This window comes from Chitinophaga rhizosphaerae (assembly GCF_003958645.1).
Classification (GTDB): domain Bacteria; phylum Bacteroidota; class Bacteroidia; order Chitinophagales; family Chitinophagaceae; genus Chitinophaga; species Chitinophaga rhizosphaerae.
The window spans coordinates 461374-576716 of sequence record NZ_RXLO01000001.1; the positions used below are offsets into that span (position 1 = coordinate 461374).

98 protein-coding genes, 2 tRNA genes and 1 riboswitch (2 of these 101 only partly in view) are annotated in these 115343 nt (G+C 55.7%); of the genes, 44 read left to right on the plus strand and 56 right to left on the minus strand.

Annotated elements, in window-relative coordinates:
- A protein-coding gene (locus EJ361_RS01750; protein WP_126243623.1) for a gliding motility-associated C-terminal domain-containing protein crosses the window boundary here: on the minus strand, positions 1-12950 show its 5' portion. 4081 nt of this gene lie to the left of the window's left edge; only the first 12950 of its 17031 coding nucleotides appear in the window; the start codon lies at positions 12948-12950; the stop codon falls past the left edge of the window.
- A 455-nt stretch (positions 12951-13405) separates the two neighbouring features.
- On the opposite strand from EJ361_RS01750, the gene rpmI reads away from it, so the two are divergent.
- Positions 13406-13603: a 50S ribosomal protein L35 gene (gene rpmI, locus EJ361_RS01755; protein WP_109700507.1), complete on the plus strand. Its 198-nt coding sequence runs from the start codon at positions 13406-13408 to the stop codon at positions 13601-13603.
- Positions 13604-13642: 39 nt separating this feature from the next.
- On the plus strand, positions 13643-13987 hold the full coding sequence (gene rplT, locus EJ361_RS01760) for a 50S ribosomal protein L20 (protein ID WP_126243624.1): 345 nt from the start codon (positions 13643-13645) through the stop codon (positions 13985-13987).
- A 369-nt stretch (positions 13988-14356) separates the two neighbouring features.
- Here the strand turns inward: rplT and ispE are convergent, their stop codons facing one another.
- From ispE to EJ361_RS01780, 4 genes are all read right to left on the minus strand, one after another.
- Entirely contained in the window at positions 14357-15163 is an 807-nt protein-coding gene (gene ispE / locus EJ361_RS01765) for a 4-(cytidine 5'-diphospho)-2-C-methyl-D-erythritol kinase (RefSeq protein ID WP_126243625.1), read from the minus strand.
- A gap of 6 nt (positions 15164-15169) precedes the next feature.
- Positions 15170-15769, minus strand: a complete 600-nt coding sequence (locus EJ361_RS01770) for a bifunctional nuclease family protein (protein WP_126243626.1) — start codon at positions 15767-15769, stop codon at positions 15170-15172.
- Between the two features lie 160 nt (positions 15770-15929).
- Positions 15930-16901, minus strand: coding sequence for an electron transfer flavoprotein subunit alpha/FixB family protein (locus EJ361_RS01775; protein ID WP_126243627.1), 972 nt, complete (start codon positions 16899-16901; stop codon positions 15930-15932).
- Between the two features lie 45 nt (positions 16902-16946).
- Positions 16947-17687, minus strand: coding sequence for an electron transfer flavoprotein subunit beta/FixA family protein (locus tag EJ361_RS01780; RefSeq protein ID WP_126243628.1), 741 nt, complete (start codon positions 17685-17687; stop codon positions 16947-16949).
- Positions 17688-17798: 111 nt separating this feature from the next.
- Between EJ361_RS01780 and EJ361_RS01785 the strand changes: the two genes are divergently transcribed.
- Together EJ361_RS01785 and tilS are read left to right on the plus strand one after the other, a co-directional pair.
- Positions 17799-18104, plus strand: coding sequence for a tetratricopeptide repeat protein (locus EJ361_RS01785; RefSeq protein WP_126243629.1), 306 nt, complete (start codon positions 17799-17801; stop codon positions 18102-18104).
- Positions 18091-19455: a tRNA lysidine(34) synthetase TilS gene (gene tilS, locus EJ361_RS01790; protein ID WP_126243630.1), complete on the plus strand. Its 1365-nt coding sequence runs from the start codon at positions 18091-18093 to the stop codon at positions 19453-19455. Before EJ361_RS01785 ends, tilS begins: the two co-directional genes overlap by 14 nt.
- On the opposite strand, the gene EJ361_RS01795 is transcribed toward tilS, so the two are convergent.
- Positions 19456-20061: a rhomboid family intramembrane serine protease gene (locus EJ361_RS01795; RefSeq protein WP_126243631.1), complete on the minus strand. Its 606-nt coding sequence runs from the start codon at positions 20059-20061 to the stop codon at positions 19456-19458.
- A 31-nt stretch (positions 20062-20092) separates the two neighbouring features.
- Positions 20093-20566: a 23S rRNA (pseudouridine(1915)-N(3))-methyltransferase RlmH gene (locus EJ361_RS01800; RefSeq protein WP_126243632.1), complete on the minus strand. Its 474-nt coding sequence runs from the start codon at positions 20564-20566 to the stop codon at positions 20093-20095.
- Positions 20567-20694: 128 nt separating this feature from the next.
- Here EJ361_RS01800 and EJ361_RS01805 point away from each other — a divergent pair.
- Positions 20695-20768 (plus strand) — tRNA-Arg (locus EJ361_RS01805).
- A gap of 184 nt (positions 20769-20952) precedes the next feature.
- Here EJ361_RS01805 and EJ361_RS01810 read toward each other — a convergent pair.
- Both EJ361_RS01810 and EJ361_RS01815 read right to left on the minus strand, forming a co-directional pair.
- On the minus strand, positions 20953-21594 hold the full coding sequence (locus EJ361_RS01810) for a response regulator transcription factor (RefSeq protein WP_126243633.1): 642 nt from the start codon (positions 21592-21594) through the stop codon (positions 20953-20955).
- On the minus strand, positions 21575-23539 hold the full coding sequence (locus EJ361_RS01815; RefSeq protein WP_126243634.1) for a sensor histidine kinase: 1965 nt from the start codon (positions 23537-23539) through the stop codon (positions 21575-21577). The genes EJ361_RS01810 and EJ361_RS01815 overlap by 20 nt, the downstream gene beginning before the upstream one ends.
- Before the next feature lie 348 nt (positions 23540-23887).
- Between EJ361_RS01815 and EJ361_RS01820 the strand changes: the two genes are divergently transcribed.
- The 4 genes from EJ361_RS01820 (at position 23888) to EJ361_RS01835 (ending at position 27046) form a co-directional block, all read left to right on the plus strand.
- Positions 23888-23961, plus strand: a tRNA-Arg gene (locus EJ361_RS01820).
- A 341-nt stretch (positions 23962-24302) separates the two neighbouring features.
- Positions 24303-25145, plus strand: coding sequence for a universal stress protein (locus EJ361_RS01825; protein WP_126243635.1), 843 nt, complete (start codon positions 24303-24305; stop codon positions 25143-25145).
- A gap of 64 nt (positions 25146-25209) precedes the next feature.
- The gene (locus tag EJ361_RS01830) at positions 25210-25965 is read left to right on the plus strand and encodes an SDR family oxidoreductase (RefSeq protein WP_126243636.1); all 756 of its coding nucleotides are present in this window, start codon (positions 25210-25212) and stop codon (positions 25963-25965) included.
- 70 nt (positions 25966-26035) lie between these two features.
- Entirely contained in the window at positions 26036-27046 is a 1011-nt protein-coding gene (locus EJ361_RS01835) for a sodium:calcium antiporter (RefSeq protein WP_126243637.1), read from the plus strand.
- A gap of 103 nt (positions 27047-27149) precedes the next feature.
- On the opposite strand, the gene EJ361_RS01840 is transcribed toward EJ361_RS01835, so the two are convergent.
- The 8 genes from EJ361_RS01840 to EJ361_RS01870 form a co-directional block, all read right to left on the minus strand.
- Complete coding sequence (locus EJ361_RS01840) at positions 27150-27392, minus strand: hypothetical protein (RefSeq protein ID WP_126243638.1); 243 nt, start codon at positions 27390-27392, stop codon at positions 27150-27152.
- Between the two features lie 37 nt (positions 27393-27429).
- A complete protein-coding gene (locus tag EJ361_RS25495; RefSeq protein ID WP_164714036.1) occupies positions 27430-27600 on the minus strand; it encodes a hypothetical protein in 171 nt (56 codons plus the stop codon).
- A 205-nt stretch (positions 27601-27805) separates the two neighbouring features.
- Positions 27806-28399, minus strand: a complete 594-nt coding sequence (locus tag EJ361_RS01845) for a hypothetical protein (RefSeq protein ID WP_126243639.1) — start codon at positions 28397-28399, stop codon at positions 27806-27808.
- Positions 28400-28408: 9 nt separating this feature from the next.
- Positions 28409-29236 carry a hypothetical protein gene (locus tag EJ361_RS01850; protein WP_126243640.1) on the minus strand — a complete coding sequence of 276 codons (828 nt, stop codon included), beginning with the start codon at positions 29234-29236 and terminating at the stop codon, positions 28409-28411.
- Positions 29237-29316: 80 nt separating this feature from the next.
- Complete coding sequence (locus EJ361_RS01855) at positions 29317-30030, minus strand: DUF2589 domain-containing protein (protein WP_164714037.1); 714 nt, start codon at positions 30028-30030, stop codon at positions 29317-29319.
- A 47-nt stretch (positions 30031-30077) separates the two neighbouring features.
- On the minus strand, positions 30078-30539 hold the full coding sequence (locus tag EJ361_RS01860; RefSeq protein WP_126243642.1) for a DUF2589 domain-containing protein: 462 nt from the start codon (positions 30537-30539) through the stop codon (positions 30078-30080).
- 337 nt (positions 30540-30876) lie between these two features.
- The gene (locus EJ361_RS01865) at positions 30877-35355 is read right to left on the minus strand and encodes a TonB-dependent receptor plug domain-containing protein (protein ID WP_126243643.1); all 4479 of its coding nucleotides are present in this window, start codon (positions 35353-35355) and stop codon (positions 30877-30879) included.
- A gap of 3 nt (positions 35356-35358) precedes the next feature.
- The gene (locus tag EJ361_RS01870; protein WP_126243644.1) at positions 35359-37845 is read right to left on the minus strand and encodes a hypothetical protein; all 2487 of its coding nucleotides are present in this window, start codon (positions 37843-37845) and stop codon (positions 35359-35361) included.
- Positions 37846-37999: 154 nt separating this feature from the next.
- On the opposite strand from EJ361_RS01870, the gene EJ361_RS01875 reads away from it, so the two are divergent.
- Both EJ361_RS01875 and EJ361_RS01880 read left to right on the plus strand, forming a co-directional pair.
- Positions 38000-39769, plus strand: a complete 1770-nt coding sequence (locus EJ361_RS01875; RefSeq protein ID WP_126243645.1) for a hybrid sensor histidine kinase/response regulator — start codon at positions 38000-38002, stop codon at positions 39767-39769.
- 96 nt (positions 39770-39865) lie between these two features.
- Complete coding sequence (locus tag EJ361_RS01880; RefSeq protein ID WP_126243646.1) at positions 39866-40774, plus strand: UbiA family prenyltransferase; 909 nt, start codon at positions 39866-39868, stop codon at positions 40772-40774.
- Positions 40775-40780: 6 nt separating this feature from the next.
- Here EJ361_RS01880 and EJ361_RS01885 read toward each other — a convergent pair whose 3' ends face one another.
- Positions 40781-41119: a DUF6496 domain-containing protein gene (locus tag EJ361_RS01885; protein ID WP_126243647.1), complete on the minus strand. Its 339-nt coding sequence runs from the start codon at positions 41117-41119 to the stop codon at positions 40781-40783.
- A gap of 82 nt (positions 41120-41201) precedes the next feature.
- On the opposite strand from EJ361_RS01885, the gene EJ361_RS01890 reads away from it, so the two are divergent.
- Entirely contained in the window at positions 41202-41633 is a 432-nt protein-coding gene (locus EJ361_RS01890) for a DUF2141 domain-containing protein (RefSeq protein ID WP_164714038.1), read from the plus strand.
- 92 nt (positions 41634-41725) lie between these two features.
- Positions 41726-42499 carry a DUF2490 domain-containing protein gene (locus EJ361_RS01895; RefSeq protein ID WP_126243649.1) on the plus strand — a complete coding sequence of 258 codons (774 nt, stop codon included), beginning with the start codon at positions 41726-41728 and terminating at the stop codon, positions 42497-42499.
- Between the two features lie 62 nt (positions 42500-42561).
- Here the strand turns inward: EJ361_RS01895 and EJ361_RS01900 are convergent, their stop codons facing one another.
- On the minus strand, positions 42562-44985 hold the full coding sequence (locus EJ361_RS01900; RefSeq protein WP_126243650.1) for a cation-translocating P-type ATPase: 2424 nt from the start codon (positions 44983-44985) through the stop codon (positions 42562-42564).
- 84 nt (positions 44986-45069) lie between these two features.
- Between EJ361_RS01900 and EJ361_RS01905 the strand changes: the two genes are divergently transcribed.
- Positions 45070-46113 carry an NAD(P)-dependent alcohol dehydrogenase gene (locus EJ361_RS01905; protein ID WP_126243651.1) on the plus strand — a complete coding sequence of 348 codons (1044 nt, stop codon included), beginning with the start codon at positions 45070-45072 and terminating at the stop codon, positions 46111-46113.
- A gap of 148 nt (positions 46114-46261) precedes the next feature.
- Positions 46262-47548, plus strand: coding sequence for an acetyl-CoA hydrolase/transferase family protein (locus EJ361_RS01910; RefSeq protein WP_126243652.1), 1287 nt, complete (start codon positions 46262-46264; stop codon positions 47546-47548).
- Between the two features lie 12 nt (positions 47549-47560).
- Here EJ361_RS01910 and EJ361_RS01915 read toward each other — a convergent pair whose 3' ends face one another.
- Positions 47561-48397, minus strand: coding sequence for an alpha/beta hydrolase (locus tag EJ361_RS01915; protein WP_164714039.1), 837 nt, complete (start codon positions 48395-48397; stop codon positions 47561-47563).
- 80 nt (positions 48398-48477) lie between these two features.
- A riboswitch (cobalamin riboswitch) is annotated at positions 48478-48679 on the plus strand.
- A 173-nt stretch (positions 48680-48852) separates the two neighbouring features.
- On the opposite strand from EJ361_RS01915, the gene EJ361_RS01920 reads away from it, so the two are divergent.
- The 6 genes from EJ361_RS01920 to EJ361_RS01945 all read left to right on the plus strand — a co-directional run bounded on the left by EJ361_RS01920 (position 48853) and on the right by EJ361_RS01945 (position 56093).
- Complete coding sequence (locus tag EJ361_RS01920; RefSeq protein ID WP_164714040.1) at positions 48853-50169, plus strand: DUF5074 domain-containing protein; 1317 nt, start codon at positions 48853-48855, stop codon at positions 50167-50169.
- Positions 50170-50171: 2 nt separating this feature from the next.
- Positions 50172-52166, plus strand: a complete 1995-nt coding sequence (locus EJ361_RS01925) for a TonB-dependent receptor (protein WP_126243655.1) — start codon at positions 50172-50174, stop codon at positions 52164-52166.
- A gap of 15 nt (positions 52167-52181) precedes the next feature.
- On the plus strand, positions 52182-53318 hold the full coding sequence (locus tag EJ361_RS01930; protein WP_126243656.1) for a YncE family protein: 1137 nt from the start codon (positions 52182-52184) through the stop codon (positions 53316-53318).
- 32 nt (positions 53319-53350) lie between these two features.
- Positions 53351-54526, plus strand: coding sequence for a PKD-like domain-containing protein (locus EJ361_RS01935; protein ID WP_164714041.1), 1176 nt, complete (start codon positions 53351-53353; stop codon positions 54524-54526).
- A 69-nt stretch (positions 54527-54595) separates the two neighbouring features.
- Positions 54596-55501: a mechanosensitive ion channel family protein gene (locus EJ361_RS01940; protein WP_126243658.1), complete on the plus strand. Its 906-nt coding sequence runs from the start codon at positions 54596-54598 to the stop codon at positions 55499-55501.
- A gap of 43 nt (positions 55502-55544) precedes the next feature.
- On the plus strand, positions 55545-56093 hold the full coding sequence (locus tag EJ361_RS01945; RefSeq protein WP_240646520.1) for a hypothetical protein: 549 nt from the start codon (positions 55545-55547) through the stop codon (positions 56091-56093).
- A 430-nt stretch (positions 56094-56523) separates the two neighbouring features.
- Here EJ361_RS01945 and EJ361_RS01950 read toward each other — a convergent pair whose 3' ends face one another.
- Both EJ361_RS01950 and EJ361_RS01955 read right to left on the minus strand, forming a co-directional pair.
- Entirely contained in the window at positions 56524-56724 is a 201-nt protein-coding gene (locus EJ361_RS01950) for a hypothetical protein (RefSeq protein ID WP_126243659.1), read from the minus strand.
- 115 nt (positions 56725-56839) lie between these two features.
- Positions 56840-57097 carry a hypothetical protein gene (locus tag EJ361_RS01955; protein ID WP_126243660.1) on the minus strand — a complete coding sequence of 86 codons (258 nt, stop codon included), beginning with the start codon at positions 57095-57097 and terminating at the stop codon, positions 56840-56842.
- Positions 57098-57350: 253 nt separating this feature from the next.
- Between EJ361_RS01955 and EJ361_RS01960 the strand changes: the two genes are divergently transcribed.
- Positions 57351-59516, plus strand: coding sequence for a S9 family peptidase (locus tag EJ361_RS01960; RefSeq protein WP_126243661.1), 2166 nt, complete (start codon positions 57351-57353; stop codon positions 59514-59516).
- A 96-nt stretch (positions 59517-59612) separates the two neighbouring features.
- A complete protein-coding gene (locus EJ361_RS01965; protein WP_126243662.1) occupies positions 59613-60002 on the plus strand; it encodes a hypothetical protein in 390 nt (129 codons plus the stop codon).
- Between the two features lie 74 nt (positions 60003-60076).
- On the opposite strand, the gene EJ361_RS01970 is transcribed toward EJ361_RS01965, so the two are convergent.
- Genes EJ361_RS01970 through EJ361_RS01980 form a run of 3 tightly spaced genes read right to left on the minus strand, consistent with a single transcriptional unit; the run spans position 60077 to position 62213 of the window.
- Positions 60077-60712 (minus strand): VIT1/CCC1 transporter family protein, encoded by a 636-nt coding sequence (locus EJ361_RS01970; RefSeq protein WP_164714042.1) that lies wholly within the window; start codon positions 60710-60712, stop codon positions 60077-60079.
- A complete protein-coding gene (rocD, locus tag EJ361_RS01975; protein ID WP_126243664.1) occupies positions 60709-61944 on the minus strand; it encodes an ornithine--oxo-acid transaminase in 1236 nt (411 codons plus the stop codon). Before rocD ends, EJ361_RS01970 begins: the two co-directional genes overlap by 4 nt.
- Positions 61945-61952: 8 nt before the next feature.
- Entirely contained in the window at positions 61953-62213 is a 261-nt protein-coding gene (locus EJ361_RS01980; protein ID WP_126243665.1) for an acyl-CoA-binding protein, read from the minus strand.
- Between the two features lie 175 nt (positions 62214-62388).
- On the opposite strand from EJ361_RS01980, the gene lepA reads away from it, so the two are divergent.
- Both lepA and EJ361_RS01990 read left to right on the plus strand, forming a co-directional pair.
- Positions 62389-64182, plus strand: a complete 1794-nt coding sequence (gene lepA, locus EJ361_RS01985) for a translation elongation factor 4 (protein ID WP_126243666.1) — start codon at positions 62389-62391, stop codon at positions 64180-64182.
- Positions 64175-64834, plus strand: coding sequence for a Dph6-related ATP pyrophosphatase (locus tag EJ361_RS01990; RefSeq protein WP_126243667.1), 660 nt, complete (start codon positions 64175-64177; stop codon positions 64832-64834). The genes lepA and EJ361_RS01990 overlap by 8 nt, the downstream gene beginning before the upstream one ends.
- A gap of 69 nt (positions 64835-64903) precedes the next feature.
- Here EJ361_RS01990 and EJ361_RS01995 read toward each other — a convergent pair whose 3' ends face one another.
- A complete protein-coding gene (locus EJ361_RS01995; protein ID WP_126243668.1) occupies positions 64904-65491 on the minus strand; it encodes a DUF6580 family putative transport protein in 588 nt (195 codons plus the stop codon).
- A gap of 35 nt (positions 65492-65526) precedes the next feature.
- On the minus strand, positions 65527-66738 hold the full coding sequence (gene manA, locus EJ361_RS02000; RefSeq protein WP_126243669.1) for a mannose-6-phosphate isomerase, class I: 1212 nt from the start codon (positions 66736-66738) through the stop codon (positions 65527-65529).
- Between the two features lie 39 nt (positions 66739-66777).
- On the opposite strand from manA, the gene EJ361_RS02005 reads away from it, so the two are divergent.
- Both EJ361_RS02005 and EJ361_RS02010 read left to right on the plus strand, forming a co-directional pair.
- Positions 66778-67134, plus strand: a complete 357-nt coding sequence (locus tag EJ361_RS02005) for a YraN family protein (protein WP_126243670.1) — start codon at positions 66778-66780, stop codon at positions 67132-67134.
- A gap of 116 nt (positions 67135-67250) precedes the next feature.
- Positions 67251-67538, plus strand: a complete 288-nt coding sequence (locus EJ361_RS02010; protein WP_126243671.1) for a hypothetical protein — start codon at positions 67251-67253, stop codon at positions 67536-67538.
- 147 nt (positions 67539-67685) lie between these two features.
- Here the strand turns inward: EJ361_RS02010 and EJ361_RS02015 are convergent, their stop codons facing one another.
- Together EJ361_RS02015 and folP are read right to left on the minus strand one after the other, a co-directional pair.
- Positions 67686-68495 carry a diadenylate cyclase gene (locus EJ361_RS02015; protein WP_126243672.1) on the minus strand — a complete coding sequence of 270 codons (810 nt, stop codon included), beginning with the start codon at positions 68493-68495 and terminating at the stop codon, positions 67686-67688.
- Positions 68496-68523: 28 nt separating this feature from the next.
- Positions 68524-69384, minus strand: a complete 861-nt coding sequence (gene folP / locus EJ361_RS02020; RefSeq protein WP_240646521.1) for a dihydropteroate synthase — start codon at positions 69382-69384, stop codon at positions 68524-68526.
- Positions 69385-69475: 91 nt separating this feature from the next.
- Between folP and EJ361_RS02025 the strand changes: the two genes are divergently transcribed.
- The 7 genes from EJ361_RS02025 to EJ361_RS02055 all read left to right on the plus strand — a co-directional run bounded on the left by EJ361_RS02025 (position 69476) and on the right by EJ361_RS02055 (position 74499).
- Positions 69476-70006 (plus strand): DUF1599 domain-containing protein, encoded by a 531-nt coding sequence (locus tag EJ361_RS02025; protein WP_126243673.1) that lies wholly within the window; start codon positions 69476-69478, stop codon positions 70004-70006.
- A gap of 20 nt (positions 70007-70026) precedes the next feature.
- Positions 70027-71115 carry a BT_3928 family protein gene (locus EJ361_RS02030; RefSeq protein WP_126243674.1) on the plus strand — a complete coding sequence of 363 codons (1089 nt, stop codon included), beginning with the start codon at positions 70027-70029 and terminating at the stop codon, positions 71113-71115.
- A 5-nt stretch (positions 71116-71120) separates the two neighbouring features.
- Positions 71121-72173 carry an ABC transporter permease gene (locus tag EJ361_RS02035; protein ID WP_126243675.1) on the plus strand — a complete coding sequence of 351 codons (1053 nt, stop codon included), beginning with the start codon at positions 71121-71123 and terminating at the stop codon, positions 72171-72173.
- A 114-nt stretch (positions 72174-72287) separates the two neighbouring features.
- Complete coding sequence (locus EJ361_RS02040) at positions 72288-72803, plus strand: RNA polymerase sigma factor (RefSeq protein ID WP_126243676.1); 516 nt, start codon at positions 72288-72290, stop codon at positions 72801-72803.
- Positions 72790-73293 (plus strand): hypothetical protein, encoded by a 504-nt coding sequence (locus EJ361_RS02045; protein ID WP_126243677.1) that lies wholly within the window; start codon positions 72790-72792, stop codon positions 73291-73293. The genes EJ361_RS02040 and EJ361_RS02045 overlap by 14 nt, the downstream gene beginning before the upstream one ends.
- Positions 73294-73343: 50 nt before the next feature.
- Positions 73344-73895 carry a DUF4252 domain-containing protein gene (locus tag EJ361_RS02050; RefSeq protein WP_126243678.1) on the plus strand — a complete coding sequence of 184 codons (552 nt, stop codon included), beginning with the start codon at positions 73344-73346 and terminating at the stop codon, positions 73893-73895.
- A 76-nt stretch (positions 73896-73971) separates the two neighbouring features.
- Positions 73972-74499 carry a DUF4252 domain-containing protein gene (locus tag EJ361_RS02055; protein ID WP_126243679.1) on the plus strand — a complete coding sequence of 176 codons (528 nt, stop codon included), beginning with the start codon at positions 73972-73974 and terminating at the stop codon, positions 74497-74499.
- Here the strand turns inward: EJ361_RS02055 and EJ361_RS02060 are convergent.
- Positions 74496-74783, minus strand: a complete 288-nt coding sequence (locus EJ361_RS02060; RefSeq protein ID WP_126243680.1) for a DUF721 domain-containing protein — start codon at positions 74781-74783, stop codon at positions 74496-74498. The two genes, EJ361_RS02055 and EJ361_RS02060, sit on opposite strands and share 4 nt — an antisense overlap.
- Before the next feature lie 16 nt (positions 74784-74799).
- On the minus strand, positions 74800-75237 hold the full coding sequence (locus EJ361_RS02065; protein WP_126243681.1) for a hypothetical protein: 438 nt from the start codon (positions 75235-75237) through the stop codon (positions 74800-74802).
- A gap of 112 nt (positions 75238-75349) precedes the next feature.
- On the opposite strand from EJ361_RS02065, the gene EJ361_RS02070 reads away from it, so the two are divergent.
- Positions 75350-76288, plus strand: coding sequence for a carboxylesterase family protein (locus EJ361_RS02070; protein ID WP_126243682.1), 939 nt, complete (start codon positions 75350-75352; stop codon positions 76286-76288).
- Positions 76289-76290: 2 nt separating this feature from the next.
- On the opposite strand, the gene EJ361_RS02075 is transcribed toward EJ361_RS02070, so the two are convergent.
- The gene (locus EJ361_RS02075) at positions 76291-77046 is read right to left on the minus strand and encodes a class I SAM-dependent methyltransferase (RefSeq protein WP_126243683.1); all 756 of its coding nucleotides are present in this window, start codon (positions 77044-77046) and stop codon (positions 76291-76293) included.
- A gap of 149 nt (positions 77047-77195) precedes the next feature.
- Between EJ361_RS02075 and EJ361_RS02080 the strand changes: the two genes are divergently transcribed.
- Complete coding sequence (locus tag EJ361_RS02080; protein ID WP_126243684.1) at positions 77196-77963, plus strand: nuclear transport factor 2 family protein; 768 nt, start codon at positions 77196-77198, stop codon at positions 77961-77963.
- Here the strand turns inward: EJ361_RS02080 and EJ361_RS02085 are convergent.
- From EJ361_RS02085 to EJ361_RS02095, 3 genes are all read right to left on the minus strand, one after another.
- Positions 77960-78355, minus strand: a complete 396-nt coding sequence (locus EJ361_RS02085) for a DoxX family protein (protein WP_126243685.1) — start codon at positions 78353-78355, stop codon at positions 77960-77962. The two genes, EJ361_RS02080 and EJ361_RS02085, sit on opposite strands and share 4 nt — an antisense overlap.
- A gap of 7 nt (positions 78356-78362) precedes the next feature.
- Positions 78363-78902 carry a GNAT family N-acetyltransferase gene (locus EJ361_RS02090; RefSeq protein WP_126243686.1) on the minus strand — a complete coding sequence of 180 codons (540 nt, stop codon included), beginning with the start codon at positions 78900-78902 and terminating at the stop codon, positions 78363-78365.
- Between the two features lie 112 nt (positions 78903-79014).
- Positions 79015-79404 (minus strand): hypothetical protein, encoded by a 390-nt coding sequence (locus EJ361_RS02095; RefSeq protein ID WP_126243687.1) that lies wholly within the window; start codon positions 79402-79404, stop codon positions 79015-79017.
- 183 nt (positions 79405-79587) lie between these two features.
- Between EJ361_RS02095 and EJ361_RS02100 the strand changes: the two genes are divergently transcribed.
- Positions 79588-80223 carry a response regulator gene (locus EJ361_RS02100; protein WP_126243688.1) on the plus strand — a complete coding sequence of 212 codons (636 nt, stop codon included), beginning with the start codon at positions 79588-79590 and terminating at the stop codon, positions 80221-80223.
- A 60-nt stretch (positions 80224-80283) separates the two neighbouring features.
- Here EJ361_RS02100 and EJ361_RS02105 read toward each other — a convergent pair whose 3' ends face one another.
- Genes EJ361_RS02105 through EJ361_RS02120 form a run of 4 tightly spaced genes read right to left on the minus strand, consistent with a single transcriptional unit; the run spans position 80284 to position 87140 of the window.
- On the minus strand, positions 80284-81456 hold the full coding sequence (locus EJ361_RS02105) for a TlpA disulfide reductase family protein (RefSeq protein ID WP_126243689.1): 1173 nt from the start codon (positions 81454-81456) through the stop codon (positions 80284-80286).
- A 12-nt stretch (positions 81457-81468) separates the two neighbouring features.
- A complete protein-coding gene (locus EJ361_RS02110) occupies positions 81469-82716 on the minus strand; it encodes a TlpA family protein disulfide reductase (RefSeq protein ID WP_126243690.1) in 1248 nt (415 codons plus the stop codon).
- Positions 82717-82736: 20 nt separating this feature from the next.
- Positions 82737-84074 carry a RagB/SusD family nutrient uptake outer membrane protein gene (locus EJ361_RS02115; RefSeq protein WP_126243691.1) on the minus strand — a complete coding sequence of 446 codons (1338 nt, stop codon included), beginning with the start codon at positions 84072-84074 and terminating at the stop codon, positions 82737-82739.
- A gap of 12 nt (positions 84075-84086) precedes the next feature.
- Positions 84087-87140 carry a SusC/RagA family TonB-linked outer membrane protein gene (locus EJ361_RS02120; protein ID WP_126243692.1) on the minus strand — a complete coding sequence of 1018 codons (3054 nt, stop codon included), beginning with the start codon at positions 87138-87140 and terminating at the stop codon, positions 84087-84089.
- 226 nt (positions 87141-87366) lie between these two features.
- On the opposite strand from EJ361_RS02120, the gene EJ361_RS02125 reads away from it, so the two are divergent.
- Genes EJ361_RS02125 through EJ361_RS02140 form a run of 4 tightly spaced genes read left to right on the plus strand, consistent with a single transcriptional unit; the run spans position 87367 to position 91678 of the window.
- Complete coding sequence (locus EJ361_RS02125; RefSeq protein ID WP_126243693.1) at positions 87367-88356, plus strand: histidine kinase; 990 nt, start codon at positions 87367-87369, stop codon at positions 88354-88356.
- A complete protein-coding gene (locus tag EJ361_RS02130) occupies positions 88340-89434 on the plus strand; it encodes a sensor histidine kinase (protein ID WP_126243694.1) in 1095 nt (364 codons plus the stop codon). Before EJ361_RS02125 ends, EJ361_RS02130 begins: the two co-directional genes overlap by 17 nt.
- A complete protein-coding gene (locus tag EJ361_RS02135) occupies positions 89403-90098 on the plus strand; it encodes a LytR/AlgR family response regulator transcription factor (RefSeq protein ID WP_126243695.1) in 696 nt (231 codons plus the stop codon). The genes EJ361_RS02130 and EJ361_RS02135 overlap by 32 nt, the downstream gene beginning before the upstream one ends.
- A 38-nt stretch (positions 90099-90136) precedes the next feature.
- The gene (locus EJ361_RS02140; RefSeq protein WP_126243696.1) at positions 90137-91678 is read left to right on the plus strand and encodes an MFS transporter; all 1542 of its coding nucleotides are present in this window, start codon (positions 90137-90139) and stop codon (positions 91676-91678) included.
- Here the strand turns inward: EJ361_RS02140 and EJ361_RS02145 are convergent.
- The 3 genes from EJ361_RS02145 to EJ361_RS02155 form a co-directional block, all read right to left on the minus strand.
- Positions 91664-92644 (minus strand): hypothetical protein, encoded by a 981-nt coding sequence (locus EJ361_RS02145; protein WP_126243697.1) that lies wholly within the window; start codon positions 92642-92644, stop codon positions 91664-91666. The two genes, EJ361_RS02140 and EJ361_RS02145, sit on opposite strands and share 15 nt — an antisense overlap.
- 242 nt (positions 92645-92886) lie before the next feature.
- Positions 92887-94023 carry a serine hydrolase domain-containing protein gene (locus EJ361_RS02150; RefSeq protein ID WP_126243698.1) on the minus strand — a complete coding sequence of 379 codons (1137 nt, stop codon included), beginning with the start codon at positions 94021-94023 and terminating at the stop codon, positions 92887-92889.
- 358 nt (positions 94024-94381) lie between these two features.
- Entirely contained in the window at positions 94382-95113 is a 732-nt protein-coding gene (locus tag EJ361_RS02155; RefSeq protein ID WP_126243699.1) for a hypothetical protein, read from the minus strand.
- 237 nt (positions 95114-95350) lie between these two features.
- Here EJ361_RS02155 and EJ361_RS02160 point away from each other — a divergent pair, with 237 nt between their 5' ends.
- The gene (locus EJ361_RS02160) at positions 95351-95992 is read left to right on the plus strand and encodes a response regulator (protein WP_126243700.1); all 642 of its coding nucleotides are present in this window, start codon (positions 95351-95353) and stop codon (positions 95990-95992) included.
- A gap of 82 nt (positions 95993-96074) precedes the next feature.
- Here the strand turns inward: EJ361_RS02160 and EJ361_RS02165 are convergent, their stop codons facing one another.
- The gene (locus tag EJ361_RS02165) at positions 96075-97394 is read right to left on the minus strand and encodes a DUF3472 domain-containing protein (protein ID WP_205686904.1); all 1320 of its coding nucleotides are present in this window, start codon (positions 97392-97394) and stop codon (positions 96075-96077) included.
- A 383-nt stretch (positions 97395-97777) separates the two neighbouring features.
- Between EJ361_RS02165 and EJ361_RS02170 the strand changes: the two genes are divergently transcribed.
- The gene (locus EJ361_RS02170) at positions 97778-100201 is read left to right on the plus strand and encodes an ABC transporter permease (protein ID WP_240646522.1); all 2424 of its coding nucleotides are present in this window, start codon (positions 97778-97780) and stop codon (positions 100199-100201) included.
- A gap of 285 nt (positions 100202-100486) precedes the next feature.
- Here EJ361_RS02170 and EJ361_RS02175 read toward each other — a convergent pair whose 3' ends face one another.
- Genes EJ361_RS02175 through EJ361_RS02190 form a run of 4 tightly spaced genes read right to left on the minus strand, consistent with a single transcriptional unit; the run spans position 100487 to position 102300 of the window.
- Positions 100487-100867, minus strand: coding sequence for a DoxX family protein (locus EJ361_RS02175; protein WP_126243701.1), 381 nt, complete (start codon positions 100865-100867; stop codon positions 100487-100489).
- A gap of 35 nt (positions 100868-100902) precedes the next feature.
- Positions 100903-101496 (minus strand): YdeI/OmpD-associated family protein, encoded by a 594-nt coding sequence (locus tag EJ361_RS02180; RefSeq protein WP_126243702.1) that lies wholly within the window; start codon positions 101494-101496, stop codon positions 100903-100905.
- Positions 101497-101502: 6 nt separating this feature from the next.
- Positions 101503-101970 (minus strand): SRPBCC family protein, encoded by a 468-nt coding sequence (locus tag EJ361_RS02185; RefSeq protein WP_126243703.1) that lies wholly within the window; start codon positions 101968-101970, stop codon positions 101503-101505.
- 6 nt (positions 101971-101976) lie between these two features.
- Positions 101977-102300, minus strand: a complete 324-nt coding sequence (locus tag EJ361_RS02190; protein ID WP_126243704.1) for an ArsR/SmtB family transcription factor — start codon at positions 102298-102300, stop codon at positions 101977-101979.
- A 292-nt stretch (positions 102301-102592) separates the two neighbouring features.
- Here EJ361_RS02190 and katG point away from each other — a divergent pair, with 292 nt between their 5' ends.
- Positions 102593-104869 (plus strand): catalase/peroxidase HPI, encoded by a 2277-nt coding sequence (katG, locus tag EJ361_RS02195; RefSeq protein WP_126243705.1) that lies wholly within the window; start codon positions 102593-102595, stop codon positions 104867-104869.
- A 96-nt stretch (positions 104870-104965) separates the two neighbouring features.
- On the opposite strand, the gene EJ361_RS02200 is transcribed toward katG, so the two are convergent.
- The 9 genes from EJ361_RS02200 to EJ361_RS02240 form a co-directional block, all read right to left on the minus strand.
- Positions 104966-105916, minus strand: a complete 951-nt coding sequence (locus tag EJ361_RS02200) for a 2-dehydro-3-deoxygalactonokinase (RefSeq protein WP_126243706.1) — start codon at positions 105914-105916, stop codon at positions 104966-104968.
- A complete protein-coding gene (locus EJ361_RS02205) occupies positions 105913-107208 on the minus strand; it encodes an MFS transporter (RefSeq protein ID WP_126243707.1) in 1296 nt (431 codons plus the stop codon). The genes EJ361_RS02200 and EJ361_RS02205 overlap by 4 nt, the downstream gene beginning before the upstream one ends.
- A gap of 21 nt (positions 107209-107229) precedes the next feature.
- The gene (dgoD, locus tag EJ361_RS02210; protein WP_126243708.1) at positions 107230-108378 is read right to left on the minus strand and encodes a galactonate dehydratase; all 1149 of its coding nucleotides are present in this window, start codon (positions 108376-108378) and stop codon (positions 107230-107232) included.
- An 18-nt stretch (positions 108379-108396) separates the two neighbouring features.
- The gene (locus tag EJ361_RS02215; protein WP_126243709.1) at positions 108397-109020 is read right to left on the minus strand and encodes a bifunctional 4-hydroxy-2-oxoglutarate aldolase/2-dehydro-3-deoxy-phosphogluconate aldolase; all 624 of its coding nucleotides are present in this window, start codon (positions 109018-109020) and stop codon (positions 108397-108399) included.
- Between the two features lie 152 nt (positions 109021-109172).
- Complete coding sequence (locus EJ361_RS02220) at positions 109173-110162, minus strand: gliding motility protein GldB-related protein (protein ID WP_126243710.1); 990 nt, start codon at positions 110160-110162, stop codon at positions 109173-109175.
- A 235-nt stretch (positions 110163-110397) separates the two neighbouring features.
- Positions 110398-111915, minus strand: coding sequence for a choice-of-anchor I family protein (locus EJ361_RS02225; protein ID WP_126243711.1), 1518 nt, complete (start codon positions 111913-111915; stop codon positions 110398-110400).
- A gap of 95 nt (positions 111916-112010) precedes the next feature.
- Positions 112011-112664 (minus strand): alpha/beta hydrolase family protein, encoded by a 654-nt coding sequence (locus EJ361_RS02230; RefSeq protein ID WP_126243712.1) that lies wholly within the window; start codon positions 112662-112664, stop codon positions 112011-112013.
- Positions 112665-112687: 23 nt separating this feature from the next.
- The gene (locus EJ361_RS02235; protein ID WP_164714043.1) at positions 112688-114649 is read right to left on the minus strand and encodes a tetratricopeptide repeat-containing sensor histidine kinase; all 1962 of its coding nucleotides are present in this window, start codon (positions 114647-114649) and stop codon (positions 112688-112690) included.
- Between the two features lie 191 nt (positions 114650-114840).
- Positions 114841-115343 carry the end of a zinc-binding alcohol dehydrogenase family protein gene (locus tag EJ361_RS02240; RefSeq protein WP_126243714.1) on the minus strand. It continues 508 nt past the right edge of the window, so only the last 503 of its 1011 coding nucleotides appear in the window; its start codon lies off the right edge, out of view — the gene reads right to left on this strand; it ends in the stop codon at positions 114841-114843.

Genomic DNA, 115343 nt, shown 5'->3' on the forward strand with positions numbered 1-115343 from the left:
GTAAACACCGGCTTGGTACGGTCGGCCACGATGATGGTCTGCGTGAGCGTGGTGCTGTTGCCGCATACATCGGTAGCCGTCCAGGTGCGGATGAGGCGATAAGTATTGGCGCAGGTGCTGTCGATGCGCTGTTCGTTTTTCACGACGGCCACATTACCGGCGCAGTTGTCGGTGGCAGACAGATCAGGCTGTGCGGGCACCTTGTCGCACGCTACCGTTGCGTTGGCAGGAGCGGGGCTGGTGAACACGGGGGCCGTGGTGTCTTGTACCGTTACGGTCTGCGATACGGTATTGAAGTTGCCGCATTCGTCGGTGGCGGTCCAGGTGCGGATCAGTTCGTAGTGGTTGATGCAGGCGCCCGGTATATCGCGGCGGGTTTCGCTGAAGCGGACGGTCACGTTGTTGCCGGTGCTGCAATTGTCGGTAGCGTTCATGTTCGGTGCGGCGGGCACTTTGTCGCAATCCACAGTGGTGTCTGCAGGTGCTGCGCTGGTGAACACGGGCGCTTTGGTATCTACTACGGTGATGGTCTGCGTCACGGTCTGCGCGTTCCTGCACTCATCGATGGCCGTCCAGGTGCGGATCAGGAGGTAGTTGTTGGCGCAGGCGCCGGGAATCGGGTTCCTGTTTTCGTTTTTCAGAACGGTCACTTTACCGGCCGGGCTGCAGTTGTCGATGGCAGTGAGGTCGGGCTGTGCAGGGATCTCGTCGCAGTTCACCGTTACATCTGCAGGCGCAGGCATGGTGAACACGGGAGCGGTCCTGTCTTCTACGGTCAGCGTCTGTACGAAAGTCGCGCTGTTGCCGCAGAGATCGGTGGCCGTCCAGGTGCGGCGCAGGCGGTAATTGTTGGCGCAGGCACCGGATGTGCGGATGGTATCCACTTTCAGGGAAACGGTCACCTGGTTGCCCATGCTGCAATTATCCGTTGCGTTCACCACAGGGGTGGCAGGAATGGCGTCGCAGCTCACGGTAGCGTCTACAGGCTGTCCGTTCGGGAAGGAGAACACCGGATTGGTGGTATCCTGAACGGTCACCAGCTGAACGTGCGTGCTGAAATTACCGCAAAGGTCGGTGGCAGTCCAGGTTCGGCGCAGCTGGTAATTATTGATGCAGGCGCTGTTTGCGCGAAGGGTATCGGTCTTCAGTTCGATGGTCACCATGTTGCCCGGCGTACAGTTGTCCGTAGCGGCCGGCATGACGGCGGCAGGTACGGCGTCGCAGTTCACGGTTACGTTGGCAGGACGGCTTGCCCAAACCATTACGGGCTTGGTAGTGTCCTGTACGGTAACGGTCTGAACGTGGGAGATCACGTTGCCGCAAAGGTCGGTAGCGGTCCAGGTGCGGCGCAGTTGGTAATTGTTCACGCAGGCGTTGGAAGCGCGCACCGTATCCTGGCGGTAATCCATATCGATCTGGTTCACAGGCGTACAGTTATCCGTTGCCATGGCGGTTGCTGCGGCCGGGATGGCATCGCAGTTCACGGTTACGTTGGCAGGGCGGGCACCGGTCCATACCAGCACGGGGCGGGTAGTATCCCGGACGGTGACAGTCTGCACATGCGTAGCCACGTTGCCGCAAAGGTCGGTAGCGGTCCAGGTGCGCCGAATGGTGTAATTGCTCACACAAGCGCCCGGAGCGCGGGTGATCACGGAATCCATCACCAGCGTGATCTGGTTGGCAGGCGTACAGTTATCAGAAACGGTCGGCACCGGCCTTGCGGGAAGTGCATCGCAATTGGCGGTCATATCCGCAGGCAATCCGCCCGTCCAGGTGAATTTCGGCATGGTCGTATCCTGTACGGTGATCAGCTGTTCCCAGCTGGTGCTGTTGTTGCACAGGTCGGTAGCCGTCCAGATGCGGCGGATGGTATAGCTGCTGATGCAGGCGCCCGGTGCGCGGGTGATCACGGAATCGCGACGGATCGTGATCTGGTTGCCGGGCGTACAGTTGTCGGTAGCCGCCGGCATCATAGCGCCGGGGATGTTATCGCAGTTCACCGTTACATTGGCAGGGCGCGCACCGGTCCACACGAGGGTGGGGCGGGTGGTGTCCTGAACGGTGATCAGTTGTTCGTGGGTGGATGCGTTACCGCAGCCGTCGGTAACGGTCCAGATACGGCGGATGGTGTAATTGCTCACACACATGCCAGAAACACGGGTGATCACGGAATCGCGGCGGATGGTGATCGCATTGGCGGGCGTACAGTTGTCGGTTGCCGCCGGCATCACTGCTGCCGGGATGGCGTCGCAATTTACGGTGATGTTGGCAGGACGGGCACCGTTCCAAACGATATTCGGGCGGGTGGTATCCTGAACGGTCACCAGTTGCTGGTGCATGTTCATGTTGCCGCAGCGGTCCGTGATCGTCCATCTCCGCATGATCTGGTAGCTGCTTGCACAGGCTCCGGGGGTACGGATGATGGTGGAGTCGTATACCAGTACTATTTGATTGGCCGGCGTGCAGTTGTCGGTCGCGAGCGGGATCGCCCTGGCGGGGATGGCGTCGCAATTCACCGTGATGTTGGCCGGTGCCGGACCGTTCCAAACAAATCCCGGGCGGGTGGTATCCTGTACCGTGATCAGCTGCTCGTAGCGGGCCACGTTACCACAGAGGTCGGTAGCCGTCCAGATACGGCGGATCGTGTATTTGCTGATGCAATCGGCAGGATTGCGGGTGATCACCGAATCGCGGCGGATGGTGATCGCGTTCGCAGGCGTGCAATTATCGTTTGCAGTCGGCATCACCGCGCCAGGGATGTTGTCGCAGTTCACCGTTACGTTGGCAGGAGCGGTAGTAGCCCATACCATCGTCGGACGGGTAGTGTCCTGAACGGTGATCAGTTGTTCCCAGGTAGTGCTGTTATTGCACAGGTCGGTGGCCGTCCAGATGCGGCGGATCGTGTAGTTGCTCGTGCAACCCGAAGTCGGGCGCGTCACAACGGAATCCCGGCGGATCGTGATCGCGTTGGCAGGTGTACAGTTGTCGGTAGCCGTCGGCATCACCGCGCCAGGGATGTTGTCGCAGTTCACGGTGATGTTGGCAGGACGGGTGCCGGCCCAAACCAATGTCGGACGGGTGGTGTCCTGCACCGTGATGAGCTGCTCCCAGGTGGTGCTGTTGCTGCACAGGTCGGTGGCCGTCCAGATACGGCGGATCGTGTAGTTGCTCGTGCAACCCGAAGTCGGGCGCGTCACAACCGAATCGCGGCGGATCGTGATCGCGTTGGCAGGCGTACAATTGTCGGTAGCCGTCGGCATCACCGCGCCGGGAATGTTATCGCAGTTTACGGTGATGTTGGCAGGACGGGGGCCAGCCCAAACCAGCGCCGGACGGGTGGTATCCTGTACCGTGATCAGTTGCTCCCAGCTGGTGCTGTTATTGCACAGATCGGTGGCCGTCCAGATGCGGCGGATCGTGTAGTTGCTCGTGCAACCAGAAGTCGGACGCGTCACAACGGAATCCCGGCGAATAGTGATCTGGTTGGCAGGCGTACAGTTATCGGTAGCCGCCGGCATCACCGCAGCAGGGATGTTATCGCAGTTTACCGTTACGTTGGCAGGACGGGTGCCAGCCCAAACCAGCATCGGACGGGTAGTGTCCCGTACCGTAATGAGCTGTTCGTGCGAGATGGCGTTGCCGCACAGGTCGGTAGCCGTCCAGATACGGCGGATGGTATAGTTGCTCGTGCAACCCGAAGTCGGGCGCGTCACAACGGAGTCGCGACGGATCGTGATCCTGTTGCCAGGCGTACAATTGTCGGTAGCGTTCGGCATCACGGCACCGGGAATGTTGTCGCAATTCACGGTGATGTTGGCAGGACGGGCGCCGGTCCACACGAGGGCAGGACGGGTCGTATCACGCACCGTCACCATTTGAATATGCGTATCGGTGTTACCGCACAGGTCGGTAGCGATCCAGGTGCGGCGGATCTGGTAGTTGGAGATGCAGGTACTTCCGGTACGCAGCGTGTCGAGACGGATGGTGATCGTCACCTGGTTCGCAGGTGTACAGTTATCCGTAGCGGTAGCCGTTACAGTGGCGGGAACGGCGTCGCAATTCACCGTCGTGTCGCGCGGAGCGCCATTTGCGAATGCCAGTACCGGGCGGGTGGTATCCTGTACCGTGATCAGCTGCTCGTAGCGGGCCACGTTACCACAGAGGTCGGTAGCCGTCCAGATACGGCGGATCGTGTATTTGCTGATGCAATCGGCAGGATTGCGGGTGATCACGGAATCGCGGCGGATGGTGATCGCGTTCGCAGGCGTGCAATTATCGTTTGCAGTCGGCATCACCGCGCCAGGGATGTTGTCGCAGTTCACCGTTACGTTGGCCGGCCGTGTCCCAGCCCATACCATCGTCGGACGGGTAGTGTCCTGAACGGTGATCAGTTGTTCCCAGGTAGTGCTGTTATTGCAAAGGTCGGTGGCCGTCCAGATGCGGCGGATCGTGTAGTTGCTCGTGCAACCCGAAGTCGGGCGCGTCACAACGGAATCCCGACGGATGGTGATCGCATTGGCAGGTGTACAGTTGTCGGTAGCCGTCGGCATCACCGCGCCAGGGATGTTGTCGCAGTTCACGGTGATGTTGGCAGGACGGGTGCCGGCCCAAACCAATGTCGGACGGGTGGTGTCCTGCACCGTGATGAGCTGCTCCCAGGTGGTGCTGTTGCTGCACAGGTCGGTGGCCGTCCAGATACGGCGGATCGTGTAGTTGCTCGTGCAACCCGAAGTCGGGCGCGTCACAACCGAATCCCGGCGGATCGTGATCGCGTTGGCAGGCGTACAATTGTCGGTAGCCGTGGGCATCACCGCGCCGGGAATGTTATCGCAGTTTACGGTGATGTTGGCAGGACGGGGGCCAGCCCAAACCAGCGCCGGGCGGGTGGTATCCTGCACCGTGATCAGTTGCTCCCAGCTGGTGCTGTTATTGCAAAGATCGGTCGCTGTCCAGATGCGGCGGATCGTGTAGTTGCTCGTGCAACCCGTGGTCGGGCGCGTCACAACGGAATCCCGGCGAATAGTGATCGCATTGGCAGGCGTACAGTTATCGGTAGCCGTCGGCATCACCGCAGCAGGGATGTTATCGCAGTTTACCGTTACGTTGGCAGGACGGGTGCCAGCCCAAACCAGCGTCGGACGGGTAGTATCCCGTACCGTAATGAGCTGTTCGTGCGAGATGGCGTTACCGCACAGGTCGGTAGCCGTCCAGATACGGCGGATGGTATAGTTGCTTGTGCAACCCGAAGTCGGGCGCGTCACAACGGAATCGCGGCGGATCGAGATCGCGTTGGCAGGCGTACAGTTGTCGGTAGCCGTCGGCATCGCAGCGCCGGGAATATTGTCGCAATTCACAGTGATGTTGGCAGGAGCTGTAGTCGCCCAAACGAGTCGGGGGAGGGTCGTATCCTGTACCGTGATAAGCTGGATATGCGTATCGGTATTACCGCACAGGTCGGTAGCGATCCAGGTGCGGCGGATCTGGTAGTTGGAGATGCAGGTACTTCCGGTACGCAGCGTGTCGAGACGGATGGTGATCGTCACCTGGTTCGCAGGTGTACAGTTATCCGTAGCGGCAGCCGTTACAGTGGCGGGAACGGCGTCGCAATTCACCGTCGTGTCGCGCGGAGCGCCATTTGCGAATGCCAGTACAGGGCGGGTGGTATCCTGTACCGTGATCAGCTGCTCGTAGCGGGCCACGTTACCACAGAGGTCGGTAGCCGTCCAGATACGGCGGATCGTGTATTTGCTGATGCAATCGGCTGGATTGCGGGTGATCACCGAATCGCGGCGGATGGTGATCGCGTTCGCAGGCGTGCAATTATCGTTTGCAGTCGGCATCACTGCACCGGGGATGTTGTCGCAGTTCACTGTTACGTTGGCAGGAGCGGTAGTAGCCCATACCATCGTCGGACGGGTAGTGTCCTGAACGGTGATCAGTTGCTCCCAGGTAGTGCTGTTATTGCACAGGTCAGTCGCCGTCCAGATGCGGCGGATCGTGTAGTTGCTCGTGCAACCCGAAGTCGGGCGCGTCACAACGGAATCGCGGCGGATCGTGATCGCGTTGGCAGGTGTACAGTTGTCGGTAGCCGTCGGCATCACCGCACCAGGGATATTGTCGCAGTTCACGGTGATGTTGGCAGGACGGGTGCCGGCCCAAACCAATGTCGGACGGGTGGTATCCTGCACCGTGATGAGCTGCTCCCAGGTGGTGCTGTTGCTGCACAGGTCGGTGGCGGTCCAGATGCGGCGGATCGTGTAGTTGCTCGTGCAACCCGAAGTCGGGCGCGTCACAACGGAATCCCGGCGGATCGTGATCGCATTGGCAGGCGTACAGTTATCGGTAGCCGTGGGCATCACCGCGCCAGGGATATTATCGCAGTTTACGGTGATGTTGGCAGGTGCTGCACCAGTCCATACGAGGGTAGGGCGGGTGGTATCCTGCACCGTGATGAGCTGCTCCCAGGTAGTGCTGTTGCTGCACAGGTCGGTGGCCGTCCAGATGCGGCGGATCGTGTATTTGCTGATGCAATCTGCCGGATCACGAATGATCACCGAATCGCGGCGGATCGTGATCGCGTTGGCAGGCGTACAGTTATCGTTTGCAGTCGGCATCACCGCGCCAGGAATGTTATCGCAATTCACGGTGATGTTGGCAGGACGGGGGCCAGCCCAAACCAGCGCCGGGCGGGTGGTATCCTGCACCGTGATCAGCTGCTCCCAGGTAGTGCTGTTGCTGCAAAGATCGGTAGCCGTCCAGATACGGCGGATCGTGTAGTTGCTCGTGCAACCCGAAGTCGGGCGCGTAACAACGGAATCGCGTCGGATCGTAATCGCATTGGCAGGTGTACAGTTGTCGGTAGCCGTCGGCATCACCGCGCCAGGGATATTATCACAGTTCACCGTGATATTGGCAGGCCGTGTTCCGGCCCAAACCAGCGCCGGGCGGGTGGTATCCTGTACCGTGATCAGTTGCTCCCAGGTAGTGCTGTTGCTGCAAAGATCGGTAGCCGTCCAGATACGGCGGATCGTGTAGTTGCTCGTGCAACCCGAAGTCGGGCGCGTCACAACGGAATCCCGGCGGATCGTGATCGCGTTGGCGGCCGTACAATTGTCGGTAGCCGTCGGCATCACCGCACCAGGGATATTATCACAGTTCACCGTGATATTGGCAGGCCGTGTTCCGGCCCAAACCAGCGTCGGGCGGGTAGTATCCTGCACCGTGATGAGCTGCTCCCAGGTAGTGCTGTTGCTGCAAAGATCGGTAGCCGTCCAGATACGGCGGATCGTGTAGTTGCTCGTGCAACCCGAAGTCGGGCGCGTCACAACGGAATCGCGGCGGATCGTGATCGCGTTGGCGGCCGTACAATTGTCGGTAGCCGTCGGCATCACCGCGCCAGGAATATTGTCGCAATTCACCGTTACGTTGACAGGCGCTGCACCGGTCCATACGAGGGTGGGGCGGGTGGTATCCTGCACCGTGATCAGCTGCTCCCAGGTGGTGCTGTTGCTGCACAGGTCGGTGGCCGTCCAGATGCGGCGGATCGTGTAGTTGCTCGTGCAACCCGAAGTCGGGCGCGTCACAACGGAATCGCGGCGGATCGTGATCGCGTTGGCAGGCGTACAGTTGTCGGTAGCCGTCGGCATCACCGCGCCGGGAATATTATCGCAATTCACGGTTACGTTGGCAGGACGGGTTCCGGCCCAAACCAGCGCCGGGCGTGTGGTGTCCTGCACCGTGATCAGCTGCTCCCAGGTGGTGCTGTTGCTGCAAAGATCGGTGGCCGTCCAGATGCGGCGGATCGTGTATTTGCTGATGCAATCTGCCGGATCGCGGGTGATCACGGAATCGCGGCGGATCGTGATCGCGTTGGCAGGTGTACAGTTATCGGTAGCCGTCGGCATCACTGCACCGGGGATGTTATCGCAGTTCACCGTTACGTTGGCGGGTGCTGCACCGGTCCATACGAGGGCGGGACGGGTGGTGTCCTGCACCGTGATGAGCTGCTCCCAGGTAGTGCTGTTGCTGCAAAGATCGGTGGCCGTCCAGATGCGGCGGATCGTGTAGTTGCTCGTGCAACCCGAAGTCGGGCGCGTCACAACGGAATCCCGGCGGATCGTGATCGCGTTGGCAGGCGTACAGTTATCGGTAGCCGTGGGCATCACCGCGCCAGGGATATTATCACAGTTCACCGTGATATTGGCCGGCCGTGTTCCGGCCCAAACCAGCGCCGGGCGGGTGGTATCCTGTACCGTGATCAATTGGGAATGGGTGGAAGCGTTACCGCACAGGTCCGTTACCGTCCAGTTACGGCGAATCGTGTACTTGCTGACGCAATCGCCGGCCACGCGCGTGATCACGGAATCCCGCCTGATCGTGATCGCATTCACCGAAGCACAGTTGTCGGTAGCTGTGGGGTTGATCGCTGCGGGGATATTGTCGCAATTCACCGTCACATCTGCAGGAGCGGCGCCACTCCAGATGATCGTCGGCGGCACATTGTCTACCACCTTCACGATCTGGATTCTTTCGGATTTGTTACCGCAAGCATCGGTAGCCGTCCAGGTGCGCTTCAGCCAGTAAGTGTTCTGGCAGGAGTTCGCCACCCCGGTCCTGATGGTATCCTGTGTATAGTCCAGTCTTACGGTCACGCCGGCAGGCAGACAGTTGTCGCTCACCGTGGGCGTTACCGCAGCAGGAATGGCGTTACAGTTCGCATTCAGCGTATCGGCCAGTACAGGGCTCCAGGTCATGGTGGGTTTCGAAGTGTCCACCACCGTGATCCGCTGGGTATGTATCAATTCGTTATTGCAATTGTCTTTCGCTGTCCAGGTGCGGATCAGCACATAATTGTTCACGCAGGTGCCGGTAAACGATGCGTCCAGAACGGTATTCACCGTTACGGTCACCGCAGCGTCTGCCGTACAATTATCCGTAGCGGATGCCGTGATCGCCGCGGGTACCGCCGAACAGCTCACCGTCGTGTCAACAGGGACGTGGCCGTTGGGGAATTGTAGGACGGGTTTCATCGTATCCGTCACCGTGATGGTTTGGGAAGTGGTCACTTTCAATCCGCAAGGGTCTTCGGCCGTCCATGTACGGGTAATGGTCATGCCGCAGGTATTGTTCACTGTAACATCGGCATGCGTAATGGTAAGCGCCAGGCCCAGCGGGTGCTGGAACGTAGGCGTACCGAAAAGTGTCGTATAATCCAATGTTTTATCGCATTCCCTGCTCAGGTTCGGCGGGGTCGTTACCACTGTAGGCGGATTGGTGCTTACCGTGATCTTAACCGGCGCGGAAGTATCTGTACATGCACCGGAGTTCACTATCCTGCGGAACCATGTAGTTACCGTTAGCGCGCCCGGCTGATAATACTCACCCGTGGCCGCTGCACCGGGGATCGTCGTAAACCCGGCGGTGGCGCTGGTGGTGCTGGACTGCCAGCTATAAGTGAAGGTACCGGTGCCGCTGGACGGATGCCCAACGTCATAAATCTGCGCCGGAACGGTGTTCGGACAAATTACCTGGTCTTCCCGGATAATATTCTGATTGATTTCGTTGAGATTGGTCAGCAACACCGTGTCAGACACTGCCGCGCAATCGCCGTTCGTGACCGTCCAGATAAGCATGGCGGTGGTACCCACAAAAACCCTTGCCGTGCTGGTGGGGCTATGGATATCGGAGAACACCACGGAAGCGGGGTTCGCCGTCCAGGTGCCTACCGCGCCGGCAACGCCCGGAGCAGATGCCGCCAGCTGGAACAGTTCATCGTTACATTTTTCCTGGTCAGGACCGGCGTTCGGCTTAACCGGTTGCTGGAACACGGTTACCGTAGTGCTCACGCAGGCAGAATTGCCGCATGTTGTACTGCCGATAGCATGTACGGAATAAGTGGTCGTAGCAGTGGGGGAGACGTTGATGGAAGTCACGTTCCGCCCGATCTCCACGCCCGTAGCGCAATCGCCGCGATACCATACCCACTCCGAGTTGGAGCCGATCGTTCCGCTGGCGATGCTCAGCGTCACGGTTTCACCCACGCAGATGCTGCCGTCGGTTACGCCGATGGTTGGTGTGGTAGACGGGGTATTCAGCACTACGTCGAACTCCTTCGCATCAAAGCAGGTATCATTGGTGGTTCCTACCGGTTTACGTACCGTCATGCGGAAGCGATATGTTCCTGGAGCGGCGGCGGACGGATAGGTTACCGTGATGGTACCACCGGTCGTGCTGGGCAGGGGCATATCTTTAATATCCACGAAGCCCGGCATTATGGGCGCAATCGCTTCGAGGTCGTACCGGGACGGTGCGTTCGTTGCCGTATATGTCAGCGGGAAGGTAAATGGCGTTGCCTTGCAGACATCGATGGCCGAGGGGATCGTCACCGTCGGACCATTGAAGTAACGCAGTGTCACGGGAATCGTAACCGGGGGACAGCTTTTCGCATTGCCGTTCCGTTTACGCACCACCCAATTCACGACGGCAGATGTGCCCGCAGCGCCGTTGTAGGTGATCACCGCATTGGGGTTATTTACTTCGCTGGCAGGAATGGTAAATGGAGCCGGCAGTATGTCGGGCTCCCAGGTACCGATCAGCGATGTATCGGTGAGGGGTTGCGCCGTCATGGTAAATGTGCGGGAACATTGCGACATATCCGTCTCCGTTACCGTTGCAGTGGGCCTGGTATACGTGATAAATTCCCTCTCCGAAACGGTTTTACAATCCGCCAGGTCGGAAGATATCGTCAACCGCACGCGCACGGGCACGTTCGGCGGCATATTGATCAGGTCGCGCTCGTTGGTGGCCGATGCCGGGATTGTCAGACTGGCACCGTTCGCGGCACCTACGATTTCCCAGGTTACGGTATACGGTGTTTTGCCGGCGGGAGTACCACCGGTATTGCGTATGCGGTAAGTTGTGGTCACCGGATTGGTACACTGCGCGTTCACGTTCTGGATGTTGGCCACGGGGTTCTTTACCGACGAGATCTTTATCGTATCCGTCCGTAAACACTGCCCGTTCCGCACTTCGAGGTATGGCTTGATGGAATCGCCGTCCAGGGGAGGCGCCGTCACGTTGATAGATGGCGTGATGGAGTTGCTCGGCATCCAGCGGAGCTTGTATCCGGCATTGGCCGCTCCTGCGTCCAGCGTTACAGACGAGCCTGCGCAGACAACCGTGTCCGGCCCCAGGTTCACTACCGGCGGCTCGTCCACATATATGGTTACGGTATCGCGCCGCGTACAATAACGCGGAACACTGCCCACCATACCAAAATAGGCCGTACCGGCCACGATGTAGGTGGAAGTTACGTCTGGCTGGATGAGGATCTTGTCTTTCGGTTGCGGTCCCGACGGCCAGGGCATAATATAGTTACCGGTGAAATCGAACTGCTCGTAACCGTTAGGGTTGGCAGAAGATTCCAGCGGCACCGCCGTCAACACCAGCGATTCGCCTTTACACAGCGAATCCTTCGGCACAACGATATCCGGTAGTGGTATGACGCCGATCAATACGGGCGACGATGGCGTATAACATTTCGATCCCGGAACATTGTTCCCGTTTTCGATCACCATCAATCGATAATAAAAATCCACATTGGGTTCTGTGAGGAGCCCTTCGGGGATGGTGAGCACGGCCGTGTTCACACCGGTATAGCCTGATGCGGCGGTGATAGGCGTCCATGTACCGGTCAGGCCACGGCGTACTTCCCAATGATAAACAGGATTGTCGAAATAATCGATCGGGTCGATGGTGGCTTTAACAGTAAGGCCTGCGCCCGGGCAAATATAATCCGATGTACCAACGCCGTCGATATAGGTAAAGATCTTGGGCGCGCAGAATTCGAATTTGATGTCGTCCACCGCAATGTCGTTACCACAACCGCCGTCATTATTGTTCTTGATCTCAACCGTTACATCCTCCACGCCAGGTGGCAATGTCACGGTACCCCCGAATTGCTGCCAGCCGGTCAACCGCTGATCGCCCGCATCAAGGCGGCGGAGGTCCATGGACACATCGCCTGTATAAAACTGGCCGATGATCGCATTTGTGGCTTTGTTCCTGATGATGAAAGTCACACCGGCATATTGGTAAGGACTTCCATAGCCGGCACAGACACTTGACAGCACCTGGTGGGAGTTAAGGTTGATAAACCAGGCCGAGAAATTATATTTCGCACCAGGGCAGAGCGCGTTCACTTCTCTCTTATAGAAAGTTTTAGGCTGTTCCGAGGAGTTGGCGATCAGCATGCCACCATAGCCATTATTGGTATGATCGTCCACATTGTCCCACTCCGCCCGGCCGCCGCGTATCGAATTGTAATAAACAGTATACCAGTCGTCGGCGAGGGGCCATCCATTACTGGTGTTACCTGCAACGTATGGGTTGGAGTTATAATTATAATCGATCGTACCGGAAGTAACAGGCCGGCGAGGACCGCCCGCCGTGAAAGTCCCGAAGTCTTCTTCGAAGTTCGTATCGGGCGCAAAGTCGCCGAGGCACTTGGTGATAGGGCAATCCGACACAGAAATGTTCTGCTGGACCTCCCGCACATAATTGGTCCCATTATATCTTCTATATAATGTAGCCCGGATCGTGTAAGTGCCAACCTCTTTCATGTCGAGCAAGATGGATTGGCCGGGATTGATCTGTCTTGAACCGTATGTGACCTGGCTGTTTACCCATAAAATCGGACTGGGCCTTCCCATGGAAGCCCGGTATACGAAGACCGAGCCGGAGGGCAGCGTAATTGTCCATTTGACGCTGTCCGGGCTGCGCGTGCTTCTGAAGAATACGTGGATCGCCGCGTATTTGTCCAGACAGACGTTCTCGGGAGCATTCATCCAGGAGTCAAAGTCATCGTTATAGACCCTTGGTAAGCTGGTTTGGGCCAGTGTCATCCCGGCGGCGGACATTAATATAACAAGCAGTAGTAAAATTCGTCTCATTGTCGCAAACAATTTTGTGAATGAAATACCGAATCCCCGGCTAATGAGCAGGGGAGCGGAGGTGGTCAGAACCGGAAGGCCGGTAAGACGACTTGATAATTTGTTTGAAACAATGCGGGACGATGGGTCCGGCGCTGGTTTTCATAGGCGTACAGGATCGATTTCATAGGCTTCGGTTAAATTCAGTCAATACCGATATGGACAAATTTTAGAAATTCTGAATTTAAAATTAATCATAATATGGTTATATCCAAAAATATAAATTTACCAGTACGTGTTAAAATTGCAGTTAAGTATGGTTAATAGAGTATTGGCGGATTGACTTTCAAATGATTATTGAAGTGGAAAAAATGTTAACTTTTTTTCAGGTATACCGGCAATATTTTATTTTTTTTATGCTGCTTGCGCTATTTGTAAAATAAATAACTACCTTTGCAGACCAAATTCGTAGTAAGATGCCTAAAGTAAAGACTCATAGCCGTGCGAAGAAGACGTTTACGGTGACCGGCAGCGGAGCGATCAAACGTCCGAAAGCATACAAAAGTCACCTGTTGACCAAAAAGTCAAACAAAAGGAAACGTTCTCTCAGAGGAAGTAGCCTGGTAGCAGATGCCAATCTGAACCTGGTAAAGCGTATGCTCGTACTTCGCTAACTCATTAATTTTCGTTAAACAAGTTTTAAAAAGCATAACATGCCTCGTTCCGTAAACGCAGTTGCGTCCAGAGCCAGAAGAAAGAAGATCCTGAAGCAAGCCAAAGGATTCTACGGTAAACGTAAAAACGTATATACCGTAGCCAAAAACGTACTGGAGAAAGGGCTCACATATAGCTACGTAGGTCGCAAACTGAAGAAAAGAGAATACCGGACACTGTGGATCGCGCGTATCAACGCCGCCGCTCGTGCCGAAGGAATGACCTACTCTCAGCTCATTCACAGACTGACCGAAAAGAATATTGGTCTCAACCGTAAAGTTCTGGCTGACCTGGCCATGAACGAACCGGAGACTTTCAAATCTCTCGTAGCGTCTGTAAAATAAGTCGATTCAACATCGCTATAAATCAACCGGTTACATTGTGACCGGTTTTTTTATGCCCCTCACTTTCCCCTTCCAGCCCTGCGTTTATCAACCTCCTGCCCCCAATTCACTCCCCCATACACCTACGCCTTCCGTAGACGGCGGCAAAATATGCCCAATCCGGGACCCGCCATGAACAGCTAAGTTTTCGGCAGAACCGCACCCCGCGAAGTCAGGCTTTGACACCCCTGCTCAATACCAGGCACATTTTCGGTGACAACAAAACTTAACCCTTTCTAAAACAAAAATCGGTTACCAATAGTAACCGATCAACATCTTTCCTTTTTCAAGCCTTATGAGATTTTTTACAAGTATTTCCGGAACACCTTATCATCCCCTAAAAACAGTATACCCTTCCTTCCATTTCAAATCCGGTACTTTTCCCGCTTCATAGATCCCGTACACCGCCGATCCACTGCCGCTCATACTCGCATAAACCGCCCCTGCGTCGTACATCCGGTCGCGTATCGCAGCGATCTCCGGATGTTTCGTAAAGACCGGCGCCTCAAAATCATTCGTCAAACGGCCTTTCCAGCTTTTTACGTCTTTCCAGTCTATGGCCGACAACGGGATTTCCGGCGCGCCCGGGTGCAATTGCCCGAACGCCCAACCCGTGTTCACATGAACACCGGGATGCACCAGTAAAAATGAATACCCCGAAAGGTCTACCTGGAAAGGCGAAAGGACCTCGCCGCGCCCTTGCCCCAGGCTGGCCCGGTTGCGGATGAAAAACGGGCAATCGCTCCCCAGCCGTGCGGCATAGCCCATCAGCCGGGCCTCGTCCAGCCCCAGGTTGTATTTCGTATTCAGTAAAGTCAGGGTAAATGCGCCGTCTGCCGATCCACCGCCCAACCCCGCGCCGGTAGGGATCACTTTATGCAAATGAATATGCACCGCGGGCAATTCGGGAAAATCGGCCTTCAGCAGCTGGTAAGCCCGCATGCAAAGATTATCCGCCGCATCTCCGGGAATGGCGATCCCCGACTGACTGAAAGCCAGTGCAGGCGCGGTAATTATCTCCAGCGCATCGCGGACGGGCAGGGGATAAAACACGGTTTCCAGGTCATGAAAACCATCGTCCCGCTTCCGCAGGATGTGCAGGCCCAGGTTGATCTTGCAATTGGGAAAAACGATCACTTCCGGTTATTTGCTTTTACGGCTGTTGATCTCGTCGCGGATGGCGATGGCGCGGATGTAGTCTTCCTGCTCCAAAACCTCCTGTAGCAGCGTATTCAGTTCCTCGAGGTTCAGGGCTTTCAGATCGTCTTCGGTGCCTTTTTCATGCTCTGAAATGGAAGGCGTGCCGGCCGCTTTGGTGGCCTTCTTACCGGGGTCGTCCAGCAAAATGCCGGCGCTGTTGAGAATATTCTCGTAAGTGTAAATGGGGCATCCGAACCGCACGGCCAGGGCCAGGGCGTCGGAAGTCCGCGAATCGATTTCGATAGTATCGTCGTTATTGGAGCAAACCAGCTTCGAGTAAAAAATACCTTCCTGGAGATTGCTGATCACTACTTCATGCAGTTCAACACTAAACGCATTCATGAAGTTCTTCATAAGATCATGGGTCAACGGGCGGCTGGGTTGCATCTTCTCCAACGCCACCGCAATAGCTTGCGCTTCAAACCCTCCGATTACGATGGGAAGCCTTCTTAATCCGTTCACTTCTCCAAGTACAACGGCATAAGAATGGGTTTGTGTTATACTGTGCGACAGTGCGACTATTTCCAATTCTATTTTTCTCATACGGTCATTATGCGTAAGCGCTCACAATTAAACGTGTATAAGACGTGAAGTTAGAAAAATATTCGATATAGAAAAAGCGTGACTGCCGCTGTTCGCGCAGGAAGCCGGTTTTATTTTCCGGCTGCGGCTGTACGAACGGGCGGCAGTCAGCACATTATCATTAATTCCCTTTATATTTCTTTACAGCTTCGGTCAGCCTGGGCACCACTTCGAACGCGTCTCCCACGATCCCGTAATCGGCCGCTTTGAAGAACGGCGCTTCGGGGTCTTTGTTGATCACGACGATGGTTTTGCTGCCGTTTACACCCGCCAGGTGCTGGATAGCGCCGGAAATGCCGATGGCGATGTAAAGGTTGGGACGTACGGTAAAACCGGTCTGGCCCACGTGCTCATGATGCGGCCTCCAGCCGGCGTCCGCCACCGGGCGGCTGCATGCGGTAGCCGCGCCCAGCGTATGCGCGAGTTCTTCCACGATCCCCCAGTGCTCGGGGCCTTTGAGGCCTCGGCCGCCGCTCACCACGATCTCGGCCTCCGTCAGCGGCACTTCGCCGCTCACCGTTTCCACTTTCAGCGTTTTGATCCGGAAATCCGCATCGCTCAAACCCGCCGCGAACGCCTCCACCGAAGCGCTCCCGCTGCCGGGATTCAACGAAAAGGTATTCGGCATCACGGATACGATCTTTTTGTCGGTAGTAATATTCACGTTCGCGAAAGCCTTTCCGGAAAACACGTTTTTCTTCACCACGAAGCCCGCCGAAGTATCCGGCATACCGATGGCACCCGCTACGAAGCCTGCTTTCAACTTGGCCGACAGCTGCGGCGCGATGGAGCGGCCCGCGAAGTTGTGCGAAAACACGATCACAGACCCGTTTTCTTTCGCTACGGCTTCCGCCATCACTTTGGTTACCACGCCGGATTCGGGTTCATTCAGCCGCGCATCCACTACATGCAATACTTTCGACGCGCCGTAATGGCCCAGCGCCGCGAGCTCCGCATTGTCGATTTCCCCAACGGCTACCGCAACCGCCGGAACGCCCAGCTGCTGCGCGATTTGGGCGCCGTATTGTACGGCTTCGTTCGCTGATTTCTTTACTTTTCCCTGGAATTGATCGGCAAATATGATGACTGACATTTTCTACTTTTTTTGTTGGTAATGAATGAATGGAAAGGGGAGGCCCTAGATCACTTTGGCTTCTTCATGCAGCAAACGGGCGAGCTCTTCCGCCTGGTCTGCCGCTATCATTTTCACGCCCGCCTTCGCAGGGGGCAGTTCAAAGGATACGATGGACGTCAATGCCTCCACCGCTACGGGTTCTACCACTTTCAGGGGCTTGGTCCGCGCCGCCATGATGCCGCGCATATTGGGAATACGCGCTTCCGCCATGCCTTTCTGTGCGCTCAGCGCCAGCGGCAGGCTCACTTCCACCAATTCCTCACCGCCTTCGATCTCGCGTTTCAGCGTGGCGGTAGTGCCGTTCACGTCCAGCTTGCTGGCGATGGAAACGAAAGGCAGGCCCAGCAATTCTGCCACCATGCCGCCCACGGAAGAACCGTTATAATCGATCGTTTCCTTACCGGTAAATATGATGTCGTATTGTTCCTGTTTGGCCACCGCCGCAATCTGCGAAGCGATGTAGAAGCTGTCCTGGCTATCGGCATTCACACGGAAGGCTTCATCGCCCCCCAATGCCAGCGCCTTGCGGATAACAGCCTCGGTATCGGCACCGCCCACGGTGATCAGGTGCACCGTGGCACCCTGGGTTTCCTTCAGCTCCAGCGCCCTTACCAGCGCATACCACTCATCGTACGGGTTGATGATAAACTGCACTCCCGCCTCACTGAATTTCGTGTTATTGTCCGTGAAAGCTATTTTTGCAGTTGTGTCGGGCGTTTTACTGATACATACTAAGATCTTCATATCCGTTTACTGGTTTTGGTGAAAAATGCAGTATTTACAAATATATGGGATTTAGGGGTTCAGCCATCAGCAGCCACGATACGTTTAACATATTGCTTAGAAATCGACCGCATGGACAAAATCGCACAAATAAAATCATTTCTTGAAAGCGCCCCGGCAGACAGCTTCCTGCGTCATGCCCTGGCCCTCGAATACGTGAAAATCAACGACGACACGGCCGCCCGCGCCACGTTCGAAGCCCTCCTGGCCGCAGATCCCGCCTACGTGGGCTCCTACTTCCATCTCGGGAAAGTGCTCGAGCGCCTCGGCGAACGGGACGCCGCCGCCGCCACGTACGAAAAAGGAATGGACATGGCCCGCCAGCAGCGCGACATGCACGCTTACAACGAACTCCAGGCCGCCCATGAAGACCTTTAACCCCTTCGACGCGGCGAGTTTCCGCGCCGCCCTGCGCGCGTTCATGGACCGCGAATCCATCGTGCCCGCCGGCGCCACGCTGCTCGTTGCCGTAAGCGGAGGCGCCGATTCCGTGGCGCTCGCGCACCTGCTGCACACCTCCGGCATCCCCATCCAGATCGCACATGGCAACTTCCGGCTGAGAGGCGCAGAATCCGACCGCGACGAAACCTTCGTCCGCAACTTCGCCGCCCAACTGGACGTCCCTTTTCATGTCAAACATTTCGACACAAACGAATATGCATCCACCCAAAAACGATCCATCCAGGAAGCCGCGAGGGATTTGCGGTACGCCTGGCTGGAGGAACTGCGCATCCAGGCCGGGCTGAACGCCGTTGCCACGGCGCATCACATGCAAGACAGCGTGGAAACGCTCTGGATGAACCTGTCCAAAGGAACGGGGATTTCCGGCCTCCACGGCATCCTGCCGAAACAGGGCGCGCTCGTAAGGCCGCTGCTGTTCGCCACGCGGGAAGATATTGCGGGCTATATGATGGCAGAGCAACTGGCTTTCGTGGAAGACAGCTCCAACGCATCCGATAAATACACGCGGAACTATTTCCGGCACCACGTGTTGCCACAGTTGCGGGAAGCGTATCCGGACGTGGTGCGCCAGACAGGCGCGTCCATCCTGCGTTTCCGGGAAGCGGAAATGCTCTACCAGCAAGCTGTGGAAGGGTACCGGAAAAAGCTCCTGGAGAAAAAAGGGGAGGAGTATTTCATCCCCGTGCTGAAACTGAAACAGGTACAACCCCTGTCTACCATCGCGTACGAACTGCTCAGGCCCTTCGGCTGCAATACCCACCTGGCCGCACAGGCAGTGGATTTGCTGGAAGCAGGCCCCGGCAAGTTCGTCACCACCGCCACGCACCGCATCGTCCGCGACCGCAAATGGCTGATCGTTACGCCGCTACAGGAATCGCTGTCCGCGCATTTCCTCATCGAAGCCGGCCAGCGCGAAGTGCTGCTTCCGGGGTTCCGCATCACATTGCGCGAAGAAAAATACGAAGGCCGCCCCATCCCCGCAGATGCGGATGTGGCGTACCTCAACGCGTCGGAAATTACGTTCCCGCTCATGGTCCGCAAATGGAAAACCGGTGATTATTGCTATCCGCTCGGCCTCAATAAAAAGAAGAAACTCAGCCGCCTGTTCATCGACCAGAAACTATCCCTTCCCGACAAGGAAAAGGTATGGGTGCTGGAATCCGGCAAACGGATCGTATGGGTGATGGGCATGCGGCTGGACCACCGTTTCCGCGTTACGGAACATACGGAGCAGATACTCGTTTTGAAGATGGAAACAACCCGCTGATCAGGGATTGAGCAGGCGCTGCAGGAAGTACGTGAACACGGCAGGCTTGATGACGATGGGAAACACCAGGCCCAGCACGGCGCCCCAGAAGTGCGCGCTATGGTCGATCCCGTCGCCCCCGCGGCGCGACATGTACGCCGAATACACCAGGTACAGCACGGCATACAGGATGAACCACATCGGGATGAAGAAATAGAGCCCGATCTTCTGCCAGGGGTCGAACAGCACGCAGGAAAACAGCACGGCAGACACCGCGCCGGACGCGCCGATCGACTGGTAACCGTAAATATCCTTATACCTGAAATAATTCGCTATGTCGGGCAAAACGAGGCCCAGCAAGTACAGCAGCGGAAAGTAATACACACTGCCCAACACCCTTTCGAAATAGAAGGAAATATAATCCCCGAAAAAAAACAGCGACAGCATGTTGAAGAACAGGTGCATGAAATCGCGGTGTACGAGACCCGAGGTGAAGAAACGGTAATATTGATTGCGGTGATTTACCTGGTAAGGCCAGAAACTGAGCTTCTCCATGTCTCCCGGCCGGGTAAAGGTCGTAATGGAAACGAGGGAAGTGATAACGATGATGATAAGGGTAATGCTCATAAGCTGCACGGTAATTAATCCGTAAATATAATCATTGATGGTGATACTTCTCATTATTGAGGACGGTATACGCCCTGTAGAGCTGTTCGGTCATGATAAGGCGGACGATCTGGTGGGGGAACGTCAGGTCGGATAGCGACATCTGCACGTTGGCGCGTTGCAGCACCGCGGCATCGATCCCGAAAGCCCCGCCGATCAGCACGATCAGCTGGCGCGTGCCGGCATTGTTCCGCTGCCGGAGAAAATCCGCCAGTTGCAGCGTACTGAAGGCTTTACCGCGCTCGTCGAGCGCGAGAAGATAATCCTGCGGCTGCAGCATATCGAGGATGATCTTTCCTTCCTGTTTTTTCAGTTCGGGGATGGAAAGACTGGCGGCCTGTTTCACTGTCGGGATCAGCTTGATATCGAAATCGGTATAGTGCTGTAATCTTTTCCGGAATATTTTAATCCCTTCATCGATCCACGCGTCATTTTCTTTACCTATGCTCCAGAGCTGTATTTTCACGGGTTTCAGCGTTTTGTTACTGCTGTCAAAAATAATTGTAAAATGTAAATTGCTGAAAAAAAGGGGAGAAAGATTTGCAGAAATAAAAAACTTCCCTACATTTGCATCCCGTTCGATACAAAGGGAATGGCTCCGTAGCTCAACTGAATAGAGCATCTGACTACGGATCAGAAGGTTTCTGGTTTGAATCCAGACGGAGTCACGAAACAGACCCTCCAGTTTAACTGGAGGGTTTTTCAATTTTATGCCTCATTACATTAGGATCCGGTCAGATCACGGATCACAAATCCTGAAAGCTTTAAATACTGATGTTCATTCACCCTGGAAATTCTCCCTTCGCGATAGTGGCGGCATTATGGTTCTCTCAACACGAGGGCGAAACGGGTCTATAACAGTTTTCTTTGCACGGCGGCCATGATGAGCTCGGCCGCGTTTTTCACTTCGAGTTTCTGCATCATGTTCCGGCGATGGGTTTCTACCGTGAGCGGGCTCAAATGCAGCTCCTGCGCGATGCCGATGGTCGTTTTCCCTTCGGTGACGAGTTGGAGGACCTGTTTCTCGCGGCGGGTCAGGGTAGCAGGCGCACGAAGCTCTTCGCGGCCGGGGCGGGCCAGAATCTCGCGGACTTCCCGGCTGAACGCCACGCCGCCGTTCAGCGCTTCGACGAGGCATTTTTTGAATTCCGCGGCCGAGGCGTTTTTCAGCAGGTAGCCGGAGGCGCCATTCTGGAGGATCTGGAGGATCATGCTCCGTTCGGCCTGGTTGCTCACGGCCAAAACAACGGTCTCCGGCGAAATACGCTTGATGTCTTTACAGAGATCGAGGCCGTTGGCATCGGGCAGCATGATATCGAGGAGCACGAGATCGGCATGGTTACGGCCCAGCCATGCCATGAAAGCGCCGCCCGAAGTGAAGGCGTGCATCCCGGAGATGCCGGGCGTGCTTTGCAGGAGCGCCCGCAGACCTTCGATGACAACGGGATGATCGTCTACGATCGCTATGGTGCGCTTAACTGTCTGCTTCCACATGGATTTCAATATTGATGGCGGTGCCTTCGCCGATAACGGAATTGATGTCCAGTTTGCCTTTCAGGAAATGGACGCGGTTGCGGATGTTGGAGAGCCCGGTGCCGGGGGATTTTTCCTTCGCCGGAACATCGAACCCCTTTCCATCGTCTTCGATGGTAATGAAAAATATATCCCCGTTCTGGCTGCATTGCAGGATCACTTCCTTCGCATGCGCGTGCCGGATAGCGTTCGCCAATGCTTCCTGGACGATGCGGTAAATAGTGACCTGCGTTTGCACGGGAATGTCAGCAGCGATGCCGAACGCCTGGTAACTGATGCGCGTGGCGGGGGTGGACAGCGATTCGCAGAGATCGCCGAGCGCTGTTTCCAGGCCGAACTTGAACAGGTTCTCCGGCATCATGTTCCGCGCGATGCGGCGAAGCTCGTTCACCGAATGATCGAGCTGGCCGATCACCTGGTCCAGCGGACCACTTTCTTCGCCGGCCGCCATGCCTGACAAGCGAATCTTCATCCCTGCCAGCATGCCGCCGAGCCCGTCGTGCAGATCACGCGCAACACGCCGGCGCTCGCGTTCTTCGCCTTCGAGCATGGCGTGGGAGGTGGCGATCATTTGCCGCTGTTCCATGTCTTTCAGTTTCTGCAAAGCCAGCCTGCGCCCGTTCCGGTACTGGAAGTAGATAAAAACCGCGGACGCCAGTACCAGCATACTTCCTACGGCCAGCAGCCAGAAAGACAGGCGGGAGTTATGACTGGCCAGCTGCGCCTGCCGGTTCTTCGCTTCCAGCGTGGCGATCTTTTCCTGGTGCTCCGCGTTGCGGTAACGGACTTCCATGGCAGAGATTTCATTCCGGAGGTGGCTGGTATGCAAACTGTCACTCACGGTACTGTATTTCTTCTGCCATTCGTAAGCCGCGATTCCGTTGCCCATTGCGGCGTAGGTTTCGGCCAGCCCGGCGTACACGAGGAGGCGGTTGGTGGCCACTGCCATCATTTCCGGCTGGTTGGCGAGGTATGAAATAACGGTCAGCGCTTCCCGGTACCTGCCGAGATTATGCAGGGCGTAATACTGTTGTAGCTCGAGGCGTTGCTGCTCGTATCTTTTCTGCATCCTGCCGGCGATGGCGATCCCTTTGCCGAGGCTTTCGAGCGCGGCGGTCCAGTTTTTAGCCGTATTGAAATAGAGGCTTTCCGCCGCGTAATAGTCTACCCAATGGTAGGAATCCGGGTACGGTGCGAGCAATGCACGGGCGCTGTCGAGCATTTCGGGGGCCTGGTCGTTGCGCTCCCACAGACTGGAATTCTCCGCGAGGGATATGTAGGTGACCAGCAGCTGGTCTGGCGGCGAGTGGCCTTCGCGCAGTACGCGGAGCGCGGTGCGCATGTATTCATCCGCCACATCGTGCTGGCCCTGGTTGCGGAAAACGTGCCCGATGCCCAGGTAGTGCTTGCTGATGAGGGAGCTGTCGCCCGTACGGCGCGCGAGGGGAATGGCTTTATTGAGGAGGATATCCGTGAATTGTTTGGGATCGTCATGGAATAGCCGGAGCCCACCGTAGCGGTGCCATGCTTTGGACCGTACGGCGAGCGCAAGGCTGTCGGCGAAAGGAGAGAGGAGAGAATCCGCCTGCAGATACAGGCGCGCTGCGGCGTCGCGGTCCGTTTGGGAAAGCAGGACGGCGGCGTAGTAGGGATGGAGGGCTTTGGCGAGCGGGGAGCCCTTTGCCCATTGCAGCCCTTCGGAAACGAGGTATGCAGCCTGCTGGGCGTCTCGCGTGGCGAGGTGCTCCGACAACTGGAAAGCAGCCACGGCCCGGGCGCTGTCGGTCGGTGCCGCAGCAATGGCCGTACGCAGGCTATCCTGGTACAGCCTGCTGTTCAATTGTTGTGCCCTCGCCGGTAAGCCGCCCGCCACTACAAGGCAGCAGGCGATAAAGTGTCGCATCATAGGGAAGAATTCCACTGTACGAAGCTACGGCAGAAAGGCGCACCGCCCAATACCGGTTTACAGGTAGAAAAAATCACCCGGTTACGGCGATTGTCCTGCTATCGTACGATACTTATTTTTGTAATATCCTATCCAAGGTTGACAAAATTACCGATTCAACATCCCCCAAAATCTAAATCGGCAACTGAAAAATTCATCAAACTAAGCAGGATGTCAGCGAGCTACACGCCCGGATTCACTCCGGGCGTACCTTTTCCCCCAATACCCGAAAAAATATGTACGCTTTTGTAAAAAATATTTGCGCAATTGTAAAAAATCCCTACCTTTGCATCCCGTCAAACACGGACTGGCTGCGTAGCTCAACTGAATAGAGCATCTGACTACGGATCAGAAGGTTTCAGGTTTGAATCCTGACGCGGTCACAAAGCCAACAACGTAAAAGCCGCTACTATAGCGGCTTTTCTTATATGGTACGGCATCTCCGCCGTTTTCGTAACCCGCTTAAACGGATCCAGTTAAATCTCTGGGTTTCTCCTTCACATTAGAAACCATTCCGCCACCAGGAATCATGCTTTGTCATGATCTTGATCATCGGCGAGGAAGCATGGTCAGATTAACTTACAAACGATCGGAATAAAGTAGCGCGATCCCCTGATGAATATGAACGGAGGAGGCCAGCCGTTCCCTGCCATTCCCCGGCCTGCCGCCCAGGTACCTGAGTATAGTCGCGTTAAAACCTTCTCCATACATAACTGTTAGCACCATGAAACGCATACTAGTACCAACAGATTTTTCACCTACTGCCGAAAAGGCGTTCCGCTTCGCTCTCGACCTGGCGCAGCGTTCCAACGGCTCCATTATCCTGTATCACGCATGTACACCGGTGGAAAGTATTTTCGTGGGAACAGCGGAAACGCGAAATGAGTATAATACCAAAAGCAAAATCGATACTTTAAAACGTCTTCAGCGTCTCCGTAAAAAAGTAGCGGCTGGCAGCCCGGGGGTCGCTGTGTCCACGATTGTGGGCAGGTCGCCGTTCATAGACAAGCTGCTTGAATTCGTAATCGATCATCACATTGACCTGATCGTTATGGGTACCCAGGGTTGTAGCGGCTTAAAAAAGACGATTATAGGCTCAGAGGCGGCACGGGTGGTAGAAAGGGTAGATCGGCCCGTCTTGCTGGTACCCGGATCCTACGAATTTAAGGAACTCGGACGGTTCGTATTTGCGACCGACTTCTTACAAACAGACAAGGCGGCCCTGGCCACTGTTAGTGAAATGGCAAAGTTGTACAAGGCAGATATCAATTTACTTCACTTCCAGAACGCCTATAATACCCCGGTTGATAAACTCCGTGAAAAGAATGACTTTGATACCTATGCCCACAACTTACAACGAGAGCTCAATGCGTACAAAATAGAGGCTCATTTGCTGGAGGCTGGTTCGGTAACAGCCACTATGGAAACATTAGACAAAAAATTCCCACACGATATACTGGTGATGGTCCGAAGGAAAAAGACATTCCTGGAAAAATTCTTTGTAAAAAGTTTTACACGAAATATGTCTTTTGTGACTAAAAAGCCCTTACTGGTCATACCGGAGTGAATAAGCGCTGAAGTCACGGAAAATTGAAGGAATTAATACAGGCCAGCTTATAAAATCATAAGTTATGGAATCAATATTCAAAGATAAAGTTGCCGTTGTAACTGGCGGATCATTTGGCATCGGCAGGGCCGCCGCGATTGCATTCGCAAATAAGGGTGCGAAGACCGTAATCGTTGATTGGCTGGAAGATGGCGAAACGCTAAAACGTATTAAAGCAGCGGGCGGAGAGGCCATTTTCATGAAATGCGACGTCTCGAAGTCGGATGATGTAAGAAAAATGGTTGAGAACACAATTTCCACCTTTGGCCAGCTGGATTATGCGTTCAATAATGCAGGTATCGAAGGGATATCTGCCCCGGTGCAGGATTGCACGGAGGATAACTGGGACAAGACGATTGGCATTAATCTTAAAGGCATCTGGTTATGCATGAAATACGAGATTCCCGAAATGCTTAAACAAGGCAAAGGCGCAATTGTCAATTGCGCTTCAATTGCCGGGCTGGTGGGATTTCCGGGGTTACCCGCGTATGTGGCATCCAAACATGGCGTGCTGGGATTGACCAGGACAGCTGCACTGGAATGCGCAAAATTCGGGATCCGGGTGAATGCGGTATGTCCCGGCGCGATTAAAACCCCAATGATAGACAGAATCACGGGAAAAAAGAAAGAAGCGGAAGAGCTATTCGCCGCAATGGAACCGATCGGGCGGCTGGGCAATCCAGCGGAAGTTGCCAATGCAGTTGTATGGCTTTGTTCGGATGAAGCATCATTTGTAACCGGGCATGCAATGGCTGTGGATGGCGGATGGGTGGCCCAATAAATAAACGTACAGCTGCGACAGGCCAACTATACTGCTACACAACGAATTAAATATCTCCGCGGTAATTTATATGGAAAGTCTGTTTTTTAACATCCCGGGGTTCCTGTTATGCGCGGCTGTCATCATCTTCAGCGGTACCAGGCTTTCATTTTACGGCGACAGGCTCGCCGAACTTACGGGGATGGGCAAGGCATGGATAGGGCTTATCCTGATGGCCGCCGTTACCTCCCTGCCAGAGCTGATAACCGGCATCAGCTCCGTAGCCATCTATAAGGCGCCAGACCTGGCAGCAGGAGACCTCTTCGGTAGTTGTGTATTCAACCTGCTAATACTTTCCCTGCTGGATGCGCGTATCAAGAAACCCATTCTTTCCGAAGTCAAATCAAGTCATGTTGTTGCAACCATTTTTGGAATCATTTTGTTAACGGTGGCTGGTATGGCCATATTCCTGGCAGACAGCATCCCTTCGTTGCTCTGGATGAGCAGTTTTACATTTTTACTGATTGCGATCTACCTGGTGGCCGTATGGGGCATCTTTAGGTATGAACATATTGCGATGATGGAATCTCCGCCCGCAACGGTAATGCTAACGCCTGCACGTTCGGCCGAACTTCGAAATGCAATAGGGAATTATGCCCTGAATGCCTTTGCTGTAATCGGCGCCGCCGTATTCTTGCCTTACTTCGGAGAAAACATCGCTATGCAAACGGGGGTTGGAGACTCATTCTTCGGAACGGTTTTTATAGCCGCAACTACCTCCCTGCCCGAACTGGTGGTGTCGCTTGCCGCTTTAAGGTTGGGAGCGCTGGATATGGCCGTCGGGAATCTATTGGGGAGCAACGTTTTCAATATGTTTATCCTCGGGCTGGATGATATGTTCTTCCGGGAGGGCCCGCTTTTCAAAGCTATTTCACCCGCTCATTTGTTATCGGTTTTTACTACGATCATCATGACCGCCGTGGTTGGATTGGGATTACTGTTTAAACCGAAGAAAAAACAGTTTTTTCTGTTCAGCATTGATACATTTATCATCATTATCCTCTACCTGGCGCTGATCATTTACTTGTTCAATGAAAAATAGGCCCGGATTCAACCGCACGAAAGCCATATAGCGCATATAGCAGCGCCCGCAGCACATAAAGTACCGCGGGCGCCGACATATGATGGAAGATGTATGATGCAGATTAATTATACACCGGCCGCTGGTGAACGATTTCATTGGCCAGCTGGTAGAGGAACTGCACGTCGAAGTCCTCTTCATGGTTCAATGGCCGGAGCCCGCAATGACGGTCGCGCGTGAAGGAAATCTCCGTCCCTTCCACCCAAGCGCTGATCTTGCAATAGGGGCCGGTGAGGGTGATCTGTACCGGCAGCTCGAACGTTTTGCCGCCGTAATGCATTAGGATCTGATACTGTTCGGTTGTCATAAGGATGCTGGTTTAAAAATTCACATGATCATATCCCTTATCCAAGGAACATCCAATACAATTGCATCAACAAGGATGCCAGCAATTGCCGTACGATGGGCAATGCCGCGATCAACAATACAAAAGTAACAATCCACGAAATGATGGCGGAAGTGAGCGCCCATCGCGCGGGGCGCGCATGTGCCCGGGGCAGTTCTGCGTAAATCATGAGCGTCGTTTTTACGTAAAGTAATCGGCTTGCTAGATTCACTGGAGCGTAACGTCGTAACCAAATATACCCCGATTTCCCCGGATTTACCGGGAAAAATAAAGCGCCCCTCACAATCAGGGCGCTATCCGATAACTTTTATTCATATGTAAAAATAAGCAATATCTCAGGTTGTGGAGGGATTTCCCCGCGGCACAAGGTTGTTCTACAACTTCGCCACACCCTGCACCATCGGTGGTACCACTTCTTCGAGCAGCAGGAACACATCGGGCAGGCTCACCATCGTCAGCACCCGCTTTTGTCCCAGCGCAATGTTGCGGTCTGACCCGAGGGCTTTCCAGAGCTGGAGGTATTCAGCTTCGGTGTTGACCGACAACAACATTCTGTCGTCGATAATCCCTTCCTGGAACCCCGCCACAATGATCTGCCCGATCATGGCCGCGGCTTCTTCCAGTTTGTTGCGCGAGGCGGTATAATCTTCCCGCAGCACGGCTTCCAGCCCGCGGAGCACTTTCAGCATGACCGATTGTTTCATTTCGCCGCGGCGGACGGTCACTTTTTCCAACGTGCAGGGATCGAGCCCTTTCTCGGCGGCCGACCATTCCGCCCGCAACAGCTGTAACTGGCTTTCGCGGTCGGGGAGGCCTTTGTCTTTGTAATCGGCGTTCGCGCGGTCGAGCAGCGCGCGCAGGGCCGTACCGGTATCGTAATCTTTCCGGCTGTATTTTTCGGTCACGGTGTTGAGCGCAGCCAGCAGGGCGGCGAGGTCTTGCCGGATCTGGTGATGGAACCTTTGCATGACGGCGGTTTATTCGAATTCTACAATTTGCTGGTCCTGGCCCGTTTCCTCGTTGCGCACCGTTTTCACGAACACGCCTTCTTCCTGGATTTTGGCCTTGATGGTAAATACGGTAGCGTCGCTGCTGCCGTTTTTCACGATGTTGGTTTCGGGGTTCACGAGGAGGTTTTCCATTTTGCTCTGCGTCACCATCGTATACTCCCTGATGCGCGTCACCACTTCCGCCACCATCTGGGTAAACATCTCGTTGCCGGGATATTGCTCCTTATAAAACGCGCTCAAATTATATTGCACGAGCCGCGCGTTGAAAACTTCCGCCAGGCAAACCTGCGCGATGTTCTCGGGTTTGGTGGGCTCGCTGTTTTCTTTCAGCAGGCGGTAAAATTTATCGATCGGGTCTTCCGCAGGAACGGCCGCCGCGACCGCTTTTTTGCTTTTCCGCGGGCGAACGAGCGAGGTTTCGTATTCGACCGGCTGGCGGAAGATGGGAATATCGAACACATCGTCTTTCACGTTTTCCGGGCTCTGGCCGAGTTTCGACTTCTGGATCAGCAGCGTCTGGATAGCGGAATTGACGCGGTTGTTGACGTATTTGCCGAAATCTTCCGCCGGCATGGTGAAGGCCATGGCATTGGAGAATTTGGCGGAGGAAATGAGTACGGGGATGGTGAGTTCCATTTCCGGGATCTTGAACCGGGGAACGGAGAAATGCTTCAGCACATCGTCTTTGGAATATGCGATCGCCATGTCTTTGGCCACACGGTCTGCATGGTCGCGGGCGCGGGTGATCTCGGAAAAAATGAAACCTACGTAGTCTGCCAGGGTGATGTTTGACATGTTGCTAAATGTTGAAGGCTACGAAAAGAGAAAAATCGGCGCCCCATGCCGGTGGGCCGGATGCGGGCGCCGGTATGAAATTATGCGGAAAGCATGCCGAGGATCCTTTCCAGGCCGGCGGGCATTTCGTCCTGCACGGCTTTTACGTTTACGTTCAGCGCGAATTCCTTCTTCACTTCCACACCGGTCACGGATTTGCGCTGATAGGAAGCGGACACCTTGAAGCTTACCGGTCCCCAACCTGCTTTCACCTCTGCGTTCACGCCGATGTCTTCGCTCACTTTGGAAGATTCGACGGAGTTGAGCTTGGCGTTGAAATCGATGATCACGTGCTCGATGCGCAGGCTCGGAACGGGGAGCATGGCGATGAGGGGCACTTTCACGTAGATTTTCTTTTTTACTTCTTCACCGGCTTCGTTCACATCGCTTCTTTCGTGGGTGAAGTCTACCATGATGAGCTCCTTTTCGTCGCTGCCTTCGGCCTTGGTGAAACCGACTTCGTTGATGAAGTTCACGGTAGCGAGGGCGGAGGCCACCTGGGCGTCTACGGCTGCCTGGAGCGGGCCGCCGATCATTTTCTTGAAGTCGATGGCGTTCAGTTGCGATACCAGGTCGGTATTGATCGCTTTGGCCATGGGCGCGCGGCCGGAGGAAACAGCGCGGGCGAGTTTTTGGGTGGAGGCGGCGGCTACGTCGGCAGCAGCGCTGACAGCGGGGGTGGAGGGGGTAACGGCGCTTGCGGGCGCTACGCGGGGCCGGGGGTTAGTACGGCTTTTCGGATTGATCTTTGCCATTGTTTTTGACATTTAATTATTGAATAAATAGAAGGTGTGCGAAGGGGTTAACCGGGTAGTACGCCCAGTTCGGCGAGGAGGGATGCCGGCAGCTCGTCCTGCACCACGGAAACCTGCATATTCATTTCGAAATGCCGTTGCCGGTTTCCGCTCTTTTGATAGGCCGGTGCGGCTTTTACGCTGCCGCTCTGCCTTTCGATCCGGATCATTTTGACGTTGAACGAAAGCTTTGCTTCGGCGATGCGGAGGGTCTGGACCGGGACCAATGAAATGAGCGGTACGCTGATCTCGCGGGTTTCGCCGTTGCGGGTGTGCGTGAAATCCGCCATGGCGATCTCCCGCTGGCCGGGTGCGGGCTCGAAGAAGCTGATCTTGCGGACGAGCTCCGCCGAAGCGAGCGCCGATGCCGTTTGCGCTTCCATCATGGCGCGGAGGGGTGCGGAAATCATCTGTTGCAATGCCAGTTGTGAAACGGGCCATTCGCGGGTGGATTCGTTTGCGGGGGTCATAACATGCTTTTTCCGGAAGGGATGCGAACGGGCATTGCCTTCCTGTTGCTTTCCGGCCTGCGGGATGAGATGCCATGCGTTATGGGCCGGATGGCGCCCGGGCGGATGGGGTTACTTAAAAAATGTTTTTGTTGATGCGACGATTGTGAAATCAGTTTTTTGGGGGACGCACGCGGGTTTGGGCTTTCTCACAAATTTTCGGGGTTACGGTTGCCTGGCGCGCGTTCGCCGTAATTCGAGTGCAAGTTTAAAGAGGATTTTTCAATCACACAAAAATAAAATCTACGAGAAAAGGAGCGGCCACGGCCTGAAAGCGTTTACCGCGGCCGTCCTGTTCCTACTGAGCGGGCAGCACCGAAATTTCGGTACCGGCCTGCCAGTCCCTTTGTTCCGGGACATAATATAATCCCGCGCAACCGGCCTGTGCATGGTACTTTCCGGGGAAGCCGGCTTTCAGGTCGAGGTGAAGGGTTTTACGTTCCCCCGGCCGGAAATGCCGCCAGTACAAAACGAGATATCCGTCGAAGATTTCATAATAGGCAACGTCCTGTTTATCCGTCCATTCCTTCAACTGCCAGGGCTGCAATTGCAAGCCACCGGGAATGCCGATTTTAGCGATCGTCATGGCTTGTCCTTTCGCTTCGGTGTTGCGCACTTCGATGCGCATGCGCACGGTGGAGCCAACGCTCGCCGCATCCTGCCCAAGTTGCGTCTGCAAGCGGATAGGCTTTTCTTCGGAAGCAGGGGGTGTCAGTGTTCGCCAGTACGCTTCCACCAGGTAAGGCATGCCATCGTTTATCCCGGGATAAATCACTTCCACCCTGTGTTTACCGGCATCCAATGGCTGCGGTTTCCCATTGGTTACTGCGGGCTTTCCGTCGATCAACAAGGAAAGCGGCCCTTCCAGGCTACCGGTCTGCAATGTGGAATATGCCGCGACCGCCTTCAGCGCCATCACCGTTGCCTGCGTTGATCCGTATCCGTAGCTGCTTTTGTTATTCATGATCACACCCATTTCCCGGGCGATTTTCGGTATCGGTGGATTCTGCATCCGGCTCCAAGCCATCGCCCGCAAAGCGGCAATTTCCACTTCCAGCGATCGCAACCCGGAATAGAATGGCGATTCGCCCGCGCGCGGAAGCGCTTCCAGTTTGGCCACGAGCCGCTGAAAATCTGCGGTGCGGCCGAGCCGGTGCGCCGCCAGTGCCATAACGCCGGCGATATAGGCGTTCCGCCCTGCCAGCGCCTGCTGAAAAGCGGTATGATATTCAGGCAGAATCGAATCGCCAAGACCGGATTCCACCATGGCATACACCACATAGGCATCCCGCGCTTCGTCTGTCGAGGAACGGGCCCGTTTTTCGCCCTTGTCACGGAAACAGCCATCTCCGTCGCGCCTCGCCAGCAGGAAGCGTTTCGTTCTGTTCAGCAAACCGGTATCTACCTGGATGAACCGCCGCATGTCCGTGAATTCCATCAATCCGTACGCCGAAAGCAGCGTGCTCCCCGGCGCACGGCCAAACCAGTCGAACCCGTGATCCGGCGTTTCGAATGCCGCCAGTTTCCGGTATCCCCGTTCCAGGTAGCGCATCGCTCTATTGCGGGCCCCTGCCCGCAAATGCCCGGAATTGCCCAGCATTTCCAGAATGAGCAGGTTCGGATGCGTGGTGGACGACACCTGCTCGAAGCAGCCATGCGGCTCGCGCAACATCGCCTTCAAGCCTTCTTCCAACTGTTCATCGGTATACTGGAAAATCTGCGCCGTGTACCGGAGGCTCCCCGGCACGATGCCTTCCGCCGAAAATGCATGCTTTTCGGTCCGCTGGCCGGTAAAACTGCGCGACGCCGGGAATCCCCGTTCCCGCGCTTCCACGTCGAAACCTTTCCGGCTCTTCGTCCGCGAACCTGATTCCTGATACAGGAAGATCATCCCGCTTCCCGCCCCCGTCACCACCACCGGGATATGCATGACCCGCGACACACCGGGTAACAGCGTCACGGAAAACGTATCGACCTTCGCCAGCAAAAATTTATCCGGCACTTCCAGCCTGAAATTCACGCCCAGGGGAACGGTATCGTTGTTTTTCAGGTGCAATTGCAAAATGGCGGAATCGCCTGACAGTAAATCCTTCGGCACCGTCAGCTCCGCCGCAATGCGCGACTCGGCTGCATAGGTCGCCTCGGTCCGTCCCGGCGAGCCCTCATGCCCGATCCCTTCCGCGATCATCCGGAAAGTGGTATTGGCGTCGGAATTGCTGAACGTAACGGTAGCTTCGCCCCTGGCGTCCGTGAAGACAACGGGCGCCCAGAAGATCGTTTCCCGGAAATCGTCCTGCACATTTCGACCATCTCCATAAATCGGCGTATAAAACCTTTCCGCGTAATTGTAATTCGACCAGGGGCGCACGTAATCCTCTTTCAGGTAGGCCGATTCCTTGTACAATGCAAAGGATTTCCAGCTGTAGGGATAAAACGAACTGTTGACGAGGATAACCCCGTTAATGGCGCGGCTTCCGTAAATTGCCGTGGCTGTATTGCCTTTCAGGACCGTTATGCTGGAAATGTCTGCGATATTCTGTTGCACATCTGCCATGGCAGCCGGTATTCCGTTGACAATCACCAGCGGTTCGTTGTTGCCCGCCATCGTGGATGCGCCCCGGATGGACATCCGGTTGCCCGACAAAGGGTTTGCGGGCGTCTGGACCGTTATTCCCGCTACAATTCCCTGCAAATTGCCGGCCAGCGCCCCCCCGGGAACCGGGCCAGCCGCATTCAGGTGAACCACCTGCGCCCCAACCTGTTCATGGCGCTTCAATGCGCCGTATCCCACTACCACCACATCGTTTAAATTGCTGCCGGATGCCGGTATTTTGTCTAACAACCCAAAAAAGCCATTCCCCATGGTATCCGCCGCAACAGCAGGAACAGGAACCGCCACCGGCTGCGGCGCCCTGGCCTGGTCCACTATATTCTGCTTTGCTTCGGAAAATGCGGAACCGTGAAAGAACCTGATAAATGCTGCGCTATCCGGCGGTAATGGCCCGGCCACGGCAGAATAATATTCGGTCGGTGAAACGCCGGCAAACACAAATCGTCCCAGCGAATCCGTGACCGTTGCTGCAGCCCATTTCCGGCTTTGTGTATGATAGAGGTACACGCGGCATTTCATCGGCACCTGCCTTTTCGAATATACTGCCCCGATGATGTAATGTTCTTCCCCGAAAGAAAACGGCTGAATGCCCGTTTCCCGGAACCGCGGCACCGGATCAAAGTACCGGTAGCCATGGGTCAGCATAACGAGGTCGAGGGCCGGCAGCGCCTGCGGTTCGTTTGCCTTGAAGTAGAACGCCGGCTCCTCGATCTTTCCCCGTAATTCGGAACTGAACAGGAGCCACGACAGCAGGTTATCCTGCCGGTCGTCCGCAAACGTCCATAGTTTATCGTCCACGACCGACAGCGAAACATTTGCCGGCAAAGGTTGCCCGTCGGCGGTGGTTGTCTTTATCCGGACTTTGACCTTTTCCCGCGGCAGGTATTTTTCCTTTTCCGGGACGAGGGAAATGATCATCTGCCGGTCTCTCCGCACGAACGCCCGCCTCTCCGCCACCGGCGCGCCTTCCGGGGTTTGAAGGCGGATGCGCAGGATGCCGGCGGGGAAAGAATCGGTGGGTATCGCAATGGATGTTGATCCGGTGAATGATTGAATCGGGAATGATTGCAATAATTTTTCGCGGGAGTGGACGGTAAGCCGGTAAGCGCATGTATGATTGCTCGCTATCTGAATCCCCAGCTCCAGGCTATCGTTCCAGCAGGTAAGCACCGCTCCGTTATCAGTGGCCAAAGGCAGGAGATAGGCCGTATCGCCGCCCTGGCTGCCGGCAAGCCGGGCCTTGTATTGACGGCCTTTGACCGGCCTGATGGAGAACTTCCCCATGCCGTAGCGGTAGGTATCGAACGTGGCGGCCACATTCCCGAATTGGTCCGTCACCGCGCCACTGACTTCTGCCGGTTTTCCGAATTCATCGACCGCGCGGAATGCCATTACCGAAAGCAGCCCGTTCACAAAGGTTCCGCCTTCCGGCAAAAACTGCAAATCGATTTTATTCAACACCACCGGCACGCTTCTGGAAATGCTTTCCCGCAGCTGATCGATCTGGAGCTGCAGTAACAGGAGCACGTCGGTAGACCGGAGCTCGTCCGGCAACCGGAAGTGCACGTTGGCCTTGCCATCTGCACCGGTAATAACGGCCCCGCTGGTGAAGGGCTTCCCTTCCACCATCACCGTAAACTGAACTTCGCGGTTGAAGACCGGCTTATCGTCGAGGGTACGGGCGGTGAAAGCTGCGTTCACGGTTGCGCCGGGCCCGTAGCCTTTCTGCGGAAAATCCAGCTGCAGGAGGATCCTGGGAGCCACCACCCGCTGCACCGTGATCTCTTTCGAAAACCAGGTAGCGTCTGATTCATTGCGCATCCCGTTCGTATACGCCCGTACTTTATAAATCCCGCCTTTCGTATTCCCGCCAAAATGAAACGAGCCTTCCGCATACCCGTCGCGCACCGGGAACTGCTGGACAGCCAACTGTTTTCCATCGGGTGAAAACCATTCCACCTGTACGCTTTCCGAGAGGAAAGATGGCCGTCCGTCCTGGCCCCGGGTCACATACACCTTGTAAAAAACCACATCTCCCGGTGAGAAGAAAGTATGATTGAAATGAACATACACCTTTTGCTTCGCGTTGGCGTACCCTTTCAGTTGCGCGTGGCCGGAACCCGCCATCATGCAGCATATCGATAGTATTGCGATAATCAGTTTCATGGATCAGAATTGAAGATGAAGGGAAGCACCGTACCGGCGGGAAGAAGGCAGACGGAAATAATCGATCCCCGAAAACCCGGCCTGTCCATACAATTCCTGTCCCGGCGCGGCGCCGGAATAGGCTTGCCACAGGAACAGGTTTTCCGCGAACACGGATAACATGATTTTCCCTGGCTTGCCGTAGCGAAAAATGTCATAATTCAGCGCGATCCTCCGGAGATTGAGCCAGTCGTTCGGCTCGATGTAATCCTCCGCCACACCGCCCGGCCCGTAACGTACCCAGCGGTTGCGCTCCACTGGCTGCGACGGGTCGTAAAACCGGACGGGCTTTTCGTTCGGATGACCGGCAAGGTCTACACCTGGAAAAACATAATCGCGCACATTCCGCAATTGACCGGAGGTTTCCGAGCGGCCGTAGTAATCCAGCGCCGCGGCGGTGCCGTTCCAGACCTCGCCGCCTTTCTGCCATTCAAGCGTGGCTTCCAGTTTTAAAAACCGCCATTCGACGCCGTTGGTCAGCGACATCACGAAGTCCGGTTTGGCATTGGCGATCTTGCGTGTGCCCGGCCCGCGTAGCGGAAAGCCGTCCGGCCCGATGATCAGGCGGTTTTGCCCGTCGCGCATCCAGTATGTTCCGGCGATCGCGTCCATCGGATATCCTTCCGCGAATATTTTGAACACGTCCCGGAACCCTGCAACCGGAAGGTAATCGTTACCCGCGTAAGCTTTCGTGACCAGATGCTGCCAGGTGGAGAAAAGGAGGGAATGGCGGAAATGCATACCGGCACTGCTATAAACAAACTGCTCGTGGCGATATGATAATTCGACATCCAGTCCCTCGCGGATATGATCCCCGATCTGCCGCAATTCGAGACGGTCGCCGGCAGGCAGGGCCACCACATCACCTTCTGCCTGCCGCCTGAACAGGGACACACCGATCGTGAAATGCTGTTCGATGACAGCCTCCAGCCTTGCGCTCCATTCCGAATGCCGGATAGCCGGCTGCCCGTCGAAGGTTTGCACTTCAGCGCGGGGCATGGACCCAGCGGAAAAATAACTTTCGATGTTGAGGAAGTTCGCCGTGGCGAGGGATTCATCCAGCCTAAGCTCCGTTGCATCTTTACGGTAAGACAGCGATCCGGTGAACGAAACCCCATCAGGGTCCCATCTGCCATCCACCTTGAACCAGGGCAGCAGCGACGCCGGTTTTGAGAGGGTGTTCGACCGGTATGCGGTTACACCGGCGAACAGGCCTCCGTCCACATCATTGCCATCCACTTCCAGTTTGGTCGAAAGGGTAAGCCGGTGGCTGCTGCGCTGGTAGCCGTACCGCATCCCGGGATCGTTTCCCAGCAGGCCGATGGCCGTCTGATCATCGTTGAACACATAATCGGCATGCCCGAACAATTTCCATGCGCCCTCCTTAAATATCCGGTAATCGGCGGCCGACCGCAGTTGCCAGAGTCTGTCCTGCTGGGAACGACGGAGCGTGTAGCCGTTGGGGTAAATTCCGCTGCCGGGCTTGAATTGATAATTGATATCGTCTTCGGCGGTCCTGAGCGATGGTTCCGCCAATATCCGAAACCGGTCTGTTTTATATTGCGCAGAGAATTTGCCGGAGCGGTTGCGCGTTCGCGCGAACTGGCCGTTGTTGTTGAGCAGGAAGAAGGGATTATCTTTTTCCGTGCCGAAAGCCATGTTACCCGTTCCGTTCCGCAGGTCAAAGCTGGGCGGGGCGAGGAGCGATTGGGCGTATGCGTACTGCAGGAACCCGTTTCCGTTGGGATTGGAAAATTTTGTGGCGGAATAGGCGTAACCGGCATCCAGTTCCCAGGCTTTGCGGCTGAAAAGCAGCGAGGCGGCGAATTTCTCGCGGCGGTTGCGGTTGCTGAGGAGCGGGAGGGCTTCTTGCTGTTGTTCCGCCTCCACACGGAGCCCGGCGGAAGGCCCGTCGAACTGCGCCACCCGGCCTTCCAGGGTCAGCTGGTGGGAGGTTGAATGGCCGGTACGGAAAATGGAGTTGCGGTAGGCTGCGGCGGGGCGGCCGTTGCCCGTGCCGCTGGGCACGAGCCGGCCGCGGGGGTCGTAGGGATAGGACAGACCGTCGTATTCGAGGGAGGAAAGGGCGGGGCCGTAGCTGAAGATTTCCCCTGTTTCGGCGCCTTTCCATTGCAGGGAACCGTTGGAAGCGCGCCCCTGCGCCCAGGCGCTTTGCAGGGCGGGCAGTTGCCCGGCGCGTTGGAAGCCGGCGCCAAGCACGTAATTGCCGCGGAGGTAAAGCCGGGCGGACTTGAACCGGACGATTTCCACGGAGGTGTCTGTTTCGTGTACCCGGCGGATCAGGTTACCCGGGGTAATCACCAGGCGCCGCCATTCGGGAAGGGAAAGGCGTTGGGCCAGGGAATCGGTCCGGATCAGCCGGAGGTATTCGGGCGTGGGTACCTGGGCAGAGGCCAGGGCCGGGAGCAGCAGCAAAAACAGGGCGCGCATGGTCAGGGAGTTTGCTTTTGGTTGTACGCTTCGGATGCAGCGATTTCCCCGATTCCATAAAGCGGTCGAAAAAAATTGTATCTTGGACGGAATTACTGTTACTACAACTGATTACTGGCATTAGCGAGACACAGCTGATCAATTACCCGCATGCATGGAAACTAGGATCCCTGGCCGACGATCCCTACTGAAGGATATCCTGCAACGCTGGATCCACACCGGCACCGCCGGTGTCGAAAATCCCCGTGTTCGCCGTGGCATCGTCATCATCAACACGCTTTCGCTGCTGACGGCTTTCCTCATCGCCGTAGTGGCGTCGCTTTTATATTGGTTTACCGGTTCGCTTCTCATTCTCGTCCCCGCCGCCATCGAATGCGCGTGCTGGATAGGCGTTATTTATCTCAATCATAGCAAACGGCATTCCCTCGCCAACCTGGCTACGCTCGTCATCCACTGCACGTTCGCGGTCTATTTCGGGTCGATCCTCGGCAACGCCATGCCCATCGAGATGATCACGGCGTTTTTGCTGACCTTTCTCATCGGTGCGTCTTTCATCGTCTTCAAGCATAAAACCCTCCGCCTCATCACCTTGCTGGCCGCCCTCACGCTCCTGTTAGCGGTGGAAGCCAATCACTTCTTTCAGATCGTGACGCCCGTTTACGTGGTGCCCGCCAACATGCCCATCATAAAAATGGCCTGCTGGGCCGGGATGCTCGCGCTCATGGGGTACGTGACCTATTTCCTCATCCGCCAGAACGATATGTTCCTCCGCGAGAACGAAGCCCTGTTGCAGGCGCTGCAAGAGGCCGATGCGGCAAAAACGAAATTCCTCCGGGAAACGAGCCACGAAATCCGCACGCCGCTCAACGCCGTATTCGGGATCGCGCAGCTGCTGAATGAAAGGAAGATGCAGATCGGCGACCCGGCCCTCCGGGAAGAGATCGGCTATCTGTATGCCGCCAGCTACCTTTCCCGCGAGATCATCAATAACGTGCTCGACCTCGCCAAAATCGAAGCCGGGATGCTCGACGAGCCCCATCCCGCGCCGCTCCGGCTCCGCGAAAGCCTCGAAGCCAGCGTGGCCATCAACCGGTACGTCGCCAATACGCGCAACGTGCGCATCCAGCTGCGGATCGATCCCCAATTGCCGGAATGGGTGCTGACCGACCGAATCTTCCTGGCCAAGATCGTCAACAACTTACTGTCCAACGCCGTGAAATTCGCGCCCGCCGGCTCGCTGGTGGAAGTGGAAATGACCCGGCAGGATGGCAGATTGACGGGAACGGTGCGCAACGACGGCACCATCCGCGCCGACAAGCTCGCCAGCATGTTCCAGCCGTTTGTGGCGGAACGGAACGGCGAAGTGGAAGGCACGGGCCTGGGCTTGCAGATCACCCGCCAGCTCACCGAGCGGCTGGGCGGACAGGTGTCTGCCGAAAACCAGCTCGGACAAACCGTTTTCAAGTTTTACCTGCCGCTCGCCGCCGCCGAAGTGCCCGCGGAACATGCAGCACCCGTGCCGCGCGCTGCACGGTTCGACGGCTATACCGTGCTCGTAGTGGAAGACGACCTCATCAGCCGGCACGTGCTCCAGCGCTATCTTTCCGACGCCGGCGCCGTGGCGCTCATGGCCGAAAGCGGGGAAGAGGGCCTTCACATGCTGGAAGTCACAATCCCCGATCTCGTGATTTCCGACAGCCATCTGCCCGGCATCCAGGGTGCGGAACTGCTGGAGCATATCCGCCACCAGCCGGCGTTGCGCCATCTGCCGGTGATCATATCCTCCGGCGATGCGTTCAACGAAGCCCGGGAAAGCATGCTGCGCCTGGGCGCGAGCGACTACCTCGTCAAACCGTTCCTGTATTCCGACCTCCAATCCCTCCTCGAAAAACATCTGCCGGTCCGCCGCGCGCAAATCGTGTAGTAGCGCCGTATTTAGCGATAACACAATGATTTGCTGTCGAAATGTGCTAATTTTAGTGATACAAGAATTCTCCACCTTCCTATCACTGATAAAAGTATGTTTTACCTATGCAAATCGGCGGTTACCGCCTCCATGCGCGAATTGTACCTGATCTGGCGCTTTATCAACAATGATATCTGGGACACCGTGATCCCCTGCATGATCACATTCATCGCCGCCTGGGTGTACGTGGGCCGGCCGATGTCCGAGTTCCCGCAGTATTTCTTCTATTCGGCGGTCTACACACTGCTGTATATCCTCACTTTCTGCATCGCCAACCAGGTGAATTCCGTGGAAGAAGACCGCATCAACAAGCCCGACAGGCCCCTCGTCCAGGGCCTGGTCACGGAATCCGAGACACGCCGCAGGCTGATGGTCTATAACATCCTCTTCCTCGTGGTGGCTGCGTTCCTTCACGTGCTGCCGCTGGCCGCCGCCTGGATGGTGGTGACGCAGATGCTTTGCAAATGGGGATGCAGTAACCACTGGTTCACCAAAAACGTGGTTTGCATTTCGCTGGGAACGGTTACCCTGCTGGCGGCGGAATGGAGCATCGTGGGCGAAGTGAGCGCCAAAGCCTGGTGGTTCATCATCACCATCAGCCTCTGGGCCGGGTTCGGACTGCCGGTGCAGGACATGCGTGATCAGACCGGTGATGCCATCATGGGCCGCAAAACGCTGCCCCTGGCCGTGGGCGACAAAATGGCCCGGGTACTTCTCAGCGCGTGGTTCCTCGTGGGCTCGCCGTTGCTATATTTCTGTATTTTCCGGTCGCAGGCGTCGTGGGGCGAGATAAGCGGGAGCCGGGTGCTGACGGGCATCCTCATCGCGCAAACCCTTTGGCACTGGGGGATCGCGCTGCGGCTGTGGCTATACAAAACACCAAAGGCCGATGACCAAACCTACCACTGGTTCGTGTACCTATTCATCGTGACCATTCCCATGATCTGCCTGTTCCCGCACTGACGACAATCAATGGGCGCCGCTTTTGGCGGCCGATTTCCTTTTGGTGGATGATGTAGGCGCGGACTTTTTAGCCGGTCCTTTCTTCGGGCCCGGCTTCGATACCGCCTTTTTGGCCGCCGTTTTCCTTGTGCCGGATGTTGCGGTGGATTTCGTGGCAGCTTTTTTAGCCTTGGCTTTTTCCGGCACTTTCCCGCCGGCCTCTCTCGCTTCGCTCAAACCGATGGCGATGGCCTGTTTCGGGTTGGTCACCTTTTTGCCGCTCCGGCCGCTTTTCAGCTTGCCTTCCTTCATCTCCTGCATGGCTTTTTCCACCTTCTCCTGGCTTTTCTTTCCATACTTTGCCATATATTTGATTTTAACGGAAACGCTTCAAAAGACAGGCCATCCATCGTGGCACATCTTTTTCTCTACCACCCAAAACTTACGTATGACCCGGAAAAGCCACCTTATCTTCCTTACCGCATTCCTGTTGATTTCCACAGGCGTTTCGGCACAGGCAACGTATAAAATCAAGCTCACCAATCTGGAAAACAAAAAGGGCGATGTCTATATCGGATGGTACACCAACCCGTCAGACTTTATGAAACCGAAAAAGGCCACCATCGCGAAGATCGTTCCGGTGAACGGGGTCGGGCAGGTGATCGTTTCCTTCAACAGGGTACCCGCCGGCAAGTATGCCATCAGCGCATTCCTGGACGAGAACGGCGACAAGGACCTCAACCTGGGTTTCTTCGGAAAGCCTACCGAGAAATACGGATTTTCCAATGAAATACGGCCGACCATGCGCCCGGCTTTTTTCAGTGAAGCGGCGTTTGACGTGAACGGAAAGGACGGGGAAATGACGATCGAGCTGAAATAGCACACTGTGGAAGGAATGCCCCGTTCCGCGCAGGAACGCCGCAACCAATCGGGCTGAATGGTTGTTGTATTGGGTAAACCTCGTTTTCCTTTATGCGATTCGCCGCTTCCGGGCTAATGGTCCTTTTCTCTTCCCTCGCAGCCGCGCAAACTCCCGTCAAACAAATCACGGACAACCAGCACGTTTGGCTATCCGTGAACTCCACCATGCGTTTCAGCGAACGCTGGGGCGCTATCGCCGATCTCCACGTCAGGCGCACCCACTACATCGCCGATCCCAGCTTTTACTTCGTGCGTGGCGGCGCCAGTTACTGGCTCGCCGATAACCTTTCGCTGGTAGCGGGTTACGGGCATATGTGGCTCGCGTCGGCCGTCAATGGAAAAACGGCGTTCGCGGATGAGAACCGCATTTACCAGCAGATCATTTACAATAGCCGTATCGGGAAAGTCAGCGTGCTCAACCGCCTCCGCAACGAACAGCGCTGGCGCGAAACCCTGGACAACGGCAAATCCACGGGCGATTTCGCATTCTCCAACCGGCTCCGGTACCTCATCAGCCTCGGTATCCCCGTCGTGAAAAACCCCAAATACCCGCAGATCAGCATCGCCAATGAAGTAGCCGTTCAATTCGGGAAACCGGTCGTTTACAATACGTTCGACCAGATCCGGCTGTTCGGCGGCATCCGCCAGGGTTTCGGCAGGGGATGGTCTTACGACCTCGGCTATATGCTTCTGTACCAGCAGGGCGCCGGCGGTAATTCCTATTCCCGCAACCATACCATTCGCCTGTTCTTCTACTACACCGTCGATACGCGCCGCAAGCCTGCAGCCATCAAGGAAACGCCGCATCATTTCGAAGATGAGTGATCCTTTTTGACAGCTGCTATTCCTGCAAACTCCATGATCCTTTTCCTTAATCCGGCCCCCGGTCAACCCGTTTTTTTCGGGCCGCGGATGGCTTTGTAGGCTTCGAACCATACCACGCTTGCGAACGATACCCCCAGGCACAGGAACCCGTCTTGCAGCGGGATGCGCGTCATCCCGAAAAGCACGCGCACGGCCGGTACAAAATGAATGATGCACAGGAAAAGGATGGACGCCCCCAGCACCAGGGGCACCAGGTTATTCCTATACCTGACCGTATGGAAGAAATGTTCCGAAAACGACCGGTCGGCAAAAGTGAGAAAGATATTGGCCATCACCAGCGTCGTAAACACGACCGTCCGTGTTTCCTCCAGCGAATGGGAAGGCATATAATAACGATACAACCCCAACACGCCCGCCGCGATGGCCAGGCCCTGTGCAACACTGACCCACAGCTCGTTCCCGCGGAACAGGCTCATGTTGCTCCCGCGAGACGGGCGTTCCATCAGGTTCTCTTCCGCCGGCTCCCTTTCGTAAAAGATCGAGCAGGTGGGCCCCATGATCAGTTCCAGGAAAATAACATGAATGGGCGTGAAAATATTCGGGTAGGCCCAGCCCAGCAACAGTGGCAACGTAGCGGTGAAGATGATGGGGATGTGGATGGAAATGATGTACCGGATGGCTTTCCGCAGGTTGGTAAAGATCTTTCGGCCCTGTTGGATGGCGATGAGGATCCGGTCGAGGTTATCGTCGGTAATAACGAGGTCTGCCGCCATCCGCGCGATGTCCGCACCCTTTTTGCCCATGGCGATGCCGATATGCGCCGTTTTGAGCGCCGGCCCGTCGTTAACGCCGTCGCCGGTCATGGCCGTAATGTCGCCGATGGATTTGAGGGCTTCCACCACTTTCACCTTCGCGTCGGGGAACATGCGGACGAACAGGTTTACCGTCTTTACTTTTTCCTTCAGTTCCGCTTCCGTCATCGCCATCACCGACTCCCCCGACTCCGCATGGTCCAGGTTCCGGATCCCTACTTCCGAAGCGATGTAGCGCGCGGTAGCGAGGTAATCTCCCGTGATCAGCTTGACGTCGATCCCCGCGGCATACAGCGCCCCGATTACCTCCCGGGCGTTTTTGCGCGGAGGGTCCTGCAGGCTCACCAGTCCTTCGAACCGCCAGTCAAACCCGTCCTGCTCCTCCGGGAACGCGCCACCGGCATGGATCGCGCTGGCTACACCCAGCACCCTGAACCCTTTGGCCGCCATTCCGTCTGCATACGCCGTAACTTCGGCGGCCCTGGCCGCATTCAGTTTGCAGACCCGCACGATGCGCTCCACGGCGCCTTTGGCAGTGGCGGTGATAACACCGTCGAGGTTGTAGACATGCGTCATCATCGGCGGATGGCCGCCCAGTGGATATTCGTGCACCATATCCGGCAGGGGCTTTCCCCAGCGGTCGAGGATCGCTTTTTCCATACTGTCGAACGGGTGCTTTTCGCTGGCGAGGGCTGCGAATTGCAGGGCGTTTTCGCCGTACACGTCCGCCACGCGCATGACGTTTTCGGTGATGGTGCCGGTTTTATCCAGGCAAAGCACATTCACGGCGCCGAGGTTTTCTATCACCTGCGGCTGGCGCGGAATGATGCCGCGTCGGCTCATGTAAAGGGCGCCCAGCGCCATGAACGACGAAAACGCCACGGGGATTTCTTCCGGGATGGCGGCCATGGCGAGCGTCAGGCCCATGAGGAGGCTTTCTGCCCAGGAGTTCGTCTGGATATAATTCAGTACACAAACCAGCACAAACGCCAGGAACCCGAAAATCGCCAGGCGCTTCACATACCGCCAGGTTTGCCGCTGGATGATGGTTTCGGGATTGGAAGTTTCACTGACCTTTATGCCCAGTTTGCCCAGCTCGGTTGCATTGCCCGTGGCGGTCACCTTCGCCACGGCCTGCCCCGTATTCACCTGCGTGCCCCTGAAAACGGACTGGTCGGCCACCCTCGCCGCCGGCATCGATTCCCCCGTAATTACGGATTCATTCACGGAAAAGTCGTTGGCCAGCAGCAGCGTAGCATCTGCCGGCACGAGGTCGCCCTCGCTGAGCACGAGGATATCGCCCGGCACGATGTTTTCCGTATCCGTTTCCTGCAACTTCCCGTCCCGCAACACACGCGCACGGGGAGCGGTAAACGCCTGCAGCGCCTTCATGGCCTTGTTGCTGCGGGCTTCCTCGAAAAACTCGATGGCAGACACGAGCAATATCGCGGCAAGCATGAGCAATCCTTCGGAAACACTTCCCAGTATAAAATACAACAGGCAGGCTGTGAGGAGCAGCAGGAACATGGGCTCGCGGACCATATTCCAGATGATCAACAAAAACCGCGGCACCTGCTTCACGCGGAAAACGTTCTTTCCATATTGCCGGAGCCTTGATTCCGCTTCCGTGGCCGAAAGTCCGGTAAACTGATCTGTCTGAGGCGTCTGTTTCATCGATTTGATATTTCTTTACCTTTAACCGCGCTACTTCAACAATCCTGTTGAGCACATTGTTACCTTAAAGCTAATCCAAATATTATGACAACAGTAAAAGCTTATGCCGCGCAAGACGGAAAATCTGCCGTAGCTCCCTGGTCGTTCGAACGCCGCGATCCCGGTCCGCACGACGTGGCGTTCGATATCCTCTATTGCGGCGTGTGCCATTCCGACCTTCACCAGATCCGCGACGAGTGGGGCAATTCCATTTACCCCATGGTGCCCGGGCATGAAATCGTAGGCCGTGTGACCCGTACAGGCGATAAGGTAACGAAATTCAAACCGGGAGACCTGGCCGCGGTAGGTTGCCTGGTCGACAGTTGCCGCACATGTTCGAACTGTATCGACGGGAACGAACAATATTGCGAAAACGGCTCTTCCGGCACGTATAATTCCTACGAACAGGACCATAAAACACCTACCTATGGCGGATATTCCAACATGATCGTGACAGACGAGGCTTTTGTGCTGAAAGTGTCTGACAAGCTGCCGCTGGCCAATGTGGCGCCGCTCCTCTGCGCCGGCATTACGACTTATTCGCCGCTACGCCACTGGAAAGTAGGTAAAGGGCACAAAGTGGCGGTGATGGGGCTCGGCGGATTGGGGCACATGGCCGTGAAATTCGCCGCGGCATTCGGGGCGGAAGTGACGATGCTCAGCACCAGCCCGAAGAAAGAAGCCGACGCCAGGGCGCTCGGGGCGCATCAGTTCGTGCTCACGACCGATAAGGCCCAGCTGAAATCCGTCCGTAAATATTTCGATTACATCATCGATACCGTTTCTGCGCCGCATGATTATAATATGGCCCAAAGCCTCCTGCGGACGAACGGGGTGCAGATTTGCGTGGGCGTACCGCCGACGCCGATGGAGATAGCCGGGTTCAGCCTGATCGGGAACCGCCGCAGCATCGCGGGGTCCATGATCGGGGGGATCGCGGAAACGCAGGAAATGCTGGATTTTTGCGCGGAACATAATATCGTGTCCGACGTGGAAGTCATCAATATGAATTATATCAACGAAGCCTACGAGCGCATGCTGAAAGGCGATGTCCGGTACCGGTTCGTGATCGATATGGCTACGCTGTAAAATGGTAACAGGCAGCCCGGTGGCGCTTTCGGCAGACCGGGCTGTTTTTTGTCAGGTCTCCCCATGATCCCGGAACGGTTTCTGGCGATGGGGATCATTGCGCCGGGGGCCTTCGTCCGGTAATTTTGTTCAAAACCGCAACCCATTCATGGAATTACGATACATAGACGCCGCCACCGCAGTGGCCAATATTCAATCCGGACAACGCGTATTCGTACATGGCAGCGCCGCCACCCCGGCACTGCTCGTACAGGCATTGCAAAACCGCGCGGAAGTACTCAAAGATGTAGAACTGGTCAGCATCACCACGCTCGGCAACGTGAATTTCGACCAGCCCGCCTGCAGGAAAGCCTTCTTCTTCAATTCCCTGTTCGTGTCGGCCGCTACGCGCGCTGTTTCCAACAGCGAGTCGGGCGATTACGTGCCCATCTTCCTCAGCGAGATCCCCCAACTTTTCTACCGCAACATTCTCCCGCTGGATGCGGCATTCATACAGGTTTCCCCGCCGGATGCTCATGGATACGTGAGCCTCGGCACGTCGGTAGACATTGCCCGCGCGGCAGTGGATACGGCGAAATACGTAGTGGCGCAGGTGAACCCGAATATGCCGCGCACGCATGGCGACGGGTTCATCCACATCAGCCGGATCCATGCGATGGTGTGGCATGAAGCCCCGCTGCCGGTGGTCGACTATTCATCCGGGGCAACGCCGGCGGTGGAAGCGATCGGGAGACATGTGGCGGCGCTCATCGAAAACGGCGCCACCCTGCAATTGGGCATCGGCACCATTCCCGATATGGTGCTGCACAACCTGACGGGCCACAAAGACCTTGGCTTGCATACCGAAATGATGTCAGACGGCGTGATCCCGCTCATCGAAAGCGGCGTCATCAATAACACACGGAAAAAGATCAATGCCGGGAAGTCCGTCACGGCGTTCATGACGGGGACGGAAAAGCTGTACAAATTCGTGCACGACAATCCTTCCATCCGCGTCATGGACATCAGTTACGTGAACGATACTTCCGTCATCCGCCGGAACCCCAAGGTGGCGGCGGTGAACAGCGCCATCGAAATAGACCTTACCGGGCAGGTGTGCTCAGATTCCATCGGCACTTACCAGTACTCCGGGATCGGGGGGCAGATGGATTTTATCCGCGGCGCATCGCTATCGGAAGGGGGCAAGCCCATTATCGCCCTGCCGTCTGTCACCAGCAAGGGGATTTCCCGGATTACGCCATTCCTCAAGGAAGGCGCGGGCGTGGTGACGACCCGCGGGCACATCCATTGGGTGGTGACGGAATACGGATCGGCGGATCTTTTCGGGAAGAACCTGAAACAACGCGCCAGGGCGCTCATCGGCATCGCGCACCCGGACCACCGGGAGACGCTGGAGCGTGCGTATTTCGACCGGTTCCTGAAAGGGAAGGGGTGATCCAGGCATGTTTTAATCCAACGGGTGTAACTGCACGGCGCTGAGCCAGCCCGCCATGAACTGGAAGATTTCCGGGCGCTGGGGCTCGTTGTGCATCTCGTGGTAAAGGCCGTTCCATTCTTTATAGGTAATGAGTTTTTTCGGGGCCTTGTCCGCGAACAGGCGCGAACCATCTACGCTCGTGAAGCTATCGGCATTTCCGTGCATGAGCAGTGAGGGAATTTGAAGGCGGCCGGCATGACGGAGGCACCACAATCCATTGCTCACCAAAATATGCAGGAGGCGCAAACTGGCGAACGGGTGGCGCAGCGGATCGTTCTCGAACTTCGCTACTTCATTCGCATCGTGTGATATCTTTTGGATATCGAGCGGTGTTTTGACGCGGAGATGGGGCAGGAGCGATGCGCCGGTTTTCAAAATACCTCTCAGCAATGCATTGGGCTTTTGCGGGAGGAGGAGCGCGGGTGCGGAGATGACGGCGGCTTGCACGTCGGGCTGGCGATGGAGGAGCAGGCCCGTCAACAGCCCGCCGCCCATGGAATGCCCGTAAAGCACCATGGGCGCGGGGTGCGCATCCCAGGTAAATTGCAGGAACGCTTCCAGGTAATCGAAAATTTCTTCCAGCTTCAGCGTATCGCCGCGCTTGCCGTCACTTTTGCCGTGGCCGAAATGATCGATCCCCGTTACCAGGTACCCTTCCTTATTGAAAAATTCCGCCAGCGGCGCGTAGCGCTCCACGTGCTCGCCGATGCCATGGATCACGGCCATCACACGGTCGTAATGTTCCGGCTGCCACGTTATGCCGTGGAACCGCCGGCCGTTGAATTCCCAGGTGAAATCATGTTGCATATGCTTTATTAACGGGCAATAGGCAAATTTGTTGGACGCCCCGATGATACGAATCATTTGTTTTATTCCCACCAACACCGTAGGTTTGCATCGCATTTGGTTGCAGACCCCTCACCAGGGGCGCGCATTAAAAGGGAATCCGGTGCAAAACCGGAGCTATCCCCGTAGCTGTAATCCTGCATTCGTTTTTACCGGCATCACTGCATGCCACTTTCCAAAAGAAGGGAAGGCTAGCCGGTAAAGCAGGAGAGCCAGAAGACCTGCCTCATGTATTTACCATTCAACGCTTTCGGGTGAAAAGCCAGGGATGTAAAGCCTTTTACCAGGTATTTATATTCTTATTCGTATAACCCTCCATGCGCGTTGGGATCGTCCCGCGTCATACACTTGCAAACTTATTTGCGGGCATGATGCGTGCTTCCCGGATGGTTGTTTCAAAACAAATAAACCAACATATGAAACAACACGTACGCATGCTGCTCGGCCTCGCCTTCCTGGCTACCGTAGCCGCCTGTAACAAATCGGACGACGTAAGGCCCTCCGGCCCCAAAATCCATATCGCCAAGCCGGAACAAACCATCGCCGTAGGCCAGGAGCTCGAGCTGAAGCCCGAGATCACGCAGGACGCGGGGATCGCCTTCCGCTGGACCCTCAACGGCGAACCCGTTGGCGATAAAGCCACCTACACCTTCAAACCCCGCGCGCACGGCGATTATAAAATCACTTTCGCCGCCTCCACACCCAACGGTAAAGACTCCGCAGTATACAACATCACCGTGCTCGGGCAATACGCCAACGGCGTGCTCGTCCTCAACGAAGGCTGGTTCGGTACCCAAACTGGCAGCGTCTGGTTCTACAAATACGGCGCGGATACGCTCGTGCCCACGGTGTATGCGGCCATGAATCCCGGCAGGCAACTTGGCGGCCTCATGAACACCCTCCAATACGGCGCCATTCATAACGGCAAATTGTACCTGGTCGTGAAAGCCGGCGGACCGCTGGTGGTGACAGACGCTTCCACGCTCGTGGAAACCGGTCGCGTGGAGAACGCCGCTTCCGGGAAAGCGATGTCTTTCGTCGGGCTCGACGCAACGCGGGGCCTCATCGGGGCAGACGACGGTATTTATCCCGTCAACCTCACTTCCCTGGCCATCGGCAGCAAAATCACCGGCGTATCGGGTGCCATCGGCAATATGGTGAAATCCGGGAACTACGTGTTCGCCCATAGCAATAACGACGGCATGATCGTGCTCAATGCTACTACATATGCCGTGGTAGACAAGCCTTTCAAGGCCACGGTAGGTTTTGTGACGGGAAAGAACGGGCGGATCTACGGCGCGAAGGATTCCCTGCTCATGTCTGTCCACCCCACCACTTTCGCAAAAGATTCCGTGAAAATGCCGTTCGCTTCGGTGAACCCTTTCGGCGCGTGGAGAAGCGTGCAGATGGCGTCGTCTACCGTCAACGACCACATCTTCATCATCCAACCCGCCGCCAACTGGCAATATGGCACCAAATTATACCGCTATATAGTGGGCAACGCCGCATCGCTGGCCACGCCGTTCATCACGCTGCCGGCCGGTCAATATTTCTACGGTTCCGGCGTGAATTACGACCATCATACCGACGAGCTCGTGATCACGACGATCAACGGGCCGTATACCGGCAGCGAGAACCGCGTGCTGTTCTACAACGCACAAACCGGCGCGCTGAAGAAAACGATCCGATATGACGGATGGTACTTCCCTGCCATGACCGTTATTCAACCATAACCATGAAATCCTACTGGAAAATCCGCTTTACCGGAGCCTGCCTGCTGCTTGCAGGCAGTGCCTCCGCGCAGCAGGGCATTGATTCAGCGAAGGTCCGCGAGCTGAAGGAAGTCCAGATCACCGCGCCGCGGCCCGTTCGCGAGATCTCGCCTGGGCAGACGTTGCAGGGCGCGGCATTGCAGCAACTCGGCGCGCAATCCGTAGCCGATGCCATCCGGTTTTTCTCGGGTTTGCAGATCAAGGATTACGGCGGCGTGGGCGGTTTGAAAACGGTGGACGTCCGCGGGATGGGCACCAACCACACCGCGGTGTTCTACGACGGCATCCAGCTGGGCAATGCGCAGAACGGGCAGATCGACCTGGGCAAGTTTTCCATGGAGAATATGCAGGCCGTATCGCTCTATAACGGTCAAAAAAGCAATACGTTCCAACCCGCGAAAGATTACAGCGCTTCCGCCGCCATATACCTCACGCCGCTCCGCCCGGAATTTAAGGCGGGTGAGCGTTTCCACATGAAAGGAACGGTGAGGTCGGGATCATTCAGCCTCTTCAATCCGTCTTTGCGTTACCATAGGAAATTGTCGGAACGTACCACGCTTTCAATGAGCTCGGAATGGGTGCATGCCGGCGGGCAATACAAGTTCCGCTACCGGAAAGAGAACGGTTTCGATACCACGGCCATGCGCAAGAACGGCGAAGTGGACGCCCTGCGCCTGGAAGCTTCGCTGCACGGCCGCATGCCTTCCGGCGAATGGCATACGCGGCTTTACTATTACGGTTCCGAACGCGGATTGCCAGGGTTCGTGGTGAACGGGGTGTTCGGGCATATCGACCGGCAGTGGGACCGGAACTTTTTCTGGCAGGGGCAATTGCGCAAAGACCTTTCCCGGCGATACAGCGTACTTTTCAATGCCAAATATGCGAAGGATTTCACGCGGTACTTGGCGCCGGATACGCAACTGTTGCGCATCGACAACCGTTATCGCCAACAGGAAGCCTACGTTTCCCTCGCGCAGCAGTTTACCATCAAAAACTGGTGGACGGCCGGCTTGTCGGCCGACTATCAGTTCAACCTCCTGAACGCATCGCTGAAAAACTTCTCGTATCCGCGGCGGCACACGGTGCTGGGGGCGCTCAGCACGTCCGTGACTTTACCGCGGTTCAATGCGCAGGCGGCGATGCTGGCTACGATCATGAACGAAAGCGTGAAAAAGAATGCCGCATCGGCGCCCAAAAGGGAATTCACGCCGTCGGTTGTGATGGCGTGGCAGCCTTTCGGAAAGGAGGATTTCAGGGTGAGGGGGTTTTACAAGCATATCTTCCGCATGCCGACGTTCAACGATCTGTATTATACCGACATCGGCAATTCGCGCCTCGACCCGGAGTACACACGCCAGTACGACGTTGGTTTCACCTGGAACAAGGCGCGTCCCGGAAAAATACTGGAAGCCGTTTTCCTCGAAACCGACGCCTATTATACCGAAGTAACGGGCAAGATCGTGGCGGTGCCCACCGTTAGCCAGTTCCGCTGGACGATGATGAACCTCGGCTTCGTGAAGGTCCATGGCCTCGACCTTCGCGCCGGCGCCACGCTGCTGGCCTGGGAGCGCCTCCGGATGGGGGCGCGGATGACGTACACCTTCCAGCAGGCGCGGGATTTCACCGACCCGGCGGATAGTTTCTACGGCCACCAGATCGTGTACATCCCCCGGCACGCAGGCTCGCTCATCGCCAGCGCGGATTACGGGGATTGGGGACTCAACTACAGCCTCCTCTATACCGGCGAACGCTATAACGGCAAAGCCAACATCCCCCGCAATTACATGCAGCCCTGGTACACCAGCGATCTTTCGCTGCGCAGGGCCTTGCGGACCGAAAAGAAAGACGTGGCCCTCACCGCGCAGGTCAACAATCTTTTCAACCAGTTCTACGACGTAGTGCTCAATTACCCGATGCCCGGCAGGAATTACAAGGTAACCCTGTCTGTGCAACTGTAATCAAACGATACGACCATGCAAAAAATACAACTCAGCATCCTGGCGGCCTTCGTGCTGCTGACCGCCGCCTGCCGGAAGGGCGACCCCATCGTTCCGCCGGTAGTGACACCGGTAGATACGGCGGCGATAAACGGCTACCTCGGCTTTTACCTGCTCAACGAAGGCAATATGGGCAGCAATAAATCGACGCTCGATTATTACGACTACACCACCGGTAAATACAACGAAAATATTTACGCCACCGTAAATCCGAATGTGGTGAAGGAATTGGGGGACGTGGGGAACGATATCCGCATCTATGGCGGAAAGCTGTATGCCGTCATCAATGTTTCCAACAAGGTGGAAGTGATGGACGCCCTCACCAGCAAACGCATCGGCCAGGTCAACATTCCCAACTGCCGCTATCTCGCCTTCGCCAACGGAAAAGCTTACGTGAGCTCGTATGCAGGGCCGGTGGAAATCGACCCCAACGCGCCCATCGGGTTCGTAGCCGAAGTGGACACCGCCTCGCTGCAGATCACCCGGAAAGTGATCGTGGGTTACCAGCCGGAAGAAATGGCCGTCGCAGGCAACAAACTCTACGTCGCCAACAGCGGCGGATACCGCGTTCCGGACTACGACCGCACGGTTTCGGTGATCGACCTGCCCACCTTCAAGGAAATCAAAAAGATCGATGTGGCCATCAACCTGCACCATGTGAAACCCGACCGCCATGGCGACCTCTACGTCACCTCACGTGGGGATTATTACCACGTGCAACCCTCGCTGCACGTCATCGACACCAAAACCGACCGGGTGAAGAAAAGCTTCCAACTCGCCTCCAGCAACCTCTGGATCCATAACGACACCGCTTTCATCTACGGCACCGCGTTCAGTTACGACACGCATTCCTGGAAGATCAGCTACAATATGCTCGATGTGAATTCGGAAACCCTGCTGCCCGGGAGCTTCATCAACGACGGAACGGAAAAAAACATCAAAATGCCCTACGGCGTTGCCGTTCACCCCGTTACCGGCGACATCTTCGTGACCGACGCGCGCGATTATGTGTCGCCCGGAACGCTGTATTGCTTCGATAAAAAAGGGAAGAAAAAATGGTCGGTTACTACGGGCGACATTCCCGCCCACATCGCGTTCCTTCCCGTTCCCTGATCCATCAACTACAACAAAAACAACCAGTTAATATGAAAGGAAATCTACAATGGCCGGTGATGGCGCTCCTGCTGGGAGCCGCCGCCTGTTCCGGCAACAACGACAAAGCAGATACCCAACCGCTGCCCCTCATCGACATGAAAGCCCCTGCCGGCGGCTATTCCGTACATACCGCGCAATGGGTGCGCATTTCCCCGGAAGTGAAAAACGCCGAAGGTGCATCTTACGTCTGGACGCTCGATGAAGACACCGTTTCCCGCGAGCGCGAACTCGTCCACGTATTCGCCGCCGCGGGCGAAAGCACCTTCAGGCTGAACGTCAAAACCGCAGCGGGAGAAGCCAATCAGAACGTGACCGTGACCGTTAACGCACAGGTATACACGAACGGCGTGGCCAAAGTGTTCGACTTCCAGCCGGCGCCGGCCCAGTTCACCAACAAACTGCCCCTTTGGGAAGCCGGCGATTCGGAAGCCAGCATGATCGCCAAGGCGGAATCCGCCATTAAAAGCAATGGCCTCGTTTGCCTCGGCGGCTTTGGCGGGTTCATCGTGATGGGTTTCGACCACACCATCGTGAACGTACCGGGAGCATACAACTTCCAGGTGCTGGGCAATGCTTTCAACAACTGGGCGGAACCCGGCATCATCCAGGTGGCGGCAGACGCGAACGGGAACGGACTGCCAGACGATACCTGGTACGAAATCGCCGGATCGGAGTATAACTCCCCGAAAACCGTGCATAATTATGAAATCACGTACCATCGCCCGGCGGCCGACCATGTAGCCACGCCAAATCCCCAGTATTCATACATTACGGATATGAATTATATCAAATGGACGGACAACAAAGGCGGTTCCGGTTACATGGAGAAGAATTCCTTCCATTCGCAGCACTACTATCCCAACTGGAAAGGCGACAAGATTACCTTCAGCGGCACCATGCTCGACCCAGACCGGATCAAAGACCAATCGGGCGCGGGTTCCTTCTTCGTTTGCCCGGCTTATGATTTCGGGTATGCAGACAACTGGGCCAATATGGACGCCAAATCTGGCATCAAGCTCGACTGGGCGGTAGATGCGGACGGCAAACCCGTGAAGCTGAAAGGTATCGATTTCATTCGGGTGCACACGGGCATGCGGGCGCAGGGCGGCTGGCTCGGGGAAGTGTCTACCGAAGTGAGCGGCGTAAAGGATTTAAATCTGAAATAATATTTAACAAATTGTCCCGGTGCTTCATGCCGGGACAATCCTCCCATTTTTCGTATTTTTGTGGCCATCATGGTAATCGATCAGGCTACATATAACCAGAAGAAGATCCGCCGGCAGGTACTCATTTTTATCGCCAAACTGCTGGTATATGCTGCGGTGGTATGGTTTAACTTCACCCAGCACGACCTTTTCAATAAATACAAAGCGATCGGCAGTATTTCCAACGCCCTGTCACTGTTTCTCGGCGCCAACCTCCTGATTTCCATCGGCTGGCTGGTTATGATCAGCTGGTACATCCGGAAAAACCACCTCAAGCGGCTCACGCGCGACAACTTCGTGCTGGGCATCAACCGCATCAGTTCCGTCCTCAATACCATCATTGCGCTCGTTTCCCTGATGCTCCTTTTCGGGGTGAACCCGATTGACATGTTCGTGAGCGTGAGCATCGCGGCGGCGGCGTTTGCGCTGTTGTCGAAAGATTATGTGACCAACATGATCAACGGGCTCATCATCATGTTTTCCGACCAGCTGTCTTTGGGCGACCAGATCAGGGTGGGGGAGTTTAAGGGGAAGGTGCTCGATATTACGCTGATCAATGTGGTATTGCAGAACGACGACGACGATCTCGTCCTCATCCCCAATTCCGTTATTTTCTCCACGATGGTGCTCAACCAGAGCAAACAAAACATCAAGAAACTGACCATCGAATTCGAACTGGATATTAAATACCAATCGTCGCCCGACGAGCTGGAACAATCGCTGAAAGGCGTGCTGCGGCCGTTTGCCAGCAATATTACCGAAAACAGTTTTTCGTTGAAGATCCTGGAGATCAGGAAAGACCTCGTGCATTACAAAGTGCAATTCCTCATTCCGCGGCCGGATAAGGAAACGGAGCGCAGGATGCGGCGGTTGCTGATCAATACGATCCTGTCTTTTTCGGGAAGGGAGGTGAATACCGTCGAAAACGACGGATGATTTGTAAGCATTCCTTATCTTGGGCCATTAAAATTCGAACTACATGATGGAAGAACTGACCGCAGGCATCGGCTCACGTGTACAGCATGCCCGATTCGGCCCCGGTGTGATCATCGGCGTGAAATATGCCCAGTACGTGGTAACATTTATTAATGAAGGCGTGGTAGAAGTAGACAAAACGGACCCCAAGTTCGAAGTGCTCTATTCTGAGAACCGCTCCGCCGAGATAGAGACCGCTTCCGAACTGGAAACCTCCCTGCTCAAAATCCTCCGCCTCTGGAACGGTTTCAGCGAAGTAGTGCCCCTCGGCGACCGCTGGGCCGGCGGCACCATGACCCTCACGCCCAAAGACGCGAGCCAGAAAGGGAAAGACGTGCCGATCGAGGTGTTCTTTCACAAGATCGTTATGGTCCGCGACCGGCTCCGCGTGCTGGAACAGCAGATCAACGCACACAAACTTCTTAGTGACGAAGACAAGGTCAACCTCCAGCAATATATCACCCGGATTTACGGATCGTTGACGACTTTCAATGTACTTTTCCGGGACAAGGAACATTGGTTCACCGGCGAGAAAGGAGGGAAGGAAGATTAATATTATTCAAATGAATTTGGAAAAAGCCTGTTCTCATGAGAGCAGGCTTTATGCTTTTATATATTTCACGAAGTATGACCGGAATTTAAAACCGGCACCCGCCATCGACACCTATTTTTCCCCATAACCACCGGTCCATGGCCTGAAAACCTATTTGCGTACATGCAACATAAAACCACCACGAACTTCACCCTACCGAAAATCAACCTATTACATATAAAAACTAACGGCAAAGAATACACTCCATTACAACATTTGCGTAAAACATACAGAAATCAAAATCCACCCCCAAAGTCCAGCAAAACGTCAGAAAGTATACCTGAACACCCTGCTCTGGTCAGACGTACCGAGGAAGTGAGCACTTTGCCGAAGGGCAATTTGCCGCCGGGGGGGGCCATGTTGAAATCGCGGACCTTCGCAAAGCGGGTCTTCACGTTGCACCTCCAGACGATCGGTACTGGCCTTTAAACTGGACGGTCCCCACCGAAATACCCCGCAGTTCCCCGATGATGCGGGTACCATTGACCATCCGGAGCGTATCGATCCTTTGGGGAAAAGCCGGGTAATGGAGCAGCTGGAGAAGGGCGGTAACGATATGTTTGAGGGTATGGATGCGGAACGGTTTCCACATTGCAAGCCGGACATCGAAAATGTTCAGGCACAGGGAGTTGTAGGAAAAGAAAAGCCCCGGCCGCGCCGGGGCATTATTTCAGCAGGTAATGTCTTTGTATTCAGTTATCGGAATTTCAGTAGTAAGCGGGCTCTTCACCCCGCAAGGTGCATTCGATCTGGTGTTTTACAGGTGCGCTAAAACCTTCCAGTTCAATGTTGGGCCGCTCGTCCAGGCAAATCCGGATCTTCCCGTTTTCATGCACCATCACTTCGTGGATGGGCTCCAGTAAAGCGAAAAGCATACGGCGCCCGCTTTCCGCGATTTGGTCCATGATGGAATCTTCCAGGTTCACGAACTCACGGTTCTTGTAAGAATAAGATACTGTAACCATTTTCTTAGTTTTTCAATAGGATCACTAATGACCCTAAAAATACGACAAATAATAAATTGTCAAAATTTATTATGAATAATTTCTATAAAAGTCAACCGCGTACAAGGCACTTTACTTTCAGTTAACCTTCATAACTGATCATAAAGCAAGCAGCATGCCGGAATTGCCGTTTAACATAAATGCCCGTGGCAGTTCTCCCGGGAACCCTTATTTTTATGCATTATCATTTACCTCAAACCTGCATATGCATCCCATGCGTTACTTTTTATTGATTTTCGCCCTGGCCGTTTCCCTTGGCTCCATGGCGCAAGACGTTAAATGGAACAAAGCCGGCGACGCTTTCTACCTGGAAAACGACGGCAATATCGTTTCCATCCAGCTACCCGGCCGCCAATCCACCACGCTCGTACCGGCATCGGCCCTGACACCCGCCGGCGCATCCGCTCCCCTTACCGTGAAAAGCTTCCGGTTTTCAGACGATGAAAAACAGCTCCTGATCTACACCAATGCCAAACGCGTCTGGCGCTACGAAACCCGCGGCGACTACTGGCACCTGGACGTGGCCACCCGCAAACTCCGCCAGCTCGGCAAAGGTCTACCCGCATCGTCCCTCATGTTCGCCAAGTTCTCGCCCGACGGCAAGCGCGTGGCCTACGTGAGCCAGCATAACCTGTACGCCGAAGACCTCGCTACCGGCAAGATCGACCAACTCACCAAAGACGGGGACCGACGCCTTATTAACGGTACCTTCGACTGGGTGTACGAAGAAGAATTCGGTTGCCGCGACGGCTTCCGCTGGAGCCCGGACAGCAAAAGCATCGCTTACTGGCAGATAGACGCCCGCCAGATCCACGATTTCCTCATGATCAACAACACCGATTCCATTTATTCTTTCACCATCCCCGTAGAATATCCCAAGGTAGGAGAGAGCCCCTCGCCCTGTAAAGTTGGCGTGGTGAGCCTGTCCACCAAAAAGACGGTTTGGATGAAAGTGCCCGGCGATCCCCGCCAGCACTATATTCCGCGGATGGAATGGGTACCCGGCAAACAGCAGCTCATCATCCAGCAGCTGAACCGCAAACAGAACCAGTCTAAAGTCATGCTCCTGCAACCCGCCACCGGCGTTGCTTCCACCATTCTCACCGAAACGGACGACGCCTGGATCGATGTTAAATCGTATTGGGACGACGGCAATATCATGGGATGGGACTGGCTGGAACAGAACAAGGCCTTCGTATGGGTGAGCGAAAAGGACGGATGGCGCCACCTGTACAGGGTTTCGGCAGACGGATCGAAAGAAACACTCATCACGCAGGGGAATTATGATGTGATCAACATCTCCCGGATCGATGAAACCAACGGCAAAGTGTATTTCCTCGCATCTCCCGAAAACGCGACGCAGCAATACCTCTATTCCGCACCCCTCGCCGGCGGAGCACCCACGCTCGTAACGCCCGCCGGCCAGCCGGGAACGCACGGTTACAACATCGCGCCGTCAGGCCAGTTCGCGCTGCACAGTTTCAATAGCCACCTGCTGACGCCCGACCAGGAAATCGTTTCCCTGCCCGACCATAAAAGCCTCAACGGCAAAGACTTTACCGCCCGCGCCCAAAACGCCTCATCCACCGGGAGCCCGCTCCGCTTCTTCCAGGTGACTACAGCCGACGGCGTTACGATGGACGGCTGGATGAGCCTTCCCGCCAAATTCGATTCTACCAGAAAGTACCCCGTGGTATTCTATGTTTACGGCGAGCCCGCCTCCTGCACCGTGAAAGACAGCTACGGCAACGGCCAGAACCCGGTGTACGACGGCAGCATGCCCGACGACGGTTACATCTATATTTCGCTGGACAACCGCGGCACGCCCGCACCCAAAGGCCGCACCTGGCGCAAGAGCATTTACCGCAAAGTGGGCATCCTCAATGCCCGCGACCAGGCCATGGCCGCTACCGAAATCCTGAAATGGCCGTACGTGGATAAAGACCGTATCGCAGTATGGGGGTGGAGCGGCGGCGGCTCCATGACGCTGAACCTCCTCTGCCAGTATCCCGAGATCTATAAAACCGGGATCGCCGTGGCGGCGGTCGCCAACCAGCTGACCTACGACAATATCTACCAGGAACGCTACATGGGCCTGCCGCAGGAAGACCGCGCAGCGTTCATCGCCGGTTCTCCCATCACTTACGTGAAAAACCTGCGCGGCAAACTGCTGTACATCCACGGAACGGGAGACGACAACGTTCATTACCAGAACGCCGAAATGCTCATCAACGAACTCATCAAATACAAGAAAACCTTCCGCCTCATGAGCTATCCCAACCGCTCGCACGGCATTTATGAAGGAGAAGGGACCTCGGAGCACCTTTCCGCAACGTATACCGAATTTTTGCGGGAGAATTGTCCTCCCGGGGCACGCTAACCGCCATCTGACGAAAATCACCTTCCGCCAAACGGGAGGTGATTTTTCTTTTTCGGAGATAACCGTTTACTTTGCGGGCTAATTACAAACCGGAACATGAAAAGAAACGCCATCATAGGACTTATCGCTGTCATCGTCGTTATCGTCTGCGCTTTTTTACCCTGGATCACCGTCCCGGCCGATGAAGGCCTGCGCACTTATACCGGGCTGAGCAGCGAAGGCTCCAGCTTTGGGGAACCGGGCAAACTGAGCATCTTCGTGGCGGTGCTGACGGGCGTGTTCTTCCTCATCCCGAAAGATTGGGCGGCGCGTGCAAACCTCTTCCCCAGCGCGTTCCTCGCGGCATGGGCGTTCCGTAACATGCTGCTGTATTCCCGCTGCGAAATGGGCATTTGCCCCGATCAGCGGTATGGACTGTGGCTGTCGCTGCTGGCGGCGCTGACCAGTTTTGTATGCGTGCTGATGCACCGCAAGAAATTCGTGTAATAACCGAAAGGGACCATAAAAGCAACAGCCGGCGCGGGAATCCTGCGCCGGCTGTTGCTTTTATAACCGATTGATTAAATGACGGAACTGATGATGTAAGATGTCAGCACCACAACACCCCCTGTTACCAGGTACCGGACCGTGAGCGCGAACAGCTTCTGACCGGTGATGCGGGATTTCGTCCAGCCGAAAACCAGCAAACCTATCATACTGAATATCAAACTAGTACGCCCTGCAGCCGAAAAATCCTCCTGCATCAGGAACGGCACAAAGGCCACGCATCCACCCAGCAGGAAAAACGCCCCGGTCAGCAGCGTGCTGCGAACGGCATGTGCCAGCCCGAACTCGCGCAGCGGAACCTGCTCGGTCTTGAGCGTGGCTTCCCACTGCGCCTGGTCTTTCTCCATTTCCCCCGCGATGTGCGCGATGGTTGGCTGGGAGATATCCAGGTTGCGGAGCTTGATTTCTTCCTCCGGCGTCATGATCCCTTCTTCCGCTTCCCCGCGATTGGCGCGGAACACCGCGATCATCATGAGGAGGGTGGCTACGCCGAGGATAATGAGATGCAGGGAATAGAACGCCTGCACCGTGAGGTTCTTGGCGTACAGCACCTGCGTGGTGAAGAGTAGGAGCAGTACCCCGTCGGGGAATCCGATCATGAGATCGGTCCGCCAGCCGGAACTGCGTATGGCTTTTTGCGGCTTCGTCATGCGAGCGTTTCGAGGCTTTTCGAAATAATGCCGACGCATTCGTTGATTTGATCGGCGTTGATGGTAAGCGGCGGTGCGAAACGGATTTTATCGCCATGCGTAGGTTTGGCGAGCAGCCCGTTTTCCTTCAGTGCAAGGCAAAGGTCCCACGCGGCATCGGGGTTTTCGTGGGCGATCTCGATGGCGTTCAGCAAACCTTTTCCCCGGATCACCCGGATGAAAGGAGAGTGGAGGCTGGCGAGGCCCTGGCGGAGCAGTTCCCCCATTTGCGCGGCGTTATCCGCCATCCGCTCGTTGCGGAGCACTTCCAGCGCGGCGATGGCGACTTTGCAGGCCAGCGGGTTGCCGCCGTAAGTGGAGCCATGCTCGCCGGGCTTGATGGTAAGCATAACGGCATCGTCTGCCAGCACCGCCGAAACAGGCAACATCCCTCCGGAAAGGGCTTTGCCGAGGATCAGCACATCGGGGCGCACGTTCTCATGGTCGCACGCGAGCATTTTGCCCGTACGCGCCAGCCCGGTCTGGATTTCATCGGCGAGGAACAGGACGTTGGCATCGGTGCAATATTGGCGGACGGAAGACAAATATCCTTCATCCGGCACTTTCACGCCGGCTTCTCCCTGGATGGGCTCCACGAGGAATCCGGCCACGTTAGGGTCTTGCAGGGCGCGGGCCAGTGCGGGGAGATCGTTGAATGGAATCACTTCGTAACCAGGCATGTACGGGCCAAAGTCGCGCTTGGCGACGGGGTCCGTGCTGAATGAAACGACGTTCAGGGTGCGGCCGTGGAAGTTTTCGGAGCAAACGATGATCTTCGCCTTGTTTTCCGGGATCCCTTTCACGACATACCCCCAGCGGCGGCAGAGCTTCAGGGCGGTTTCCACGGCTTCCACGCCGGTGTTGACGGGCAACACGCGGTCGTACCCGAAATACCGGGTCACATAACCGGCATATTCGCCCAATAGGTCGGAATAGAAAGCGCGGGAGGTGAGCGTCAGCCGGGAAGCCTGTTCCACGAGGGCGGCCACGATTTTGGGATGGCAATGGCCCTGGTTGACGGCGGAGTACCCGGATAAAAAATCGTAATATCTTTTCCCGTCCACATCCCAGACATGCACGCCTTCGCCGCGGGTGAGGACCACCGGGAGCGGGTGATAGTTATGTGCGCCATACCGGTCTTCCAGGTCCAGGAAATGCTGTGTCTTCTCACTGATCGTATAATTGGGTACCATACGCAAAATTACTTATTCTTCAGCTGATTCACCAGATCAATATAATCCTGCATGGCGGCATCTTTCGATTTGCCTTTCAGGTTGTTCCACGCATCATATTTGGCTTTTCCCACGAAATCGAACATATTGGCGGGGGGCTCCACGTTGATATCGCCCTCGGTGGCTTGCTTGTACAGCGAATACAGCTGCAGCAGCACGTCGTTATCGGGCTTGGCATCGAGCGTTTTACTGGCCGCCACGGCGGCTTCGAAAGATTGTTGCAATGACATGGTGAATATTTTAGCTTTAAAAGTAAAGAAATACGGGCAAAAGGCGGTTTGCCCCTTTAAAGAAGATTAAAATTTAATACCTTTGCGCAAATAATTAATTACGGATTGTCGACCGCGGGAAACGAGTAAGTTACGCGAAGCGTGCGGTAGGATGGTTCGTAATTTTGTCTTTTATATGAAGAATATCCGGAATTTCTGCATCATCGCACACATCGACCATGGCAAGAGTACCCTGGCCGACCGTTTACTGGAATTTACAAAGACCATTTCCGACCGGGACATGCAAGCCCAGGTGTTGGACGATATGGACCTGGAGCGGGAGAAGGGCATTACCATCAAGAGCCACGCCATCCAGATGACCTATAACGCCAAAAACGGCGAAAAATACGTTTTCAACCTGATCGATACGCCCGGCCACGTGGATTTTTCCTACGAAGTGTCCCGCGCGCTGGCCGCCTGCGAAGGCGCCCTGCTGCTGGTAGACGCCGCCCAGGGCATCCAGGCGCAAACGATCTCCAACCTGTATTTGGCGATGGAAAACGATCTCGAGATCATTCCCGTCATCAATAAAATCGACATGGCCGGCGCCATGATCGAAGAAGTGAAAGACCAGATCATCGACCTGATCGGTGTGAAAGACGAAGACATCCTGCTGGCTTCCGGTAAATCGGGCATCGGCATCGAGGAAATCCTCGAAGCCATCGTGACCCGAATCCCGGCGCCGACCGGCAATATCGAAGAACCGCTCCAGGCGCTCATCTTCGACTCCGTTTTCAACTCCTTCCGCGGTATCATCGCTTACTTCCGTATCTACAACGGTTCCCTCAAAAAAGGCGATATCATCCGTTTCGTGAACACCGGGGAAGAATACGAAGCCGCCGAAGTGGGCATCCTCAAACTGGGCCTCGAGCCGAAGAACGAAGTGTTCGCCGGAGACGTGGGATATATTATTACCGGTATCAAAAACGCGAAAGAAGTAAAGGTAGGTGATACCATTACCCTCGCCAACCGCCCCTGCGCCGAAGCCATCAAAGGTTTCGAAGAGGTGAAACCCATGGTGTTCGCGGGTATTTTCCCCGTGGTTACCGAAGATTTCGAAGAGCTGCGCGATTGTATGGACAAGCTCCAGCTGAACGACGCATCGCTCACCTATGAGCTGGAAACCTCCCAGGCACTGGGCTTCGGCTTCCGTTGCGGCTTCCTCGGGATGCTGCATATGGAAATCATCCAGGAAAGGCTGGAACGCGAGTTCAACCAGACCGTGATCACCACCGTTCCCAACGTAGGTTTCGTCGCTTACGACAATAAAGGCGTGAAAGTGATCGTGAACAACCCTTCCGAAATGCTGGAGCCCACGAAAATGGACCGCATCGAAGAACCCTGGATCCGCGCTCAGATCATCACCAAACCCGATTACATCGGCAATATCATGACGCTTTGCCTCGGCAAACGCGGCATCCTGCTCAACCAGAGCTATCTCACCACCACCCGCGTGGAACTGATGTTCGAACTGCCGCTCACCGAGATCGTGTTCGACTTCTACGACAAACTGAAATCCCAGACCCGCGGATACGCATCGTTCGACTATACCCCGATCGGCTTCCGCGAAAGCGATATCGTGAAAATGGACATCCTCCTCAACGCCGAGAAAGTGGATGCCCTCAGCGCCCTGATCCACCGCAGCCGTGCGCAGGACTTCGGCCGCAAGCTCTGCGAAAAACTGAAAGAGCTCCTCCCGCGCCAGCAATTCCTCATCGCCATCCAGGCCGCCATCGGCGCCAAGATCGTAGCGAGGGAGAATATCAGCGCCATGCGGAAAGACGTGACCGCCAAATGTTATGGCGGCGACATCTCCCGTAAACGTAAACTGCTGGAAAAACAGAAAGAGGGTAAGAAACGGATGCGCCAGATCGGTAACGTGGAAGTACCGCAGGAAGCGTTCCTGGCCGTGCTCAAACTGGATGACTAATCCCCCTGAAAATATCATTTGTTCATGGAGCGGCGGGAAAGACAGCTGTTTTGCGCTGATGACCGCCGTGAAATCGGGCCATAAACCCGTAGCACTCCTGAACGTACTGAACGAGAACGGGCAGATTTCCCGCTCCCACGGCCTGCCGCCGCAGATTTTGCAACAGCAGGCCGCGGCGCTGGGGCTGCCCGTTTTGCTGCAGCCCAGTACCTGGCAAGACTACGAATCGCATTTCGTGGCATCGCTACGCCAGCTTAAATCCGCCCACAATGCCACCGCCGCCGTGTTCGGCGACATCGACCTGCAGCCGCACCGCGACTGGGAAGAGAAAGTTTGCGCCGCCGCCGGCCTTAAAACCCTGCTGCCGCTTTGGCAAGAGGAACGCAAAATGCTCGTATACCGGATGCTGGAACAGGGGCTCAAATGCCGCATCGTGTCGTGCAACGATACGCTGGGCGCGGAATTCCTGGGCCGCGAAATGGACGATGTCCTCATCGCCGACCTGGAAGCTGCCGGGGTAGACGTTTGCGGCGAGAACGGCGAGTTTCATACGCTGGTGACGGATTGCCCGCTGTTTTCGGTGCCCGTGCAACTGCCACCATCCGAGAAAGTACAGCATGAAAAATATCACTTCCTCCAGTGGAAACCGTAGCCCGAAACAGGGCATAAAAAAGCGGTCCCGGTATAACCAGGACCGCTTTTTTTATGGAATGCGTTCTTATTATGCGATCGTTGTTTCTCCTTTGCGTACGAATACGGGTTTCAGTACTTCGTAAGCACCAAACAGCAAGGCGCTGTAGAATACGTTGCCGAGGATGGTGTTGAGGGCGAAGCTCCCGAACAGGTCTTGCTTGTAGAAAGGAATGGCAGACCAGTAGCAGGTCAGCAATCCGCTGAATGTATGCGGGTATATGTCACGGAAAAGGAACGTACCGAGATTGGACATGAGGAAAAAGATCACGCCGGATGCAACGGCGCCGAGGAATACCCGGCCTGCGGTCACTTTACGAATGCGGGTGCCCAGGAAGGTGACCATCATAAAACCGGCATACACGAACAGCATTTCGCCGCCATACACACCCTGAATGTTTGTGAAGAACTGGAAGAACAGGTCGCTCAGCAACAACGAAACGAGCGGCACGGCGTACGCATACTTCTTGTCTTTAATGATCACACCGGCGAAAAGCGCGCCTGCGCCCATGGCGGTGAAATTGTAGATCTCGAAATAGTTCGTCACCAGCCGGCCCAAAACGCTGATGAAGATCAGCACGGCCACCAGGATGATATTGGATAAAGTTTCTTTCTTCATATAAGCGTTCGTTTGCTTGCCACAAATATAACCAATTATGGAATTGCCGCCTTGAAAATCACGAGATCGGTGCCGCAAACAACCTTGTAAGCGGTCCCGAACGGCGCGAAGAGCGTTTTGCCTTTGGACAGTTCCAGGCTGTTGTTGCCCGGTCCTTCCGCGCTGCCCGTGCCTTCCAGCACGATCCAGGTTTCGGGGGCAACAGACGTATGCGTGTACGTTTCCCCGGCCTTCAGCGCGATGCGGCTCAGCACGAAATCCGGGGCGGGGGTATTGTAGATGCGCTCCTGTCCGCCATGAATGGCTTCTCCTTTCAGGATATTCGGGTGTACGGCTTCGAAGCGGGTGTGTTTCAGGAGCTCGGGCACGTCGATATATTTAGGTGTGAGGCCGCCGCGGAGCACGTTGTCGGAATTGGCCATCAGCTCGGCGTTCTGGCCTTCGAGGTAGGCGTGGGGGATACCGGCGTCCTGGAACACGGCGTCTCCCGGTGCCGCGTATACGATATTGAAGAAATAGATGGAGAAGATACCGCGGTCGAGGCGCTCCATTCCCTGCGGGTCGTTATCGATGGCGCGGCCCGTCCAGAATGCGGGGTCTTCCTTTTTGAGCGACCCGGCGCGATAAGCGGGGAGCACTTTTTCCGCGAGGGGGCGCAGCATGGCGTTCACCTCTTCCTGCGGCATTTCCATCACTGTTTTATAGAGACCGAAATATCCGTCCTTTTCGAAAACGGGGCCCAGCGCCGAGAATACGGGTACTTCCGCGAGTACTTTGCGGAGCTTGTCTTCCGGCAGGAAGCCGTGAAGGAGCCAGAATTCGCTGAGCGCCACCATGATCTCGGGCTTATGGTTGGCGTCTTTATAATTGCGGTTGGGTGCATTAAGGGCGATGCCGGCTTCATTTTCCCGCGCGAAGCCTTTTTCCGCTTCCGATTTGGTGGGATGCACCTGGATGGAGAGCATATCTTTCACGTCGAGGATCTTGAAGAGATAGGGCAGTTCGCCGAACCTGCCAGCGGCGGCGGGGCCGAGGGCGCCAGCGGGATCTTCGGCGATCCAGGCGTTGAGGGGTTGCGGTTGATCGCATTGGAGCAGGGAAGGGGCGCTTTGGTGCGCACCCATCCAGTATTCCGCGCTGGGCTGGCCGGTAACCGGCTGGCCAAGGAGTTCGGGAATATACCGGAAGCCGCCCCAGGCGTAATGTTGCACTTTTCCTGTCAGGTAGAATAAATTCGGGTCTCGCATACTTTTCCTTTATTAAACCGTAAAAATAGACAAAAACGCATGGCTTGCGATGCATCACTGGGAAATTTGGGAGAACGGCTGGCCGCGGAGCACCTGGCGGCCGGCGGATACCGTATCCTTTACCGCAACTGGAAAGCGGGGCGGAAGGAGGTAGACATCATTGCGGAGAAAAGCGGGACGGTGGTTTTCGTGGAAGTGAAAACCCGCAGCTCGCGTTTTTTCGGGATGCCGGAAGAAGCGGTGGGTTGGAAGAAAGAGGAGCACTTGCGCAAGGTGGCCGAACATTGGCTGGAACTAAACGGCGGGGATGTCAAACACATCCGGTTCGACATCCTTTCCATCTTCGCCGTTCCGGGAGAAAAGCCTGAAATCCTGCACCTGCAGGACGTTTTCTGACCCGTTAACTCGGAGTTAACAAAATTGAAATATGAAAGAAATTAAATAGTTGTATATTTGGGCATCCAATCTAACCAGCTCCTGTAAAAGAACCTGATCAGCCTAAACGGTTCTGTATGAATTACTGGAGTTTTTTATTTTTCATCCATACGCACCTGACCGAACCGGTGCTGTTGCCTGTGAACAACAACAGCGTCCGAATACAGGTCCTTTCGCTGGAAACACATGCGGGAATGATTCCCTTAACGATCTATAACGGGCAAAACCTGCCTGTGCGGATCCTGCCGTTGGAAGGAGGGCACCGAAAGGGTGTGTACACCATCCGGCTGTCGACGTTGCCCGAAGGCGATTATTCGCTGGAGGTCAGCGGTTACAAAGCAAAATTCCGGCGCTGCCGGCCATGATATTCTCATTACTATCATCATCCCCCCAAACATAGATCCTCCCGGTAAAACGGGAGGACTTTGTATTTTAAGGGGTTCCGTTGTTCACCGGTTCCAATAAAAAATCCTCCCGCACGGGGAGGATTCCGAATTACTTTCTGATAACGATTACAGTCCGTCGACAAGCACTTCGTACAGTTTCACTTTCAGTTCTTCCAACTGCACGTTCTGCACCAGTTGCCCGTCTTGCGCATAGGAAATCGTTCCGCGCTCTTCCGACACGATGATCGCCAGGTTATCGCTATGTTCCGTAATACCTACGGCGCTGCGGTGGCGCATCCCGATCCGCGTGGGCAGGTTCGGGTTTTCAGACATGGGCAGGATCACTTTGGCCGCGAGGATCTTGTTGCCGACGATGATCAGCGCCCCGTCGTGCAACGGACTGTTCTTCTCGAAAATGCTTTCGATCAGTTTGGCACTCACGTTCCCGTCTATCGCTATACTCGATGCCGTATCGAACTTCACGCGGTAGGTCGTGGAAATGACGATCAGGGCGCCGGTCTGGCTGGCGGCCATATGCCCCGCGGCCACGATAATCTCGTTGATGATGTTCTCTTCTTCCTTGTAACTCTTGAACCGGTCTGGCAGGAACAGTTTGGTGAAGAAGGAATCCTTGCTCAGCGGCGTTTTCTTACCCAATACCAGCAAAAACTTCCGGATTTCCGGCTGGAAGATGATGATAATGGCGATCAGGCCGATGTTGATGAAGTTCTCTAAAATATTCGTGAGGATCGGCATCTGCAGCGAGCGCACCAGGAAGTAGGCGGCGTACACCATCAGCAGGCCGATGAAAATATTGAAAGCGAGACTGCCTTTCAGCAGGCGGTACAGCTGGATAACGAGAAAAATCACAATCAGCAGGTCCACAACATTCAGCCAACGAAACTCAAATCCGTAAAATTCGTATACATCCTTCATAGCTGTAAAAATAGAAATATTTGGCCCACTATGCGCTTTCCATGAAAGAAACGATGCGCACCGCTTCCAGGGCGGCTTTTACATCGTGCACCCGCAGGATATGCGCACCCCGCTCCAACGCGGCGGTATGTAAAACGGTGGTGCCGTTGAGGGCTTCGGCAGGGGTGGAGCCCAACAATTTGTAAACCATCGATTTCCGGGATACGCCCACAAGCACGGGCGCGTTTGCCAGGTGCAGCATTTCCATGCCCCGCAGTAACTGGTAATTGTGCGACAGCGTTTTACCGAACCCGAACCCCGGGTCCAGGATCACATCGTGGATGCCGGCGGCCCTGCAGACCTCGGTTTTCTGGATGCAATAGTCCAGCACTTCCTGCACTACGTCCTGGTACTGAGGGTTTTGCTGCATCGTGGCCGGCGTGCCCTGCATGTGCATGGCGATGTAAGGCGCCTGGAGGGCGGCTACGGTCGGGATCATTTCGGGGTCCATGTCGCCGGCGCTGATGTCGTTTACGATCGCCGCCCCGGCCAGGATGCATTTTTCGGCCACGGAGGCGTGGTAGGTATCCACCGAGATCACGGCTTCGGGGAACTTATATAATATGGCGTGGATGGCAGGAACCAGTCGCGCGGCTTCTTCCGAAGCCCCCACTTCCGGCGCGCCGGGCCGGGTGCTCTGGGCGCCGATGTCGAGCAGGGCGGCACCATCGGCCAGGAGGGCTTCGGCGCGCACCACGGCGTCGTGCAGCTCACGGCTGCGGCTGTCCGAATAAAAGGAATCGTCGGTCACGTTGATGATCCCCATCACGAGGGGCTCGGCCAGGCTCAGCAACTTTCCGCGGCAGCGGATAGTGAAATCTTTCCGTAATGATGTATTTTTGAAACGCAAGAGGCAGTGATTATGAAAGTGATGGATGGCCAAAATTACCGAAATCCTTCATTCCACACCGCCTTTCACGGCAATTAAAATCAGCAATTGAATGACATACCAGCAGGTGATCGACAGCAGTAAGGACATTTTCATCAAAAAGACGAAAGATTACGGCACTTCCTGGCGCGTGCTGCGCCCCATTTCCATCGTAGACCAGATCTTCATCAAGGCCCAGCGCATCCGCACCATCCAGGAAACGGGGGTGCAGAAGGTAGCCGATGATATTGCGGGGGAATTCCGTGCCATTATTAATTATGGTGTCATCGCGCTCATTCAGTTGCAGCTGCCTTCGGACGATATTTATACCGACCTTCCCGCCGACCAGGTGTCGAAATTGTATGACGGACAGACCGCCTTCATCCGCACCGTCATGGAAGCCAAGAACCACGACTATGGCGAAGCCTGGCGCTCGATGAGCCAGGAATCGTTCGTAGACCTCATTCTCACCAAGCTCCTCCGCATCAAACAGATACTGCGCAACGATGGCAAGACCCTCATTTCCGAAGGGATCGACGCCAATTACGTAGACATCGTCAACTATGCCGTTTTCGCCCTCATCCTGCTTGAAGAAAAGCATTAACATTCCTATCTTTAACCACTATGAAACCAATCATCACCATTTTTCGCATCATCGTAGGGATGCTGTTCATCTTTTCCGGACTGATCAAAGCCAACGATCCGCTTGGCCTCAGCTACAAGATGGACGAGTTTTTTGAAGTGCTCCACCTGCACTTCATGATCCCCTTTTCCCTGGCCCTGTCCCTGATCATGAACGCTTTCGAGATCATCGCCGGTTTTGCCGTGCTCATCGGCTACCGCATGCGCTTTTTCTCGTTCCTGTTACTTTTGCTCATCATCTTCTTTACTTTCCTCACCGGCTTCGCGCTGTTCAGCGGCCTCATCCGCGAATGCGGCTGCTTCGGCGACTGTATCAAGCTCACGGCCGAACAGTCGTTCTGGAAAGATATCATCCTCCTGGTGATGATCCTCGTGATCTTCATCTTCAACAAGCGCATCCAGCCGCTGTTCCCTCCCAAATCCAACAACACCGTGATGATCTTCGCCGTGCTGTTCCCCATCGCCGTACAATGGTATGCGATGGCGCACCTCCCGATCGTGGATTGCCTGCCATACAAAGTCGGCAATAACATCATGGAAAAGATGAAAGCGCCCCCCGGTTCCACGCCCGACGTGTATGAAACCGTGATGATCTATGAAAAAGACGGCAAGCAGCAGGAATACACGACGGAAAACTACCCCTGGCAGGATACCACCTGGAAGTTCGTGGACCGTAAAGACAAGCTGATCAAGAAAGGCAACGCCGAACCGCCGATCAAGGACTTCATCCTGAACGATTTCAACGGAAATAATATGAACAGGGCCGTGCTCACCGAACCGCTGCCCGTTTACCTCTTCCTCGTGCTCGACGTGAGCAAGGCCGGTAAAGGCTGGGAAGAAAGAATGAAAAAATACCAGCAGATGGCGACGGAAGGAAAAATCGTGCTGATGGGCGTAACCAGCTCCAGCCAGGAAGCCGTTGAACAGTTCAAGGCCAACCGCGGCATTACTTTCGAGTTCCTGCAGATGGACGGTACCGCCATCAAAACGGCCGGCCGGAGCAATCCCTGCCTGCTGGTGCTCGAAAAAGGCACGATCAAGGCCAAATATCACCATAACGATATCCCGTAAGCAATATGCTGCGATTCCTTTTCCGCAAAACCGGCTATGGCCTGCTCGTGCTCTTCGGGGTCGTGAGCATCGTCTTCTTGCTGTTCAACGTACTCCCGGCCGACCCGGCCCGGATGACGCTCGGGCAGCGGACGGACGTGGCCAGCCTGGAAAACGTGCGGAAGGAATTGCATTTGGACAAACCGGTGGGCGTACAGTTCCTGTATTATTTACATGACCTGTCGCCCATCGGCGTTTTATCTGCCGCCGAATTGCAGGAAATGCCCGCCCTACGGCTATTTTCAGTGGGCGACGGCGCTTTCGTCATCAAAACGCCTAATCTCCGCCGCAGTTACCAAAGCAAGAAGCCTGTTTGGGAGATCCTCACGGAAGCGCTTCCGGGAACGCTGGTGCTGGCGCTGGCCGCGATGCTCTTCGCTACCGTGGTGGGCATCGGGCTGGGGGTGCTGTCTGCCGTGAAGCAAAACACCTGGATGGATACGGGCGCCGTGTTCGCCAGCGTAACGGGGATTTCGGCGCCGTCGTTTTTCGCAGGGATCGTGCTGGCTTACCTTTTCGGTTTTGTATTGGCCGGCTGGACGGGGCTCCATATGACGGGGAGCCTTTACGACATCGATCCTTTCCGGGGCAGGGTGCTGAACCTCCGGAACCTGGTGCTGCCCGCGCTGACGCTGGGTATCCGGCCGCTGGCCATCATCGTGCAGCTCACCCGCGGCGCCATGCTGGATGTGCTGAACCAGGATTACATCCGGACCGCCTATGCCAAAGGGCTCCGCCGACGGACGGTCCTTTTCCGCCACGCCCTCCGCAACGCCCTCAACCCCGTGATCACCGCCATCACCGGCTGGTTCGCCGAACTCCTGGCCGGGGCGTTTTTCGTGGAATATATCTTCGGATGGAAAGGAATAGGCAAAGTGACGGTAGACGCGCTGGAGAAATTCGATTTCCCCGTGGTGATGGGTGCCGTCCTGTTCACCGCCGGCATTTTCGTGATCATCAACCTGCTGGCCGACCTGCTATACAGCGCCATCGATCCCCGCATTCGTTTAACCACCTGATAATCAGCATCGGAAAAATTTTTTCCTCTTATTTTGTAACAAACGTATTTGGCAGTCGTCTTCTTTTTGTAACAACGAAGGAACCGCCTCCTTCTGCCATTCTAAAATAAACGCATGACATCCAGCGCATTTCAATCCCTCATCATACCGTACAGGCAAAAGCTCTACTGCTTTGCGTTCCGCCTGCTCGGTAATGAGGAGGATGCGAAGGATGTGGTCCAGGACTGCTTTATCCGGGTTTGGAACAGTCGCGACAAGATGCCCGAGCTTCAAAGCCTCGAAGCCTGGTGCATGCGCATTACGCGCAACCTGGCGCTCGACCGGCTGAAGAGCCGCAAGTATCGTGTTACCGACGACCTGGACAGGGCCGGCGAAGTGCCGTCCGTGCATCAAACGCCTCATCAGCACGCCGAAAAAAGTGATGTGATGCGGAGGGTGCACGGGGCCATCGCCAAATTGCCGGAGAAATACCGGACCGTTTTGCGGCTCCGGGATATGGACGGGCTGAGTTACCAGGAGATCGCCGACATGCTCGAAATCGGGCTGCCGGAAGTAAAAATCAATCTGCATCGCGCCCGTAAACAGGTGCGGGAGCAGCTACAAAACCTGCAAGTGTATGGAATACAATGACATCAGGGCCCTGCTGAACAAGTATTGGGCCTGCGAGAGCACGGAAGCGGAAGAAGCGGAGCTGCGCGTTTTTTACGCCGGCCATGAAGGAACGTTGCCCGCAGACCTCCAGGAAGCCGCCCCGCTGTTCCGGTATTATCATGATTGCAGCGACATACCGGAAATGCCGGAACTGTTCACCGACCGCCCGGCACCGTGGGACGAACCGCAGCAGGCCTCCATTATCCGGTCTATCACCCAGGGATGGATGAAATACGCCGCCGCCGTGCTCGTGGCCGCAGGAATGCTGTATTCGGCAGACAGTTTCCGCGACAAACGGACGTCGGAAGACCTCGCTTTCCGCGATACCTTCTCCGATCCCAAACTGGCTTACCAGCAAACGCAGCGCGCCCTTCAGCTGCTGTCCAAAAACCTGAACAGGGGCAAATCGCAAATGGAAAAGATCGCCTATTTCAATGAGGCCACAGACCTCGTGACGGGCAAAAACTAAGGCCATTCAAAAACCAATATAACCTTGATTGATTCTTTAATTCAACGCACATGAAACGTCTCATTCCACTGGTCGCCTTACTATGCCTCTTGTGCAGCAGCCAGCTGGCCGTTGCGCAATCCACCATCGACAAGTTCTTCCAGAAGTATCAGAACGACAATTCCTTCACCGTCATCAACATCACGCCGAAAATGTTTTCCATGTTTTCGAAAGTGAGCTCCGATGACCCGGACGCCAGGAAGGTAATGACGCTGGCCAGCAAACTGAAAGGCCTGCGCATCCTGATCAAGGAAGACACCAAAGATGGCCAGCGCCTCTACCGCGAAGCCGCCCAGTTCCTGACCAACGGCATGGAAGAATTGATGAGCCTGCGCGACAAGGACACCGACCTCAAATTCATGGTCCGCGAAAACGCCAAAGGCAACGTAGCGGAACTGGTGATGCTGGTCGGCAGTACCAACGAATTCCTCGCGCTGCTGCTCATGGGAGACTTCTCCATCGAAGAGCTCTCCGACATCGCCGGAAGCATGAACATCGACGGTTTCGAGAACCTCGGCAAGCTCGACACCAAAGGTCCCAAGGGACCGAAAGGCAAAAAATGACCGTACCGGACAAGCCGCCGTCCTCCATCCGCGGCCGCTTTTCCATTTTCCATCCTTTACCCGAAAAAATCCTTCCATGATCCGCACCCTGATTATCGCCATTACCTGCATCCTGTTTGCCACCACCGCCAGCGCACAGCGTAAAACGCTCCGCCACTTTATGGTACAGCATTACGACGTGGCATCCACCCAAAAAATAGGACTGGGCTTCCTCACATTCCGCGTAGTGAGCTGGTTCATCCCCGACCGGGCTTTCGACGGCAAGATGAAAGACATCAAATGGGCATTGAAAAAAGTAAGAAAGGCCAGATTTTACGCGCTCGAAATGGATTACGGCGTATTCTCCACCGAAACGGTGATGGGCCTGCGCCAAGCGCTGGAACAAAACAATAAATTCGAATTACTGGCGGAAGTCCGTCACGAAAACGCCAACATCCACCTGCTCAGCAACGGCAGGAACGAAGACAGGATCGATAATTTAGTGGTATTGGTGCAGGAAGACGGAGAAATGATAATGCTGCACCTGCGTACCCGCCTGACGATGGACGATATTACCCGCATCGTCAACACCGTAGCCGACGAAGTTAAGCTCGCCGGCCGCTAACGGATAATTACTTCCGTCACGACTTTTTCCCCCAGCATTTCATTTACCAGCCCGGCGATCCGGTCTTTGGAATAATTCAGTTCCTGCTTGAGGGGCGCTACGCTCGTCACGATCACCAGCTTGCCATCGTAGAGGTGCACGCTTTCGGTGTATCTCGCGATCGTTTTACCGACCACCTGCTCCCAGTTTTCCTGGATACGCACTTCCATGAGGCGCGGTTTGAGCTTGCTTTTGTTGAGATACTCCCGCAGGGCGTCGCCCATGCTGACAAGGTTGTTTCGCATAGCGCAAATGTAGGGATTAATTTTCAGGGATCAGTCCATGTTCGCGCAGCACTTGCTTTTCATCGCCGGTTATATACGCAAATATTTTGAGCGCTCCCGACGCCGATGTGAGCAGGTACCACACATCAAATTCGATCTCAATCGTTTGGCCGCCTTTATCGTAAGCGGAATCCCAATGCACTTTTACCAGGAAATGCTGCTCATTAATTTCAGTCACATCCAGCCCGGCAACACGCATCCTTTTGGTACCGATCTTCCGGTAGAACGCGTTGCCTTCCGGGACGGCTTTCAGGAAGGATTCGTCGTTTGGGCCACCTATTACCCCGCGGGCCGACGATTCCACGAAATAATCGGCGAACGCGGCCGCCATGGCTTTTGGATCCTCGTTACGGCCCTGCACACCGTCGTTAAACCGATGTTCGTATGCCTGGAAGAATTCCTTAATCTTATCCATATACCAGCGTTTTCCGAAGCGTCACAATATTCGGGCCATGGGCCCGGTTATCGAGCTGAAAATACGGTTCCGGCGGATAGGAAACCTTCGGAACTTTGCGTAAATTCCTGTCATGAAGCATCTATTTGTTCCCCTCTTACTGCTGACCGGCCTGCAGGCCGTGGCACAGCAATCACCCGCCAAATTCACGCTGGACGTACGTTACCTGATTTCGCTCCCCGATGGGTACAGCACGGATTCCACCGGCAAATGGCCATTGCTGATCTTTCTGCACGGGTCCGGCGAAAGCGGGACCAATCTCGATAAGGTGAAAGCGCACGGGCCGCCGAAGCTCGTGGAAGCGGGGAAGAAATTCCCGGTCATCATCGTTTCTCCCCAATCCGACTTCGGAGGGTGGGACGCGGGCATCCTCCAGCGGCTGATCCACGACCTTAAAACCCGTTACCGGGTAGATGCGGACCGGGTGTACATGACGGGCCTCAGCATGGGGGGTTACGGCACCTGGGAATACGCCTCCCGGTTCGCCGGCGACCTGGCGGCCATTGTGCCCATCTGTGGCGGCGGCCGGCCGGAAGACGCCTGGAAGATGCGATACCTGCCCACCTGGTGTTTCCATGGCGGGAAAGACAATGTAGTGCTCCCCAGCCAAAGCGCCGATATGATCAATGCCCTGAAACCTTACCAGCCCGGCGTGAAATTCACGGTGTACCCGGATGCGGGGCACGACAGCTGGACGGAAGCCTACAACAGCGACAGCCTGTGGACGTGGCTGCTGGCACAGCGCCGCCACGAGTTCAAACCCGTGCCCGTGGCGCCGGCCATACTGGCGAAACATGCAGGTATATACGTCCGCGGCGAGCGCGATACCGTAGTGATCACACCAGCCGAAAACTCCCTGCAATTACAGGCCGGCCGGGGCAAGGAAACATTGAAACCTGCGTCGGAAACGGTTTTCTACTGGATGGAAAAAACACCGGTGGATATCATTTTCAATAAAGAAGGCTTCCTTTTCCGCGGCCGGCTACAGGAGCAGTACAAAAAGGTGAAGTAGCGTTATTCCAGTTTTCCGATGTAAAGGCGCGTGGTGTACATGAATTTCACCATGCCGTTGTGCGCGTATCGCGCAAACAGTTCTTCCAGCTCGCTCATCATGGGAGCGTAAAGCGCGTGCCCGGGCTGTGGCGCGTAGGAAGCAGACAGCAACCTGCCCTTGAGGCCCTGCAGATCGAGCTGCTGCGCGTTGCGAAAAACGTGGGCGCTGTACACGGCGGGGGAGAAGAAGGCCGACAGTTGGGCGGGCCCTACGTTCCGGTGATTGGTTTCCCGGTAATCGACGGCGTATTTCTGGAGGAGGGATTCGTAGGCTTTTCCCAGTTCGTCTTGCAGATCGCGCTCGTTCCACATGAGCACCGTACAGGCGCCGGGCTTGCCGATCCGCAGGAATTCGCTGCGCGCCGCGCTGCCGTGGAACCAGTGAAATGCCTGGGCGGCCACGATCAGGTCGGCCGAGGCGCCGGGCAGGGTGGTTTTCTCCGCTGTTCCCGCCACCGCGCGAAACCCGGGATAACCGTGTAGCAGCCGCTCGGAAGCCTCCCGCATATCTGCATTCGGCTCTATGGCGAATACCGTATTCCCGTTTTCGAGGAACGGCATGCAGGAAATCCCCGTGCCAGAGCCGATATCGGCTACCACGGCGTCTTTCGTAAGACATGCTTCCTGCTCCAGGCAGGTGATGATGGCATGCGGATAATGTGGCCGGTACTTGATGTAATGTTCAGCCCTTCCGCTGAACCGTTCGGTGTTTTTCATATGCAATGGTTGTTCCATGGGTTACATGTCTAATGTCAAGATTATCATTATCATGCCAAAATTTCCCCAAATGAATCTACACTAACAAATAAAAGTACCAGTTGTTTGCTGTAATATTATAACAACATCTGTTTTTTTACATTTCCGCCATGAAAAAAATTTGCATCTGCTTCGGTATCCTGTTGACTTTCACCCGCGTCAGCGCGCAGTCCGACGCCGTGATAGCCGACCTTATCCTTCAAAAAGACAGTTTATTCTGGAAAGCGTATAATAGTTGTGATCTCGCGGCGATGAAGACTTTCTTCAGTTCAGATCTCGAATTTTACCACGACAAAGGCGGTCTCTCGTTTGGGGTGGATAAAATGGTGAAGAACTTTGGGGAAGGGCCCTGCAATCCCAAAGGCGATTACCGCCTGCTGCGCGAAGCTGTGCCAGGGTCCGTTAAAGTGTACGCCTTGCGACAGGCAGATACGGTTTATGGCGCCATCATCCACGGCAGTCATTACTTCAGCATCGTGAAAAACGGGCAAACGCGCCGCGACGGGCTGGCGCAGTTCACGCATGTCTGGATGAAAAAAGGAGGTTGGAAAATGACGCGCGTCCTCAGTTTCGACCATGGACCGGCGCCTTACGACAATGGCAGGAAGATCGTGGAATTGACGGCAAAGCAACTGGAAAGCTGCACGGGCACTTTCAAAGGCCCGCAAACGACGCTGGTTTTCACGGCAGGGAATAATATGCTGATCATGCAAACACCCAAAAACACCGTCAATTTATACCCGCAATCTGCCGATATATTTTTCATGAAAGAAGCAGACCTCACGTTTACTTTTTCCCGCGATGCAGCAGGCCGGCCGGTGAAGCTCGAAGTCCATCAAAAGGGCGAGCTCGCCGAAACACTTACGCCGCAGCGTTAAGCCGCGCGTTCGCCGTCGGCCGCCGCCGTTACCAGCAGCGCTACGATGAGGATGAAGCTGTACTCACATCCGCCTGAGCCGTGTTCCCCCACGAACCAACCCAGTTCCGCGTGGATGATAACGATCCCGACCAGCAACATCAACACGAATCCGGCGCTCAGCCAGCGCACGAATTTGCCTGCGGCCAGCAAAATCCCGCCGGCGATCTCGAAAACGGTGATCATCCATACCAGCGCTTCGCCGGCCGGGAACCCTTTTGATTCGAGGAATCCGCCGAACCGGGGCACCGTTCCGCCCGTCACCCGCACAACAGCATGCGCGATGAAGATAATGGCGATGGATATACGTAATATAAGCAGCGTGTGCCGCAGCGACAGATAAGGGAAACGCATGTCGTGTTCAGGTTTTGGTGGTGCAGAGTTGCTTCCAGTAAATGATGGTGCCGGTGAGGCCGCCAAGCGGTTTCAGCGCGAAGCCGGGTATGACGCCCGTTCTGTTGTACCCCTGCTTTTCATAGAACCCGGCCGCGCCTTCGTCTTCGGCGGTATCCAGTGTAATGAGGCTGCGCCCGTGAAGGCGGGCGAGGCTTTCCGCTTCGGCCAGCAGCGCACTGGCGATGCCTTTCCCGCGATGGGCCACCGCCGTCATCATTTTGGCGATTTCGGCGCGGTGGGGCTGATTCGGGGGAAGGTCGAGCAGCAGCGTCACCGTTCCCGCCAAATCGCCGCTTTCCGTAAAAGCCCCCAGGATAATTCGTCCACCTTGTTCCGCCGCTGCCAGCGAGCCTTGCCAGAAGGCACGCGCATTTTCCCCGGAAAGGGGATGCATGAAGCTTACGGAGCCGCCGTTCGCCACGGTTTCGATCAACAATTCAGACAGGGCAGACAGTGTGAGATCATCGTGCGCCAGTGGACGGATAAGCACAGGATCGTAATTCATACAATACGGGTTGTTTCATCCTGAAATTACGGTTTTCCGGGCCCCGCGTCAACAGTAAAACGAACAGCCGGCCAATAGGCGACCGGCTGCAGGGCGGAACGTGCGCTCCGGATTAAAAAACAATCTGCGCAACGGCGGAAAGCGCCGTACCCGTAGATGTTCCCGTTTTAACGAGATTTCCGTTCACGAACATTTCGACTTTCAGGTTGGCGTTGGCGTTGGGGCCAAGGGCGCCGATTGCACAGCTACTGCTCAGTGCACTGGCGGGAACGTCGAGCACGGGGCTTTCCCAGGTATTCTGGTTGATGCTCGAAGCCGTGGTGATCGACTGATCGTACCCGTAGACGGCGTTCTTGATCACGACCCCGGAGCTGCCGGTAGCTTTAAACTGCACTTTCTTCGCGGTGCGGCCAGGTGCCGGATCGTCGTCTTTCCCGCCGCAGGCGGCCATACCGATGGAAAAGGCTAACAATGGCAACAGGAACATTTTCAATGATTTCATATAATGATTGTTTAGATAATAAATAAGCTGCTCGCCACAAAAGTAAACCCGTCTGCCACCCAGTTCAATACCCTATTCCCGGGGAAATTTCCTACTGGTTTTCCGGTAGATGCGCGTAATTTTATCCGCCGGACGCGAATAATCTATATTTTTGGGGACGGGGATCATCCGCCCCGGTAAACCATGTCCGGAAACACCATTCAAATTGCCATTGTAGACGACCATCCGCTCATCCTGGAAGGATTGCAAAAGTTACTGGATAATACCCCCGGCATGGAAATCGCCGGATGTTTCAGCACTGCCGCCGAATGCCTGGATTTTCTCCGCACGTCTTATGCAGACATCCTTTTGCTCGACATCGGCCTGCCAGACGCCAGCGGGCTCGACCTTTGCCGCGACGTCAAAACCCTTTCGCCCTCCACGCGCATACTGGCGCTCAGCAATCATTCCGAACGCAGCATGATCCTGCAGATGCTCCAGCAGGGTGCATCGGGTTACCTGCTGAAAAACGTAGCGGCCGACGAGCTGGTGCGCTGCATCCGCGAAGCTCACGAGGGTTTGCTCACCTTCAGCAAAGCGATCCGAGAGATCATGGCCAAACCCTCCGCATCGGCGCTCCGCGAAACACCGCAGCTCACCCGCCGCGAAAAGGAAATCCTCCTCCTCATCGCCGACGGTAAAACCACGGCCGACATCGCATCATTCCTCCACCTTAGTCCGCTCACCATAGAAACGCACCGCAAAAACCTCCTGCAGAAATTCGGGACGCCCAACGTGGCCGCCATGATCAAGCTCGCCGTGCAACTGGGGCTCATGTAAAACAAAAAGGAACGCCCGAAGGCGTTCCATTCTTCCGTTTGCATATATCAATTTACCAATCTATTCGCCCAAAAGTTCCTTGATCCTGGCGTCGAGCTCGTCTTCGCTTTCCTTACCGCCGCCCACTTGCTTGAAGATGATCTTGCCGGTGGGGTCGAGGAGGAATTTGGTCGGGAAACCGCTCACACCGTATTTCTGTACGAGGTCCAGCGATTCCTTTCCGTAGTTGTTCATGACGTGCAGCCAGTCGATACCGTCCGCTTTCACGGCGCCTTTCCAGTTTTTTTCCGAAGTGGCCAGGTCGGCGGACTTTTCCTCGGCGATGCCCAGGATCTCGAAGCCTTTCCCCTTGTATTGTTCGTAGAGCTTGCGCAGATGCGGGTGGCCTGCGCGGCAGGGGCCGCACCAGCTTCCCCAGAAATCCACCAGCACGTATTTCCCTTTGAGGGACGACAGGGAAAAATCATGGCCCTGGATATCCTTTTTCGTGAAATCCGGGGCGATCTTGCCCATCGCCGTAGCCTGGACGCTTTCGATCTTGTTAGCGACCCATTTTCCGTAGAAGGACTGCTTCCAGGTGGGGGCCAGCTTCGCGAAAGCCTGTGCGTATGCTTCCGGCGTATAATCCTCGAACATCTGGGTGAGGTAATACATGCTCAGGAAGGAAGCCGGATTCCTGGCGATGTACGCCTTCCGCAGTTCCTTTTTCTTTCCGTCCAGTGTATTGCCTTCGGTCCGCAGGGCAGACGCGCGGGCGGTATCGCCGCTTTTATAGGCCGCCTGTCCGTCTTTCGTCAATTGCCAGCGTTTGCTGATAAGCGGCAATTCCCGGGCATGGAACTGAGCGAATTCGGTATTCAGCCTGCCGCCTTTCGCCAGCGCCTTGTACGATTCTGCAGATTTACCCCGCATGACGATGCGGCCTTCTTCCAGTACGAGCTCCGCTAACGGCCCCGGTATGAACATTCCGCCTTTCGACACTTCGAACCTGCTGGAAGGGTTGCTGTTGAACAGCACCGCCACTACAGGCTCGGCTATTTCGCCGGTGAAGCGAAATGCACCGTCTGGCTGCAGCTGCGCCGTGTCCATTTTACGGGCGCCGTGCTGCATGTAGCTCAGCGTCAGTTTATGCCCTTCCTGGCCTTCCATGTACACATCCAGCGTAAAATGCTGCTGGGCGGAAGCGGAAAGCCCCGCGGCCAGTAAAAAAGCCGATATGATTGTTTTCTGCATGATGGGTATTAATTACATGGACATGGCCTTCATTACCTTGTTTTCGCCGGCGGGTTTCGCACGCAAACCTTTCTCGATGAAGGATTTGATCTCGGTTTCCGCTTCAGGGCTGTAGCCGGTGAACTTGGTCACGATCTTGCCTTCACGGTCGATGAGGTAGAGCGTGGGGATGCCGGAGAACTGGTAAGTTTCCATGGTTTTGTCCTTGTTGTCGCTCAGCAGTTGTTCCCAGGGCATGTTTTCATCCGCCATGGCTTTTTTCCAGGCGTTTTTATCGGTGTCGATGGAAATGCTCACCACTTCCAGCCCGTGCTTCTTGTAATCAGTATAGAGCTCCTTCACTTTCGGGATGGCCTGGCGGCAGGGGCCGCACCAGCTGGCCCAAAAATCGACCAGGAGATATTTGCCTTTGTATTTTTCGAGGCCCTGAACCTTGCCGAGATGATCGGGGTAGGAGATGGAAGGCGCGGGCTGGCCGGGCTGGAGTTTCATCATCTGCGCGCGGTTCTTGATGATGGTGTTTTTCAGGTTCTTAGCCTCGCTCAGCCAGGGGTACAGCTTCATAAGGTGATCGAGCTGGCGGAGCGTGGCGGCGTACTGCGTGGTATCGTGCGGACTGCCGGCGCCGCGGAGGGCGTACATGTAAACCGGACGGTCTTTGTAGATGCGTTTCATCAGTTCGTCGCGCTGCTCCTGGTCGTCGCGGGGATCGTTGTACCGGCGGCGGCCGACCCAGTAATTCGCCCAGGTGGAATCGCCGGTTTTGGTTGTATGTTCCTTCGCATAATACTGCTGGTTATAATCATCCACCATACGGAGGTAGCCCAGCGTGTTGTTCAGTTCCATCTGGTTGACGAAGTTGTTGTCGTGCGAGCCTTCCACGAAAGTGAAGTGCGGGATCTTGATCTTCATTTTCGCGGTGTCGTAGCCGCGGGAAGAGATTTTCACGTCGGCGTCGCTCCAGAAGGTGATATGTTCCCAGTTCATCACGTTGATCTTGTAGATGCCCGGATGGTCCTGTTTAACGCGGAAGGTGTAGGTGAGGTCTTTCCCCAGTTCCACGGAATCCACGATGGGCGATCTGCTGCCTTCGAAGGTTTCGCGGCTGAGATAGATCATTTTGGGCTGTCCTTCGGGCGTGGGGAACTTCACCGTGCCTTTCACCGTAATTTGCTTTGGTAAGTTGGCTTTCTGGGCCATGAGCGCCGCCGGAGTCATCAACAGCGCCAATAAAGCAGGTTTCAACATTGCTTTCTTCATTCCTGTGTTTTTAATTATGCTTAATAGTCTGAATTCTGTTTGATGTTGGGATTGAGCACCAGCAGGCGTTCCGGCAGCGGCATGAGCACATGGCCGGCTGGCTGTTGCAGGCTGGATAGCCAGGGGAGGGCTTTCCCGAACCGGCGCATATCGCTCCAGCGCAGGCGCTCCCCTGTGAATTCGCGCCTGCGTTCGCTTTCGATCATGTCGAGGAATGCTTGCGCGTTGGCGAAATCGCCGTTGGTGCGCAGGCTGGCTTTGCGTTTCCCGCGCAGTGTATTGAAGTGAGTAACATCCACGTTTCCTTGCCGGGCTTTCCCTTCCGCAGCGATGAGGTAGGCTTCCGCCAGGCGGCATACCGGGTAGGAGGGCGTGGCTTCCATGGGGAACTTGTTGAGGTAGTTCACTTCGAGGTCGAACGTGAGCCCCTTGCGCTTGAAATACCATTTCTTCCGGACGTCCGTATCTTCATAGGTATTGATCAGCGCTTCATCGATCCAGGTGTTGCCGTTGCCCGCGAGCTGTTCGCCGCCCCAGGGCGCAAATCCACCGGCCCCGAAAACGGAATTCAGGCCCATCATCTTGCTGCCGTTATTGGAAGCCTCGCCAATGGCATAGATCATTTCCTTCGACGAAGTGTTGTACATGAACATGGCGGAATCCACCTTGTCTGCCAGGGAGAATTTCCCGGAATTGATCACGGCTTCGGCCATATCCACGGCGTCCTGATATTTCCCGTTGTTGAGGCAGTGGCGCGCCAGCAGCAGTTGTGCGGCCTGTTTGCTCGCCTTCGTAATACCTGCCGTAAAATCGGGCAGCAGTTCCACCGCCTGCCGGAGATCGGCTTCCACGAATACTTTCACTTTGTCTTCGGATTCGCGGAGCGGGAAGGTAAGCGGGTCTTCCCCGCCTTTCATCAGCGCCACCTGTCCGAATTGCTCGTTGAGGAGGGAATAGGCGTATCCCCGCAACAGGTAAGCTTCCCCGGCGATGGGGCGCAGTTCGCTTTCGTCTTTATGCGATTCCCAGTAATTGATCGCTGCGTTGGAATTGCCGACACACTGGTAAGGATAGCGGTAAGCGAACTGAAGGGCGTTCTCGGCAACGGGGATATTACAGCGTTCATAGCCTGCATAGGCAAGGGTCTGCACGTCGTCACCCATTATTTCGGTAAGACTGTAATACAGGTTGAATGCGTTGTTGGTAAGCCCCAGCTTGGCGCCGTTAACCACCAGCGCCAGGTTGTTGCTGTTGATCATGGACGGCGAAGCGAGGTGATCGGGCCGCACGTCTAATTTATTGCTGCAGGCGGAAAGCCCGATGATTGCTGATATGGAGAGGTAGAGCGAATGTTTCATACCGGTAATTTTTTAGAATGAGAGATCGACGCCCAGTACCATGGCCCTGGGATTGGGAACGTTGGACGACACGATCCCCGAATTGCTGGCCGCTTCCGGATCGAAGCCGATGTACTTTGTAATGGTAAACAGGTTCTGCGCGGAGGCATAGACCTTGGCACGCGTAATGTGCGCACGCTGCAACAGCGATTTCGGGATTTCGTAACCCACCGTCAGGTTGCGCAGCCGCACGTAAGACGCGTTGTAGATGAACTGGGTAGAAGCCATCGAGTTCCAGTTGGTCATGTTGCCCTGACCATGCTGCCCCGCTACGGCGCGCGGAACATCCGTCACATCACCGGGCTTGCGCCAGCGGCTGTTCACGATATCGAATTTGTTGGGCATCACACCGAACCAGTCGAGGTCATAATTGCGGAGGGTCTGTTCGTAAAAGTCATATATTTTCGAACCTGCCACGTAATAGAACAATGCTTCTACCGTCACCCCCTTGTAACCTGCGGAAAGCGTGGTGCCGCCGGTGAATTTCGGCAGGGCGATGGGAATGTTCACGTAATCTTTCGCATTGATCATCCCGTCTTTGTTCAGGTCGTCATACATCATGTCTCCCGTTGCAGGGTCCACGCCCAGCGAGCGGTACACCAGCACGGAGCCTACGGATTCGCCTACTTTCACGGTAGATTGCGGTCCGCCGAAAATAAACGTACCGAACTGCGCCATGGTATCTGCCAGTGAAAGCACCCTGTTGCGGTTGAGGTTCATATTCGTTTCCACGCGCCAGCTGATGGCGGAACCCGCGGCACTGGCCACAGACAGTTCCATATCGAAACCCTGGTTACGCACGCTGCCCACGTTGTAGGGAATGTTGGTGGCGCCGAACTCCCAGGGGATGTTGCGGTTGCTCATCAACTTGTCGGTAGTCTTGTTGTAATAATCGACCGTCAGGTTCACGCGGTTGTTGAACAATGCCGCATCGATACCGGCGTCGAACTGCCTGGTCTGTTCCCAGCGCACGTTGGGGTTGCCCACGAGATCGCGGATTTTGAGGGCAGCGTCGCCGATATAGGACGTACCCTGCATGAGGACTTCTGCGCCGTTTTGCGCAAGCGGACGGATGTTCCCGCTAAGACCGTAGCTGGAACGGAGTTTCAGATGATTCACGACCTTCTGGCCGAGCATGAAGTTCTCCCGGGAGATGTCCCAACCGGCAGATACGGCCGGGAACCAGCTGTAGCGGTTGTTTTTGGCCAGCTTGGAGGAGCCGTCTGTCCGGAGGCTCGCCCCCAGCAGGTAACGGTCTTTATAGTCCACACCCACCCGCGCGAAATACGCTTCGGAAGTTTCCTTTCCGTTACCGTTCAGCGAACCGATGCCGAACACGCTGCCGTAAGATGCGGCTGCCTGTCCGCCGCTAATGCCCGGCACCCGCGGGAACCCGTTCAGTTCGTACCCGAAGTTGCTGGTTTCCATGCTGTAGAACGTCTGGCCCGCTGTGGCGGTGAGGCCCAGGTCGTGCCAACGGTTATTGTAAGTGAAGTAGTTGTCGACGTTGTAGTTGAAGTTATCCGTTCCCGTCACTTTCAGGCTTCCTTTGTTAAAGTAGCCGAGGTAACCCAGGGGCGACTGGAAATCGTTGCTGTTGATGTTATATTTATTGGCGGCCAGCTGGGAACGGAACTGCAGGGTTTTGTGCAGTTTCACTTCTGCGAAGATGTTGCCGAACCAGGTTTGCTGTTTGCGTTTGTTATTGTTTTCGAGCATTTCCCCCAGCGGATGCTGCTGTTGGCCGATGTAATAGCCGAGGCTGCCGTCTGGCCGGCGCACAGGCTCTTCCGGTGTATCGGGCCGGGCGTTGAACGCGCTGACGATGGGGTAGCTGTTGTTTCTATTGACGCCCTGCGAAAGATTGATGTTACCGCCCAGTTTCAGCCAGTCGCCTACCTGCTGGGTAACGTCGATCTTGCCGGTATATCTTTCGAACTGGCCGGTGCCCATGGCTGCCTGTTCGGAATAGCGGGCGATAGACATATAATAGCTGTTCTTTTCCCCGCCGCCGTTCATGCTGGCCTGGATGTTGGTTACCGGTGCCGTTTTGTTCTTGATCCGGTCGATCCAGTCGGTGTTGCGGTCGGCCATTTTGAGGCCAGACACTTCGCTGCCGAGGCGCGTTTTTTCCGATTCCAGCCTTGAAATCTGTGCAGGCGTGAGGCCAACGGGATTAGCCAGTATTTTTTCGATGTCGCCGATTCGGTTGTTGCGGGAGTCGGAGAAGGCGGATTTGTATTCGTCGGTGGATAGCATCCTCCGCGTGGCAGGCACATTATTGAAGCCCGTGTACGCATTCACCGAGAAAGATGGTTTAGCGCCGATCCGGCCTTTTTTTGTGGTGATGATGATGACGCCGGTGGAGCCGCGTGCGCCGTAGATGGCTGCGGAAGCGGCGTCTTTCAGTACGTCGATGGTTTCCACGTCCTGCGGGTTGAGGCTGTTCAGCGCCACGGCGCCGCCTTCGATCACGAGCCCGTCGATCACGACGAGCGGAGCGGCCGAATTGGCGCTGGCGGATTGTACGCCGCGGATCTGGATAGTGGGCGGGTTGCCGGGTGTGCCCGACGAAGATACCACGGTAACGCCGGGGATGCGGCCCTGCAGGGCTTTGCCCACGTCAGACACGATGTTGTTTTCCGGAGCCAGGTCTTTGGCCCCGATGGAAGAAATGCTTGTGGTCACGTTGCGGCGCTGCTGCGTACCGTAACCTACTACCACGGCGGATTTCAGCTCCAGTGCGGAAGTTAGCAGCATGATGGGGCGCATGATGGCCGTGGCCGGCACCATTACGGTTTCGAAACCCATGGAGGAGATTTTCAACTGGGCATTGGCGGGCACCCGCAATTCGAATTCCCCCTTTTCATTGGCGGTCACCCCGCCGGTGCCGTTCACCACCTTGATCGTGGCCCCGGGAATCGGCGCCCTGGTGAGCGAATCGCGCACCGTTCCCCTGATAACCTGCTGGGCAAAAGCCCCTGCGCTCAACATACAGGCAAGAGATAGCAAATAGACATGTTTCATAAACACTACTGTTTGGAAAATGAATGGTTGGAGATTTGGTTGATTCTTTCGTTGGTTGGTCTTTGATCGGTTGAAATGAGCCTCATGACCCCACCAAAATAATCGCGGCGTTCCATTCAAAAGGTCAAAATTGTACGTACCGGCTTCCCGCAGGTACAATCCGGCAAATCGCGGGGATGAAAAAAAATCGCCTGTAAAGCCCTGATATCGCGTATCTTAGCATCTCATGCCTACACAAAAAACATATAGGTACTGGATTCATCTCGCCGTCTGGATGGCGCTGGTGCTATTGTATGCATTCCCCATGCTCAAAGGTAACATTTCCAGTCCTTTAGGCCTCCGGTACACCCTCGTCCGTTTCTTCGTCTACGGATTCATCAACTTCCACCTCTTTTACATCCTCACGTTCGCGGTCTACCCGTTGCATGCCCGCCTGGGAACGGCCAGGGCACTGCTGATCAGTTTTGCCGTGATCCTGGGTTTCTGCTTCCTGAAATATGGCGCCGGACATATCTGGCCGGACGAAATACTCCAGCTCGCTATTGCCATGATCGGGGCCAAAAAAAGTTATCACAGTTTCTGGAGCTACCTGCGCATCAGCCTGCAAACGGGGATACTGGTGGGTTTCGCCGCCTATGCGTATTACGTCTTCCTCATGTGGCGCACGGGCGACCGCCAAAGCCGCCGGCTGGAGCTGGAAGCGGCCGCCGCGGGGAAACAGTTCGCGCAGATGCAGGTTTCGACCGGGCTGCTGCTCCGTAAGCTGAAAGCCATCAAATCGTTGCTGGAAACGGAAGAGAAAAGGGAAAAAGAAGGCGCCGAAGCCATCCTTCAACTGTCTGAACTGCTGCGGTATATGCTGTACGACAAAGGCGTGAAGCTCGACAAAGCCCCCCTCGACCGGGAGCTGTACTATTTCAATATCTACCTCAAACTGCATAACCGGCTCTTCCCCGGCCAGCAGGTAAGCCTGCATATGACCGGCCCCACCACCGGCCGGTACGTAACGCCCCTGCTGCTGCAAACCGCCGCGGAAAAGCTGCTCGCCCGTTCCGACAACGGCCTGCCCGTGATGTTGAAGCTTGAAATAGGGGAAGACGAACTGGCGCTCAGTTCCTCCGCCGGAATTTCATTTTTACAACGATTGGCGGCCTGGCTGCCGGGTACCGCCAATATGCGCCGTTTTAAAACCCCGCTGTATGCCGGACCGGCCTGACCACCTCCGTCGCCTCCGGGAATTCGCCGCATTGCTCGTGTTGTGGATGCTCGTGATGTACGGCCTCAGCATCCTGGGGATGCCGCGCGCATTCACCCCCCTTTCGTTCCGATACCTGCACATTAACCGCGGCGTGTTCGGACTGTTGAATTTCGCGCTGTTCTATACCGCCATCCGGCTCGTTTTCCCGCAATTCCTGGAACACCGCAAATGGGGACGGCTCGCGGCCGGACTGATATTGCTCCTTGCCGTTGCAACGCTCGCGAAGTTTACGGTGGCCGATCATTTTTTCCGGGATGAAGTGCTGCTATTAGGATCCCGCGACGGTAAGCCGCTCTACAAAACTTTCTGGATGTATGTACGCACCGAAATCTGGACCAACGCTATCGTACTTTGCGCGGCGCTGGCGTACGTACTGTTTTTCGCCTGGCTGGCGGAAGACAAACGGCGGAAACAACTTGCGCTGCAAAAACAGGACGCCGAGTTCGCCATCCTCAAGATGCAGCTGAACGCGCATTTCCTCATGAACAGCCTCAACAGCATTTATAGCCTGGCGCTGGTGCGCTCGCCACAAGTGGTAGTTGCCGCACATACGCTTTCCCAGATACTGGAATACATGACGGAACAGCCGCCGGTGGCGGGTTATCGCACCCGGCTGTCTGACGAACTACGGTACCTGGAAGATTTCATCGCGATGCAGCGTTTGCGCACGGGATGCCAGGACTGTGTCCGCATGCGGGTTTCCGGCGATCCGGCTGCATTCGGGATCGCACCGCTACTGCTGGTCCCGTTCGTGGAAAACGCTTTCAAGCATGGCGTGGCCAACCGGCCGGAGCAGCCGGTGGAGATCAGCGTGGATTGCTCGGGCGAAGGGTTCGGGTTTACCGTCCGCAATTTCAAGACCCGAAAGCGCAAAGACCAGTCCGGCGGCATCGGGCTCGTCAATGTCCGGAAGCGCCTCGAGCTGGTCTATCCCGGTCAATACGAACTTACCATCCGCGAAACGGAACAGGAATATTCCAGTCACCTGCAAATTCATTGGGAAAATGGCCATTCAATGCATAGTGGTGGACGATGAGCCGCTGGCCGTCCAGGTTATCACCGAATTCATCCGGAAAATGCCGGAACTTTCGCTGGCAGGCACTTTCAACAATCCGCTGGAAGCCTTGGCCTTCCTTCGCAACGAGCCTTCCGTCAAGCTCGTTTTCCTCGACATCCAGATGCCGGAGCTTTCCGGTATCGAATTCATGCAGCTGCGACAGACAGACGTGGCCGTGATCGTTGTTTCGGCGTACGACGAATATGCGCTCGACGGGTTCCAGTACGATGCGGCCGATTACCTGCTCAAGCCCGTTCCGTTCGACCGGTTCGTGAAAGCCGTCCAAAAAGTGACGGGTAAACAGGCGCAGCAACCGGTAGTAGCCGCGCAGCCGGATTTCATTTTCATCCGTACAGACAAGCGGATCATCCGCCTCAATTTCAGCGAAATCCTTTTCGTGGAAGCCCTCCGCAATTACGTGGCCATCCAGACGGCTACGCAAAAAATCCTCACCCTCCAAAATCTCCGGAGTTTCGAAGAAGCATTGCCGCCACGGCAGTTCATCCGGGTGCACAAATCCTTCATCGTAGCCATGAACAAGATCGACAGCGTGGAGAAACAGCGGATTTTCATGGGCCAGCACATGGTCCCCGTTGGCGATACTTACGTAAAACAGTTTTACGAGGCCATGGGTATGAGTTAAGGGGAACATTTCCGGGGATTGACTGTTAATAGAATACGATGTCGACTTACCCGCTATCCTCACCCACAGGCCGGAACGTAATGGCCGCCACCATCCTGGCGTCTTCCATGGCATTTATAGACGGTACCGCGCTGAACGTGGTGCTGCCATCCCTGCAGGACCAGTTACAGGCCACCGCGGCCGGGCTGTTCTGGGTCCTGAACGCCTACCTGCTCATGCTCGCGGCGCTCATCCTTGTTGGCGGAGCGCTGGGCGACAGGTTGGGGCGCAAGCGCGTATTTATGACGGGGATCCTCATTTTCATCGCAGGTTCTGCGGCATGTGGACTGGCGGGAACGGTGGAGCAGCTCGTCCTTTTCCGGGTGGTGCAGGGCGGGGGCGGGGCGCTCATGATCCCGGGGAGCCTGTCGCTGTTGTCTTCTTCGGTGGATGAAAATGAAAAGGGGAAAGCGATCGGCACCTGGTCTGCCTTTACGACGCTGGTGACCATGGGAGGACCGGTGCTGGGAGGGGCTTTGGCGGATGCGGGGCTATGGCGGTACATCTTTTTCATCAATGTTCCGCTGGGACTGGTGTCGCTGTTCATTTTGCGCCGCCACGTTCCCGAACAGCGGGATGCGTCGGCTACCGGCGGCATCGATTACCTGGGCGGGGCGCTAACTGCGCTGGGGCTCGCTTCCCTGACTTTCGGTTTTTTACGGATGCCCGAATACGGTTTCAATCATTGGCAATCGTGGGGCGCTATTGCGGCGGGAATTGTGCTGCTGGGGGCTTTCATCGTGGTGGAAATAAAATCCCCGCATCCCATGTTGCCGTTGCGGCTATTCCGGAACCGCACTTTTTCCGGTGCCAATCTATTGACATTTTTCCTCTATGCCGCCATGGGAACGGGTATGCTGTTCCTTTCCCTCAACATGGTGCAGGTGCAGGGATACAGCCAGCTGCAATCCGGACTTACTTTCCTGCCGTTTACCGTACTCATGATTCTGCTGGCCCGGCCGGCGGGAAGCTGGGCCGATAAATCCGGGCCGCGGCCTTTTCTCGTTGGCGGGCCGCTGCTGGCGGGAACGGGGTTGTTCCTCATGTCGCTGGTCGGGCAAACGGCCGGCCCTTCCGCATACTGGACTACCTTTTTCCCGGGGATCCTCGTGCTGGGGCTGGGCATGTCTTTCACCGTGGCACCATTGACGGCCACCGTGATGGGCTCACTCCAGCCACAGTTATCCGGAACGGCGTCGGGCGTCAACAATGCGGTGACGCGCATCGCGAGCGTGTTCGCCACGGCCATTTTCGGCGCGCTGGCCGTGTTGTTGTTTGCGAAGGATGTGAGATCGGGATTGGACCCCATCGTCATGAACGAATCGCTCAAAACGGCTGTGGTGGCGGAAACCGTAAACCTCGGCAATGCACATCCGCCCGTTGGCGTACCTGCGGAAATGACGGGTCCCGTAACGGTATTGTATAAGGAAGGCTATATCGCCGCTTATCAAAAAATCCTGCTGATTTCCGCTATCATGGGCTGGCTGTCGGGCATTATCGCCTGGTGGATGGTCCCGAAGAAAAAGTCAACTCCGCGCTGACTGTCGCATATCTCTTTTCAATGCCGGCTCGGTGGGGCCATCGTACGAAGTGAGGTTCGTGAGCTCACGGACTTTCCGCAGCAGCGCCAACATCATCGCCGGATTACGCAGGCCGAACGCCAGTTTTTTCCTTCCCAGCAAAGCCAGTTCCGCCACATCCCTGACACCTGCGGCTTCCTTCCGCAGCCTGCGGACGGCGAGCAAGCCCATCGCATGGACCGCATGCACCGTCAGCGCATATTCCTGTTTGCGCGCGGGCGGATAGGGCAACCGCGCGAGGGCCTGGTTGAAGCGCGCACTTTCCGCCTGGAACCTTCTTTCCAGCCGGCCGAATCGCCTGTAAAGAATGGGAATGGTATAAATACCCGAACGGATATCCGTCCAGATATCGGCCATGTCATAGGTCAGTTGCATCAGGCCCGCCATGGGAAATGCCATCGCCGTTTCCTCGGGCGACGGATACTTATCAAACACCGTATAGAACAGCAACACCGCATGAAAACGCTTGTGGTAGGTGATGCGAAAAAGTTCCGCTTCGGAAATGGTGGCGTCTTTCTGCCGGCCCGACGCTTCCTCCCAATTGAATAATTCACAGCAATGGGCCGTTACGCGGCGGGGCTCGGCGGCGATGGTCAACAGCCGGAGGTAAGCCTCGCGGAGCAACGATTCCACGGCATCCCTCGGCTCGAATCCGGCGGGGGAGCACGTCAACTGATAAATCCTTGAGCGATCGCCGGAATGGTTGCCGACCCAATCATGCAACAACGTACTGATGACCGCCAACAACTGCAAACGGGTTTGTTCCGTTTCGCTGGGACGCCGGCCCTGCATGCGCGCCAGGGCACCGCATACGATATGTTCCGCGCTTTCCTGGTATGCGGCCATTCGTTGAAAAGTGGCAGGGGAAAGAATGGCGGCTGCGCCTGGATGAAGGCTTTCCAGCATGCGGATCAAACGATTCTTCATGCCGCTGCGTTGCCGCCGTATCCGGCAGTACAACCGGAAAAGGAGCAGGGAAGTTTCCGTCAAATGAACGTAGGGATAGTACATAACGGTCAGGGATATAGGGTTTCCGTCCTCCAATATAAACTTTTCCTTGTATGCAGCGCAGAAAAAGTCGCGGGATCGGCTCCATCATACCAGCCCCTTTCACGAAAAAAGCCCCCGGAATACCGGGGGCGCCTTCATTCACGGATATACGGTTAATACTACTTCCAGGATTTATTGTAGGCAAGCGCCACGATGTCGTACACCTTGCGCCAGTCGGCCCCCAGGGAGTTGATGCCCATGGCCAGTTCCACTTTCGCGGGCAGGCGGATGATGAGGGTCTGGCTGCCCACATCGCCCCAGTTCAGACCTTCCACCTTGTTTCGGTCTACGTACAAAGCGCCGTCATGGCCGTAAGCGAGGCCTCCGGTTACGGGGAAACGTGCGATCCAACCCAGGCGGTTATCATCCATCAACTGGCGTTCTTCCGGGGAAAGGATGTTGTTGGAATGCGTGAGGTAGACGATGATGCGCGACATTTCCATGGTGGTGAGCACCCATCCGCCGCCGCCGCACTTCTCCGTCCAGTTCCCGAAATCGCTGCCGATGAGCCGGTAAGGCGCTTCAGACATCATCTGGGTCATTTTGCCTTCTACCGGCGCGCAGCCGCGTGTGGGAATCCCGGCTTTCGAAAGCACATGCACGTTCACGAGGCGGATGTATTCCTGGCTCATCCATTTGCGGAAATCGGCCGGAGCGAGCAATTGCTCCTGCTGGCGGAATTTCACCGAATCGTTCAATTTGGGAAGGATGGCGCGGAACAACGCGAAATTGATATTCGAGTACACAGCGGTTTTCGCCGCCGTGATGGGCGATGCCACCGTGCTCATGAGCGGCTCCCATTCGGTCTGGCTGCCCCTGATGCCCGAGGTATGCGTCATCAATTGTTTGAACGTGATGTTGCGGATACTGTCGTGAATGGGCCAGGAAGCAGGCAGCCATCGCCCGATCTTCGACTCGATCGTCACATCCTTTTGCAGCATGTACTGCGCCACCGCGGCGGCCGTGAGCGTTTTGGTGACACTGGCGATGTTGGTGAAGGCATGGAGGTCCGATTTTTTGCCGTCGATGGTTTGAATACCATATTCCGCCGTGTCGGCCACCTGTCCGTTTTGCGTGATGACGAACTGGTACCCGCGCGCACTGGCAAGGCCTTCCTGCAGGTTTTTCTTGAAAAGCGAGGTGCTGAATTTTTTGTCGTTCGACTGGATGGGCGGTTCCTTTTTACAGGCGTTCAGCCCGGCGAGGGTTACAACTGCAATGGCGCAGCATGCGAAGGGTTTAACTACGTGTTTCATTTTTTTGAGGTTTTAACAGTGATGGCACCAAAGGTAATATCACTCACCTCCGGCCGCGGTGGCCGTTTCATGAATGGCAGCTGCGGGTTAACGGAAACGGGAAGCGGTTTCATGGGAATGGGGTCCCCCAATCTCACACCGTCTTATCCAACCGCATTCTGAAAATGGATAAAATGAACAACCGCACAACCTTCGTAAAGGCTGCACGGCGCTCATGCGGCAGGATTGTGTATCATCATCTTACAATCGCCTGCCTTCTCTCCGCATGCTCCCCAATTATTCCGTCATGCTTTATACGAACAAGGCCGCTTCATGCGCCGCGTCCTGTTCTTTCGCGTCGCCGTCTTTTTAACAACGGTTATTGCAATTGGGTACCGACCAGGGCCGCCAATCCGGCGATATCCGTTTTCCGGGTGAAATAATCCGCCACAGCCGGCGTAGCCCTGAATTTGATTTCGACATTGTGCAGCGTAAACGCCCCTCCGCCCGTCAATATCCCGTTGACCGATACGGTGCCCGACTGCCCGTCGAGCATATCCGTCTGCGGCCTGGAAAACTTACCGATGAGGAGCATGGTTTCCGCATCGCAGGAAACGCCCGCCGGCACGCGAACGGCGGCCATGGTAGCGGGGTACGTGGGGAAGGAGGGCTTCCCTGCGCAAAATCCCAATGCACTGTAATTCGAATTCACGATCATCACGATCCGGCATTGCGCGTCGGCGGAAATGCGTTCCATTTGCCTGACCAGCTCATCGGCCCGTTCGGGCGCTGTAGCGATGCGCTGCGCCACGGAATCCAGTTGGGCTTTTAAGATTTGGGGGTTGAGGACGAAGGTGATTTCGTAGACGTAGGAATAGGGGCCATTATCTTCCGCCCGTGTTTTATCCGGCTGAAACCCGGAATCGTCGATCGTTTCGGAGAAAACCTCCCAGCCATTGCCCGGCGTATGGGAGATAGCGTTCCTCACCACTGCGTCCGCTTTTTTCCAGAAACGGTCTTCACCGCTGGTCCGCGGGCGCAGCTCCTGCGTAAATCCTGCGATGGGCGCCAGGCTGATGAGGCCGGCGATAAAAAAAGTTATTTTCCGCATGGGGTTCGTAGTTTCGTGATGGGCCGCTCCGTTGGTTTGTCAGGGAAAGGCACCGTTGTTTCGAATGCAAAGGAACCACGAAACCCGCCGCCGGGCTACCGTGCGGCAACGTAAATATTATTCTGCGTAAAACACTTACTTTTGATGGGCCGAATCCTGCTAATTTTGCCCCGAAATCAGCCCCGATGTACATCCCTGGTCTCAAAAAAACATCTGCTGTCCAAAAATAAAATTTGCATGTCCAATAGCATTAACATCGCCATTGCAGACGACCATCTCATCGTCGTGAACGGATTACGGGCCATGCTGGCCACGCGCCCCGATTACCAGATACTGTTCCAGGCGCAGGACGGCGATTCGCTGTGGGAGCAGCTTCAGACCCGCCAGCCGGATGTGCTGCTGCTAGACATCCAGATGCCCGGCCTTTCCGGTCCCGAGCTATGCCGCAAAATCCACAAACAGTTCCCCGACATCCGGATCGTGGTGCTGACCAGCCACGATACGCCCGCTTATGTCAAGCAAATGATCCGCAGCGGCGCGTCTGGTTACCTGGTCAAGAATTCGGGAATGGACGCGCTTTTTACCGCCATCGGCAAAGTGATGGAAGGAGAGAAGTACATCGACGATCATATCCGCAACGGCCTGGTCCGGGAAGCCCTGGCCGAGCATCCCGTAAGCCGGTACGAAATCCCCCTCACCCGGCGCGAGAAAGACATTCTCCAGCTTATCGCCGAAGAATTATCCAACCCGGAGATCGCCGCGCGCCTCTGCATCAGCCTCCGTACCGTGGAAACCCATCGCCAGAACATCATCCACAAACTGCGGGTCAAAAACACCGTCGGCCTTGTGAAAGAAGCCATCCGCCGCGGGCTTATCTGATACAACATTCACTTTACAGGACATAAAAAATCCGCCCGGCACTCCCGGGCGGATATTCCCATGCTCCAACCGCATGCCCTGATCAAGGCAAGGTAGCCAGGTTGACGGTGGGCGCCACGCCGAGCGCAGGCCGGGTAAACGTGGAACCATACGCGGTTGACGTAGCGAAATAACCGCCGTTCCGCAGGTAAAAACTGCCGCCGTCGAGCCCGCCGGCGTAATCGCGGCGCTGATCGTTGGTGCCGGTCGCATCCGTCGTGAACCGGCCCTGCGTCAGCTCTAACCAGGTGCCCGCGGTATTGCGGACCCATTGGTTGTTGTACCGTACTTTCCGGCCGAGGTAGCCGCGGGTATCGATGAAGTTTTCGAGGAAGGAATGCGCGCCGGTATAATACGTCACGGTATTGGGGCGCTTCCAGGTGGCGATAAAGCGCCACGACGAAGTTTCGGGCGTATAAATCCATGAAGAGAACAGCGAAGCGCCCGTTCCGTCGGGCTTGATCTGGGTCAGGAACCGGTATGTGGTGCCTGCGGCCCAGTTGAAGATCAGGTAGCTTTGACCGCCGGTGCCTTCGCCCCCGAACGTATTATCGACAACGTTAGGCCCTTTGCGCACGAGCGTGGTTTTGCCCGAGCCGGGATCCCAGACGGAAAAGAGGACGCGGCGCTCGGTGGCGCTGTTGACCTGGATCCCGAAGTAGCCTTGCGAGAAACCGTTGCTCATGAAATAGGAGCCGATCTTGTCTTCGCCGGAGGGGATGGTCATTTCGTTATAAAACCACTCGGCCGTGTTCCCCGCGGGGATCGTGTAGCCCATATGCACGGAGGGGCCGCGGCGGCTCCAGTAATAATTGGCGGGATCGTTGGCGTATACGACGTCGCTGGCCGTAGACGCACCACTGATGATGATGTGGGACACATCGCCGAAGTAGCTGCCGGTTTTGGAAATCCCTTTCAGGTCTACCCGCACATACCCCGCCGCCGCGATGGTCACGGAGCCGATGGCGTGCGTGGCATAGGAAGAACCGGTCATCGTTTTCGTGAAATTGGTACCGTTAACGGTCACCTGGATGGTGCTGGAGCCCGAGGGCACCTTGGCGCGGATAGACACGTTCAGCGTGCCGGTTTGCGCGAGCCGGAACCAGGCGCTGGCGATGCTGCTGGCGCTGGTCCAGTTGCCGAGGCCGTTGCTGGTGATCACTTCCGCGCCGCCGGCCGCGAGGGTGGTCACATAGCCGTTGCCGGCGAGGGGAACGGAATAGGAAGAAGCGGGCGGGAGGGCGGACAGGGTTTGATCGGGTCGGGGGGCGGCGCCGGGCGTTCCGGCTTTTTCCTTGCCGCAGGAGCAGAGCAATGCGCTCATCGCCAGGGCGCAACCGCTCAACAGGAGCTTGATTTTCATGATTTTGGCAATTTTGTGGGTTTCGGATAAAGATGAGTGAAAACAAAAGAGTAGCCGGGTCACCGGTTGGAGCATCAACACGGTAACAGGACAACGCCGGTGGCAAAAAGGGGCTATGGGATGGGGGGATTGTCAGGATATTTTCCGGAAAGTAATGCTGATTCGGCCGTTGGGAGTAGCTGCCGCGGGAATGGCATGCTGCCAAAGGGTTTGTACTTCCCGGGGCATGTAGAACAGCGAACCGGTCGGGAGGTCGTGGTCATGGGTAAGGTATTTTGTTACCTGACCGTCCGTCAACGGACGTAAAGTGTCCGGAACCGGACGGCCACCGATCTTCCGAAAAACCCAAACGCCCGTCCATAGCGGATTTCCAAAATGGCAAGATGCTTGATCGCAAACCTGCATACATTTATCACATGGTCAGGAATTACATCAAGATAGCTTTCCGGAATTTATGGAAACACCGGTCGTTTTCCGCGATCAACATCGCCGGGCTCGCTACCGGGCTCACCGCCTGTTTCTTCATCCTTTCCTATGTCCGCTTCGAATTGAGTTACGATTCGTTCCACAGCAAAGCCGACCGGATCGTTCGCCTGTCTGACGATGTCGTCACCCCCACGGAAACCATCGAGAACGGAACTTCCGTGTTCCCGGCAGGGCCTGCCATCGCCGCGTCTTTTCCGGAAGTGGAATCCTACGCCCGCGTGGCTATGCAGGGACTGATCATGGTCCACGGCGACAAGAAATTCGTCGAACCACGCGTTATACTCGCCGATTCCGCATTCTTCAGCATATTCAGCTTCGACCTGCTGGAAGGGAACCCGGCCAGCGTGCTGGCTGCGCCCAACAGCATCGTGCTCACGGAGCAAACGGCCATGAAATACTTCGGTAACACGTCGCCCATGGGCAAAACGCTGCAATTGCCGGGGGGAGATTTTAACGTGGCGGTGACGGTCACCGGTGTAATGCGCGCCATGCCTGAAAACTCCCAGTTCCAGGGAGACGCCATCATTTCGCTGTCGACACTGAACAATGTTTCCGCCAACGTGCTCACCAACTGGACCAACCACTCACCCTACACTTACCTGCTCCTCAAACCCGGCACCGATTACAAAGCCCTCGAAGCCAAACTCCCCGCTTTCCTGGAAAAACATATCGGGACGATGATGGACCAGTTGCAGATGCACTATAAATACCATCTGATCCCGATGCAGGATGTTTACCTGAATTGGGGCCACCGCCTGTATGCCGGTACCTCCGGCAGCAAGGGCAATATCCGCATCTTTGCGATAGTGGCCATGATGATCCTGCTGATCGCGTGTTTCAACTTCGTTAACCTTTCTACGGCCCGCGCCGCGGAGCGCGCCCGTGAAGTGGGCGTTCGCAAAGTGGTAGGAGCAGGGCAACGGCAGCTGGTGATGCAATATCTTGGAGAATCGGTGCTGCTGTGCCTGTTCGCGTTCCTGCTATCGCTCTTCCTTTGCCTGCTGCTGACGCCGCTTTTTAACGACCTGGCAGGGAAGACGATCATCAGCCAGGAATTTTTAGGTATGCGGGCGTTACTTTACCTGTTCTTCGGCGCCATCGGTACCGGGATGCTGGCCGGCACTTATCCGGCATGGGTGTTATCTTCCTTCCAACCCATGAAAGTGCTGAAAGGCAGGATGGTAGCAGGAAAGAATGGGGTATCCATGCGCAGGGGGCTTGTGGTGGCGCAATTCGTTATTTCACTTTCTCTGATCATCGCCACCATCGTAGTATACAAGCAAATGCGGTTCATGCAGGACCAGGATCTCGGCTTCCATCCGGACCAAACGCTCATCCTGCCCACAGGCACGAGCGCGGCTGCGGAAACCTTCCGCCATGTGGTCAGGGAAATGCCCGGCGTTCAGTCTGTCAGCCGCTCGTCCAGCGTACCGGGCCGCGACCATTCCGGCGCTTATTCCCAACTGGAAAACGTACATGGAGAATGGCAGAAAACGAATATAGACCTGTATTTCGTGGATTTTGACTTCGTGCCGCAATACCAGTTGAAACTGGTAGCCGGCCGCACTTTTTCTACCGATTTCAAAACCGATTCCACGCAGGCGATGCTGCTGAACGAAGCCGCCGTGAAGATGCTCGGCTATCCTTCTCCACAAGCTGCCATCGGCCGGAAATTCAAACAGTGGGGGAAGGAAGGCATGATCATCGGCGTCTTGAAAAATTTCCATTATCATTCGCTTCAACAGGCGATCGAGCCCCTCTGCATGCGGATCGAAGCCGATACGTGGGAGCTCATGTCCGTAAAACTGCAGGCCGCGTCCATTCCCGCAACCGTTGCCGCTATCGAAAAAGCCTGGAAAGAACGGATTACCGACGTTCCGTTTTCTTACCGGCTGCTCGACGAAGATTTTAACCGGCAATACAGACAGGATCAGCGTTTCGGCACCCTGTTCCTTTACTTTTCCATCCTCGCCGTTTTCATATCCTGCCTGGGCTTGCTGGGCCTGGTGGCCTACAGCACCGTCCGCCGTGCGCGGGAAATCGGGATTCGAAAAGTACTGGGCGCTTCCGCTTCCAGCGTCATGATATTGCTATCGCGCGAGATCATTATCCTGATCGGCATCGCCGCGGCGATCGCTGCGCCCATCGTCTGGATCGGGATGCGGGAATGGCTGAAAGGATATGCCTACCAGACAACGCTTTCGTGGTGGGTATTTACCCTGGCGGGAATTTTCACGATTGCGGTGGCAATGCTGACCGTAAGCTTCCATTCCCTCAAGGCAGCATTCACGAATCCCGTCAAATCATTGCAAACTGATTAGCGCTTAGATTAAATACGCCATGCGCCTGTCTTTTCAGACGGGCGTTTTTTTTCGGGGACCGGGCAAGGCAACGCCTGGCGGGCGGTAAATACGCAACGATTGTTCTTCGGGACGATGAGGTCGGGACCGGGCACCTGCATGGAAAACAGAAAACAGGCATGATGGAACAAATTACCGGCCCGGTCAAACAATAACATTTCGCCGGAAGGTATTTTTGAGATGGGCGAAAACGAAAAAGCGGCAACAGGAGGTTCCCGTTACCGCTTCATCCGTCCCGTTAAATGTTCACGCAACCGCCGGCACCCTGCGGTTCTCCGGCCGGAAGAACCACGAGATCACGGTGAGGATCAGTGCGAAGAGGGAGGGCGCAATCTGTGCGAATCCATCCCCGGAAATCACGTGAGAAATCACGGCGCCGGACATGGCAAAGAAAAAGCCCGCGTACGCCCATTCCTTCACCACGGGGAAGCCGGGCACGAGCAGCGCCACTACGCCCAGGACCTTCCAGACGCCAAGGAGCGATACGAAGTAGGCAGGATATCCCAGGTGCATGATGCCCTGTACGGAGTCCTTATATTGGATCAATTGCATGATGCCGCCGGAGAGCATGCCCAAAGCCAGCCAGATGGTGGCGATCCAGTAAATGATTTTGCTGCTTTTTTTCATAGTAAGTGTGTGTGAGTATGTGAGGAAAAGTTGGATCAATCGTCGAGCCCTTTGCCGTCCATGATCTGCGGAATGTATTTCTCCACGCGGGCGGCGCGGGTCTTTGCCTGTTTGGCAGCCGCGAAGTAGAGGAGGTAGCCGCGTTGCCGGCCGGGCGTCAGCGCTTCGAAGGCTTTGCGGAGCGCGGCGCTTTTGTCCAGCTTCACCTGGAACTCTTCCGCCACCGCGAATTCCGCGACTTTTTTATACTGCGGCTCCAATCCCTGCGCTTCCACCTGGATGGCGTCTTGGACATAATTACGGATCACCGCTTTCAGTTTCCGGATGTCTTTGGCGTTGGTGAACCGGAGCTGCCGGCCTACCTGCACGTTTTCCGTCTGCTGCACCAGCAGGCCGTTAGGGTCGGGGAGGAGGGAGCCCTTGAAGAACAGCAAGGCGCAATAATCCTTGAAACCATGCATCAGTACTACGTTTACATTCTGATACGTGTAACAGGGAACGCCCCATTTCAGCGTTTCGCCCAGCTGGCAATCGAGCAATATGTCGCGCAAAGATTCGAAAGCCTCCTGCCATTTATCTTCACGGCCGATGAAGGCGTCTACTTTCGGATTGGTGACGATGTGTGCCATGATGGATTATTTAAGTTTGTTAACGACTTCCTGCAGTTTATTGTGCGCCATATTGATGCCCTGCGCAAAGGGGAGTTTCAGCATCTGGTCGCGGTCGGCCACGGATTTATAAACGATCTTCATGACCAGTCTGCTGGTTTCGGGAGAAAGCGATTCGAATTCGAAGAACTCCAGCTGCACGGGGAACGGGGTGTTCTCCATCTCGAACGTACGGGTGATGCGCTGTTGCGGAACAAATTCATGGATAACGCCGTTGGCCCTGAAAACCACGTTGCCTTTCGGATCGCTGGTCTCGTATTGCCAGCCGCCGTGGGCGTGGTTTTCCAGTTTGAGGACTTTTGTTCCCATCCATTGCTCCACGATCTCGGGGTCTTCATAAGCTTTAAAGAGCAACTCCAGCGGCAAATCGAATTCCCGGGTGACCACCAGTTCCTGTTTGCCTTCTTCAGCGGTGAGTTTGGTTTTTCGTTCCATAAGATACTATTTTTTAGGTTTATAGTTTTTCATGATCGCCTCCAGCTTGTTGAACCTGTCTTCCCATAACTGCCGGAACGGTTCGATGAAATCCGCGATCTCTTTCATTTTTTTAGGATTGAGGTGATAAATAACTTCCCGCCCGCTCTGCTCCGGCTCCAGCAATTCACATTCTGTGAGAATGGACAGGTGCTTGGAAACCGTGGGCCGCGCCGTGTCGAAATTGGCGGCGATGGCGCCGGCGGTCATGGACTGGGAGGCTACCAGCATCAGAATGGCCCTTCTTGTCGGGTCCGCTATAGCCTGAAAAACATCTCTTCTCAGATTCATAATGTAGCTATTTGACTACAAATATAATCGTAGCTATTTAACTACACAAATTTATTTTGCCATTTGGCTACATTTTTTTGTTCGGTGGATAGAAAATGATTGATAATGATGGATATAGTTCGTAGATTAAGGGACGGGGCTCTGCAAACCCGCTACAGGCCCGTCAAATAGACTGCATCTATTCGATAATCGAATCAATCAATTTTCTTTATATTCATAAGCGGTTAATTTTACCGCCGAACATCAACGTACCGGAAATTGTTTCTACTAATACGCAAAAAACATTTTACACATGGGGAAAGAATCAAATGACATCAGCAAGTGCCCGTTCCACAACGGCAGCATGAAACACAATGTAGGCGGTGGCGGCACCAAGAATCGCGACTGGTGGCCCAACCAGCTGAAGCTGAACATCCTGCGCCAGCATTCCCCGCTTTCCAACCCGATGGGGGAAGACTTCAATTATGCCGAAGCCTTCAAATCCCTGGACCTGGAAGCGGTAAAAAAAGATCTCCATGCATTGATGACCGATTCGCAGCCCTGGTGGCCGGCAGACTTCGGGCATTACGGCGGCCTGTTCATCCGCATGGCCTGGCATAGCGCAGGCACCTACCGCGTGGGCGACGGCCGCGGCGGCGCCGGGTCCGGACAGCAACGCTTCGCACCGCTCAATTCCTGGCCCGACAACGTGAGCCTCGACAAAGCCCGCAGGCTCCTGTGGCCCATCAAACAGAAATACGGCAATAAATTGTCCTGGGCCGACCTGCTCATCCTGACCGGCAACATCGCCCTGGAATCCATGGGCTTTAAAACCTTCGGTTTCGCCGGCGGGCGCCAGGACCGTTGGGAAGCGGACGAAGACGTTTACTGGGGCTCGGAAACCACCTGGCTCGGCGGCGATATCCGTTATGCAGACGGCTCCGCGGGCGTAGCAGAAAACCATGGCGTGGTTTCGTCTGACGACGATCCCGGCCAGATGCATCACTCCCGCAACCTGGAAAAACCTTTAGCGGCCGTACAAATGGGGCTTATATATGTAAACCCCGAAGGTCCGGACGGCAATCCCGATCCCATCGCCGCGGCAAAAGATATCCGCGACACCTTCGGCAGAATGGCCATGAACGACGAAGAAACCGTAGCCCTCATCGCCGGCGGCCACAGCTTCGGTAAAACCCATGGCGCAGCGCCGGCCACACATGTCGGCGCGGAACCCGAAGCGGCAGACCTGGCGCTGCAGGGCCTTGGCTGGCACAACTCCTACGGTTCCGGCAAAGGGGCAGACACCATCACCAGCGGCCTCGAAGTAACCTGGACCACCACGCCCACTAAATGGAGCAATAACTTCTTCGAAAACCTCTTCGCGTTTGAATGGGAACTCACCAAAAGCCCGGCCGGCGCACACCAGTGGGTCGCCAAAAACGCGGGAGACATTATCCCCGATGCGTACGACAGCAGCAAGAAGCATAAACCCACGATGCTCACGACCGACCTGTCGCTCCGCTTCGATCCCATCTACGAGAAAATCTCCCGCAGATTCCTCGAAAACCCCGACGCCTTCGCAGACGCATTCGCCCGCGCCTGGTTCAAGCTCACGCACCGCGACATGGGCCCGCGTTCCCGCTACCTCGGGGCAGACGTTCCGTCGGAAGTACTGCTCTGGCAGGACCCCATCCCGGCGGTCGACCATCCGCTGATCGACGATAAAGACATCGCCGACCTCAAAGCGCAGGTGCTCGCCAGCGGCCTCAGCGTATCCGAGCTCGTAAGCACGGCCTGGGCTTCGGCATCCACCTTCCGCGGGTCAGACAAGCGCGGCGGCGCCAATGGCGCACGCATCCGCCTCGCGCCCATGAAATTCTGGAACGTGAACAATCCGCCGCAGTTGCAGAAAGTGCTGGGCAAACTGGAAGCAATCCAGCAATCATTCAACGGCGCGCAGAAAAACGGCAAGAAAGTATCCATCGCCGACCTGATCGTTCTGGCCGGCGTGGCTGGCGTGGAGAAAGCCGCCAAAGACGCTGGGAACGCCGTGAAAGTGCCTTTCACGCCCGGCAGGATGGACGCTTCGCAGGAACAGACAGACGTGGAATCCGTAGGCTTCCTGGAGCCCATCGCCGATGGTTTCCGGAATTACCGCAAGCCCCAATTCCCGGTATCGACGGAAGAGCTGCTGATCGACAAGGCGCAACTCCTCACGCTCACCGCGCCCGAGCTGACCGTGCTCGTTGGCGGGATGCGCGTGCTCGGCACCAACTTCGACGGATCGAACTACGGCGTGTTTACCAGCAAACCCGGCCAGCTCACGAACGATTTCTTCGTGAACCTGCTTGATATGAACACCGCCTGGAAAGCGACCTCGGACGCCCGGGAGATTTACGAAGGAACAGACCGCGCTACCGGCAAACCGAAGTGGAGCGCCACCCGCGCCGATCTCGTTTTCGGATCCAACGCGGAATTGCGCGCCATCGCCGAGGTCTACGGCAGTTCGGACGGACAGCAGAAATTCGTGAACGATTTCGTGGCAGCCTGGAACAAGGTGATGAACCTCGACCGCTTCGATCTCAATTAAGGCAAACACATCCGATATATGAAGAGCAGTCTCCGCAGGGAGGCTGCTTTTTTTTGGGCCCGTTGATTTACCGTAACCAAAATCCTCCCGATCTTGTCACATGTTTCCGAATTGGCCGCGGGACGAAGTAAGAATGGTGAATTGTCCGCGGATGAGCGCCTCGTCTGCATCGATGGTGGCGGCGATGGGAATACCGAGGGTTTCGCAGGCCAGGGAATACAATGCTTCGTGCGTGGGACCGGCAACGAGATAAACGGCCACCCCGGCCGGAAGCGCCGCCAGTTCCGACCCGATCATCAAACCACTGAGATAGTACCAATTCTCTTCCGGATCCATGTCCTGCAACAACTGGTTCGTCCGTACCATGAACAACTCGTGCAGCAGATTCCCTGAAAAACCAGTCCTTACACCCGCCTGGAACCGCCAACGGCAAGCTTCGGATTCGACATTCCCGCCTGTATTGACGGAGGCAGAAAGAATGCTTTCCGTACTAAGCAGACCGAATATTTCCCCGGTCATAAAAGTCCTGAAACCCGTTACGCGGTGGTTATTCACGACGATGTGCTTGGGATGCGTCCCGGGCATGATGAGAAACACGTCTTCCCGAATGGCCGGCAAATAAGCGGCGCACCCGATGGCTTTGGTTTCTTCACCTCGCATCACGTCGTTATGTCCCGACACACCCGAAATGAGCAGAAAACGCCCTGTACCGTAAGTTCCCGATCCGGAGCCATCCAGCGACATGGGTAACGCGCTATAAGGCAATTCCTTCATCCCGATGCTCGAAGTCGCCATCCCTGCAACCATCACCATTTTTTCCTCCAGATCGATGCCCGACCTTTCAGACAGGCGGCCCAGCTGTTCAAGGAGGGTCCCGGCGTAGAATTCTTCCCGTTGTCCGCCTTCCTGTTGCCATTGCTGCCAGGTTTTGGCAATGCCGGTATCCGAAGTTTCCTCCGCCACGACATGTAATCCGTCGAAGCTGATTATCCGCAGCCGCAGTGTGCTCGTCCCCCAATCGCAACTGATGAAATATCTATCGTTCATGATTCCGTTTTTATCCGTTCCACGTTTCCGACCAAAAACAAATACGAGCCCGCCCCCACCAATCCCAGCACCGCCACAAAAACCAGTGCAGGCGCAAAATTACCGCCGCTCGCCAGCAACCCGATCACGATCGGCACTACAATCCCCGCCAATTGCCCGATGAAGTTGAATACGCCGCCGGTAAGGTTGATGAGGTGCTTCGGCGCCAATGTCGACACGAAAATCCAGGTGATGGAGGCAAACCCCACCCCGAAAAACGACAGCGACATGAAAAAGATGATCCATCCGGGTGTGTCTGCATAATTGGCGCCCAGGATCGTGGCGGAAACGAGCAGCCCGATGATGATGGGGCGTTTGCGCGCCTTGGCCGGGGAAACGCCTTTTTTCACGAGCCAGTCTGACAGGAACCCCGAGCACAAAATCCCCACGAAAGCCGCCAGGTAAGGCACCGCCGCCCAATATCCCGATTGGATGAAATCCATGCCGCGGTAATCTACCAGGTATTTCGGGAACCAGGTGAGGAAGAACCACAACGTAGAATTCACGGCGAATTGACCGATGTAAATGCCCCATAGCTTGCGGTACGACAACACCGCTTTCAGATCCGCCCACCGGAAGGCTTTCTTTTCGCCGGCCTGCTGCTGATCGAGCAATCCGCCACCGCGTTCGATATGCGCAAGCTCCGCTGCGTTCACGCTTTTATGGTCCGAAGGATCGCGGTAGCACACCCACCAGACGAGCCCCCAAACGATCCCGATCAAACCCGTCACCACGAACAATCCCCGCCAACCGAACTCCAGCTGGACCGTGGAAAGTACCGGCATAAGGAAAGCCAGCCCTAAAAACTGCCCTGAAGTATATACGGCGATCGCCGAAGCGCGCTCCTGGTCGGGGAACCAGTTGCTCACCACGCGGTTGTTGATGGGAAACGCCGGCGCTTCGAACACGCCCGTGGCCATCCGCAGCCCGAACAAAGTCACGAACCCGCGCGCGAATCCCTGCATGACGGTCGCCAAAGACCATGCGATCAAACTGAAAGCATACAGCGCCCTCGGCGCAAAACGGTTCACGAGAATGCCGCCGGGCACCTGGAAGGCGAGGTACGTCCAGCTGAAAGCCGAGAAAATCAGCCCCAGCTGAACCGGCGTGAATTTGAACTCCCTGTCGATTTCGGAAGCCGCTACGGCCAGGTTGCTCCGGTCCATGTAGTTGATCACAACATTGACGAACACGAGCAGCAGCACGCGGTAGCGGATTTTGGTGGGTGTAACGTTGGAATTGATCGTTTTCATAAAGTGGATACGCATCGCTGTTTACCATTCCGCCACACTGCCGTCGGTATGCCGCCATACCGGGTTCCGCCAGTTGTGGCCTTCTTCGGCCATCTTCCTGACGTGAGATTCATTGATTTCGATGCCCAGGCCGGGTTTCGACGGAATATCGACGTAGCCGTCCCGGTACTGGAACACAGTTTTATCAGTCAGATAATCGAGCAGATCGCTGCCCTGGTTGTAATGGATGCCAAGACTTTGTTCCTGGATGAACGCGTTGTGGCAGGTAGCGTCTACCTGCAGGCAGGCCGCCAGCGCGATGGGGCCCAACGGACAATGCGGTGCCGCCGCCACATCGAACGCTTCCGCCATGGAGATGATCTTTTTGCATTCGGTGATGCCGCCGGCGTGGGACACGTCGGGCTGGATAATGTCTGCATAACCATCCATCAGCAACGATTTGAACTGCCATCTGGAAAACATGCGCTCGCCGGTAGCGATGGGTATAGCCACGTGCCGGGCGATTTCGCGGAGGTCTTCGTTGTTTTCCGGCAGCACGGGCTCTTCGATGAACATGGGCCGGAAAGGCTCCAGTTCCTTAGCGAGAATTTTTGCCATCGGTTTGTGGACCCGCCCGTGGAAATCGATCCCGATGCCGAGGCCGGGGCCGCCGGCTTCCCGCACCGCGGCGATGCGCCGGATGGCGGCGTCGATCTTGTCGTAGCTGTCGATATACTGAATCTCCTCGGTGGCGTTCATTTTCACCGCCAGGAATCCCTGCTCCGCCATTTTGCGGGCGGCTTCGCCGACTTCGTTGGGACGGTCGCCGCCGATCCAGGAATAAACCTTCATGCGGTCGCGCGCTTTGCCGCCGAGAAGCTGGTAGACGGGCGCGTTGTAGAATTTCCCCTTGATGTCCCACAGGGCCTGGTCGATTCCGGCGATGGCGCTCATGAGGATGGGCCCGCCGCGATAGAATCCCCCGCGGTACATCACGTTCCAGTGATCTTCGATGTGCATGGGATCTTTGCCGGTGAGGTATTCCATCAGCTCGTCCACCGCGGTTTTCACCGTAGCGGCTTTCCCTTCGATGACGGGTTCTCCCCATCCCGTGATGCCTTCATCCGTTTCGATTTTGAGGAACAGCCAGCGCGGCGGTACCTGGAAGAGTTCGTAGCTTATGATTTTCATAACGTGCGATATGGTGGATCAGGATTGTAGTGCGTGGACGAGCTTTCTTGATTTTTCCGTCAGCTGTTGCAGATATGCCGGTGTAACGGCAGCATTGGCGTTGACGAGCGCGCTGCCGATGCCGAAACCGGCTGCGCCCGCCTTCCGGAATTCCCCGATATTTTCGGGTGTGATGCCGCCCGTGGGCAGGAGGCGCATTTTGGGCAACGGCGCGGAAATATCCTTGATATAAGCGGGAGACGTGGCGGGGAATACTTTTATCATATCCGCTCCCTGCTTCCAGGCCGCGTAAATCTCCGTGGCCGTGTACGCCCCGGGAATGCTCACGATCCCCAGTTCGCGGGCGGTTTCGATCACGGACGGTTCGAGGATGGGAGAGAGGATGAATTTCGCACCGGCAGCGGCGGCTTCGCGGGCCGTGGGCGCTTCCAGAACGGTGCCGGCGCCGATGATCATTTTGCCGTCCATTTTCGACGACACTTCGCGGATAACGTTGAGCGGATCTTCGGAATTCATCGTCACCTCCAGCAGGCGGATCCCGCCGGCATACATGGCTTCCGCGAGCGGGAGCACGTTTTCCGGCTTCACGCCGCGCACAATGGCAATGATCCTGTGTTCCAGGATATGTGAAAGTATTGACATGGAACTTTCGGGCTTGGGTTGCAGTAAGTAAGATAAAAACAAATAAGTGTATTTTCAACGTTTTTCGTCCTTCAACACTGAACAGCCATTTCCCCCCATGAAAAATCCCCGCCCGTCATGGGACAGGCGCGGATTTTCGAATCATAGGAACATTACTTGTCCTGTAACAAAATCAGGTCTTCGCCGTAAAACCCGGAAGTATTGAGGAAGCCCGTCACCGCCCTGATATCGGCGTAATTGAGCGAGATGATCTCGCGGAGGGCGCGTTTCTTATCTTCCGACCGTTCATAATAAGCTTTACTGATGGCGTATCCCATGAAATATCCCAGGTCGCCCACGGCTACTTTATTACCGTTGTACAGCCAGTTCGAATAGTCTTCGGAATACATTTCTTTCCGGAACCGCGCTTTCAGTTCGGGCAAATGCTTCTTGCCGTACAGGATATAGGAATGGGTCAGCGGTTCGCCGGTCACCAGCTCCGTCACAAAATCGCAGGCGCCTTCGTAAATGCATTGCCCGAGGAGGGATTTCCCTTCGGTAGACTGCTGGGTATGCACGTATTCATGGACGGAAACGGGGATGATGTTGTTCGTTTCTTTGGACTGGAAGAAATTGGCCAGCCGTTTATCCGGAAACTCCGACACATCGGTGTATTTGTTGCCCATGGTGATTTCCGTGCCGATGAGCGCCGTGGAATCTATGGCCACGCCGGCGGCGCGGATGGCGGTGATGGAGAAATACATGTTGGCCGGCCGCAGTTCCGGGTACAGTTCCCGGAATTTTTCGATGTATTGTTGGATGACGGGCACCTGGGGCTGCACCTGTAGGGTGTTCTGGCGGATGGATGCCCAGAATTTCGGGTATTTGCGGATGGTTTCCACCAGCTTTCGTGCATCGAAGTTCCGCAGCTGCATGAAACGCTTCAGCCCGGCGGTCCCCTTGTCGATATACAAAACCTGCATCAATTCAACCTGCCGCCCGGCGTCCTGGGTGGCATGCACACTGTCGAAAGCCGTCCAGAAAAGAGCGATATCGGAAGTAAAAACGTTGCCTGGCCGCTGTGCGGATACTTCTCCGGCCCCCGTTCCTAAAAACACGGAAAGGGCCAACAGGAAAGGGTTACGAAAAAAGAAGCTGCGCAATTGGCATGGATTTTTTAAGGATTCTTTTTTGGGCAGGGGAGCGGCGTGCCGCTATTCCCGGTCGCTAATTTACCGTATTATCGGCATCCGGCAACACCATCCGCGAAAACGCGCTCCGGCTGCAGGCAATCATCCTTTCCCTGCTGCCCGGCGTCACCGAACCGGCAGGACCACCCCATAAAAAACCAGCCCCGCAAAGAATGCGGGGCCGGTTCGGTCAATAAAACGATGGATATCAGTTTTTCGGTGTAAATACTTTCACTACACCGTCGTCTTCACTGCTTACGATGAGGAGGCTCTTTTTCGTTGGACTATCCTTCGCCGCCACGAACAACACCCCTTCGGGTGCGTCGCCTACTTTCAGGATGTTAAGGAATTGCGGCCGGGTGGGGTTGGTCACATCGTACACGGCTACCGCGTCCACACGTTCCATACCAACGAACGCTACGGTTTTCTTGCCCATCATGCCCAGCGCGATGCCTTCCGGCTCGATGCTCTTATCGTCGCTGCGGCCATCAGCGTAAATGCCGGCTTCTTTGGCTTTCACGTCCAGTTCGTTTTTGCTGTCGTACAGTTGGGTGCCGGTGTTGCCGTTCCAAACAGAAAAGGAGCGGGCGCCGAAGGAATAGAGCGCTTCGTACAGCCCGTCGCCGTTAGCGTCGCCGAGGGTTTTGGTAACGTTGAGGCGGCCGAGCACGGCATCCGCTTTCAGCGCGGCGGCATCGGGGAATACGGCAGGGTCGAGGGAAAGTGATTTGATGCGTTTGTTTTCGGCATACGCGTCCCATTCCCGGACGTCGCCTTCGTTGGCGGTGAACAGGTGCGGCACGCCGCCACTTACGAGCACGGCGATGGCATCGGGCTGATACATGCCTTTCACGGGCCATTTTTTGAAGGTAATGCCGCCGTCACTGTCAGACAGGTCTACGGCATTGGCGTCCGTATTGTAATCCTTGAATCCCAGCGGAAAAATGTCGGTAATGGTTTTCGACGCGAGATCGATTTTTGCAATGGCGTTGTTTTCCTGCAGCGTTACCCAGGCGGTTTTGGAATCCGGGGCAACGGTGATGTATTCCGGCTCGATGCCGGCGGTAAAGGTGCTGCCGGCGGGCCCGAAGTTGCGGAAACCTTTCGCCGCAAGTACCGCTTCCTGCGAGGCGAAACCGTTGAAATCGAGGTGCGTGGCGGTGTAATTGTTTTCCATGTTGATGATGGTCACTGAACCCGCGGGGTCGGCGGAATAATCCGTAGCGGGTTCACCTTCGTTGGCGGTCAGGATAAGCTTGCCGTCGGGCGAAAACGTGACCATATCGGGCAGCGCGCCGGTGGGGATGGTTTTGATGAGGGCGAGGTCGGAAGTATTGAATACGTCTACCCGGCCTGCCAGCGTTTTATTCGTAGCCTCGATGGCCGCGGCCAGTTTACCGTTGCTTACGGCCAGGCTGTTCACGTTTCCGCCATTGGTGAGGATGTCCTTTTTCAGGTCGGTGATTTTGGAGGGATCGCTGAGGTCGAGCACCTTGATCATGTTGGTGCCGTCGTTTTTCACCACAAAGAGGCGTTTGGTGGCGGGATCGAAGGCGCTGATCTCCGCGGCGCCGGATTCGCCGATGTCGATAGACCCGATCTCTGCGAAAGAGGATGGATCTTCGGTGATTTCGGTACCGGGGTCATTCTTCACATCGTCTTTCGAACAGGCAGCAAATGCCGTCATGGCCGCGATGGGCAAAATGTACTTGATTGTCGTGCGCATGTATCAGATAGGTTTTATACCGCGCAAGAGTAGGGAAGATGTATGACCGCGATGTAAACCGCAGGTTATGATATTGTTACCAAAGGCGGGACGGTTTATAGCTGTTGAACGGTCCATGCTTTGGCGGCGGCGGCCAGCAGCGAAATGACGTCCGTTTTGCCGGCTTTGAACGAATGGTCTGCCCCTTCGAATTTCTCGAGCGTGGCCGTGGAGAGCGATTTGCAGACGGACGCGATCATGTCCCAGGTAGCCAGGGTGTCTTTCGAACCTTGCAGGAACAGCATGGGGATGTGGATTTGGTGAAGATGTTCGGCACGGTCGATGGAGGGTTTGCCGGCGGGATGTAGCGGGAACCCGAAGAAAACGATCCCTTTCACCGGCGAATCCGGGTGGGAGGAAATGTATTGGGACGTCATTCTGCCGCCGAAAGATTTGCCGCTGGCGAACAGGGGGATCCCCGGCGCGAGCGCGCCCGCTTTTTCGATGGCCGCCGCAATGGCAGCCTGCGCCACCGCCGGCGAATCGGGCCGTTTCTTCTGCTGCTCCGTAAACGGGAAATTGAACCGCAACGTAGCGATGCCGGCTTTGGACAACGATTCCGCGAGGGCTTCCATGAACGGATGGTCCATGCCCGCACCCGCGCCATGCGCCAGTGTCATCACGCAAACCGGGTGCGCGGGCGACACATACTTTGCCGAAACCTTGCCGATCTCCGGCGAAACTTTTATTTGTAAGGATTTGGTGCTCATAACCGTAAAATTACATCAACGCTTCAAAACGAAATACCTTGTCCAACCTGTAATTCAATATTGACTGCCGTTCCCGCACCGGGCGAAGAATCAATGTCCAGCCGGCCCTTCATATACTGTACCCTCGAACGGATGTTCGACAACCCGATCCCGCCGGGAGCCGCATTCCTATCGAACCCGCGGCCGTTATCTTCCGCCGTGATATAGAACATATGTGCTTCATGGATGCATTGCAGCAGGATTTTGCTCGCCCCGCCATGGCGTATCGCGTTGGATAAAACTTCCTGCACGATGCGGTAAATATTGGCCTGCGCGGTATGCGGCAGGTCGCCGCCGGGCCCCGACCATTGGAATTCGATACCCAGGTCTTCGTTCGCCAGCCCGTCGCACAGGTCGGTGATGGCCGACCGGAGGCCTACTTTCAGGAGGCTTTCCGGCATCATATTATGCGCGATGCGCCGCAGTTCGGACATGGAATCTTCGAGGAGGTACATCACTTCGTCCAGCTGCCCGTTTACCTGCTTCTTTTGTTGCCCGGCAAGTTTGATGCGGATCCCCGCCAGGGAGCCGCCCAGGCCGTCGTGCAGATCGCGCGCCAGGCGGCGGCGTTCCTTTTCTTCCCCTTCCAGCAATGCATTCGCCACTTTCAATTCCTGCCGCTGTTCAATTTCCTTCAGCTGCTGCCGCGCCTGTTTCCTGCTGGTACGGTAAAACACGATCAGCGACAGCGTTGCCACCAGCAACAGCAGCCCCGCAACGCCCAGCAGCCCGTTCCAGAGGCGCTGGTTCTTTTGGGTCATGAGCGCGTCCTGTTTTTCGGCCTGCAGCTGGATGATGCGTTTTTCCTTTTCGGCGGTATTGTATTTCGTTTCTATCCGGGCGATGTCGGTCTTCATTTTTTCGGGGTAGGTGCTGTCGCGCTCGTCGCTATAGCGTTGTAGCCATTCATGGGCTTTGGGGATGTTGCCCATTTTTTCGTAGGTTTTTGCCATGCTTTGGAAATACAGCATCCGGTTACCGTCGAGGTTCACGGGTATTTCGTCGATCGCTTTCTGCAGGGTTTCCAACGCTTCGCCGTAATGCCCCATGTCGTGCTGGATCTTATACTGCATGAACCGCAGCTCGGCGGACTTATAGGTTTTATCCATTTTTTCAGCGAGCAGGATGCCGCGGCGCGCGTGGAACAGCCCCTGTTCCCAGGCTTTTGCGGCATGGCAATATTTGATGGCGGCGATGTGGTAATCGATATTGAACTCGGATGCAGGATATGGCCGCAACAGCTCCCCCGCGCGGTCGATCATCACTTTGGCCTGCGCAAGGCTGTCCATATAACAATAATTATTGGCGGCGTAGAGCGTTGTCGTGAGGCGGTCATGCATGTTCGGCGAACTTCTCGCGTAACATTCGAAGCTTTTGTCGAAGTAAAGCGCCGCCTTCCGGTATTCCTGGATATTCATGAAGATCATCCCCACATCCGTATAATAACTCCCGACCCGCGCGATCTCGCCCGCTTTTTCTGCCAGGGGGATGGATTTGGTGATGATGAGATGCACCATTTCGGATTCATTGTCTTTCCGCTGATAAATTGCCCCCATGTTCCGCCATGCCCTGGCCTGGTACACGTAGCTTTCTTTCGTCGGAAACTGGCTGAACCGGTTGGCGGATGCTTCATACAGCGCCAGCGCCCGGTCGTAGTCCAGGTCGAAGTAGAACCCCGCTTCGAAAAAGATGCCCATGGCCTGGAGGTAACCATGCTGGCCAGCGAGGCGTTTCCCCAGTTCCAGGTGCCGGCGGGAACGGGCGGTATCCGAATACGACCAGAAGTCGGACAACAGGAAGCTGGCACAGGCGCGGATACTGTCGTCCGCACCGTTCTTCTCCAGCTGGAGCAGACTGTCCACATACCGAGTTTCGTTCACCACCGGCTGCGCCGCAGCGGCGAAGGCGGCAAGGGTTAAAAGAAAAGTGAAAAAGCTTGTTTTCATATAGTCGGGCTGCTGCAAAATGATGGCCCCGGTACATGATCCCGGGTGCTGCATGGTTTTAATGATCGGAGGTTAAAAATACCGATGTTTGGGTAGAAAACAATCGCCGGGAAAATCGGGACGGGGCTGGATAAGAAAAGCCGCAGGGCCGGCGGGCCCCTGCGGCTTTCTGAACTTGTTCGTTGCAGGTATCAGTATTGAATGACGATTTTTCCGATGGTGCGCCCGCTTTCGAGCTGCCGGTGCGCTTTTTTGAAGTTGGCGGCAGTGAGGCCCGGAAGCGTTTCGGTGAGCGTGGGCAGGAGGGTGCCTTCGTCCAGCAGCGCCGCCACTTTGGTGAGGATGTCGTGCTGCGCCTGCATATCGGGCGTTTCGAAATTGGCGCGGGTGAACATTAATTCCCAATGGAAGCTCACGGATTTGCCTTTCAGCTTGCGGATATCGACCCCTTCGGCCGGGTCGCTGATGGACCCGATGCGGCCCTGCGGCACGATGAGCTCGGCCATGGGCTCCCAGTAACGGATGAGGTCTACCAGGTCCACAATGATGTCGACATGCTGAAAACCCGCCGCCCGAACGGCTCCCACAAGATCCGAATGGTCTACCACCACATCGGCGCCCATCTTCCGGCACCATTCAGCCGATTCCGGCCGGGACGCGGTAGCGATCACGTTGAGACCGGCGATTTTTTTTG

Excerpts from the sequence above, each read along its gene's own strand:
- rpmI (WP_109700507.1), top strand. The coding sequence starts at position 13,406 with ATGCCTAAAGTAAAGACTCATAGCCGTGCGAAGAAGACGTTTACGGTG.
- rplT (WP_126243624.1), top strand. The coding sequence starts at position 13,643 with ATGCCTCGTTCCGTAAACGCAGTTGCGTCCAGAGCCAGAAGAAAGAAG.
- EJ361_RS01770 (WP_126243626.1), bottom strand. The coding sequence starts at position 15,769 with ATGAGAAAAATAGAATTGGAAATAGTCGCACTGTCGCACAGTATAACA.
- EJ361_RS01775 (WP_126243627.1), bottom strand. The coding sequence starts at position 16,901 with ATGTCAGTCATCATATTTGCCGATCAATTCCAGGGAAAAGTAAAGAAA.
- EJ361_RS01780 (WP_126243628.1), bottom strand. The coding sequence starts at position 17,687 with ATGAAGATCTTAGTATGTATCAGTAAAACGCCCGACACAACTGCAAAA.
- EJ361_RS01785 (WP_126243629.1), top strand. The coding sequence starts at position 17,799 with ATGGACAAAATCGCACAAATAAAATCATTTCTTGAAAGCGCCCCGGCA.
- tilS (WP_126243630.1), top strand. The coding sequence starts at position 18,091 with ATGAAGACCTTTAACCCCTTCGACGCGGCGAGTTTCCGCGCCGCCCTG.
- EJ361_RS01795 (WP_126243631.1), bottom strand. The coding sequence starts at position 20,061 with ATGAGCATTACCCTTATCATCATCGTTATCACTTCCCTCGTTTCCATT.
- EJ361_RS01810 (WP_126243633.1), bottom strand. The coding sequence starts at position 21,594 with ATGTGGAAGCAGACAGTTAAGCGCACCATAGCGATCGTAGACGATCAT.
- EJ361_RS01815 (WP_126243634.1), bottom strand. The coding sequence starts at position 23,539 with ATGATGCGACACTTTATCGCCTGCTGCCTTGTAGTGGCGGGCGGCTTA.
- EJ361_RS01825 (WP_126243635.1), top strand. The coding sequence starts at position 24,303 with ATGAAACGCATACTAGTACCAACAGATTTTTCACCTACTGCCGAAAAG.
- EJ361_RS01830 (WP_126243636.1), top strand. The coding sequence starts at position 25,210 with ATGGAATCAATATTCAAAGATAAAGTTGCCGTTGTAACTGGCGGATCA.
- EJ361_RS01835 (WP_126243637.1), top strand. The coding sequence starts at position 26,036 with ATGGAAAGTCTGTTTTTTAACATCCCGGGGTTCCTGTTATGCGCGGCT.
- EJ361_RS01840 (WP_126243638.1), bottom strand. The coding sequence starts at position 27,392 with ATGACAACCGAACAGTATCAGATCCTAATGCATTACGGCGGCAAAACG.
- EJ361_RS25495 (WP_164714036.1), bottom strand. The coding sequence starts at position 27,600 with ATGATTTACGCAGAACTGCCCCGGGCACATGCGCGCCCCGCGCGATGG.
- EJ361_RS01845 (WP_126243639.1), bottom strand. The coding sequence starts at position 28,399 with ATGCAAAGGTTCCATCACCAGATCCGGCAAGACCTCGCCGCCCTGCTG.
- EJ361_RS01850 (WP_126243640.1), bottom strand. The coding sequence starts at position 29,236 with ATGTCAAACATCACCCTGGCAGACTACGTAGGTTTCATTTTTTCCGAG.
- EJ361_RS01855 (WP_164714037.1), bottom strand. The coding sequence starts at position 30,030 with ATGGCAAAGATCAATCCGAAAAGCCGTACTAACCCCCGGCCCCGCGTA.
- EJ361_RS01860 (WP_126243642.1), bottom strand. The coding sequence starts at position 30,539 with ATGACCCCCGCAAACGAATCCACCCGCGAATGGCCCGTTTCACAACTG.
- EJ361_RS01865 (WP_126243643.1), bottom strand. The coding sequence starts at position 35,355 with ATGAAACTGATTATCGCAATACTATCGATATGCTGCATGATGGCGGGT.
- EJ361_RS01870 (WP_126243644.1), bottom strand. The coding sequence starts at position 37,845 with ATGCGCGCCCTGTTTTTGCTGCTGCTCCCGGCCCTGGCCTCTGCCCAG.
- EJ361_RS01875 (WP_126243645.1), top strand. The coding sequence starts at position 38,000 with ATGGAAACTAGGATCCCTGGCCGACGATCCCTACTGAAGGATATCCTG.
- EJ361_RS01880 (WP_126243646.1), top strand. The coding sequence starts at position 39,866 with ATGTTTTACCTATGCAAATCGGCGGTTACCGCCTCCATGCGCGAATTG.
- EJ361_RS01885 (WP_126243647.1), bottom strand. The coding sequence starts at position 41,119 with ATGGCAAAGTATGGAAAGAAAAGCCAGGAGAAGGTGGAAAAAGCCATG.
- EJ361_RS01890 (WP_164714038.1), top strand. The coding sequence starts at position 41,202 with ATGACCCGGAAAAGCCACCTTATCTTCCTTACCGCATTCCTGTTGATT.
- EJ361_RS01895 (WP_126243649.1), top strand. The coding sequence starts at position 41,726 with ATGCGATTCGCCGCTTCCGGGCTAATGGTCCTTTTCTCTTCCCTCGCA.
- EJ361_RS01900 (WP_126243650.1), bottom strand. The coding sequence starts at position 44,985 with ATGAAACAGACGCCTCAGACAGATCAGTTTACCGGACTTTCGGCCACG.
- EJ361_RS01905 (WP_126243651.1), top strand. The coding sequence starts at position 45,070 with ATGACAACAGTAAAAGCTTATGCCGCGCAAGACGGAAAATCTGCCGTA.
- EJ361_RS01910 (WP_126243652.1), top strand. The coding sequence starts at position 46,262 with ATGGAATTACGATACATAGACGCCGCCACCGCAGTGGCCAATATTCAA.
- EJ361_RS01915 (WP_164714039.1), bottom strand. The coding sequence starts at position 48,397 with ATGCAACATGATTTCACCTGGGAATTCAACGGCCGGCGGTTCCACGGC.
- EJ361_RS01920 (WP_164714040.1), top strand. The coding sequence starts at position 48,853 with ATGAAACAACACGTACGCATGCTGCTCGGCCTCGCCTTCCTGGCTACC.
- EJ361_RS01925 (WP_126243655.1), top strand. The coding sequence starts at position 50,172 with ATGAAATCCTACTGGAAAATCCGCTTTACCGGAGCCTGCCTGCTGCTT.
- EJ361_RS01930 (WP_126243656.1), top strand. The coding sequence starts at position 52,182 with ATGCAAAAAATACAACTCAGCATCCTGGCGGCCTTCGTGCTGCTGACC.
- EJ361_RS01935 (WP_164714041.1), top strand. The coding sequence starts at position 53,351 with ATGAAAGGAAATCTACAATGGCCGGTGATGGCGCTCCTGCTGGGAGCC.
- EJ361_RS01940 (WP_126243658.1), top strand. The coding sequence starts at position 54,596 with ATGGTAATCGATCAGGCTACATATAACCAGAAGAAGATCCGCCGGCAG.
- EJ361_RS01945 (WP_240646520.1), top strand. The coding sequence starts at position 55,545 with ATGATGGAAGAACTGACCGCAGGCATCGGCTCACGTGTACAGCATGCC.
- EJ361_RS01950 (WP_126243659.1), bottom strand. The coding sequence starts at position 56,724 with ATGTGGAAACCGTTCCGCATCCATACCCTCAAACATATCGTTACCGCC.
- EJ361_RS01955 (WP_126243660.1), bottom strand. The coding sequence starts at position 57,097 with ATGGTTACAGTATCTTATTCTTACAAGAACCGTGAGTTCGTGAACCTG.
- EJ361_RS01960 (WP_126243661.1), top strand. The coding sequence starts at position 57,351 with ATGCGTTACTTTTTATTGATTTTCGCCCTGGCCGTTTCCCTTGGCTCC.
- EJ361_RS01965 (WP_126243662.1), top strand. The coding sequence starts at position 59,613 with ATGAAAAGAAACGCCATCATAGGACTTATCGCTGTCATCGTCGTTATC.
- EJ361_RS01970 (WP_164714042.1), bottom strand. The coding sequence starts at position 60,712 with ATGACGAAGCCGCAAAAAGCCATACGCAGTTCCGGCTGGCGGACCGAT.
- rocD (WP_126243664.1), bottom strand. The coding sequence starts at position 61,944 with ATGGTACCCAATTATACGATCAGTGAGAAGACACAGCATTTCCTGGAC.
- EJ361_RS01980 (WP_126243665.1), bottom strand. The coding sequence starts at position 62,213 with ATGTCATTGCAACAATCTTTCGAAGCCGCCGTGGCGGCCAGTAAAACG.
- lepA (WP_126243666.1), top strand. The coding sequence starts at position 62,389 with ATGAAGAATATCCGGAATTTCTGCATCATCGCACACATCGACCATGGC.
- EJ361_RS01990 (WP_126243667.1), top strand. The coding sequence starts at position 64,175 with ATGACTAATCCCCCTGAAAATATCATTTGTTCATGGAGCGGCGGGAAA.
- EJ361_RS01995 (WP_126243668.1), bottom strand. The coding sequence starts at position 65,491 with ATGAAGAAAGAAACTTTATCCAATATCATCCTGGTGGCCGTGCTGATC.
- manA (WP_126243669.1), bottom strand. The coding sequence starts at position 66,738 with ATGCGAGACCCGAATTTATTCTACCTGACAGGAAAAGTGCAACATTAC.
- EJ361_RS02005 (WP_126243670.1), top strand. The coding sequence starts at position 66,778 with ATGGCTTGCGATGCATCACTGGGAAATTTGGGAGAACGGCTGGCCGCG.
- EJ361_RS02010 (WP_126243671.1), top strand. The coding sequence starts at position 67,251 with ATGAATTACTGGAGTTTTTTATTTTTCATCCATACGCACCTGACCGAA.
- EJ361_RS02015 (WP_126243672.1), bottom strand. The coding sequence starts at position 68,495 with ATGAAGGATGTATACGAATTTTACGGATTTGAGTTTCGTTGGCTGAAT.
- EJ361_RS02025 (WP_126243673.1), top strand. The coding sequence starts at position 69,476 with ATGACATACCAGCAGGTGATCGACAGCAGTAAGGACATTTTCATCAAA.
- EJ361_RS02030 (WP_126243674.1), top strand. The coding sequence starts at position 70,027 with ATGAAACCAATCATCACCATTTTTCGCATCATCGTAGGGATGCTGTTC.
- EJ361_RS02035 (WP_126243675.1), top strand. The coding sequence starts at position 71,121 with ATGCTGCGATTCCTTTTCCGCAAAACCGGCTATGGCCTGCTCGTGCTC.
- EJ361_RS02040 (WP_126243676.1), top strand. The coding sequence starts at position 72,288 with ATGACATCCAGCGCATTTCAATCCCTCATCATACCGTACAGGCAAAAG.
- EJ361_RS02045 (WP_126243677.1), top strand. The coding sequence starts at position 72,790 with ATGGAATACAATGACATCAGGGCCCTGCTGAACAAGTATTGGGCCTGC.
- EJ361_RS02050 (WP_126243678.1), top strand. The coding sequence starts at position 73,344 with ATGAAACGTCTCATTCCACTGGTCGCCTTACTATGCCTCTTGTGCAGC.
- EJ361_RS02055 (WP_126243679.1), top strand. The coding sequence starts at position 73,972 with ATGATCCGCACCCTGATTATCGCCATTACCTGCATCCTGTTTGCCACC.
- EJ361_RS02060 (WP_126243680.1), bottom strand. The coding sequence starts at position 74,783 with ATGCGAAACAACCTTGTCAGCATGGGCGACGCCCTGCGGGAGTATCTC.
- EJ361_RS02065 (WP_126243681.1), bottom strand. The coding sequence starts at position 75,237 with ATGGATAAGATTAAGGAATTCTTCCAGGCATACGAACATCGGTTTAAC.
- EJ361_RS02070 (WP_126243682.1), top strand. The coding sequence starts at position 75,350 with ATGAAGCATCTATTTGTTCCCCTCTTACTGCTGACCGGCCTGCAGGCC.
- EJ361_RS02075 (WP_126243683.1), bottom strand. The coding sequence starts at position 77,046 with ATGAAAAACACCGAACGGTTCAGCGGAAGGGCTGAACATTACATCAAG.
- EJ361_RS02080 (WP_126243684.1), top strand. The coding sequence starts at position 77,196 with ATGAAAAAAATTTGCATCTGCTTCGGTATCCTGTTGACTTTCACCCGC.
- EJ361_RS02085 (WP_126243685.1), bottom strand. The coding sequence starts at position 78,355 with ATGCGTTTCCCTTATCTGTCGCTGCGGCACACGCTGCTTATATTACGT.
- EJ361_RS02090 (WP_126243686.1), bottom strand. The coding sequence starts at position 78,902 with ATGAATTACGATCCTGTGCTTATCCGTCCACTGGCGCACGATGATCTC.
- EJ361_RS02095 (WP_126243687.1), bottom strand. The coding sequence starts at position 79,404 with ATGAAATCATTGAAAATGTTCCTGTTGCCATTGTTAGCCTTTTCCATC.
- EJ361_RS02100 (WP_126243688.1), top strand. The coding sequence starts at position 79,588 with ATGTCCGGAAACACCATTCAAATTGCCATTGTAGACGACCATCCGCTC.
- EJ361_RS02105 (WP_126243689.1), bottom strand. The coding sequence starts at position 81,456 with ATGCAGAAAACAATCATATCGGCTTTTTTACTGGCCGCGGGGCTTTCC.
- EJ361_RS02110 (WP_126243690.1), bottom strand. The coding sequence starts at position 82,716 with ATGAAGAAAGCAATGTTGAAACCTGCTTTATTGGCGCTGTTGATGACT.
- EJ361_RS02115 (WP_126243691.1), bottom strand. The coding sequence starts at position 84,074 with ATGAAACATTCGCTCTACCTCTCCATATCAGCAATCATCGGGCTTTCC.
- EJ361_RS02120 (WP_126243692.1), bottom strand. The coding sequence starts at position 87,140 with ATGAAACATGTCTATTTGCTATCTCTTGCCTGTATGTTGAGCGCAGGG.
- EJ361_RS02125 (WP_126243693.1), top strand. The coding sequence starts at position 87,367 with ATGCCTACACAAAAAACATATAGGTACTGGATTCATCTCGCCGTCTGG.
- EJ361_RS02130 (WP_126243694.1), top strand. The coding sequence starts at position 88,340 with ATGCCGGACCGGCCTGACCACCTCCGTCGCCTCCGGGAATTCGCCGCA.
- EJ361_RS02135 (WP_126243695.1), top strand. The coding sequence starts at position 89,403 with ATGGCCATTCAATGCATAGTGGTGGACGATGAGCCGCTGGCCGTCCAG.
- EJ361_RS02140 (WP_126243696.1), top strand. The coding sequence starts at position 90,137 with ATGTCGACTTACCCGCTATCCTCACCCACAGGCCGGAACGTAATGGCC.
- EJ361_RS02145 (WP_126243697.1), bottom strand. The coding sequence starts at position 92,644 with ATGAAGAATCGTTTGATCCGCATGCTGGAAAGCCTTCATCCAGGCGCA.
- EJ361_RS02150 (WP_126243698.1), bottom strand. The coding sequence starts at position 94,023 with ATGAAACACGTAGTTAAACCCTTCGCATGCTGCGCCATTGCAGTTGTA.
- EJ361_RS02155 (WP_126243699.1), bottom strand. The coding sequence starts at position 95,113 with ATGCGGAAAATAACTTTTTTTATCGCCGGCCTCATCAGCCTGGCGCCC.
- EJ361_RS02160 (WP_126243700.1), top strand. The coding sequence starts at position 95,351 with ATGTCCAATAGCATTAACATCGCCATTGCAGACGACCATCTCATCGTC.
- EJ361_RS02165 (WP_205686904.1), bottom strand. The coding sequence starts at position 97,394 with ATGAAAATCAAGCTCCTGTTGAGCGGTTGCGCCCTGGCGATGAGCGCA.
- EJ361_RS02170 (WP_240646522.1), top strand. The coding sequence starts at position 97,778 with ATGCTTGATCGCAAACCTGCATACATTTATCACATGGTCAGGAATTAC.
- EJ361_RS02175 (WP_126243701.1), bottom strand. The coding sequence starts at position 100,867 with ATGAAAAAAAGCAGCAAAATCATTTACTGGATCGCCACCATCTGGCTG.
- EJ361_RS02180 (WP_126243702.1), bottom strand. The coding sequence starts at position 101,496 with ATGGCACACATCGTCACCAATCCGAAAGTAGACGCCTTCATCGGCCGT.
- EJ361_RS02185 (WP_126243703.1), bottom strand. The coding sequence starts at position 101,970 with ATGGAACGAAAAACCAAACTCACCGCTGAAGAAGGCAAACAGGAACTG.
- EJ361_RS02190 (WP_126243704.1), bottom strand. The coding sequence starts at position 102,300 with ATGAATCTGAGAAGAGATGTTTTTCAGGCTATAGCGGACCCGACAAGA.
- katG (WP_126243705.1), top strand. The coding sequence starts at position 102,593 with ATGGGGAAAGAATCAAATGACATCAGCAAGTGCCCGTTCCACAACGGC.
- EJ361_RS02200 (WP_126243706.1), bottom strand. The coding sequence starts at position 105,916 with ATGAACGATAGATATTTCATCAGTTGCGATTGGGGGACGAGCACACTG.
- EJ361_RS02205 (WP_126243707.1), bottom strand. The coding sequence starts at position 107,208 with ATGAAAACGATCAATTCCAACGTTACACCCACCAAAATCCGCTACCGC.
- dgoD (WP_126243708.1), bottom strand. The coding sequence starts at position 108,378 with ATGAAAATCATAAGCTACGAACTCTTCCAGGTACCGCCGCGCTGGCTG.
- EJ361_RS02215 (WP_126243709.1), bottom strand. The coding sequence starts at position 109,020 with ATGTCAATACTTTCACATATCCTGGAACACAGGATCATTGCCATTGTG.
- EJ361_RS02225 (WP_126243711.1), bottom strand. The coding sequence starts at position 111,915 with ATGCGCACGACAATCAAGTACATTTTGCCCATCGCGGCCATGACGGCA.
- EJ361_RS02230 (WP_126243712.1), bottom strand. The coding sequence starts at position 112,664 with ATGAGCACCAAATCCTTACAAATAAAAGTTTCGCCGGAGATCGGCAAG.
- EJ361_RS02235 (WP_164714043.1), bottom strand. The coding sequence starts at position 114,649 with ATGAAAACAAGCTTTTTCACTTTTCTTTTAACCCTTGCCGCCTTCGCC.